General features: G+C 72.0%; 106 protein-coding genes and 1 pseudogene (2 of these 107 cut by a window edge). 49 read left to right on the top strand and 58 right to left on the bottom strand.

Annotated elements, in window-relative coordinates:
• Both AC0NH5_RS19245 and AC0NH5_RS19240 read left to right on the top strand, forming a co-directional pair.
• A protein-coding gene (locus AC0NH5_RS19245; protein ID WP_474405548.1) for a glycosyltransferase family 2 protein crosses the window boundary here: on the top strand, window positions 1–3 show its 3' end. 1,056 nt of this gene lie to the left of the window's left edge; only the last 3 of its 1,059 coding nucleotides appear in the window; the start codon falls outside the window, past its left edge; its stop codon occupies window positions 1–3.
• 19 nt (window positions 4–22) lie between these two features.
• Window positions 23–1,465, top strand: coding sequence for a phytoene desaturase family protein (locus tag AC0NH5_RS19240; RefSeq protein ID WP_474405547.1), 1,443 nt, complete (start codon window positions 23–25; stop codon window positions 1,463–1,465).
• Window positions 1,466–1,682: 217 nt separating this feature from the next.
• On the opposite strand, the gene AC0NH5_RS19235 is transcribed toward AC0NH5_RS19240, so the two are convergent.
• From AC0NH5_RS19235 to AC0NH5_RS19225, 3 genes are all read right to left on the bottom strand, one after another.
• Entirely contained in the window at window positions 1,683–3,422 is a 1,740-nt protein-coding gene (locus tag AC0NH5_RS19235) for a substrate-binding domain-containing protein (protein WP_474405544.1), read from the bottom strand.
• A 135-nt stretch (window positions 3,423–3,557) separates the two neighbouring features.
• Window positions 3,558–4,319, bottom strand: a complete 762-nt coding sequence (locus tag AC0NH5_RS19230; protein WP_474405542.1) for a class I SAM-dependent methyltransferase — start codon at window positions 4,317–4,319, stop codon at window positions 3,558–3,560.
• A 9-nt stretch (window positions 4,320–4,328) separates the two neighbouring features.
• Complete coding sequence (locus AC0NH5_RS19225; protein WP_474405706.1) at window positions 4,329–5,333, bottom strand: LysR family transcriptional regulator; 1,005 nt, start codon at window positions 5,331–5,333, stop codon at window positions 4,329–4,331.
• Between the two features lie 167 nt (window positions 5,334–5,500).
• Here AC0NH5_RS19225 and AC0NH5_RS19220 point away from each other — a divergent pair, with 167 nt between their 5' ends.
• The 3 genes from AC0NH5_RS19220 to AC0NH5_RS19210 all read left to right on the top strand — a co-directional run bounded on the left by AC0NH5_RS19220 (window position 5,501) and on the right by AC0NH5_RS19210 (window position 8,919).
• The gene (locus AC0NH5_RS19220; protein ID WP_474405703.1) at window positions 5,501–6,145 is read left to right on the top strand and encodes a succinate dehydrogenase cytochrome b subunit; all 645 of its coding nucleotides are present in this window, start codon (window positions 5,501–5,503) and stop codon (window positions 6,143–6,145) included.
• A gap of 5 nt (window positions 6,146–6,150) precedes the next feature.
• Complete coding sequence (locus tag AC0NH5_RS19215; protein WP_474405540.1) at window positions 6,151–8,094, top strand: fumarate reductase/succinate dehydrogenase flavoprotein subunit; 1,944 nt, start codon at window positions 6,151–6,153, stop codon at window positions 8,092–8,094.
• An 81-nt stretch (window positions 8,095–8,175) separates the two neighbouring features.
• Window positions 8,176–8,919, top strand: coding sequence for a succinate dehydrogenase/fumarate reductase iron-sulfur subunit (locus AC0NH5_RS19210; protein WP_474405538.1), 744 nt, complete (start codon window positions 8,176–8,178; stop codon window positions 8,917–8,919).
• A gap of 58 nt (window positions 8,920–8,977) precedes the next feature.
• On the opposite strand, the gene AC0NH5_RS19205 is transcribed toward AC0NH5_RS19210, so the two are convergent.
• Window positions 8,978–9,382 (bottom strand): nuclear transport factor 2 family protein, encoded by a 405-nt coding sequence (locus tag AC0NH5_RS19205; RefSeq protein WP_474405536.1) that lies wholly within the window; start codon window positions 9,380–9,382, stop codon window positions 8,978–8,980.
• A gap of 83 nt (window positions 9,383–9,465) precedes the next feature.
• On the opposite strand from AC0NH5_RS19205, the gene AC0NH5_RS19200 reads away from it, so the two are divergent.
• Window positions 9,466–9,984 carry an SbtR family transcriptional regulator gene (locus tag AC0NH5_RS19200; protein ID WP_474405534.1) on the top strand — a complete coding sequence of 173 codons (519 nt, stop codon included), beginning with the start codon at window positions 9,466–9,468 and terminating at the stop codon, window positions 9,982–9,984.
• A 91-nt stretch (window positions 9,985–10,075) separates the two neighbouring features.
• Here the strand turns inward: AC0NH5_RS19200 and AC0NH5_RS19195 are convergent, their stop codons facing one another.
• The 3 genes from AC0NH5_RS19195 to metF form a co-directional block, all read right to left on the bottom strand.
• Window positions 10,076–10,513: an HNH endonuclease gene (locus AC0NH5_RS19195; RefSeq protein WP_474405530.1), complete on the bottom strand. Its 438-nt coding sequence runs from the start codon at window positions 10,511–10,513 to the stop codon at window positions 10,076–10,078.
• 211 nt (window positions 10,514–10,724) lie between these two features.
• Window positions 10,725–11,390 (bottom strand): CDP-alcohol phosphatidyltransferase family protein, encoded by a 666-nt coding sequence (locus AC0NH5_RS19190; RefSeq protein ID WP_474405528.1) that lies wholly within the window; start codon window positions 11,388–11,390, stop codon window positions 10,725–10,727.
• A gap of 79 nt (window positions 11,391–11,469) precedes the next feature.
• Entirely contained in the window at window positions 11,470–12,393 is a 924-nt protein-coding gene (gene metF, locus AC0NH5_RS19185; protein WP_474405525.1) for a methylenetetrahydrofolate reductase [NAD(P)H], read from the bottom strand.
• A gap of 76 nt (window positions 12,394–12,469) precedes the next feature.
• On the opposite strand from metF, the gene AC0NH5_RS19180 reads away from it, so the two are divergent.
• Window positions 12,470–13,540, top strand: coding sequence for a polyprenyl synthetase family protein (locus AC0NH5_RS19180; protein WP_474405523.1), 1,071 nt, complete (start codon window positions 12,470–12,472; stop codon window positions 13,538–13,540).
• Window positions 13,541–13,840: 300 nt separating this feature from the next.
• Here the strand turns inward: AC0NH5_RS19180 and AC0NH5_RS19175 are convergent, their stop codons facing one another.
• On the bottom strand, window positions 13,841–14,188 hold the full coding sequence (locus tag AC0NH5_RS19175; protein ID WP_474405521.1) for an Rv2175c family DNA-binding protein: 348 nt from the start codon (window positions 14,186–14,188) through the stop codon (window positions 13,841–13,843).
• A 35-nt stretch (window positions 14,189–14,223) separates the two neighbouring features.
• On the opposite strand from AC0NH5_RS19175, the gene AC0NH5_RS19170 reads away from it, so the two are divergent.
• From AC0NH5_RS19170 to AC0NH5_RS19160, 3 genes are all read left to right on the top strand, one after another.
• Window positions 14,224–15,033: a hypothetical protein gene (locus AC0NH5_RS19170; RefSeq protein ID WP_474405519.1), complete on the top strand. Its 810-nt coding sequence runs from the start codon at window positions 14,224–14,226 to the stop codon at window positions 15,031–15,033.
• A gap of 132 nt (window positions 15,034–15,165) precedes the next feature.
• Window positions 15,166–17,157, top strand: coding sequence for a Stk1 family PASTA domain-containing Ser/Thr kinase (gene pknB, locus AC0NH5_RS19165; protein WP_474405517.1), 1,992 nt, complete (start codon window positions 15,166–15,168; stop codon window positions 17,155–17,157).
• The gene (locus tag AC0NH5_RS19160) at window positions 17,148–18,017 is read left to right on the top strand and encodes a deoxyribonuclease IV (RefSeq protein ID WP_474405515.1); all 870 of its coding nucleotides are present in this window, start codon (window positions 17,148–17,150) and stop codon (window positions 18,015–18,017) included. Before pknB ends, AC0NH5_RS19160 begins: the two co-directional genes overlap by 10 nt.
• Here the strand turns inward: AC0NH5_RS19160 and AC0NH5_RS19155 are convergent.
• From AC0NH5_RS19155 to AC0NH5_RS19135, 5 genes are all read right to left on the bottom strand, one after another.
• Window positions 18,005–18,901 (bottom strand): IPT/TIG domain-containing protein, encoded by an 897-nt coding sequence (locus AC0NH5_RS19155; protein ID WP_474405513.1) that lies wholly within the window; start codon window positions 18,899–18,901, stop codon window positions 18,005–18,007. The two genes, AC0NH5_RS19160 and AC0NH5_RS19155, sit on opposite strands and share 13 nt — an antisense overlap.
• A gap of 10 nt (window positions 18,902–18,911) precedes the next feature.
• A complete protein-coding gene (locus AC0NH5_RS19150; protein ID WP_474405511.1) occupies window positions 18,912–20,396 on the bottom strand; it encodes an IPT/TIG domain-containing protein in 1,485 nt (494 codons plus the stop codon).
• A gap of 34 nt (window positions 20,397–20,430) precedes the next feature.
• Window positions 20,431–21,453, bottom strand: a complete 1,023-nt coding sequence (locus tag AC0NH5_RS19145; protein WP_474405509.1) for a threonine aldolase family protein — start codon at window positions 21,451–21,453, stop codon at window positions 20,431–20,433.
• A complete protein-coding gene (locus tag AC0NH5_RS19140) occupies window positions 21,446–22,852 on the bottom strand; it encodes a class II 3-deoxy-7-phosphoheptulonate synthase (RefSeq protein WP_474405507.1) in 1,407 nt (468 codons plus the stop codon). The genes AC0NH5_RS19145 and AC0NH5_RS19140 overlap by 8 nt, the downstream gene beginning before the upstream one ends.
• 66 nt (window positions 22,853–22,918) lie before the next feature.
• Window positions 22,919–24,382, bottom strand: coding sequence for a glycosyl hydrolase family 18 protein (locus tag AC0NH5_RS19135; RefSeq protein ID WP_474405505.1), 1,464 nt, complete (start codon window positions 24,380–24,382; stop codon window positions 22,919–22,921).
• A 171-nt stretch (window positions 24,383–24,553) separates the two neighbouring features.
• On the opposite strand from AC0NH5_RS19135, the gene AC0NH5_RS19130 reads away from it, so the two are divergent.
• Window positions 24,554–25,075 (top strand): glutathione peroxidase, encoded by a 522-nt coding sequence (locus tag AC0NH5_RS19130; protein ID WP_474405503.1) that lies wholly within the window; start codon window positions 24,554–24,556, stop codon window positions 25,073–25,075.
• A complete protein-coding gene (locus AC0NH5_RS19125; protein WP_474405501.1) occupies window positions 25,072–25,749 on the top strand; it encodes a DUF429 domain-containing protein in 678 nt (225 codons plus the stop codon). Before AC0NH5_RS19130 ends, AC0NH5_RS19125 begins: the two co-directional genes overlap by 4 nt.
• A 214-nt stretch (window positions 25,750–25,963) precedes the next feature.
• Here the strand turns inward: AC0NH5_RS19125 and proC are convergent, their stop codons facing one another.
• From proC to AC0NH5_RS19100, 5 genes are all read right to left on the bottom strand, one after another.
• Complete coding sequence (gene proC, locus AC0NH5_RS19120; RefSeq protein WP_474405499.1) at window positions 25,964–26,776, bottom strand: pyrroline-5-carboxylate reductase; 813 nt, start codon at window positions 26,774–26,776, stop codon at window positions 25,964–25,966.
• A 164-nt stretch (window positions 26,777–26,940) separates the two neighbouring features.
• Window positions 26,941–27,969 (bottom strand): 6-phosphofructokinase, encoded by a 1,029-nt coding sequence (locus tag AC0NH5_RS19115; protein ID WP_474405498.1) that lies wholly within the window; start codon window positions 27,967–27,969, stop codon window positions 26,941–26,943.
• Between the two features lie 144 nt (window positions 27,970–28,113).
• On the bottom strand, window positions 28,114–28,614 hold the full coding sequence (locus tag AC0NH5_RS19110; protein WP_474405496.1) for a pyridoxamine 5'-phosphate oxidase family protein: 501 nt from the start codon (window positions 28,612–28,614) through the stop codon (window positions 28,114–28,116).
• 191 nt (window positions 28,615–28,805) lie between these two features.
• Window positions 28,806–29,303, bottom strand: coding sequence for a polyadenylate-specific 3'-exoribonuclease AS (locus tag AC0NH5_RS19105; protein ID WP_474405494.1), 498 nt, complete (start codon window positions 29,301–29,303; stop codon window positions 28,806–28,808).
• A 62-nt stretch (window positions 29,304–29,365) separates the two neighbouring features.
• Complete coding sequence (locus AC0NH5_RS19100; protein WP_474405492.1) at window positions 29,366–30,220, bottom strand: phosphotransferase enzyme family protein; 855 nt, start codon at window positions 30,218–30,220, stop codon at window positions 29,366–29,368.
• Between the two features lie 235 nt (window positions 30,221–30,455).
• Here AC0NH5_RS19100 and AC0NH5_RS19095 point away from each other — a divergent pair, with 235 nt between their 5' ends.
• Window positions 30,456–31,142 carry a Crp/Fnr family transcriptional regulator gene (locus AC0NH5_RS19095; protein ID WP_474405490.1) on the top strand — a complete coding sequence of 229 codons (687 nt, stop codon included), beginning with the start codon at window positions 30,456–30,458 and terminating at the stop codon, window positions 31,140–31,142.
• Here the strand turns inward: AC0NH5_RS19095 and AC0NH5_RS19090 are convergent.
• Window positions 31,116–31,814 (bottom strand): lysophospholipid acyltransferase family protein, encoded by a 699-nt coding sequence (locus tag AC0NH5_RS19090; protein WP_474405488.1) that lies wholly within the window; start codon window positions 31,812–31,814, stop codon window positions 31,116–31,118. The two genes, AC0NH5_RS19095 and AC0NH5_RS19090, sit on opposite strands and share 27 nt — an antisense overlap.
• Window positions 31,815–31,957: 143 nt before the next feature.
• On the opposite strand from AC0NH5_RS19090, the gene AC0NH5_RS19085 reads away from it, so the two are divergent.
• Together AC0NH5_RS19085 and AC0NH5_RS19080 are read left to right on the top strand one after the other, a co-directional pair.
• Window positions 31,958–32,752: a DUF308 domain-containing protein gene (locus tag AC0NH5_RS19085; RefSeq protein WP_474405486.1), complete on the top strand. Its 795-nt coding sequence runs from the start codon at window positions 31,958–31,960 to the stop codon at window positions 32,750–32,752.
• Between the two features lie 86 nt (window positions 32,753–32,838).
• Window positions 32,839–34,323, top strand: a complete 1,485-nt coding sequence (locus tag AC0NH5_RS19080; RefSeq protein WP_474405485.1) for an alpha,alpha-trehalose-phosphate synthase (UDP-forming) — start codon at window positions 32,839–32,841, stop codon at window positions 34,321–34,323.
• Here AC0NH5_RS19080 and AC0NH5_RS19075 read toward each other — a convergent pair.
• The 6 genes from AC0NH5_RS19075 to AC0NH5_RS19050 all read right to left on the bottom strand — a co-directional run bounded on the left by AC0NH5_RS19075 (window position 34,312) and on the right by AC0NH5_RS19050 (window position 39,363).
• The gene (locus AC0NH5_RS19075; protein WP_474405483.1) at window positions 34,312–35,079 is read right to left on the bottom strand and encodes an alpha/beta hydrolase; all 768 of its coding nucleotides are present in this window, start codon (window positions 35,077–35,079) and stop codon (window positions 34,312–34,314) included. The genes AC0NH5_RS19080 and AC0NH5_RS19075 overlap by 12 nt on opposite strands.
• Window positions 35,076–36,419 (bottom strand): flavin-containing monooxygenase, encoded by a 1,344-nt coding sequence (locus AC0NH5_RS19070; protein ID WP_474405481.1) that lies wholly within the window; start codon window positions 36,417–36,419, stop codon window positions 35,076–35,078. The genes AC0NH5_RS19075 and AC0NH5_RS19070 overlap by 4 nt, the downstream gene beginning before the upstream one ends.
• Before the next feature lie 19 nt (window positions 36,420–36,438).
• The gene (locus AC0NH5_RS19065) at window positions 36,439–37,122 is read right to left on the bottom strand and encodes an endonuclease/exonuclease/phosphatase family protein (RefSeq protein ID WP_474405479.1); all 684 of its coding nucleotides are present in this window, start codon (window positions 37,120–37,122) and stop codon (window positions 36,439–36,441) included.
• A gap of 12 nt (window positions 37,123–37,134) precedes the next feature.
• A complete protein-coding gene (locus tag AC0NH5_RS19060) occupies window positions 37,135–38,088 on the bottom strand; it encodes an ROK family glucokinase (protein WP_474405477.1) in 954 nt (317 codons plus the stop codon).
• A 70-nt stretch (window positions 38,089–38,158) separates the two neighbouring features.
• Entirely contained in the window at window positions 38,159–38,899 is a 741-nt protein-coding gene (locus tag AC0NH5_RS19055) for a hypothetical protein (protein WP_474405475.1), read from the bottom strand.
• Between the two features lie 11 nt (window positions 38,900–38,910).
• Window positions 38,911–39,363, bottom strand: a complete 453-nt coding sequence (locus tag AC0NH5_RS19050) for an SRPBCC family protein (RefSeq protein ID WP_474405473.1) — start codon at window positions 39,361–39,363, stop codon at window positions 38,911–38,913.
• A gap of 138 nt (window positions 39,364–39,501) precedes the next feature.
• On the opposite strand from AC0NH5_RS19050, the gene AC0NH5_RS19045 reads away from it, so the two are divergent.
• The gene (locus AC0NH5_RS19045; RefSeq protein WP_474405472.1) at window positions 39,502–41,190 is read left to right on the top strand and encodes a GAF domain-containing sensor histidine kinase; all 1,689 of its coding nucleotides are present in this window, start codon (window positions 39,502–39,504) and stop codon (window positions 41,188–41,190) included.
• A gap of 7 nt (window positions 41,191–41,197) precedes the next feature.
• Complete coding sequence (locus AC0NH5_RS19040) at window positions 41,198–41,866, top strand: response regulator transcription factor (protein WP_196415199.1); 669 nt, start codon at window positions 41,198–41,200, stop codon at window positions 41,864–41,866.
• Window positions 41,867–42,002: 136 nt separating this feature from the next.
• Here the strand turns inward: AC0NH5_RS19040 and AC0NH5_RS19035 are convergent, their stop codons facing one another.
• On the bottom strand, window positions 42,003–42,506 hold the full coding sequence (locus AC0NH5_RS19035) for a MarR family winged helix-turn-helix transcriptional regulator (protein WP_474405470.1): 504 nt from the start codon (window positions 42,504–42,506) through the stop codon (window positions 42,003–42,005).
• 68 nt (window positions 42,507–42,574) lie between these two features.
• On the opposite strand from AC0NH5_RS19035, the gene AC0NH5_RS19030 reads away from it, so the two are divergent.
• Window positions 42,575–43,783: an MFS transporter gene (locus tag AC0NH5_RS19030; RefSeq protein ID WP_474405468.1), complete on the top strand. Its 1,209-nt coding sequence runs from the start codon at window positions 42,575–42,577 to the stop codon at window positions 43,781–43,783.
• Window positions 43,784–43,843: 60 nt separating this feature from the next.
• On the opposite strand, the gene AC0NH5_RS19025 is transcribed toward AC0NH5_RS19030, so the two are convergent.
• From AC0NH5_RS19025 to AC0NH5_RS19000, 6 genes are all read right to left on the bottom strand, one after another.
• The gene (locus tag AC0NH5_RS19025; RefSeq protein WP_474405466.1) at window positions 43,844–44,185 is read right to left on the bottom strand and encodes a TlpA family protein disulfide reductase; all 342 of its coding nucleotides are present in this window, start codon (window positions 44,183–44,185) and stop codon (window positions 43,844–43,846) included.
• Between the two features lie 21 nt (window positions 44,186–44,206).
• Window positions 44,207–46,177 (bottom strand): ABC transporter ATP-binding protein, encoded by a 1,971-nt coding sequence (locus tag AC0NH5_RS19020; RefSeq protein ID WP_474405465.1) that lies wholly within the window; start codon window positions 46,175–46,177, stop codon window positions 44,207–44,209.
• 202 nt (window positions 46,178–46,379) lie between these two features.
• A complete protein-coding gene (locus AC0NH5_RS19015; RefSeq protein WP_474405463.1) occupies window positions 46,380–47,519 on the bottom strand; it encodes a glycosyltransferase family 4 protein in 1,140 nt (379 codons plus the stop codon).
• A complete protein-coding gene (locus AC0NH5_RS19010) occupies window positions 47,519–48,772 on the bottom strand; it encodes a M48 family metallopeptidase (protein WP_474405461.1) in 1,254 nt (417 codons plus the stop codon). The genes AC0NH5_RS19015 and AC0NH5_RS19010 overlap by 1 nt, the downstream gene beginning before the upstream one ends.
• 25 nt (window positions 48,773–48,797) lie before the next feature.
• Window positions 48,798–49,019, bottom strand: a complete 222-nt coding sequence (locus AC0NH5_RS19005; RefSeq protein WP_474405459.1) for a hypothetical protein — start codon at window positions 49,017–49,019, stop codon at window positions 48,798–48,800.
• Window positions 49,020–49,082: 63 nt separating this feature from the next.
• Window positions 49,083–50,453: an NYN domain-containing protein gene (locus AC0NH5_RS19000; protein WP_474405457.1), complete on the bottom strand. Its 1,371-nt coding sequence runs from the start codon at window positions 50,451–50,453 to the stop codon at window positions 49,083–49,085.
• Window positions 50,454–50,558: 105 nt separating this feature from the next.
• Between AC0NH5_RS19000 and AC0NH5_RS18995 the strand changes: the two genes are divergently transcribed.
• The 5 genes and pseudogenes from AC0NH5_RS18995 (at window position 50,559) to AC0NH5_RS18975 (ending at window position 56,268) form a co-directional block, all read left to right on the top strand.
• Window positions 50,559–52,295: a DEDD exonuclease domain-containing protein gene (locus AC0NH5_RS18995; RefSeq protein WP_474405455.1), complete on the top strand. Its 1,737-nt coding sequence runs from the start codon at window positions 50,559–50,561 to the stop codon at window positions 52,293–52,295.
• A 203-nt stretch (window positions 52,296–52,498) separates the two neighbouring features.
• Window positions 52,499–54,286: a RelA/SpoT family protein gene (locus tag AC0NH5_RS18990; protein WP_474405453.1), complete on the top strand. Its 1,788-nt coding sequence runs from the start codon at window positions 52,499–52,501 to the stop codon at window positions 54,284–54,286.
• Window positions 54,287–54,318: 32 nt separating this feature from the next.
• A pseudogene (locus tag AC0NH5_RS18985) lies at window positions 54,319–54,846 on the top strand (NUDIX hydrolase); the annotation flags it as partial.
• A gap of 104 nt (window positions 54,847–54,950) precedes the next feature.
• Entirely contained in the window at window positions 54,951–55,877 is a 927-nt protein-coding gene (locus AC0NH5_RS18980) for a sugar phosphate nucleotidyltransferase (RefSeq protein ID WP_474405451.1), read from the top strand.
• 103 nt (window positions 55,878–55,980) lie between these two features.
• Entirely contained in the window at window positions 55,981–56,268 is a 288-nt protein-coding gene (locus AC0NH5_RS18975) for an Lrp/AsnC family transcriptional regulator (protein ID WP_474405449.1), read from the top strand.
• A 399-nt stretch (window positions 56,269–56,667) separates the two neighbouring features.
• Here the strand turns inward: AC0NH5_RS18975 and qcrB are convergent, their stop codons facing one another.
• From qcrB to ctaE, 4 genes are read right to left on the bottom strand one after another with little or no spacing between them, the layout of a single operon-like run.
• Complete coding sequence (gene qcrB, locus AC0NH5_RS18970) at window positions 56,668–58,278, bottom strand: cytochrome bc1 complex cytochrome b subunit (protein WP_474405447.1); 1,611 nt, start codon at window positions 58,276–58,278, stop codon at window positions 56,668–56,670.
• On the bottom strand, window positions 58,275–59,393 hold the full coding sequence (qcrA, locus tag AC0NH5_RS18965) for a cytochrome bc1 complex Rieske iron-sulfur subunit (protein ID WP_474405445.1): 1,119 nt from the start codon (window positions 59,391–59,393) through the stop codon (window positions 58,275–58,277). The genes qcrB and qcrA overlap by 4 nt, the downstream gene beginning before the upstream one ends.
• Window positions 59,390–60,238, bottom strand: a complete 849-nt coding sequence (gene qcrC / locus AC0NH5_RS18960) for a cytochrome bc1 complex diheme cytochrome c subunit (RefSeq protein ID WP_474405443.1) — start codon at window positions 60,236–60,238, stop codon at window positions 59,390–59,392. The genes qcrA and qcrC overlap by 4 nt, the downstream gene beginning before the upstream one ends.
• 48 nt (window positions 60,239–60,286) lie before the next feature.
• Window positions 60,287–60,883, bottom strand: a complete 597-nt coding sequence (gene ctaE / locus AC0NH5_RS18955; protein WP_474405441.1) for an aa3-type cytochrome oxidase subunit III — start codon at window positions 60,881–60,883, stop codon at window positions 60,287–60,289.
• 124 nt (window positions 60,884–61,007) lie between these two features.
• On the opposite strand from ctaE, the gene AC0NH5_RS18950 reads away from it, so the two are divergent.
• From AC0NH5_RS18950 to AC0NH5_RS18935, 4 genes are all read left to right on the top strand, one after another.
• The gene (locus AC0NH5_RS18950) at window positions 61,008–61,940 is read left to right on the top strand and encodes a cytochrome c oxidase assembly protein (RefSeq protein ID WP_474405439.1); all 933 of its coding nucleotides are present in this window, start codon (window positions 61,008–61,010) and stop codon (window positions 61,938–61,940) included.
• Between the two features lie 45 nt (window positions 61,941–61,985).
• Window positions 61,986–62,429 carry a hypothetical protein gene (locus tag AC0NH5_RS18945; RefSeq protein ID WP_474405438.1) on the top strand — a complete coding sequence of 148 codons (444 nt, stop codon included), beginning with the start codon at window positions 61,986–61,988 and terminating at the stop codon, window positions 62,427–62,429.
• A 48-nt stretch (window positions 62,430–62,477) separates the two neighbouring features.
• On the top strand, window positions 62,478–63,536 hold the full coding sequence (trpD, locus tag AC0NH5_RS18940; RefSeq protein ID WP_474405436.1) for an anthranilate phosphoribosyltransferase: 1,059 nt from the start codon (window positions 62,478–62,480) through the stop codon (window positions 63,534–63,536).
• A 153-nt stretch (window positions 63,537–63,689) separates the two neighbouring features.
• A complete protein-coding gene (locus AC0NH5_RS18935) occupies window positions 63,690–63,893 on the top strand; it encodes a hypothetical protein (protein ID WP_474405434.1) in 204 nt (67 codons plus the stop codon).
• A gap of 106 nt (window positions 63,894–63,999) precedes the next feature.
• On the opposite strand, the gene AC0NH5_RS18930 is transcribed toward AC0NH5_RS18935, so the two are convergent.
• Window positions 64,000–64,455 (bottom strand): cytochrome c oxidase subunit 4, encoded by a 456-nt coding sequence (locus AC0NH5_RS18930; RefSeq protein WP_474405432.1) that lies wholly within the window; start codon window positions 64,453–64,455, stop codon window positions 64,000–64,002.
• Window positions 64,456–64,465: 10 nt separating this feature from the next.
• On the bottom strand, window positions 64,466–65,401 hold the full coding sequence (gene ctaC, locus AC0NH5_RS18925; protein WP_474405431.1) for an aa3-type cytochrome oxidase subunit II: 936 nt from the start codon (window positions 65,399–65,401) through the stop codon (window positions 64,466–64,468).
• Window positions 65,402–65,571: 170 nt separating this feature from the next.
• Here ctaC and AC0NH5_RS18920 point away from each other — a divergent pair, with 170 nt between their 5' ends.
• Together AC0NH5_RS18920 and AC0NH5_RS18915 are read left to right on the top strand one after the other, a co-directional pair.
• On the top strand, window positions 65,572–66,738 hold the full coding sequence (locus tag AC0NH5_RS18920) for a cysteine desulfurase family protein (RefSeq protein ID WP_474405429.1): 1,167 nt from the start codon (window positions 65,572–65,574) through the stop codon (window positions 66,736–66,738).
• The gene (locus tag AC0NH5_RS18915; RefSeq protein WP_474405427.1) at window positions 66,735–66,944 is read left to right on the top strand and encodes a sulfurtransferase TusA family protein; all 210 of its coding nucleotides are present in this window, start codon (window positions 66,735–66,737) and stop codon (window positions 66,942–66,944) included. The genes AC0NH5_RS18920 and AC0NH5_RS18915 overlap by 4 nt, the downstream gene beginning before the upstream one ends.
• Here the strand turns inward: AC0NH5_RS18915 and AC0NH5_RS18910 are convergent.
• From AC0NH5_RS18910 to AC0NH5_RS18895, 4 genes are all read right to left on the bottom strand, one after another.
• Window positions 66,937–67,425, bottom strand: a complete 489-nt coding sequence (locus AC0NH5_RS18910; RefSeq protein ID WP_474405425.1) for a P-loop nucleotide/nucleoside kinase family protein — start codon at window positions 67,423–67,425, stop codon at window positions 66,937–66,939. The two genes, AC0NH5_RS18915 and AC0NH5_RS18910, sit on opposite strands and share 8 nt — an antisense overlap.
• Before the next feature lie 11 nt (window positions 67,426–67,436).
• Entirely contained in the window at window positions 67,437–68,414 is a 978-nt protein-coding gene (locus AC0NH5_RS18905) for a carbohydrate kinase family protein (RefSeq protein ID WP_474405423.1), read from the bottom strand.
• A gap of 111 nt (window positions 68,415–68,525) precedes the next feature.
• Window positions 68,526–68,894, bottom strand: coding sequence for an iron-sulfur cluster insertion protein ErpA (erpA, locus tag AC0NH5_RS18900; protein WP_185040212.1), 369 nt, complete (start codon window positions 68,892–68,894; stop codon window positions 68,526–68,528).
• Window positions 68,895–68,983: 89 nt separating this feature from the next.
• Window positions 68,984–70,090 carry a glycerate kinase family protein gene (locus AC0NH5_RS18895; protein ID WP_474405421.1) on the bottom strand — a complete coding sequence of 369 codons (1,107 nt, stop codon included), beginning with the start codon at window positions 70,088–70,090 and terminating at the stop codon, window positions 68,984–68,986.
• A gap of 69 nt (window positions 70,091–70,159) precedes the next feature.
• Between AC0NH5_RS18895 and nadA the strand changes: the two genes are divergently transcribed.
• From nadA to AC0NH5_RS18880, 3 genes are all read left to right on the top strand, one after another.
• Window positions 70,160–71,329, top strand: a complete 1,170-nt coding sequence (nadA, locus tag AC0NH5_RS18890; RefSeq protein WP_474405419.1) for a quinolinate synthase NadA — start codon at window positions 70,160–70,162, stop codon at window positions 71,327–71,329.
• A 188-nt stretch (window positions 71,330–71,517) separates the two neighbouring features.
• Window positions 71,518–72,873 carry a UDP-N-acetylglucosamine 1-carboxyvinyltransferase gene (gene murA / locus AC0NH5_RS18885; RefSeq protein WP_474405417.1) on the top strand — a complete coding sequence of 452 codons (1,356 nt, stop codon included), beginning with the start codon at window positions 71,518–71,520 and terminating at the stop codon, window positions 72,871–72,873.
• A gap of 67 nt (window positions 72,874–72,940) precedes the next feature.
• On the top strand, window positions 72,941–73,570 hold the full coding sequence (locus tag AC0NH5_RS18880) for a DUF3043 domain-containing protein (RefSeq protein ID WP_474405415.1): 630 nt from the start codon (window positions 72,941–72,943) through the stop codon (window positions 73,568–73,570).
• Window positions 73,571–73,747: 177 nt separating this feature from the next.
• Here the strand turns inward: AC0NH5_RS18880 and AC0NH5_RS18875 are convergent, their stop codons facing one another.
• On the bottom strand, window positions 73,748–74,056 hold the full coding sequence (locus AC0NH5_RS18875) for an AzlD domain-containing protein (RefSeq protein WP_474405413.1): 309 nt from the start codon (window positions 74,054–74,056) through the stop codon (window positions 73,748–73,750).
• Window positions 74,050–74,811 carry an AzlC family ABC transporter permease gene (locus AC0NH5_RS18870; protein WP_474405412.1) on the bottom strand — a complete coding sequence of 254 codons (762 nt, stop codon included), beginning with the start codon at window positions 74,809–74,811 and terminating at the stop codon, window positions 74,050–74,052. Before AC0NH5_RS18870 ends, AC0NH5_RS18875 begins: the two co-directional genes overlap by 7 nt.
• A gap of 66 nt (window positions 74,812–74,877) precedes the next feature.
• Here AC0NH5_RS18870 and AC0NH5_RS18865 point away from each other — a divergent pair, with 66 nt between their 5' ends.
• Window positions 74,878–75,432 carry a helix-turn-helix domain-containing protein gene (locus tag AC0NH5_RS18865; RefSeq protein ID WP_474405410.1) on the top strand — a complete coding sequence of 185 codons (555 nt, stop codon included), beginning with the start codon at window positions 74,878–74,880 and terminating at the stop codon, window positions 75,430–75,432.
• On the opposite strand, the gene AC0NH5_RS18860 is transcribed toward AC0NH5_RS18865, so the two are convergent.
• The 4 genes from AC0NH5_RS18860 to AC0NH5_RS18845 form a co-directional block, all read right to left on the bottom strand.
• A complete protein-coding gene (locus AC0NH5_RS18860; RefSeq protein ID WP_474405409.1) occupies window positions 75,416–76,375 on the bottom strand; it encodes an ABC transporter ATP-binding protein in 960 nt (319 codons plus the stop codon). The genes AC0NH5_RS18865 and AC0NH5_RS18860 overlap by 17 nt on opposite strands.
• Complete coding sequence (locus AC0NH5_RS18855; protein ID WP_474405406.1) at window positions 76,372–77,172, bottom strand: ABC transporter permease; 801 nt, start codon at window positions 77,170–77,172, stop codon at window positions 76,372–76,374. The genes AC0NH5_RS18860 and AC0NH5_RS18855 overlap by 4 nt, the downstream gene beginning before the upstream one ends.
• The gene (locus AC0NH5_RS18850; protein ID WP_474405700.1) at window positions 77,165–78,016 is read right to left on the bottom strand and encodes an ABC transporter permease; all 852 of its coding nucleotides are present in this window, start codon (window positions 78,014–78,016) and stop codon (window positions 77,165–77,167) included. Before AC0NH5_RS18850 ends, AC0NH5_RS18855 begins: the two co-directional genes overlap by 8 nt.
• A gap of 299 nt (window positions 78,017–78,315) precedes the next feature.
• Window positions 78,316–78,483, bottom strand: a complete 168-nt coding sequence (locus tag AC0NH5_RS18845) for a pentapeptide repeat-containing protein (RefSeq protein ID WP_474405698.1) — start codon at window positions 78,481–78,483, stop codon at window positions 78,316–78,318.
• Window positions 78,484–80,419: 1,936 nt separating this feature from the next.
• On the opposite strand from AC0NH5_RS18845, the gene AC0NH5_RS18840 reads away from it, so the two are divergent.
• Window positions 80,420–83,152 carry a WG repeat-containing protein gene (locus AC0NH5_RS18840; protein WP_474405404.1) on the top strand — a complete coding sequence of 911 codons (2,733 nt, stop codon included), beginning with the start codon at window positions 80,420–80,422 and terminating at the stop codon, window positions 83,150–83,152.
• A 14-nt stretch (window positions 83,153–83,166) separates the two neighbouring features.
• Window positions 83,167–84,165, top strand: coding sequence for an aldo/keto reductase family protein (locus AC0NH5_RS18835; RefSeq protein ID WP_474405402.1), 999 nt, complete (start codon window positions 83,167–83,169; stop codon window positions 84,163–84,165).
• Between the two features lie 42 nt (window positions 84,166–84,207).
• Here AC0NH5_RS18835 and AC0NH5_RS18830 read toward each other — a convergent pair whose 3' ends face one another.
• The gene (locus tag AC0NH5_RS18830; protein ID WP_474405400.1) at window positions 84,208–85,029 is read right to left on the bottom strand and encodes a site-2 protease family protein; all 822 of its coding nucleotides are present in this window, start codon (window positions 85,027–85,029) and stop codon (window positions 84,208–84,210) included.
• Window position 85,030: 1 nt separating this feature from the next.
• On the bottom strand, window positions 85,031–85,228 hold the full coding sequence (locus AC0NH5_RS18825) for a hypothetical protein (protein ID WP_474405399.1): 198 nt from the start codon (window positions 85,226–85,228) through the stop codon (window positions 85,031–85,033).
• Window positions 85,229–85,310: 82 nt separating this feature from the next.
• On the opposite strand from AC0NH5_RS18825, the gene AC0NH5_RS18820 reads away from it, so the two are divergent.
• Together AC0NH5_RS18820 and AC0NH5_RS18815 are read left to right on the top strand one after the other, a co-directional pair.
• On the top strand, window positions 85,311–87,302 hold the full coding sequence (locus AC0NH5_RS18820) for a bifunctional adenosylcobinamide kinase/adenosylcobinamide-phosphate guanylyltransferase (protein WP_474405397.1): 1,992 nt from the start codon (window positions 85,311–85,313) through the stop codon (window positions 87,300–87,302).
• Window positions 87,295–88,074, top strand: coding sequence for an adenosylcobinamide-GDP ribazoletransferase (locus AC0NH5_RS18815; protein WP_474405395.1), 780 nt, complete (start codon window positions 87,295–87,297; stop codon window positions 88,072–88,074). The genes AC0NH5_RS18820 and AC0NH5_RS18815 overlap by 8 nt, the downstream gene beginning before the upstream one ends.
• Before the next feature lie 311 nt (window positions 88,075–88,385).
• On the opposite strand, the gene gcvT is transcribed toward AC0NH5_RS18815, so the two are convergent.
• Window positions 88,386–89,477 carry a glycine cleavage system aminomethyltransferase GcvT gene (gene gcvT, locus AC0NH5_RS18810; protein WP_474405393.1) on the bottom strand — a complete coding sequence of 364 codons (1,092 nt, stop codon included), beginning with the start codon at window positions 89,475–89,477 and terminating at the stop codon, window positions 88,386–88,388.
• Window positions 89,478–89,593: 116 nt separating this feature from the next.
• On the opposite strand from gcvT, the gene AC0NH5_RS18805 reads away from it, so the two are divergent.
• Window positions 89,594–91,126 carry a leucyl aminopeptidase gene (locus AC0NH5_RS18805; RefSeq protein ID WP_474405391.1) on the top strand — a complete coding sequence of 511 codons (1,533 nt, stop codon included), beginning with the start codon at window positions 89,594–89,596 and terminating at the stop codon, window positions 91,124–91,126.
• Here AC0NH5_RS18805 and AC0NH5_RS18800 read toward each other — a convergent pair.
• Window positions 91,123–91,446: a hypothetical protein gene (locus AC0NH5_RS18800; protein WP_474405389.1), complete on the bottom strand. Its 324-nt coding sequence runs from the start codon at window positions 91,444–91,446 to the stop codon at window positions 91,123–91,125. The two genes, AC0NH5_RS18805 and AC0NH5_RS18800, sit on opposite strands and share 4 nt — an antisense overlap.
• A gap of 163 nt (window positions 91,447–91,609) precedes the next feature.
• Between AC0NH5_RS18800 and lpdA the strand changes: the two genes are divergently transcribed.
• From lpdA to AC0NH5_RS18770, 6 genes are all read left to right on the top strand, one after another.
• On the top strand, window positions 91,610–93,001 hold the full coding sequence (gene lpdA, locus AC0NH5_RS18795; protein ID WP_474405387.1) for a dihydrolipoyl dehydrogenase: 1,392 nt from the start codon (window positions 91,610–91,612) through the stop codon (window positions 92,999–93,001).
• Between the two features lie 35 nt (window positions 93,002–93,036).
• A complete protein-coding gene (gene sucB, locus AC0NH5_RS18790) occupies window positions 93,037–94,887 on the top strand; it encodes a 2-oxoglutarate dehydrogenase, E2 component, dihydrolipoamide succinyltransferase (RefSeq protein ID WP_474405385.1) in 1,851 nt (616 codons plus the stop codon).
• A 79-nt stretch (window positions 94,888–94,966) separates the two neighbouring features.
• Entirely contained in the window at window positions 94,967–95,884 is a 918-nt protein-coding gene (locus AC0NH5_RS18785; protein WP_474405383.1) for a TIGR01777 family oxidoreductase, read from the top strand.
• 66 nt (window positions 95,885–95,950) lie between these two features.
• Window positions 95,951–97,831 (top strand): DUF6311 domain-containing protein, encoded by a 1,881-nt coding sequence (locus AC0NH5_RS18780; RefSeq protein ID WP_474405382.1) that lies wholly within the window; start codon window positions 95,951–95,953, stop codon window positions 97,829–97,831.
• 14 nt (window positions 97,832–97,845) lie between these two features.
• Window positions 97,846–98,475 (top strand): lipoyl(octanoyl) transferase LipB, encoded by a 630-nt coding sequence (gene lipB, locus AC0NH5_RS18775; RefSeq protein WP_474405380.1) that lies wholly within the window; start codon window positions 97,846–97,848, stop codon window positions 98,473–98,475.
• On the top strand, window positions 98,475–98,642 hold the full coding sequence (locus AC0NH5_RS18770) for a peptide ABC transporter substrate-binding protein (RefSeq protein ID WP_474405378.1): 168 nt from the start codon (window positions 98,475–98,477) through the stop codon (window positions 98,640–98,642). Before lipB ends, AC0NH5_RS18770 begins: the two co-directional genes overlap by 1 nt.
• On the opposite strand, the gene AC0NH5_RS18765 is transcribed toward AC0NH5_RS18770, so the two are convergent.
• Both AC0NH5_RS18765 and aspS read right to left on the bottom strand, forming a co-directional pair.
• Window positions 98,620–99,855 (bottom strand): outer membrane protein assembly factor BamB family protein, encoded by a 1,236-nt coding sequence (locus AC0NH5_RS18765; RefSeq protein WP_474405376.1) that lies wholly within the window; start codon window positions 99,853–99,855, stop codon window positions 98,620–98,622. The genes AC0NH5_RS18770 and AC0NH5_RS18765 overlap by 23 nt on opposite strands.
• 19 nt (window positions 99,856–99,874) lie before the next feature.
• Entirely contained in the window at window positions 99,875–101,131 is a 1,257-nt protein-coding gene (aspS, locus tag AC0NH5_RS18760; RefSeq protein WP_474405374.1) for an aspartate--tRNA(Asn) ligase, read from the bottom strand.
• Between the two features lie 360 nt (window positions 101,132–101,491).
• Between aspS and lipA the strand changes: the two genes are divergently transcribed.
• The gene (lipA, locus tag AC0NH5_RS18755; protein ID WP_474405695.1) at window positions 101,492–102,388 is read left to right on the top strand and encodes a lipoyl synthase; all 897 of its coding nucleotides are present in this window, start codon (window positions 101,492–101,494) and stop codon (window positions 102,386–102,388) included.
• A 165-nt stretch (window positions 102,389–102,553) separates the two neighbouring features.
• Here lipA and AC0NH5_RS18750 read toward each other — a convergent pair whose 3' ends face one another.
• From AC0NH5_RS18750 to AC0NH5_RS18740, 3 genes are all read right to left on the bottom strand, one after another.
• Window positions 102,554–102,742: a hypothetical protein gene (locus tag AC0NH5_RS18750; RefSeq protein WP_474405372.1), complete on the bottom strand. Its 189-nt coding sequence runs from the start codon at window positions 102,740–102,742 to the stop codon at window positions 102,554–102,556.
• A gap of 115 nt (window positions 102,743–102,857) precedes the next feature.
• Window positions 102,858–105,734, bottom strand: coding sequence for a helix-turn-helix transcriptional regulator (locus AC0NH5_RS18745; protein WP_474405370.1), 2,877 nt, complete (start codon window positions 105,732–105,734; stop codon window positions 102,858–102,860).
• Window positions 105,735–105,787: 53 nt separating this feature from the next.
• Window positions 105,788–105,970: a hypothetical protein gene (locus AC0NH5_RS18740; protein ID WP_474405369.1), complete on the bottom strand. Its 183-nt coding sequence runs from the start codon at window positions 105,968–105,970 to the stop codon at window positions 105,788–105,790.
• Between the two features lie 171 nt (window positions 105,971–106,141).
• Between AC0NH5_RS18740 and AC0NH5_RS18735 the strand changes: the two genes are divergently transcribed.
• From AC0NH5_RS18735 to AC0NH5_RS18725, 3 genes are all read left to right on the top strand, one after another.
• Entirely contained in the window at window positions 106,142–106,834 is a 693-nt protein-coding gene (locus AC0NH5_RS18735; RefSeq protein WP_474405367.1) for a DUF4191 domain-containing protein, read from the top strand.
• Window positions 106,835–107,076: 242 nt separating this feature from the next.
• Window positions 107,077–108,324: a type VII secretion protein EccE gene (locus tag AC0NH5_RS18730; protein WP_474405365.1), complete on the top strand. Its 1,248-nt coding sequence runs from the start codon at window positions 107,077–107,079 to the stop codon at window positions 108,322–108,324.
• Window positions 108,321–109,247, top strand: coding sequence for a hypothetical protein (locus AC0NH5_RS18725; RefSeq protein WP_474405363.1), 927 nt, complete (start codon window positions 108,321–108,323; stop codon window positions 109,245–109,247). Before AC0NH5_RS18730 ends, AC0NH5_RS18725 begins: the two co-directional genes overlap by 4 nt.
• Window positions 109,248–109,255: 8 nt before the next feature.
• Here AC0NH5_RS18725 and eccCa read toward each other — a convergent pair whose 3' ends face one another.
• The gene (gene eccCa, locus AC0NH5_RS18720) at window positions 109,256–113,143 is read right to left on the bottom strand and encodes a type VII secretion protein EccCa (protein WP_474405361.1); all 3,888 of its coding nucleotides are present in this window, start codon (window positions 113,141–113,143) and stop codon (window positions 109,256–109,258) included.
• 106 nt (window positions 113,144–113,249) lie between these two features.
• Between eccCa and eccD the strand changes: the two genes are divergently transcribed.
• On the top strand, window positions 113,250–114,077 hold the 5' portion of the coding sequence (gene eccD / locus AC0NH5_RS18715; RefSeq protein ID WP_474405359.1) for a type VII secretion integral membrane protein EccD. 576 nt of this gene lie beyond the right edge of the window; the window shows 828 of its 1,404 coding nt (coding positions 1–828); it begins with the start codon at window positions 113,250–113,252; the stop codon falls past the right edge of the window.

Here is a 114,077-nt window from a genome sequence, read left to right as displayed (position 1 = left end):
TGAGACAGAGGACCATGCCGGTATGAGCAACGTCGTAGTGATCGGGGCCGGCGTGGGCGGGCTGACCGCCGCCGCCCGGCTGGCCGCCGCCGGCCACACCGTGACTGTGCACGAACGGTCCGGCGCGGTCGGCGGCAAACTCGCCGTCCACGAGCGGGACGGCTACCGCTTCGACACCGGCCCGAGCCTGCTCACCCTCCCCCACCTGTTCGAGGATCTCGGCCTGCGTCCGGAACCCCTCGACCCGGTGGTCCGGCACGTCTTCCCGGACGGCACGGTGCTCGACTCCTCCGCCACGCATGCGGTCTTCCTGGAACGCATCGCCACCGCGATGGGTGCGGGCGCGGCCGCCGACTGGGACCGGTTCTGGCGTCGCGCGGCGCGGATCTGGCACGCCTCCTACGACGCGGTGCTGAGCCGCCCGGTGACCGCGGCGTCGCTGGCCCGGCTCTCCTGGCGGCTCGGTGACCTGGCCGCGATCGCGCCGGGCCGGTCGCTGCGCGCGCTGGGCCGGCGTTACCTGCGCGACGCTCGGTTGCGGATGCTGCTGGACCGCTACGCGACCTACACCGGCACGGACCCGCGCCGCGCGCCGGCGGCGCTGGCCGCGATCCCCTACGCCGAGCTCACCCACGGCGGGTGGTACCTGCCGGGCGGTCTGGGCACGCTGGCCGGCGCGCTGCACGCCAGGTGCGTTTCGCTGGGGGTACGGGTGAAGCTCGGCTCCGAGATCTCCGCGATCGAGGCGGACACCGCGGTCCGTGGAGTGCGCCTGTCCACCGGCGAGTTCGTGCCCGCCGACGTGGTCGTCTCCAACGTGGACGCGGTGACGCTCTATCGTGACCTGCTGCCCACCCCGGGCCGCCTCGCCGGGCTGGCCGACCGCAGCCTGGGCGGGTTCGTGCTGCTGCTCGGGGTGCGCGGGGCGACGCCGGAGCTGGCCCACCACACGGTCTACTTCCCCCGGTACTACGACGCCGAGTTCGACGCGATCTTCGGGTCGGCGTCGCGGCGGGCCCGGCCGGTGGACGACCCGGCGATCTTCATCACCCGGGCGAACGACCCGCTGGTCCGGCCGGACGGCTGCGAGGCGTGGTTCGTGCTGGTCAACGCGGCGCGGCACGGGACGGCATGGTCCGCTGTGGACTGGCGGCGGCCGGGGCTTGCGGAGGCGTACCGCGATCATCTGCTCGCCGTCCTGGCCGGGCGGGGCCTGGACGTGCGGGGGCGGCTGGAGTTCGCGGAGACCCGCACGCCGGCCGACCTGGCCGACGCCACCGCCGCACCGGGAGGCGCCATCTACGGCACCGCCGGTGGTCTGCTGCGGCCGGGCAACAAGGGCCCGGTCGACGGCTTGTACCTGGTCGGCGGCTCCGCCCACCCCGGCGGCGGCCTGCCCATGGTCACCCTCTCCGCCACCATCGCCGCCACCCGAATAGGCCCCGCCCACCCCACCAGCGTGTGAAGTTCAGGTGCGCTCCGCACCCCAACTTCACACACCAGGCGACCCACCAGCGTGTGAACTTCGGGTGCGGAACGAGCCGCAACTTCACACACGCCAGGCGACCCACCAGCGTGTGAACTTAAGGTGCGCAGCGAGCCGCAACTTCACACACGCCAGCCGACCCACCAGCGTGTGAAGTTCGGGTGCGGAGCGCGCCCGAACTTCACACGCGGCGTGGTCAGGAAGGGGCGTGGGCGGCGAGGAAGGCCTGGGCCATGGCGGAGGCGAGGTCGGCCGGGTTGCGGGCGTCGATGGCCTTGCCGCCGCTGACCCGGGCCATGCCCTGGAGGGCGGCGGCGTTGGCGTCCGGACCGTACCCGACTGCGAAGATGGGCACCCGCTTGGCCGGATCCTGGCCGTCCGTCAGCCGCTTCAGGAACTGCTGCTGGGACATCGCGAACCGGCTCCCGCCGTCGGCGCCGTCGGTGAGCACCACCACCACGGTCGAGGTGTCCGGCTTGACCTTCGCCCGCATCTCGCCGACCCCGTCGAGGACCGCCTGATAGAGCGGTGTCCCGGCGCCGGGCTGCGGCTTGTAGGCCTTGATCGCGTCGACCAGGGCGGTGCGCCGGTTCTTGCCGCCCGTGTCGGAGCGGATCGGGCCGAACGGCACCTGCTCGGTGTGCGCCGGGCCGTTCCGGTCGGCCGAGCCGAAGAACCACATCCCGATGTCGGTCTCGTCGTCGAAGAGCCCGGCGGCCGCGGCGCCGGACTGGCGCAGCAGCTCCGCCTTGGTGGTGCTCTTCCCACCCCGATCGGTGATCGTCTCGTTCATCGAGCCGGACGAGTCGATCAACAGCAGGACCTGGAAGTTCACCTTCTTGTACTGCGACCACTGGCGGGCCGGGCCGAGCACCCGGTCCGCCTGGGCGGGCAGCCGCAGCGCGCCGGCGGTGGGCTCGGCGCGGAAGCCGGCGTCCTCGACGGCGGCCTTGGTGATCGCCGCGCGCAGGCGCTCGGCGAGCTGCTTCTTCGCCGGCAGGTTCAGGGCCGGCTTGCTCAGCGCGAACGGGTAGTCGGCCTCCACCCGCCCGTCGACCGGCGGGGCGCCGCTGAGGCGGACCGGATGGTCGGCCTTCTGGTAGGTGCGGAGCTGCTGCTCGATCACCGGGAAGATGCCGACCTCGTAGACAGCCGTACTGGCGTCCGGCTGCGCGGCCATCCGGGCGAGCAGCGCGGTCTGATCGGTCCCGGCCACCTGCACCCGGTTGCGCAGGGTCAGGGCGCGCAGCTGCGCCATCCCGTCGTCCTCGATGGCGCGGGCCGTCGCCGTGTTGACGCCGTGCACGCTGAGCAGCCCGATGGTGGTGCCCAGTGGGTCAGGCATGGTGACGCTGGGTATCTGGCCGTCGGCGATGCCCTTGATCAGGTCGAGCCAGCTGCTCCGATCCTTGTCGATGTAGAGGCTGTTGATGCCTTCCGGCCCGGCCAGCAGCACCGGCGAGTAGGCCAGCGGTTTGCCGGCGGCCGTGTAGGCGGCGCCCTTCTGCGCCGTGATCGGCAGCCAGGCGCTGCTGGACGGCACCCACACGTCCGGCTTCTGAGCGGCGGCGACGGTGACACCGGGCTCCTCGCCGCGCACGACGATCGGGGAGCACCGCTGCCCGTCGGGGTTGAGGGTGTCGGCGGCCTGCCGGACGACCGGCTCGATCTCCGGTGCGGCGACCACTGTCAGCTCCGCGTCGGGGCAGGGCGTGACGCTGGGCGGGGCCTCGGACGGGGAGGCCGCGGCGCTGGGCCGGGCGGCCGGCTGGGCCGAGCCGTTGCGCATCAGCTGCCAGCTGATCCCGCCCGCGATCAGCAGGACGACCAGCACCAACGCGGTGGTCATCATGATCCGGTGTGGAGCGTGCGGCGGCTCGCCCCACTCGCCGTCACCGGGCGGGGGCGTCTGCCTTGGCCACTCGTTGTCGGACATGCCACCTCACCTTGCCGTCAGGGCTCGCCGACCTGCGCCCGGTCGAGACCGATGGGAGCGGATAGTAGTCCCCGATTCATGTATCGCAATGGGTTCGTAGGCTTCTGAGCAGATCTCGGCACATTAGGGACTTGATCAACTAATCGTCCGGCTTTCGGCGGTGGCGATCACTATGAGTTCACCGTCACCACCGAGCCCGGGCGGCTCCCGGCCCCAGCCGCCGTAGACCTGGTTCACCCGGAAGCCGGCCCGCCACAGCGAGTCCCGCAGTTCCTCCTCGGTGCGCAGCCGCATCGTCACGGAGCTGCCGAGACGACGGCCGCCGGGAAACAGATAGTGCTGGGCGCAGGACACCACACCCTCGTCCTCGTCGGCCGAGGTGACTTCGGTCCAGGCCTCGACGACCCCGCCGTCCGCGAGCACGACGGACCGCCGGGACCCCTGGGGGTTCCACTCCCGCCAGGGCCGGGTGGCCGGGTCACGGCTGTCGAGGACCAGTCGCCCGCCGGCCTCCAGCGACCGGTGCAGCGCGCGCAGAGCGGTGAACCACTCCTCGTCGCTGACGAAGAGCTCAGCGACGTGCCCGGTGAGCAGAGCCGCGTCGAACGCCCGGACCGGGAGATCACGCACCGAGCCCTCGACCCAGCGCACCCGGGCCGCGCCGGGCTTGCGGCGGGCGGCGTCGAGGGCGGCCGGGGACGGGTCGACCGCGGTCACCTCGTGTCCGGCCGCCGCCATCGCGATCGCCAGCCGGCCGGTGCCGCAGCCCAGGTCCAGCACCCGTGGTGAACCGCGCTCGGCCAGCACGGCCATGAAGAAGTCGTCGTCCCAGCCCCACGGGCACTCGGCGTCGTAGACCCCGATCAGGTCGGGGTGCCGGAGCTCGCCAGGCCACACATGCGGAGCCTAAACGCGCCGTGACCGGTTGACCACCCGATGTGGACGGTCGACTTCGGAACGCTCTGGTCGTACCCCCGCTGTGGGATCTTGAAGGGCGCGCACACCGAACGGGAGCCGGCCCGACGCGATGTGCTCGAGCACGACGTCGCGCAAGGCCGCTGCCGCGTGCGGCAGCACCGCGCCGCGCCGGCCGGCCAGCGCGATGGTCCGGCGCATCCCGGGGGGCGCCAGCGGCGTCGCCCGCAGCAGCGGCCGGTTGACCAGCACCATGCTCGGCACGAGCGCGACACCGAGGCCGGCCTCGACGAAGGCGAGCACCGCGTCCATCTCGCCGCCCTCGACCGCGAACCGCGGGGTGAAGCCGGCCCGCTCGCAGGCCTGCAGGGTGACGTCGCGGATGTCGTACCCGGCGCGGAACATCACCATCGGCGTGTGCCGCAGCTCGGCCAGATCGAGCTGGCGGCCCATGGTCAGCGGCGGGCCGTCCGCCACCGACGCGACCACCAGGCTCTCCCGCAGCAGCTCGGTGGCCTCCAGGGCCGGATCGACGCCGTGCTCGGGATGCACGATCAGGGCCAGGTCGAGCGAGTGCGCGAGCAGATCGGCGATCAGGTCCTGCGAACTGCCCTCGCTGATATGGAGCCGGATGCCGGGGTGCTCGGCACGGAAGGTCCGCAGCACCGGCGGGACCAGGGAGGAGCAGAGGCTGGGGGTGGCACCGAGGCGCACCTCGCCGCGACGCAGGCCGACGATGTCCTGCACCGCGTCCCGGGCCGCGTCGGCGTCGGCGACGATCCGGCGGGCCATCGGCAGCAGCGCCTCGCCCGCCGCGGTGAGGGTCACGTCGCCTCGGATCCGCTCGAAGAGCGGCGCGCCGAGGGACGCTTCGAGGGTGTGAATCTGCTTACTCAAGGTTGGTTGCGCGACGCCCAGATTGTCCGCCGCATGGGTGAAATGTCGGGTCTCTGCCACCGCTACGAAGTACCTGAGTTGTTGCAGCTGCACCGTAATAGCTTATCGCTATCGAACCTTGCCCCATCATGCATTAGACGAATGGCCAGGGTCTTTCTACCTTTCAGGTTGTGGCGGTAGACACTCCAGTTCCCAAGACGACGAACGCGGCGGGCGCGACGGCACGCCCCGCGCCGCGCAAGTCGGTCCGGCCCTCGTCGGTCACCCTGAAGCTGATCATGGCGGTCAGCGGCATCGCGCTGGTCGGGTTCCTGTTCGCGCACGCGGCGGGCAACCTGAAGATCTTCGTCGGCAACGAGGACTTCGACCACTACGCGCACTGGCTGCGCACGCTCGGCACGCCTCTGCTGCCGGACGTCTGGTTCCTCTGGATCATGCGGATCGGCCTGCTGGTCGCCGTCCTCGCGCACATCTACGCGGCCACGGTGCTGGCCCGGCGCGCGGCGAAGGCCCGGCCGGTCAAGTACGCGCACCGGCCCAAGGTGCAGGCCAGTTACGCCGCCCGGACGATGCGGTGGGGCGGCGTGATCGTCCTGCTGTTCATCATCTACCACCTGCTCGACCTGACCACCGGGCACCTGAACCCGGTCGGCGACAGCTCGCGCCCGCACGCCAACGTGATCGCGGACTTCGCGCCCGAGCGCTGGTACGTGACGCTCTTCTACACGATCTCGATCATCGCGGTCGGTCTGCACCTGCGGCACGGCATCTTCAGCGCCGTACGCACCCTGGGCCAGCAGACCAAACATGGTGAGCGGCGCGCCAAGGCGGTCGCGCTGGTGCTGTCCCTGGTGCTGTGCGCGATGTACCTGTCGGTGCCGTTCGCGGTGATGACCGGATTGGTGGCTTGATCTCTATGAACGACTTCTGGGCAGAGGGCGAACCCGTCGTCGACAAGGCCGCGCCGGACGGGCCGGTCGAGACCCGCTGGGAACGGCGCAAGTTCTCCGCCAAGCTGGTCAACCCGGCGAACCGCCGGAAGCTGACCGTCATCGTGGTGGGCACCGGCCTGGCCGGCGGCTCGGCGGCGGCGACCCTGGCCGAGGCCGGGTACCGGGTCAAGTCGTACTGCTACCAGGACAGCCCGCGGCGTGCGCACTCGATCGCCGCGCAGGGTGGCATCAACGCGGCGAAGAACTACCGCAACGACGGCGACTCCATCTACCGGCTGTTCTACGACACCGTCAAGGGTGGCGACTTCCGCGCGCGCGAGTCCAACGTCTACCGGCTCGCGCAGGTCTCGGTGAACATCATCGACCAGTGCGTGGCCCAGGGCGTCCCGTTCGCCCGCGAGTACGGCGGCCTGCTCGACAACCGCTCGTTCGGCGGCACCCAGGTGTCCCGGACGTTCTACGCCCGGGGGCAGACGGGACAGCAGCTGCTGCTCGGCGCGTACCAGGCGATGGAGCGGCAGATCGGTCTCGGCAACATCGAGATGAACGCCCGGCACGAGATGCTCGAGCTGATCATCGTCGACGGCAAGGCGCGCGGCATCGTGGTGCGCGACATGGTCACCGGTCAGATCAGCACCGAGTTCGCCGATGCCGTGGTGCTCGCCTCCGGTGGTTACGGCAACGTCTTCTTCCTGTCGACGAACGCCAAGGGCTGCAACGTCACCGCCACCTGGCGGGCGCACCGCAAGGGCGCGCTGTTCGCGAACCCCTGTTACACGCAGATCCACCCGACCTGCATCCCGGAGTCCGGCACGCACCAGTCGAAGCTCACCCTGATGTCGGAGTCGCTGCGCAACGACGGCCGGGTGTGGGTGCCGAAGCGCGCCGAGGACTGCCAGAAGCCCGCGGCCGACATCGGAGAGGAGGACCGCGACTACTACCTGGAGCGGATCTACCCCTCGTTCGGCAACCTGGTGCCGCGTGACATCGCGTCGCGGGCCGCCAAGAACGTCTGCGACGAGGGCCGCGGTGTCGGCCCCGGCGGCCTCGGCGTCTACCTCGACTTCGCCGACGCGATCAAGCGCCTGGGCCGCAAGGCCGTCGAAGCCAAATACGGCAACCTCTTCGAGATGTACGAGCGGATCACCGGCGAGGACCCCTACGCGACGCCGATGCGGATCTACCCCGCGGTGCACTACACGATGGGTGGCCTCTGGGTCGACTACGACCTCCAGTCGACCATCCCCGGCCTGTTCGTGATCGGTGAGGCGAACTTCTCCGACCACGGCGCCAACCGGCTCGGCGCGTCCGCCCTGATGCAGGGGCTGGCCGACGGCTACTTCGTGCTGCCGAACACGATCAACAACTACCTGGCGGCCGGGCCGTTCCCGGCGGTCTCCGAGACCGACGCGCCGGTCGTCGAGGCCCGCAAGGAGGTCGAGGACCGGGTCACCAAGCTGCTCTCGATCAACGGCGACCGGACCGTCGACTCCTTCCACCGCGAGCTCGGCCACATCATGTGGGAGTACTGCGGCATGGAGCGCACCGAGGAGGGCCTGACCAAGGCGATCGGGCTGATCCGGGCGCTCAAGGAGGAGTTCTGGACCCGGGTGAAGGTGCCGGGCCGCGGCGAGGAGCTCAACCAGAACCTGGAGAAGGCCGGCCGGGTCGCCGACTTCCTCGAGCTCGGTGAGCTGATGTGCATCGACGCGCTGCACCGGCGGGAATCCTGCGGCGGCCACTTCCGCGCCGAGTCGCAGACCCCGGACGGCGAGGCGCTGCGCCACGACGACGAGTTCAGCTACGCCGCGGCGTGGGAGTACTTCGGCGCCGACGGCAAGCCGGTCCTGCACAAGGAGGACCTCAACTTCGAGTACGTCCACCCGAGCACGCGGAGTTACAAGTAGTGAGGGTTATTCACGACGGTGGAGGCCACCGAACCCAACTCACGCAATCTGCAACTCACGGAAGGTCGTGAATAACCCTCAATGGATATCAAGGTACGGGTGTGGCGTCAGTCCGGCCCGGCTGACAAGGGCCGGATGGTCACGTACGACGTCAAGGACATCTCGCCGGACGCGTCGTTCCTCGAGATGATCGACGTTCTCAACGAGCGGCTGATCCTCGACGGTGACGACCCGATCGCCTTCGACCACGACTGCCGCGAGGGCATCTGCGGCATGTGCAGCATGGTGATCAACGGCGTGGCGCACGGCCCGGAGAAGGCCACCACCACCTGCCAGCTGCACATGCGGCACTTCAAGGACGGCGACGTGATCGACGTCGAGCCGTGGCGGGCGGCCGCCTTCCCGGTGATCAAGGACCTGGTGGTCGACCGGAGCGCCTTCGACAAGATCATCCAGGCCGGCGGTTACATCAGCGCGCCGACCGGCACCGCGCCGGACGCGCACGCGACGCCGGTGCCCAAGAAGGACGCCGACGCCGCGTTCGAGGCGGCCACCTGCATCGCCTGCGGCGCCTGCGTGGCGGCCTGCCCGAACGGCTCGTCGATGCTGTACACCGCCGCGAAGATCACCCACCTCGGCCTGCTGCCGCAGGGACAGCCCGAGCGGGACAGCCGGGTGATCGACATGCTGCAGGCGCAGGACGACGCGGGCTTCGGCGGGTGTACGAACATGGGCGAGTGCGCGGAGGTCTGCCCGAAGGGCATCCCGCTGAGCCTGATCGGCCGCCTGAACAGCGACTACCGCAAGGCGATCGCGAAGCACTGATCGCCGGCCGCGAACCCCCGGTGCCGGGCACATCGTCGTGCCCGGCACCCGGCTTTTCTCAGGCCGCTCCCATCACTTGCCCGATGGCGAGCGTGTGCTGGTACTCCCGCCAGTGGGCCAGCCTGCCCCCGCGTGCCCGCAGCACCCCGATGAACGGCGCCGAAGCGGTCACGCCGGTCCCGGTGTGGGTGCCGACCAGCTCGTACTCCACGATGATCACCTCGGGGTCGGCGGTCTCGTGCACGACCACGCCGCGGCAGTCGTCGAAGCGCACCGGGAAGGCCGAGCGCCCCTCCCGGGTGTGCTCGAGCACCCGCTGCTTCCCCTCGGTGCGCGTCGGCCGACCCGGCGCGGCGAACGGCGTCTCGACCACCACGTCGTCGGCAAGCACGTCCGGGTCGTAGGCGGGCAGATCCGCCAGCAACCGCACCCGCATGCTTTCGAAGATCTCCGTCGGGGTCATGGCTTCCCCTCACTAAGATGAGTCATGACTCGATTTCGTCCGACGATAGTGAGTGGAGACTCATTTTGCTAGAGGGGCCGCCGTTGCGCGCCGACGCGCAGCGCAACCGGGCACGCATCCTGGACGCCGCCGAGACCGTCTTCGCCGAACGCGGCCCCCGCGCCTCGACGGACGAGGTGGCCCGGCGGGCGGGCGTCGCCATCGGCACGGTGTTCCGCCACTTCCCCACCAAGGACGACCTCCTGGCGGCCATCATGAAACGCCTGCTGGCCCAGCTGGTCGACGAGGCCGGGCGGCACGACCTGTTCACCTTCATCACCCACATGGTGGCGCAGGCGGCGGCGAAGAAGACGGTCGTCGACCTGCTGGCCGGCTCCGGGGTGGACATCCGGCTCCCGGACGCCGTCGGCCACCTGGAGGAGGCGGTGGGTGCGCTGCTGGACCGGGCCCGCGCGGCGGGGGACGTGGCGGCGGGCGTACGCCTGCCCGAAGTGATGGCGCTGCTGGTGAGCGTGTGCCAGGGCGCGTTGCACGGCGGCTGGGACGAGGAGCTGCAGACCCGGACGCTGGCCGTGGTCTTCGCCGGCCTCGCACACGGCTGACGCGGTTCTTCAGCCGTGTGCGAGGCCGGACGTGACCGCCGGTGGATGAGGGCGGCCGGCGGGTCCCCGTGTTCACCCGCCGGCCGCCGGATCAGAGGAAGACCGCCCAGACCGGCGCGGACGGCGTCACGCGCAACGGCATGCGGGCCTCGGCAGGGGTGCGGTTCCCCTTCCGGTTGTTGCAGCGGCCGCAGGCGGCGACCGTGTTCGCCCACTCGTTGCGCCCACCCCGCGAGCGGGGCAGGACGTGGTCGATGGTGGACGCCGGACCCCCGCAGTACGCACAGGTCCGCCCGTCCCGCTCCAGCACACCGGCCCGCGACCACGCCGGGCCGCGCCCGCGCCGCCACCTGGTCACCACGTAGCTGACCAGCCGCACGACCGTCGGCACCGGATAGACGCCGATGGTCGCGTCCGGACGGGACTCGTGCACCACGGCCACCTGACGGAACAGCATCCGGATGGCGTGCCGGAGGCTGACCCGGTGCAGCGGCCCACAGTCGGCGTTCAGCACCAGAACCACGCTCATTTTCGTCACCTCCGGCCAGTTAGGAGAGAAGGAATCTGCAGGTCAGAACGTTGCCTGCTGGAAAGAAAATAGGCGCGGCGCGGAGGGGGCGACAACCGATTAATCGATCAGCGAGCCGGCGAACGCGACCACCCGGAACAGCGCGGGGACCCCCACCCCGTGTGTGAACTTGCGGTTCGATGCGAACCGCAAGTTCACACACGGGGTGGGGTCAGCTGAGGGCGCGTCGCACGGCGGTGACGAGCTGAGCGAGGCCGGCCATCTGAAGAAGGAGCCAGACGGCCACGGCGACGGTGACCACGACGGCGGGCCAGGTGGGCTCGACGAGCGCGGCCGGCGGGGCCAGGATCAACCCGGTGATCGTGACCGAGACCCGGGTCGGACGCTCGCCGACGGTGACGACGCCGATCTCGGCCATCCCGGCGGCCGCGGACCGGGCCCGCACATATTCGTGCAGCCAACTGGCGGTGCCGGCCGCGATCACCAGCAGCGGCGGTGCGCCGGCCACCCAGAACGCCGCCAGCCAGCCCAGCTCACCGAGCCGGTCGGCGACCGAGTCATAGACGAAACCGAGACGGCTGACCCGACCGGTGATCACCGCGACCGCACCGTCCAGGCCGTCCGCGACCGCGGCGAGAAGCACCAGCAGCGCACCGGCGGCGAGACCGGGCGGGCCGGCGAGGGCGGCCACCGGCACGACCAGGCAGAGCGCGACCCCCGCGGCGGTCACGGTGAGCGGGGCGACGCGGCGGACACCGAGCCAGAACCCGATGGTGTACGCACCGAGCACCCACCCCCGAACCACTGCCGACGCACCGCGCGGATCGAATCCGCCGTGCAGCCGTGACCAGGCGACCGCGTACTCGTCCCAGGTCATCCCACGGTCCTCCGGCGAGCCCTCGTCCGGGTCCGGCGGGAGAGGCGGCAGACCCGGTGGCGGCTGGTCCGCGGCCACCTCAGGCAGCCGCGGCGACCTGCGGCGGGGCCAGCTGCTGCCAGACCTCGCGGGTCGCGGTCGAGCGGTTGAGCGTGATGAAGTGGATCCCGGGGACACCCTCGTCGAGCAGCCGGGCGCACATCTCGCTGCAGGTCTCGATGCCGAGCCGCCGGACGGCGCCCTCGTCGCCGGCGACGGCTTCGAAGCGGCGCAGCAGGGCGGGCGGGAACGGGGCGCCGGAGAGCTGCCCGGCACGTTCGATGGTGGCCATCCGGGTGACCGGCATGACACCGGGCACGATCGGTGTGTCGCAGCCGGCCGCGGCGACCCGGTCCCGCAGCCGCAGGTATTCGTCGGCGTCGAAGAACATCTGGGTGATCGCGAAATCGGCGCCGGCCCGGCACTTGCTGATGAAGTTGCGGGTGTCGCTCTCCACGTCCGCCGAGCGCGGATGCTTGTAGGGGAAGGCGGCCACCCCGACGCTGAAGTCGCCGGCCTCGCGGACCAGGCGGACCAGGTCCTCGGCGTAGAGCACGCCCTCCGGGTGCCGCACCCACTCACCCATCGGATCGCCGGGCGGGTCGCCGCGGACGGCGAGCACGTTGCGGATGCCGGCACCGGCCAGCCGGCCGATCACGTTGCGCAGCTCGGCGACCGAGTGGTTCACCGCGGTCAGGTGGGCCATCGGCAGCAGCGTGGTCTCGGTGGCCACCCGCTCGGTCACCGCGACGGTGGTGTCCCGCGTGGTGCCGCCCGCCCCGTACGTGATCGAGACGAAGCTGGGCCGCAACGACTCCAGCTCGCGGATCGCCTGCCAGAGCAGGCGCTCACCCTCCCGCGTCTTGGGCGGGAAGAACTCGAACGAGAACGTCGGCGTCTCCCCGCGGATCAGCTCGCCGATCGACGGTGTGCCGGGCAGGCGGGAGGGAAGTCCGAGAGACACCCCCGCACTCTACCGGGCGTGGGGTGCGGCTGATCTCGCCGAGCCGGACCACGGCGGACCAGATAGCGTCGGTGCCGTGACGAACTCTGTGCTCGAGCGGGCCGGCCTGCGGCCCCGTGTCGACAAGGCCCTCTCCGGGTTCCTGGCGACTCAGCGGACACTGCTGCTGGAGATCGACCCGGCGCTCGCCGAGGTGGCCGACACCGTGGCGGCGTTCGTGCTCGGTGGCGGGAAGCGGCTGCGGCCGGCGTTCGCGTACTGGGGGTTCCGCGGCGCCGGGGGCGTCGACTCGGACGAGGTGGTCGCGGCCGTCTCGGCGCTGGAGCTGGTGCAGGCCAGCGCCTTGATCCACGACGACCTGATGGACCGGTCGGACACCCGGCGCGGTGAGCCGTCGGTGCACAAGCAGTTCGAGTCGCGGCACGCCGGCGCGGGCTGGCGCGGACCGGCGGCCGGGTTCGGCGACGCGGCCGCGGTGCTGCTCGGCGACCTCTCGCTGGTCTGGTCGGACGAGATGCTGCACGGAAGCGGCCTGCCGCTGGCCGATCTGGCGCGGGCCCGCACGGTCTTCGACCAGATGCGCACGGAGGTGACCGTCGGCCAGTATTTGGACGTGCTCACCCAGGCGACCGCCGACACGTCGCTGGAGCGGGCCGGGAAGGTGGCGCGGTACAAGTCCGCGAAGTACACGGTCGAGCGCCCGCTGCTGCTCGGGGCGGCGCTGGCCGGTGGCGGCCCCGAGGTGTTCGCCGCGTACGCCGCCTTCGGGCTGCCGCTCGGCGAGGCGTTCCAGATGCGCGACGACGTGCTGGGCGTCTTCGGCGACCCGGCGCAGACCGGGAAGCCGGCCGGGGACGACCTGCGCGAGGGCAAGCGCACCTATCTGGTGGCGGCCGCGTTCACCGCGCTCGACGACGCGGCCCGGGCCGAGCTGGACGCCGGGCTCGGCGACCAGGACCTCGACGACGCCGGGGTGGAGCGGCTGCGGGCGATCATCCGGGGCTGCGGCGCGCTGGCCGCGACCGAGGAGCGCATCGACACCCTGAACACGCAGGCGCAGGCGGCTCTGCGCCAGGCCCCGATCCACGACGAGGCCCGGACGGTCCTGTTCGCGCTGGCCGAGGCCGCCACCCGCCGCACAGTCTGACCCCGAGCGGACCAACCAGCGTGTGAAGTTCGGGTGCGCAGCGAACCCGAAGTCCCCACGCAAGCGGGACCAACCGGTGCGCAGGGGAGCCGAAGTCCCCACGCAAGCGGGACCAACCGGTGCGCAGGGGAGCCGAAGTCGCCACGCGGGGTTGGGGCGCAACCACTCACGCACGTCGCCGGGTGGTGGGGAGTGTTCTGGACGCGCAGCGGCCAGCGAGCCGCCGCCCGGCCCTCGGCGTGAGCAGCGGTCCGCACCCACCACCCCGCTACGACATCGATCTGCCGATCTTGATGGTGATCAGAAGCCGACCGCCTGGGCGCGGCGCTTGACCTCGCGTGCCTGGGGGCCGCCGAGGGCGATCGCGGCGTTGCCGCCCAGCCCCTCGTCGGGCGCGTAGAGCCACCCGAGGGCTTCTTCGTCGTTGTACCCGGCGTCATGCAGCAAGTTGAGGACGCCGGGCAGATGCTTCAGCACGGTCTCGTTGGCCACCAGCTCCGCGGGCACGAGTCGGATGCCGTCGCGCCGGACGGCGAGCAGGGCGCCTTCGCGGATCATCTGATGCACCTTGCTGATCGACACGCCGAGTTTCTCGGAGAGGTCCGGCAGGGTGATCCATCCGGTCGGGGCGGTTACGGGTTCGCTCACAGGTACAGCGTGCCAGACAGATCGGAGAGCAGTTGATGAGCCTGTTGCGCAGGGTGCGCGGCGAAGTCGCGGGGGCGTGGCGCTCGGTCGGTTACGACCTGGGGCGGCGGCCGGCTCAGCCGGTCGACGGGCCGGACGTGACGTCGACCGGGATGGGCACCTTCCCGGGTTCGCTGGTGATTCCGCCGGCCGCACGGCCGGAGACCGATGCCCGGCCGCCGCGGCGATTCGCCGCGGTCAGCGCGTTCTGCGCGCTCGCCGTGCTCGGCGCGGGAGGCTCCTACATCGCCGCGACCAGCGTGTTCGCGGAGGAACCGCCGACCGCTCCGGCGAATCGCCCGGCGGCCGCGCCGGCGCCGGCGGAGTTCGGGTCGCCGGACAGCGCGGGCCTGGGGCCGGGCCCGGTGACCACCGGCCGGCCAGGCACCACCCCGCCCGGCACCACCCCGCCCGGTCCGCCGGCCGCGCAGGCCGCTCCGGGGACCGGCGGGGCCGTCACGACCGTGGTCCGGCCGGACGGAACGGTCGTCGTCACGACGGCGCCCCGGGAGGCGGTCACCCGTCCGGGCCGGCCGGTCACCCGTCCGGTGACCGGGCCGTCCGACCCGGAGTGCCACTGCGCGCCGCCGGTGCCGACACCGACCGTGCCGTCGGCCACCGCCGCACCCTCGGAGACGGCCGCGCCGTCCCCCACCGGAACCACCGGGCCACCGTCGGCGGATCCCGGCACGTCGAGCGGGCCCGATCCGTCCGCGGCGCCGAGCGAGTCTGCCGAACCGTCGCCGGACCGGACCCGCCGGTGGCGGGACAGTGATCGCCGCCATCACCGCCGGCATCACCATTAGTACGGCTGATCCCTTTTGTGCAGACCGGTCCTGAGAGAGTCGTCGCAGGTCACGCGGTTATGGGTACCCGTTTGGACTCAGCTGTGACATCCTGACTCACCCCCACCGGAAAGACACATACACTTCACGCCGATGGACACCACAGTCGCCGATACGTTGATCGGCACAACGATTGACGGGCGCTACCGGATCACCGGTCGCGTCGCCCGTGGTGGCATGGCGACCGTGTACCGGGCCACCGACGAGCGACTCGAGCGCACCGTCGCGCTGAAGATCATTCACCCGTCGCAGGCCACCAACGTCCAGTTCGTGGACCGGTTCACCGACGAGGCGAAGACGATCGCCCGGCTGACTCACCCCAACGTGGTCGCCGTCTATGACCAGGGCCGCCACCAGGGGCTCCCCTACCTGGTGATGGAGTTCGTGCAGGGCCGCACGCTGCGTGACCTGCTCAGCCAGCGGCACCGGCTGAGCCCGGTCGAGGCGCTGGCGATCCTGGAGCAGATGCTCGCGGCGATCGCCGCCGCGCACCGCGCCGGGCTCGTGCACCGCGACGTCAAACCGGAGAACGTGCTGGTCGCCGAGGCGCCCAGCGGCGGCACCGCGGACCTGGTCGACGCGGTGGTCAAGGTGGCCGACTTCGGTCTGGCCCGGGCCATCGAGGCGAGCACGGTCGACGAGTCGGGCCAGCTGATGGCGACGGTGGCCTACGTGGCTCCGGAGCTCGTGCAGACCGGCCAGGCCGACGCCCGCACGGACGTCTATTCGGCCGGCATCGTGCTCTTCGAGATGCTCACCGGCCGGGTGCCCTACGACGGGGCAGAACCGGTCGAGGTGGCCTGGCAGCACGTGGACAACGACGTGCCCGCCCCGTCGACCGTGGCGCCCGGCCTGCCGTCCGTGCTGGACCGGCTGGTCGCCCGCGCCACCCGCCGCGACCCGGGCGCCCGGCCCACCGACGCCGGTGCGCTGCTCGGCGAGGTGCAGGTGGTCCGTGAGGCGCTCGGCCCGGCGCACGTGGAGACGGCCCTGCTGCACCAGATCCCGTCCCGCCCGGCGGACGCCACCAGCATCGTGCCGGCGATCCAGGCCACCGACGCCACCGCTGTGGTGCCGCCGGTGCCCGCCGGCGGCACCTATCACGCTTCCCACCGGCCCTCCTGGGCCCGGCTGCCCGAGCAGGGCGGCGCCCGTCCCGCCGCGCCGCACCGCCGCGGCGCGGTGCCGGCCGGCGGCCTGGCCGGCTTCTTCGCCGACCGCCGCAAGGTGGTGCTGACGGCGCTGATCGCCGTGATGGCCCTGGTCGTCCTGGGCAGCACCTGGTGGGTCACCTCCGGGCGATACACGGAGACGCCCACGCTGACCAACCTGAGCCAGGCCGACGCGACGAGGCTCGCCGCGGACGGCGGCTTCAAGGTCGAGGTCGGCGACGGCAAGTTCAGCGACACGGTGCCCAAGGACGCGGTGGTCGAGCAGAATCCGGCCGCCACCGAGAAGATCGTCAAGGGTGACACCATCACGCTGATCCTGTCCCGCGGCCCCGAGGTCTACCCGGTGCCGGACGTGGTGGGTGTCGAGCTGACCCAGGCCAAGGCGGAGATGGAGAACCTCCGGCTGAAGGTCAAGGAAGGCAAGGCGCAATACAGCGACACCGCCCCCGAGGGCGTGGTGGTCGCCACCGACCCGAAGGCGGGCGATCAGGTCAAGCCCGGCGACACCGTCACGATCGTGCTGAGCAAGGGCAAGGCGCCGGTCACCGTGCCGAACCTGGTGGGGCAGAACATCAACGAGGTCCAGGGCAAGCTGCAGGAGCTCGGCCTGACCGCGCTCGAGCGCTCCAAGGAGAGCGACCAGCCGACCGACACGATCCTGGCCCAGTCGCTGACGCCGGGCACCGGTGTGGAGCGGGGCGCCGAGATCACCCTCGACGTCAGCAAGGGCCCGCCGTTCGTGGTCGTGCCGGACGTCAACAACCAGCCCTGCCAGCAGGCGCAGGCGACGCTCCAGGGTCTCGGCCTGCAGGTGTCCATCTTCGTGAACCCCAACGGCACGGTCCGCGGCCAGAACCCGGGGCCGAACACGCAGGTTCCCCCGCAGACCCAGGTGCAGCTGCAGTGCTTCTAGACCGCCGGATCGGATCGCACACGAAGACGGCGGGCGGGCTGGCCAAGGCCGCCCTCCCGTACGTGGACGCGGCAGGCTCCGAGACCCTCCAGGTGTACGTGTCCAACTCCCGTGGCTGGGCGCTTCCCCCGGGCGACCCGAAACAGGACACCCTCTTCCGGGACGGTTGCGGGGAACGGGAGATCCCGGCGTACATCCACGCGTCCCTGCTGGTGAACCTCGGCTCGCCGACCGGGCTGACGGTGGAGCGCTCGGTGGCGACGCTGGCGCACGCCCTGGACCGGGGCCGGGCGATCGGGGCGACCGCGGTGGTCTTCCACGCCGGCAGCTCGGTCGACGAGGCGCACGCCGACAAGGCGATGCACCAGCTGCACGAGTCGCTGCTGCCGCTGCTCGACCGCGCGGCCGCCGAGGGCCTCCCCCGGCTGCTGGTCGAGCCGAGCGCCGGCGGCGGGCGCAGCCTGGCGTCGAAGGTGCAGGACCTGTCGGCCTATCTGGAGGCGGTCGAGCACCACCCGTGGCTGGGCGTCTGCTTCGACACCTGTCACGCGTGGGCGGCCGGTCACGACCTGTCGACGCCTGAGGGCATGACCGGGACGCTGGACGCGCTGGTGGCCGCGACCGGGCCCGGGCGGCTGCAGCTGGTCCACGCGAACGACTCGAAGGACGAGTGCGGCTCGACCCGCGACCGGCACGAGTCGATCGGCAAGGGGCGGATCGGGGCGGCGCCGTTCGCGGCGTTGTTCACGCATCCGGCCACCGCCGGGGTGCCGGTCGTGGTGGAGACGCCCACCGAGGAGCACGAGGGCCACGCGGCGGACATCGCCCTGCTCAAGGACCTGCGTGGTCAGTCGGTGTAGGCGAAGGCCGACGCCGCCGTGAACCGGCTCGGTGTGCCGCTGCCCGCGACGAAGCGGACCCACACCGGGCCGGCCTGCGCGGCCGGCGGCACCACACACTCGAACGTCGTGCTCGCGCCGGTGCCCTTGGCCGTGCACGTCGCCGGGTTGTCGCCGAACGTGAAGCCGGTCGCGGCGGCGATGTTCACGCCGGCCACCCGGACGGTGACCTTCTTGCCTCCGACGACCGTGTCGTCCCGCGCCGACAGGTTGGTCACCACGGGTGCGACAGTCACGGTGGCCGGCTCGCCGGCGATCGTGTCGTGCACGACGGTGAGCTGCGTCTCCTCCACCGTGGAGGGCGGCATGACGACCCTCACGTGGCCGGCGTCGACGTAGCTGGTGGGGAGCGGGGTCCGGCCCATGGTCACGCCGACGCGCTCGGCGGCGAACGCCCGGGCGTCGGCGCCGACCGTTCCGCCGGTGATCTCGAGGATCATCGGCCCGCCGTTGGCCCGGGCCGCCGGGTCGCCGGTGACGTCGATGCCGAGCGGCGACCGATAGGTGAGGCCGGCTTGGGTGCTCGGCACGTTGGCGCCGGTGGAGGAGGTGACCGACACCGCGGCCACACCGTTCACGCCGGCCGGGGCGACCGCGGTGATCTTGCCGGAGGACAAGACGGTGACCGAGGACGCGGGCCGACCGCCGATGGTCACGGAGTTCACCCCGGTGAGGTTGGAGCCGGTGATGGTCATCGTGGCCCCGCCCGCCGTACTGATCTTGGCCGGGAGAACCGCGGAGACGAACGGGACCGGCGCCGGAGCCGGAGCGGCGGAGGCGGCCGCGGAGACGGACACACCGGCCGCGACGATGGCGACGCCGGCGAACGCAACGGATTTCTTCACTGTCGCTTCCTCAGTCGATGTCGGTGTAGCTGAAGGTGGCGGGTGCGGTGAACCGGCTCGTCGTGCCGTCGGCGGTGAAGCTGACCCACACCGGGCCGGCCTGCGCGGCAGGCGGCACCACGCAGACGAAGACCAGCGCCCTGCCGGTGCCCTGCGGTGTGCAGTCGGCCGGGTTGTCGCCGAACCGGAAGCCGGTGGCCGTCGCCGACCCGGGACCGGCCACCTTCACGGTGACCGCCTTGCCGCCGGCGACCGTGTCGGTGGGCGCCGAGAGCGCGACCACCACCGGGTCCACCGCAACCGTGGTGGCCGGCCCGGGGACGGTGTCGTGCACCAGCCGCAGCGTCGCCGACTCGGTGGTCAGCACGGGCAGCGTCACGCTCAGGTGCGTGGGATCGACGTAGGTGGCGGCGAGCCTGCTGGTGCCGACCATCACGCTGACTGCCCGGGCGCTGAACTCCTTGGCATCGGCGCCCAGGGTCCCACCGGTGACCGTCAACAGCGCCGGAGCGCCACCGGCCTTCAGGGCGAGGCCACCGGACTCGTCGACGCCGAGCGGTGCCCGGTATGCGACCCGCGCCTGCACGGTGTCGACACTGGCGCCCGCGGACGTGCTCACCCGGACCGCGGCGATCCCGTCGGCGTTCGCCGGCGCGACGGCCGTGATCTGGGTGGCCGAGACGATCGTGAACGAATCTGCCGGGACACCGCCGAAGGTCACCGCGGCGGGGTCGGCGGAGTCCACGCCGAGAAAGCCGGTGCCGGCGATCCGGACGGTCACGCCGCCCTCCGTGCTGACCTTGGCCGGGGTGACTCCGGCGACCGCCGGGACATAATCCACGGTCGAGGTGGAGAGCGGCCCGCCGAAGCCGTCGTGGAAGAGCTGCAGCCTCGCGGCGCCGGCCCGGGTGGTCGCCGGAGCAGTGACCTCCACGGTGGCCTGGTCCACGTAGGCGACCTTGGCGGTCAGCCCGCCCACCTTCGCGGTGATCTTCAGGGCGCTGAACGCCGGCGCCGAGAGGCCGACAGTTCCCCCGGTCACCGCGACCCGGAATCGGGTGTTCCCGGTCGCGCCGACGGTCATGCTGTCGAACGCGGCACCCAGGCTCATGCGGTAACCGAACTTGGTGGCGACGGCGCCGTCACCGGTGGTCACGGTGAGCATGACGGTGCCGAGCACGCCGGGCGGAGCGACCACGATGAGCCGGGTGTCACTCAGCGGTACGAACCGGGGCGACGGCACGTCGCCGAACGTGACCGCGGAGGTGCTCCCCAGGTTGGCGCCGAGGATCTCGACGACCGTGCCACCCTGGACGTCGCCCAGCGCGGGCGTCACCTTCGTCATCTTCGGCGCGGTGCTCAGGGTCTGGATCGGATGGGACCGGGCCACCGAGAACGCGGCGCTCGGCTGAAGAACGGTGAGGGTGCCGCCGACGACGACGGCAGCGGTGGCGGCCAGTGCGGTGGCCCTGCGGGCGCGGAATGAGTTCGTCATGGCGAGGCCACCTATCGGCGGCAACGCCGTGACATCAAGTATTCAGGAGCTCATTTATCGTGGCGATCGCGTGGTCGACGGCATCGTCGTCCAGGTCGAGGTGGGTCACCAGGCGGGCGGTGCGCGGCAGCATGGCGGCGAGGAACACGCCCCGCTCCGCGGCCTCGGCGGCCAGGGTGGGCGCGTCCAGGGCCGACTTGGACAGGTCCAGCGGCACCAGGTTGGTGCGGACCCGATCAGGGTCCACCACCCCGAACCGGGCCAGCGCCGTGGCGATCCGGTGTGCCCGCTCGTGGTCCTCGGCCAGCCGCCGGATGTGGTGGTCCAGGGCGTACCGGCCGGCGGCGGCGAGGATGCCGACCTGCCGCATCCCGCCGCCCATCCGCTTGCGGAGCACCCGGGCCCGCGCGATCCGCTCGCGGTCGCCGATGACCAGCGAGCCGATCGGGGCGCCGAGACCCTTGGAGAGGCAGACCGAGAGTGTGTCGAAGAGGGCGCCGTACTCGGCGAGGGGCACCCCGTCGGCGACGTGGGCGTGCCAGATCCGGGCGCCGTCGCAGTGCAACGCCACCCGGTGCGCGTCGGCGACCGCGCGCAGGTCCCGCAGCACCGAGAGGCTGACGACCCCGCCGCCACCCAGGTTGTGGGTCTGCTCGACGGCGATCGCGGCGGTCGGCACCGACGGGTACCCGGCCGGCCGGATCATCGCGGCGATCCGGTCCACGTCCAGGGCGGCGCCGTACGACGGCCAGGTGCGCGTCGAGATCCCGCCGAGCGCGGCCGCGGCGCCCACCTCATAGGTGACCACGTGCGCGTCCGACCCGGCGAGCAGCTCCCCGCCGGGCGGGACCAGCAGCTGGAGCGCGATCTGGTTGGCCATCGTCCCGGACGGGGCGAACAGCGCCGCCTCGTGCCCGAAGAGCGCCGCGACGTGGTTCTCCAGGGCGTTGACCGTCGGGTCGTCCCCGAAGACGTCGTCACCCACCGCGGCGGTCGCCATCGCCTCACGCATGCCCCTGGTGGGGCGGGTGACGGTGTCCGAACGCAGGTCAGCCACGCAGCATCTCCGCCACGAGGAAGGCCAGCTCCAGACTCTGCTGGGTGTTCAGCCGCGGGTCGCAGGCGGTCTCGTACCGATCCGGCAGGTCGAGGTCCGCGATGCCCTGGGCACCGCCGAGGCACTCGGTGACGTCCTCACCGGTCAGCTCGATGTGGATGCCGCCGGGGTGCGTCCTCAGGCCCCGGTGCACCTCGAAATAACCGAGCACCTCGTCGACCACCCGGTCGAAGTGGCGCGTCTTGTATCCGTTCGACGACTCGTGGGTGTTGCCGTGCATCGGGTCGCACTGCCAGACGACCTTGGCGCCGGAGGCGTGCACCTTCTCCACGATCGGCGGGAGGGCGTCGCGGACCTTGCCGTTGCCCATCCGGCTGATCAGGGTGAGCCGGCCGGGGATGTTCGACGGGTTGAGTTTCTCGCAGAGCTCCAGCGCGGTCTCCGGCGAGGTGCCGGGGCCGAGCTTCACGCCGATCGGGTTGGAGATCCGGCTGATGAAGTCGATGTGCGCGTGGTCGAGCTGCCGGGTGCGCTCGCCGATCCAGAGGAAGTGACCGGACAGGCCGTAGGCGCGGCCGTCGGAGACCCGGGTGAGTGCCCGGTCGTACTCCAGGGCCAGGGCCTCGTGCGAGCAGTACAGGCTGACGGTGCGCAGCGCCTCGCTCTCGGTCATGCCGCAGGCGCGGATGAAGTCGAGGGCGCGGTCGATCTCGCGGGCGATCGCTTCGTAGCGCTCACCGGCCGGCGAGGCGCGGACGAAGTCCTTGTTCCAGTCGTGCAGGCCGTGCAGGTCGGCGAGGCCGCCCGCGAGGTACGCCCGGAGCATGTTCATCGCGGCCGCCGAGTTCGCGTACGCCCGGATCATGCGCTGCGGGTCGGCGACCCGGGCCGCCTCGTTCGCGTCCAGCGAGTTGATCAGGTCGCCCCGGTACGCCGGGAGCCCCAGCGAGTCGGTCATCGACGAGCGCGGCTTCGTGTACTGCCCCGCGACCCGGGCCACCTTCACCACCGGCATCGAGGCGCCGTAGGTCAGCACCACGGCCATCTGCAGCAGCGTGCGGGCGTTGGCGAGCAGGTGGCTCTCGGTGTTGTCGGCGAAGGTCTCGGCGCAGTCGCCGCCCTGGAGCAGGAAGGCCCGGCCCTCGCACACCTCGGCGAGCCGGTGGCGGAGTTGATCCACCTCGTACGGCGCGACGATCGACGGGACGTTGTCGAGGACCTTGCAGACCTCGGCCACCTCGTCCATGTCCGGCCAGGGCGGCATCTGCACCCGCGGCAGGGTGCGCCAGTGATCGAGACCGAGTGCTTCGTCCTCGGCGGAGTCGGTGGACGGGCGGGAGGTCTGCAGGGACTGATTGCCCACTCCCGGGTGACTGAGCTGATGCCACTCACGGCGCATAACGTCAAAGCCTACGGAAGAGGGGCACCAGGCCTGCGCCCGGTGCCCCTCGTCTCATCAGATGACTTACAGGTTGTTCTTGATGGCGGTGATCAGCTCGCCGTTGGTGGTGTCACCGGAGAGCTCCCAGAAGAACGCGCCGCCGAGACCCTGGTTCTTCGCGTAGGTCATCTTGCCGGCGATGGTCGACGGGGTGTCGTAGCTCCACCAGTTGCCGCCGCAGAGGGCGTACGCCGTGCCCGCGACGGTGCTGGTGGCCGGGCACTTGGTCTTGAGGACCTTGTAGTCCTCGATGCCCGCCTCGTAGGTGCCCGGGGCCGCGCCGGTCGCCGAGCCGCCCGGGGCGGCCTGGGTGACGCCGGTCCAGCCGCGGCCGTAGAAGCCGATGCCGAGCAGGATCTTGCTGGCCGGAACGCCCTTGCTCTTCAGCTTCTGCACTGCCGCGTCGGAGTTGAAGCCGGCCTGCGGGATGCCGTTGTACGAGGTCAGCGGCGAGTGCGGGGCCGTCGGGCCCTGCGCGGCGAACGCGCCGAAGTAGTCGTACGTCATCGGGAAGATCTTGTCCATCTTCTGCGCCGCGGTGGCGTAGTCGGTGGCGTCGATCTTGCCGCCGTTGGAGCCGTCGGCGGTGATGGCGGCGGTGATCAGAGCGCTCGAGCCGAACTTGCTGCGCAGCGCGGTGATCACGTTGTTGAACGCGTTCGGGCCGCTGGTGTCGCAGGTCAGGCCACAGGCGTTCGGGTACTCCCAGTCGATGTCGATGCCGTCGAAGACGTCCGCCCAGCGCGGGTCCTCGACCAGCTTGTGGCAGGAGTCGGCGAAGGCGGCCGGGTTCTTGGCGGCCTCGGTGAAGCCACCGGACCAGGTCCAGCCACCGACCGAGTAGATCACCTTGAGGTGCGGGTGCTTCTTCTTCAGCTTGCGGAGCTGGTTGAACGAGCCACGCAGCGGCTGGTCCCAGGTGTCCGCGACGCCGTCGACGCTCTCGCCCGCGGTGTACGCCTTCTCGTAGTCGGCGTAGGAGTCACCGATCGAGCACCGGCCGCCGGTGGTGTTGGCGAACGCGTACAGGATGTGGGTGAGCTTCGAGGCCGAGCCCGAGGTGTCGATGTTCTTGACGTGGTAACCGCGGCCGTAGACGCCCCACTCGGCGAAGTAGCCGACGACCCACTTGTCACCGGTCGGCGGGTTCGTCGTGGGCGGGGTGGTCGGCGGCGTCGTGGGCGGGGTGGTGGGCGGAGTCGTCGGCGGCGTGGTCGGCGGCGTGGTGGGGCCGGTGCCGCAAGGGCCGTTGTCGATCCAGACAGCCCACTGGCTGCTGTTCGTCGCCGGGGACTCGTTCTGCGTCCACCACTTGGCGGTGTAGTTCTTGCCGTTCTGCGAGGCGACGTTGTCCTTCACATAAACGGCGGATGCGCTCCAGGCGGGGGCACAAGCGGCGGCCGCCGACGCCGACATGGTCGGGACGGCGATGCCGCTCGCAACCATGACTGCGCCGACGAAGATCGCCCTTCGGGCGGATTTCTGCACGGGGGTGTCTCCTCAACAGTTAGGAAACTTTCCAAAGAGAGGGTTGAAGAGACGGTAGTCACATCGATTAACAACAGTCAAGCCAGGTGAACAGCTTTAAGGTCCGTTTAACATCGAACGACCGGCCGCGACGGCGTGCATTCGCGCGGACACTGCGCGTAGTCTTTCGTCATGACCATCTTCGACGTCGACATCGACGCCCTCACCGGTGGCCCGACCGAATTGGACCGTTACCGCGGGTCGGTCGTACTGGTGGTCAATGTGGCCTCACGCTGCGGCATGACCCCGCAGTACGCCGGATTGCAGACCCTCTACGAGACCCACCGTGACCGCGGTCTGGTCCTCGTCGGCGTGCCGTGCGACCAGTTCGGCGGACAGGAGCCGGGCACCGCCGGCGAGATCGCCGAGTTCTGCTCGACCACCTACGGCGTGACCTTCCCGATGACCGAGAAGGTCGAGGTCAACGGGGCCGGCCGGCACCCGCTCTACCGCGAGCTGGTCGGTGCCGGCGACGACATCCAGTGGAACTTCGAGAAGTTCGTGGTCGCGCCGGACGGCACGGTCGCGGCCCGGTTCGGCCCCCGCACCACGCCGGACGACGGCGAACTGGTAGCAACGATCGAGAAGCTTCTTCCCCCATCCGACCGCCCCGCCACCGCCCCTGACCGGACTGAAGACCCATTCCTTCAATGAGCGTCAACGTCATCGGGGTCGACGCGTACGCGCTCGGCTGGGTCGGCGTCGAGCTGCGCGACGGCGCCTTCGGCCGGGCGGTGCTGGCCGCCACGCTCTACGAGATCGTCGCCGGAAGCTCCGGAGCGGCGGTGATCGGCGTCGACATCCCCCTCGGCATGCTCCCCGACCGCTGGCGCGCGGCCGACACCCTCGCCGCCGACCAACTGGGCCCGCGCCGCAGCAGCGTCTTCCGGGTGCCGCCGCGCGCCGTCTGGGACGAACAGGACTTCGCCTCGGCCAACCGACTCTGCCGGGAACTCACCGGCGCCGGCCTGAGCCGCCAGTCCTGGGCGCTGCGCCCCAAGCTGCTCGAGGCCAACGCGATCTGGCAGCGCCATCCGGGGCTGCTCTTCGAGGCGCACCCCGAGGTGTCGTTCCGCACGATGGCGGGTGAGCCCCTCGCGCACGCCAAGAAGACGTGGAGCGGCCAGCAGCGGCGCCGGGAACTGCTCGCCCGCAACGGCATCGTGCTGCCGGACCGTCTCGGCCCGGCCGGTCAGGCGCCGCCGGACGACATCCTGGACGCGGCGGCCGTCGCCTGGACCGCCCATCGCGTCGCGACGGGCACCGCCCTCAGCCACCCTAGTCCTCCGGAAGAGGACAACGGCAGCAAGATAGCCATCTGGTACTAGAAAGACCCTTTTATCGTACGATCGATGCCCAGTCCCGTGCCTACCCCGCGACCTCGCTGCCACCCGAGCCCGTGCCGCGACCGCCGGGCTGAGCTGCCCCCTCCAGCGTGTGAACTTCAGGTGCGTTCCGCACCCCAACTTCACACACTGCCTGTGCACGGCCCGCGTGTGTGAAGTCGGGGTTCGATTCGCACCCCAACTTCACACGCGGGGGTCAGCGGGACTGGCCGGCGATCTCCTGGGCGCGGTCGCGGGCGGCCTCGAGGGCGTCCAGCAGAGCGGCGCGCAGGCCGTGCTTCTCCAGCTCGCGGAGCGCGGCGGCGGTGGTGCCGGCCGGCGACGTGACGGCCTCGCGCAGCTTCACCGGGTGGTCGCCGGAGTCGCGCAGCATGGCGGCCGAACCGACGGCGGTCTGCACGATCAGCTCGTGCGCCGTCTGCCGGGGCAGGCCGAGCAGCACACCGGCCTCGATCATCGCCTCGGCGAACAGGTAGAAGTAGGCCGGACCCGAGCCGGACAGCGCGGTCAGCGCGTCCTGCTGCTTCTCCGGCACCCGGACGGTGGCGCCGAGCGGCCGGAACAGCTCCTCGGCGATCGTCAGGTGCTCCTCGGTCGCGTGCGCGCCCGGCGAGATCCCGCTCATCGCCTCGCCGACCATCGCCGGGGTGTTGGTCATCACCCGCACCACCGGGGTGCCCTCCGGCAGGCGGGCGGCGAAGAAGCTCGTCGGAAGGCCGGCGCAGAGCGACACGACCAGTTTGTCGGCGGTGACCCCGGCGCGGATCTCGTCGAGCAGCACCCCGGCGTCCTGGGGCTTCACCCCGACGGCCAGGATCCCGGCGCGTTCGGCCGCCTCGGCGTTGCTGACGACCGCCACGCCGTACTTCTCGCTCAGCTCGGCCCCGCGCTCGGCGCGCCGGGCGGTGACCAGCACCCGCGAGGCCGGCCGGCCGGCGCGCAGCAGGCCCGCCAGCACCAGCTCGCCCATCTTGCCGGCGCCCAGAACCGCGACGGTGTGTTCGGCCAACGCGCACTCCTCGATACTTCGGTTTCGCTTCACCGGCGACGGGATGGGCGAAAGGGGCCGGGAACGGGTCCCGGCCCCTTTCATCGAATCAGCCGAACGCGGCCCGAACCAACCGGACGCGCCCGGATCAACCGGCGCGGCCCGAACGAGCCGGGCCGGCCGGCTCAGTTACCGAAGAAGACCTCGGCCTCTTCGTAGCGCTCCAGCGGAACGGTCTTCAGCTCGCCGGTACCGTCGATCAGCGGGACCCGGACGATGTCGGTGCCGCGCAGCGCCATCATCTTGCCGAAGTCGCCCTCGTGCACGGCGTCGATCGCCTGCAGGCCGAAGCGGGTGGAGAGCACCCGGTCGAACGCGGTCGGGGTGCCACCGCGCTGGATGTGACCGAGGACGACCGTGCGGGCCTCCTTGCCGGTCTTCTCCTCCAGCTGCTCGGCGAGCCACTGGCCGATGCCGCCGAGGCGGACGTGGCCGAACGAGTCGAGCTCCTGGTTGTGCAGGACCATCTGGCCGTCCAGCGGCTGGGCGCCCTCGGCGACCACGACGATCGGCGCGTACTCCACCTGGAAGCGCTTGGTCACGTAGGTGGCGACCTGCTCGACGTCGAACTTGCGCTCGGGCAGCAGGATCACGTTCGCGCCACCGGCGAGGCCGGCGTGCAGGGCGATCCAGCCGGCGTGCCGGCCCATGACCTCGACGACCAGGGTGCGGTGGTGCGACTCGGCGGTGGTGTGCAGCCGGTCGATGGCCTCCATCGCGATGTTGACCGCGGTGTCGAAGCCGAAGGTGTAGTCGGTGGCGTTCAGGTCGTTGTCGATCGTCTTCGGGACGCCGACCACGTTCACGCCCAGGTCGTGCAGCTTGGTGGCGACGCCGAGGGTGTCCTCGCCGCCGATCGCGACCAGCGCGTCCACACCCTGCTCGGCCAGGTTGGCCTTGATCTTCTCGACGCCGCCCTCGATCTTGAAGGGGTTGGTCCGGGAGGAACCGAGGATGGTGCCGCCGCGCGGCAGGATGCCGCGGACCTCCGCGATCCCCAGCGGCTTCGTCAGACCCTCGAGCGGGCCCTTCCAGCCGTCGCGGAACCCGACGAACTCGTGGCCGTACGCCGTGACGCCCTTGCGGACCACGGCCCGGATGACCGCGTTGAGACCGGGGCAGTCGCCGCCACCGGTGAGCACGCCGATACGCATTTTTCTTCCCCCTGGATCGGGTCGCTAGATGCGGATAGCCCGTGCGATCCCCCGGGGAGCCAATCAGCGGCAGCGTTGCCGGGCCAGGGGCGGGCCGCAACCGGCACTCTAGTCGCCGCCCCGGACCCGGTCGAAGCCGCCCCGCTAAAGCCGGACCGTTTCGTTCTCCCCAGCGTCCGGGGTCTTTCCGGTCACCGCGGCCTTGACGAACCCGAGCGCAGTGACGACCTTCGAGCTGTGCGCCGACTCCCAGTACTCGGCGGTCTGGGCGGTCACCTTCACCAGCGTGAGGTTCGGTGTGTCGAGGCCGTCCGGGAACCACGCCTTCAGCACCGGGCTCCACAGCTCCTCGGCCTTGGCCCGGTTCTCCACCTGCGAGGCGGCGCCGGCGATGGAGATCCAGTTGTTCTGCTTGGAGTCGCTGAACGCGACGTTCACCTGCGGGTGGTGGTTGATCTGCTCCACCAGGTCCGAGTCGGCGTAGGTGAAGAACCACAGGTCGCCGTCGAACTCGACCTCCTGCAACGCCATCGGCCGGCTGACGTGCCGCATGTCCTCGGTCATCGTGGTCAGCATGCAGATCTTCGCGTCCGCGACCATCGACCTGACCTTGTCGCGCCGTTCCTGCTCCGTCGTCGCAGTCATGACTCACCTCCGCAATTAGGTCCTCCCCGCCTTCTGCCCTGGCCGTCCGCCCCCAAACAAAGGGGTGAGCCCGACCCGGCAGGCAGCCCGGCGGTCGCCGGACGGTCCGGACCGGCGACCAGGCCGCGGGGTGGCCCCGGGCAGCCCTGGCTGCGGTGGGGTCGCGATGGTGCGTACCAGAAAGGTGGTGGTCAGACCTTGGTGGTCATGGTCTGCCAGCGGGCCAGGTTGTGGCGGGCGTCGACCAGGGCGTCGTGGCGGCCGGCCATCTCGGGCAGCGGGGGGCGGCCGAGGTCGTCCCAGCGCTGGCGCAGGTCCTTGGTGAAGCGGGGGATCTCCCGGGGCAGCGCCGGCATCGCCCCCCAGAGCTGGGCCAGGGCGACGTGGTCGTAGGCGGCGTACCACGCCCAGAGCTCCATCTGCTCGGAGCGGCCGCGGAGGGGCTCGACCAGGAACTCGTAGAGGTCGTCGCGGATCCGCTCGCGGCTGCGCCAGGCCTTGTCGGACGGTGAGGGCAGCTTGTCGAGGACGTTGCGGCGCACCCAGGGCACCGCACGGGTGTCGTCGAACTCGGTGCTGACCGCGTAGAACTCGCGGCCGAACTCGTCGACGACACCGATCGAGACGAGGTCTACGGTGCGACCGTCCTCGATGAACTCACAGTCATAAAAGTAGCGATAGACCCCCATCCGACCTCCCCACCCACCACCCATAAAGGGCCTGAAGACTGACGGCCTATCCTCGCCCATCGTCATGAAGGCATGGACTCCAGGGCCTCCCGCGCCGCTTGCAGCGCTTCCGGACAGCCGTACCGGGAGGCCCGGTCGGCCTGCACGGCCCAGCGCAGGCGCAGCATCACCGGGAGCGCGGCATCCAACTCGTCCGGGCTCACCGGGCCGGCCGCGCCGTACGCCTCCAGCAGCTCGGCCGCCCGGTCCAAGCCGCCGGCGTAGGTGATGGCGGCCGCCACGTCGTACGCCAGCGGGCCGGTGCCCGAGGCGCCGCAGTGCAGCAGGCCGAGGCGCCCGGTGTCCGGGTCGAGGACGAAGGCGTCCGGTGCCGGGTCGCCGTGCAGCACCCCGTAGGTGAGCTGGTCGGTGACGGTGAGCCGGGTGGCCGCGGTGACCGCCGTGGTGACCGCGGCGCGCACCCAGGGCTCGGCGCCGGCATGCACCGCGTCCGGGTCGAGCAGCTGCCAGGGCCGCAGGCCGGGGTGCCGGAAGTCCTGCAGGGCGCGGTGCACGGCACCCAGACGGGCGCCCCAGAACTGCTGGTCGAGGGGGTTACGACTGTCAAGATGCCGGCCCGGCAGGCGGCGCAGCACGGCCAGGGCGCCGTGCGGGGTGTCCACGGTCAGGCCGCCGCTCAGCGTGCGGATCGGCTCGCCCGCGTCGATGCGGGCCGCCCGCAGGTGCTCGGCGGCGATCAGGCCGGCCTCCATGGACGGCCGGGCCACGCTCTCGCCCAGCCGGGCCACGTAGTGGTCGGGGCCCGCGCTGATCTCCCAGCCGCGGGACATCACCGTCGGCGGCTGCTCGGCGATCTCGGACGGGACAAGGTGCCACTGGTCGCGCAGCGTCGATCGAAGAAGCTCATCATCCGGCACGGCGGGATTATCTCGACACATGCCGCTAATGAGACGGACACCCTGGGCGACAATCACGGAAGGCAATGGGCGGTTTACAGAACGCTACCGAAGCGACATGATCGTACGGGGTGAGCTTCGATGTCCGGGCAGGAATGGCGCTCGAGGCACGCTTCGTGCTATTAGTGATCGTTCGCGTCGTGGGGCCGGCGCCGGCCGGATCGACGCGGGTCCCCATCGGGGGAGGGATAACGCCGTGGACCATCGCCTGCCGGACAACGGCGACGCACTGACCGGCGTGGACATGTTCGCCGGGCTCGAGCCGGACGTTCGGCAACGGGTCATCGCGGCAGCAGTACCACGCCACTATCGCAAGGGACAGATCCTCTTCGTCGAACACGACCCCGGGGATTCGCTCATCATCATGAAACGCGGCGCCGTCGCGGTCTTCCGCACCGCGCCGACCGGTGAGCGCGCCGTGCTCACCGTGGTTCGCCCGCCGGACGTGCTCGGCGAGGTGTCCCTCCTGGACGCGTCCACCCGCAGCGCCTCCGCCGAGGCGATCGAGGATTCCCAGGCGCTCTCGCTGTCCCGGGCCGCGTTCATGGACCTGGTCCACTCGAACCCGCGCATCCTCGACGCCGTGATGCGCTCGGTCGGCGGCCTGATCCGCCGGCTCACCGAGCAGAACGCCGACCACGTCTTCCTGGATCTGCCCGGCCGGGTCGCCAAGACCCTGGTCCGGCTCTCCGGGGAGAGCCAGGCGCCGATGATCACCATCGAGCTCAACCAGAGTCAGCTGGCCGAGATGGCCGGCGGTTCGCGGCAGAGCGTGAACCAGGCGATCGGCTCGTTCGCCAGCCGGGGCTGGCTGCGCACCGAGGGCCGCCGGATCGTGGTCACCGACGTCCAGGCGTTACGCCGTCGGGCCGGCATGAGTTGAGGCCGGGGCCTTCAGGGTGGAGGCGTAGACGTCGACGTACTCCCGGCCGGACAGCGCCATCAGCTCGTACATGATCTCGTCGGTGATCGCGCGCTCGACGAAGCGGTCGCCGCGCTGGGCGGCGTACCGGGAGAAGTCGAGCGGCGCGCCGATCCGGATCCGAACCCGCTTCACCGACGGGATCAGCGTGCCGGTCGGCTGGATCTCGTCGGTGTTGAGCAGCGCCACCGGCACCACCGGGGCGCCGCTCTCCAGCGCGAGCCGGGCCACCCCGGTCTTGCCGCGGTAGAGCCGCCCGTCCGGCGAGCGGGTGCCCTCCGGGTAGATCCCGGCGACATTGCCCTCCTTCAGGACGCGCAGCAGCGTGTCCAGGGCCGCCTGCGCGGCCTCGCCACCCGAACGGTCCACCGGGATCGTCCCCGCGCCGGTGAAGAACATCCGGGAGAGCCATCCCTTGATCCCCTTGCCGGTGAAGTATTCGGCCTTGGCGACGAAGGTCACTTTCCGCTTCATGATCAGCGGGGTGAAGATCGAGTCGGAGAAGGAGAGATGGTTGCAGGCGAGGATCACCGGACCGGACCGGGGAACGTTCTCCAGGCCTTCCACCTTGGGGCGGAAGACCAGCCTGAGCAGCGGTCCGAGGATGACCAACTTCAGCAGCCAGTAGAACACTGACGTCCTTTCAGCGGATGCCACCGTGCGTCCGGGGCGGAGAAAGCGTACGAAGCGGGGGCGGCACGCCACAATCGCACTCCCGCAACAGGCGCCTGCCGTGTCACCATTCAAGGCACGGTCGGCAAGGGGGGTGTGCATCGGTGACTACGGGTGGCGCCCGTCGCGGGCGGCGCGACAACGGACTCGACGCCGCTGACTACGCGGCGGCGGGGGACGTGGATCCACGGGTCGGCGAGCACCTGCTCGACGTGCTCGCGGCTGGTGGCATCGCGGCGTACCTGCAGCCGACCGCGGACCAGAACCCCATCCTGCGGGCCACCACCCTGCCCGCGCGGCCGACCGACCGGCTGTTCGTGGACCGGACCCGGCTGGACACCGCCCGCGAGCACCTGCAGAAGGTGACCGGGGGCGCGCTGCCCACCCCACCGCCGGCGGATCCACGGCCGCAGGCCGAGGTGGACGCCGAGTGGGCCAAGATCATTTCCGGGTTCCACACCACCCAGGACGACGGCTCCGCGCCCTGGCCGTCGACGGAGAACGTCGACCCGCAGCAGGAGCCGCCCCGGCCGGGCCGCCCGGTGACCGAGGAGGGCACACCGCTCAACCGGCGGCGCACCGACCCGCAGGAGCCGTCGATCCTGTACGGGCTGGACACCTTCGGCACCGACCTGCCCGACGAGGACTACGGCGACGACGACAGGTACATCCCGCCCCCGCCCCCGCCGATACCCCGCATCTCGAAGTACGCGGTGGCCGGCGTGCTCGGCGTGGTGCTGGGTTTCGTGCTCTTCCTCTTCCCCGGGCTGCTCCCGCTCGACTCGCACCTGGTGTCGCTGATCGGCTTCTCGGCGATCGTCGGCGGCGCGGTCACCCTGGTCTGGCGGCTGCGCTCGGGCGATGACGACGACGAGTTCGACGACGGCGCCGTGGTGTGAAGTTCGGGTGCGTATCACACCCGAACTTCACACACTACGAGCGCACGTATAGACGATGATCGGTGCTCGGCCGGTAACCTACGGTGATGCGTCAGAGTTCGCTCGTCGTCGTCGCCAACCGTCTGCCCCTCGATGACAACGCCGCCCCGGACGGTGCCTGTGAGTGGCGCCGAAGTCCGGGTGGCCTGGCCAGTGCACTGCACGCGATCCTGAAGCCGACACCGGCGACCTGGGTCGGCTGGGCAGGCGGCCTGGGCCCGGCACCCACCCTGCCGGACGTGGGCAGCCTGCGGTTGCGGCCGGTCTCGCTGAGCGGCGAGGAGCTGCGCGGCTACTACGAGGGGTTCGCCAACTCCACACTCTGGCCGCTCTACCACGACGCCGTGCAGCAGCCGGTGTTCAACCGGGACTGGTGGGAGACGTACCGGGCGGTCAACCAGCGGTTCGCCGAGGCCGCCGCCGAGGTCGCCGAGGAGGGCGCCGCCGTCTGGGTGCAGGACTACCACCTGCAGCTGGTCCCGGGGATGCTCCGCGAGCTGCGGCCGGACCTGCTGATCGGGTTCTTCATGCACGTGCCGTTCCCGCCGCCCGAGTTGTTCATGCAGCTCCCCCGCCGCGTCGAGCTGATGTGCGGGATGCTCGGCGCCGACCTGGTCGGGTTCCAGCGTGAGCAGGCCGCGCACAACTTCGCGCAGCTGGCGCAGAAGCTGGTCGCGGCCGACGCCGGCGACCACACCATCACGGTGGGCGGGCGGGTCGTGCGCACCGGGGCGTTCCCGATCTCGATCGACGTCGCCGAGATGCGCGCGCTGGCCAGCCGGCCCGACGTGCTGGGTCAGGCCAAGCAGCTGCGGCGGGACCTGGGCCGGCCGAAACGGGTGCTGCTCAGCGTCGACCGGCTGGATTACACCAAGGGCATCGAGCACCGCCTCACGGCGTACAGCGAGCTGCTGCGCGACGGGCACGTGAAGGTCCGGGACACCGTTATGGTCCAGGTGGCCGTGCCGAGCCGGGAACGGGTGGAGAGCTACCGGGACCTGCGCGACCGGATCGAGGGCGAGGTGGGCCGGATCAACGGCGAGTTCGGCCGGGTCGGCGAGCCCGCCATCCACTACCTGAACCAGCCGTTCGACCGGTCCCAGCTGGCCGCGCTCTACCGGACCGCGGACGTGATGGTGGTGACCCCGCTGCGCGACGGCATGAACCTGGTCGCCAAGGAGTTCGTGGCGGCCCGGGAGGACGGCGCCGGGGCGCTGGTGCTCAGCGAGTTCGCCGGGTCCGCCGCGGAACTCGAGCAGGCCTTCCTGGTGAACCCGCACGACGTGGACGGGCTGAAGGCGACGCTGCTGCGCGCCATGGAGGCCGACCCGGCCGATCTGACGGCCCGGATGGCGGCGATGCGCCGGCACCTGACCAGCCACGACATCCTGGCCTGGGCCCGGGCGTACCTCACCGCGCTGGACCACACCGGACGGCTGGCCGAGCAGCTGCCCAGCGAGTCGGAGCAGCCGCCCGGCGGGTCGGGCCGGCGCGGCGGCAGCCGGATCCCGCGGCAGCGGTCAGTGTCCTAGCTGCTTGCCGAGCCAGTCCAGAATCGCGTCGATCGGCTCGGTCCAGCCGCTCTCCAGCATCAGGTCGTGCCCCATGCCCGGGAACAGCAGCGGGGCGCCGCCATACCGGGCGGCCGCCTTGTCCAGGGTGGCCCGCCGCACGATCCGGTCGTCCGGGCTGCCCACGATGAGGGTGGGCGGCCCGCCGACCGGGTCCGGCAGCTCGTGCCGGCCGATCAGCTCGGCGCGCGGGCGGGCGTCGATGCGCTCGAGGTACGCCGTGGCCTGCTCGGCCGGGAGGTCCGGGCCGAACAGCTGCCGGGCGGAGAGACGCAGGCGCCCGCCGAAGACGGCCGGCAGCGTGCCGGCCGGGTTGCCGCGCAGCGCCGCGCCCAGCGCCGCCCAGCCGTCGAGCACCGGCGCGACCAGCACCGCCGCCCGCGCCGGATAGCGGCCCAGCGCGCGGGCCACCACCAGCGCGCCGGCTCCGTGGCCGATCAGCACGGCCTGGCGCGGCAGCGACGCCGCCAGCTGCACCACGTCGTGCACCTGGGCCCGCAGGTCGCCACCGGGGCGCGGGGAGATGGCGTGGGCCGGGAAGCCACGGCCGGCGGCGTGGCCGAGCCAGTGCTCGGCGAAGGTCCACGCGCCGTGTCCGAGCCCGGGGACGAAGACCAGCGGTGACTGGTCCTGATCGCCCTCCTTGGAGATCACCTCGCGGGGCGCCGGTGGCACCGGGTCGGTCCAGTCCTCGAAACGCAGCAGGTCGGACTTCACCGGGCCGTCTCCATCTGCTTCAGCAGGCCGTCGAGGGAACGCAGATAGTCGACGTGGTCCACCTCGAACCAGTGCCGCCGGGACGGCACCACCTGGCGGCGTGACCAGCTGGCGAGCGGGCGGGCGGACTCCTTCTGCTGCACCGCGGCGGCGCGCACCGGGTCGGTGACGCGCAGCCGCAGCCAGCGGGCGATCGCGACGCTCTGCCAGTGCGCGAGCGGGAACAGCCCGGAGTCCGGCTGGAGCAGGCCGACCACCGCGAGCGTCGGGTGCTTGCGGGCGAACGCGTGCAGGTGCAGGTCGGGCCGGCCGTGGTCGTCGATGTCGAGCAACGCGGGGGCGACGAAGTCGAACCGGGGCCGGTAACCGGTCGCGGTGATCACCAGGTCGGGCTCGACCCGGGCGCCGCCGGCCAGCTCGACGGCCGCACCGTCGAAGCGGGCCACGTCCGGCACCGGGTGGATCCGGCCGTGGCCCAGGTAATAGGCGAGCTGGCTGTTGACGACCGGGTGGCTCTCGTACGGCTGGTGGTCGGGCTCGGGCAGGCCGTACCGGGTCAGGTCGCCGTTGGTCAGCCGCACCGTGCGCCGGTAGAGCCACTGCCGCAGGCGCAACGGCAGGCGCCACTTCAGCAGCCGGTCGTTGACCTGGTCGGCGGGGCGCCCGAGGACGTATTTGGGGGCGTACCAGTAGCCCCGGCGGGTGGAGTGCCACACCTTGTCCGCCTGTTGCGCCGCCTCGACGGCGATGTCGCAGCCGGTGTTGCCGCCGCCGATCACGAGCACCTTGCGGCCGCGCAGCCGGGACGGGTCCTTGTAGGCCCCCGCATGCATCACCTGGCCCCGGAACTCCCCCGGGATCCCGGGGTCGAGCGGCGACCAGTTGTGCCCGTTGGCGATGACCACGGCCGCGTAGCGCTGGGTCCGCGACGAGCCGCCACCTGTCGACTTCGTGGTCACGTCCCAGCGGCCGTCGCCGGCCGGCACGATCGAGACGACCTCCATGCCGTACCAGACGTGGTCGCCGAGCCCGAAGTGCTTCGCATAGCGTTCCAGGTAGTCCAGGACCTGGCTGTGGTGCGGGTAGTCGGGCCAGGTGTCCGGCATCGGGAAGTCGGGGAACTCGGTCAGCGGGCGGGACGAGACGAGGTGGGTGCTCGCGTACACCGGGCTGCGGTCGTGGCGCCAGTTCCAGGCGCCGCCGACGGACGTCTCGCGCTCGTAGCAGTCGACCGCGAAGCCCTGCTCGAGAAGGTTCTTGATCGCGGTGAGCCCGCTGGCGCCGGCGCCCACGACACAGACGGCGTCGCGACGGTCACCCGGGTCGGGGGAGTCGTGCACCCGGCGATCCTTGCAGACCTCAGGGCCGCAAGGAAGGGAGCAGCAGGTCGGCGACGACCGGCAGATGATCACTGGCTGCGCGGGCGCGATCGGTCGAGATGATCTCGTAACCTTCGATGGAGACGTCCGGGGTGACGAACACCCCGTCGATCCGGCGCCGCGGCAGCGCGGCGGGGTACGTGGGGACGTCCTCGGCCGAGCCGACCAGGCCCTCCTCGACCATCCGCCAGGCGCTGCCGCCGGGCCCCTCGTTCAGGTCGGCGGCGGCGATCACCGGGCCCTCGGCACGGGCCAGCTCGCTCTTCCAGTGCGCCGCCTGGGCCGGCCGCTCGGCCGGGTCGGTGGCCAGATGCGACCCGGAGACGGTGAAGCGCGCCCCGCGCACCGCGGCCTCGGCGAAGACCGCGCCGCGCAGGTGCCGGCCCGGGGTCAGCGGATAGCGCAGGCACCAGGTCCGGCGGATCGCCACCCGGAGGCTGACCAGCAGCAGGTTGCCCAGCGACGGCAGGCCGCCGGCGGCCACCACCAGGCCGGTCTCGGCCGCCAGCAGGGCACATTTCTGCCGCCACCGGAAGCGCCGCGGCGCCTCCTGCACCACCAGGACGTCCGGGGCCAGGTCACGGATCAGGCCGACGAGCGCGGCACGGTCGTCCCGCAACCCGTGGACGTTGTAGCTGACCACCCGCAACGGGACCCCGGACATCCGCGGTCCGCGCTAACCGGCCAGCCGGGCCAGGTCGGCGGCGCCGACCACCCCGGCCACGTTGCCCATCAGCGCCGCGCGCACCTCGGCCACCGGGAACCGGTTGCGCTGGGCGAGCTGGTCCCGGTACGTCCGTTCGGCCGGCCCCATCAGCAGCGGCCCCGCGTCGACCACTCCCCCGCCGATCACCAGGATCTGCGGGTCCAGGCTCTGCGCCAGGTCCGCGAGCGCCACCCCGAGCCAGTAGCCGACCTGCGCGAAGGCGTCCATCGCGACCCCGTCGCCGGCCCGGGCCGCCTCGGTGATCTGCCGGCCGGTGATCGCCAGCGGGTCGCCGCCGGCCAGCTCGAGCAGCGTCGCGGCGCGCTCCGGCTCCTGACGGGCGCCGGCCCGGCCGAAGCGGACCAGCGCGTTGCCGCTCGCGTACTGCTCCAGGCAGCCGAGCCGGCCGCAGCCGCAGGGGTGCCCGTCCGGAACCGACTGGATGTGGCCCAGCTCGCCGGCGATGCCGTTGGCGCCGTGCCAGAGCTTGCCGTTGATCACGATGCCGCCGCCGATGCCGGTGCCGACCGTGATCATCACCATCGAGTCGTCGGCGTGCTGGGCGACACCGAACCGGAACTCCGCCCAGGCCGCCACGTTGGCGTCGTTCTCCAGCACGGTGGGCAGGCCCACCGCCTTGGACACGTAGTCGCGCAACGGCTCGTCCCGCCAGGCCAGGTTCGGCGCGAACAGCACGGTGGAGCCGGCCGCGTCGATCCACGCGGCGGCGCCGATCCCGATCGCGGTCGCGGCCGGGTACTGCGCTGCCAGTTCGGCGGCCACCTCGACGATGGTGTCCCGGGTGCCGGCCGGGTCGTGCGCCGGCGTCGGCCGGCGGTTGGACGCCAGCACGGTGCCCCGCTCGTCGACCACCCCGCCGGCGACCTTGGTACCGCCGACGTCGATTCCGATGGTCAGCGTCACGCTGCCCGTCCCCTCTGCAACAAGTGGACCTTTTCGACCGCCGGCGCCGGCAACGTCGAAAAAATCCGGTTCACACCGCGTCGCCGGCGCGGGCACCGTCGCCGGGGCCTGCGTCGCGGTCCTCTGGCGCCGAAGCGCCCAGGTCATGATCCACGCTACGGGGCGCGGCCGCGTCGTCCGCCGCGGGCTCCGCAGTGGCCATGGCCCAGACATCAGATCCGCCGGGAGTACGACTGACGTCAGGCGCCGTGGCCCGGCGTGCCTGGGCGGCCGCCCGCGCCTGCTCCACCGCGCGCGCCACCGCCTCCTCCGCGGCGGCTGCCCTGGCCTTCGCCGCGGCGGCCGCCTCCCGGGCGCTCTCGGCGCTGGCCGCGGCCCACGGGTCGGACGGGACCGGCTCGGTGACCGGCGTCTCGTCGGTGGCCCGGGCCCAGACGCCGTCCGGGTCCGCGGGGCGCGCCTGGGGACGCGGCGCCGGCGGCCGGGACCGCTCACCGGCCATGGCGGAGAACGCGCGCATCAGGCCGGCCACCCCCGAGGCGATGTCGCCCGCGCTGGTGGCGAGCCGCTCCGCCGTCTCGGGGCTCGGGTCGCGCGCCGCGGCGATCGCCTTGCAGACCGGGCAGACGCAGCACTCCGCGCTCCCGGTCGACCAGGCCCCGCCGGAGTGACCCCGGGCGGCGTTCGCAAGCATGCCGAGAACATCTCCCTGCCGCGACGAGGACTCACGGCCACCGGCCCCGCTCATCGCGGCCTTCGCCAGGATCGTGGCGATCAGCCGCTCGGCCTCCTCGCGTGCTGACCCGGCCATCTGGGCTCCCCTCAGTCCGCGGGCGTGCTCTCGACGCGGCGCTTGAGCTCCTTCAGCGCCGTGTCCATGATCATCTTTTCGGCCTTGCGGCGGAACATGCCCAGCATGCCGATCGCCAGGTCCACCGCCAGCGTGTACGTCACCGTCGTGCTGCCGTCGGCGTTCTCCACCAGGTCGTAGGAGCCGTCCTGGGAACGCTGCGTCTTGGAGGGCTCGACCAGGTGCCACTCGATCCGGGACAGATCGTCGGCGTACGCGTACTCCAGCGTGTACTCGTCCACCAGCACGGTCGCGTCGATCTGGAAGCGGACGCGGGCGGCGTACCCGTCCTCGTACTCCTCGACGACCTCCGCCTGCTTGATCGATTCGGCCCACTCCGGGTAACGCGCGAAGTCGCAGATCACCGCGGCCACCCGGGCCAGGGGCGCATGGACCTGAATCGACTGCGTCGAGGTGTCCGCCATGCACCGGAGGCTACCCGCTGTACGCAGCCGGGCACGCGCCTGGGGCGGCACGGCACACCGCCGCTTCCCCGCCCCGGCGTCACTCCCCACACCGCCGCCGACGGGCTGTTTCCGCTCCTTGCCGCTACCATCCGTCACGTGCCAGCCCATGTCAGTGCCCCGACGCCGTTGCGCCCGGCCGAAGCCGTGGCGCGTGTCGTCATGCTCGCGCTGGTCGCGGTGCTCACCCTGACCGCCACCGAGGACCCCCGGCAGCTGATCTGGATCGTTCTCCTGGCGATCGCCGCGGTCCCCGCCTTCGTGGCCCGCGACCACCCGGTGCTCGCCCCGCTCGGCCGGTTCGCCGAGGTCGTGGTCACCGGGCTGGCGGCCGGCTCGGTCGCCACCGCGGCCATCGGCCAGGTCGACGCCGGCTTCGGCGCCGAGGCCGTACTCCCCTATCTGTCGGTGCCGCTGCTCACCGCGGCGCTGTACCGCCGGCAGCTGGAGGGCGCCGCGCTGCTCGGCGCCGCCGCCGTGGCGATGCTGATCGGAGGTCTGGCACACCGCACCGGCGGCGACTTCACGCTCACCCAACCGGGTTATCTCGCGGCCTGCGGCCAGTGGCTGGTGCTCGGCGCGATCATCACGTTCGCCGCCGAGACCATGCGGCAGCTGCTCCAGCCGACCGAGCCGCCCCCGCAGCCGTACGCCGAGGCCACCCGCCTGCTGACCCAGCTGCGCAGCGTCGCCCGTTCGCTGCCCGGCGCCACCCTGGACCCGGGCGGCATCTCCGAGCACCTGCTGGAGGAGCTGCGCGTGGTCGCGCCCGGCCACCGCGCGGCGGTGCTGTCGGCCAGCGGCGGTGGCCGGCTCGTGGTGCTGGCGCAGACCGGCGCCGAGCGGGTCGACTGGGAGACCACTCTCGATGCCGACTCGGCCATCGCCGACGCCTGGGCCACCCAGCAGCCGCAGGTGGCCAGCCGGTCGCAGGCCCGCACGCACCAGGGCGGCGAGGTGTCCTCCCTGGTGGTGCCGCTGGTCGCCGGGGTGCGCACGATCGGGCTGGTGATCCTGGAGACGGACGGCACCGGGGCGTACCCGTCGCCGGTCGTCGCCTCGGTGACCGAGGTGACCGGTCCGGCCGCGCTGCGGCTGGAGGCCGCCCTGCTCTTCGACGACGTGCGGTCGCTGGCCACCAACGAGGAACGTCAGCGCCTGGCCCGGGAGATCCACGACGGGGTCGCTCAGGAGCTGGTGATGGTCGGCTACGGGATCGACAACGCGCAGGCCACCCTGCCGGAGGGCGCCGAGGAGACCGCCGAGGAGCTGCGGGTGCTGCGCGCCGAGGTGACCCGGGTGATCACCGAGCTGCGGCTCAGCCTGTTCGAGCTGCGTTCCGAGGTCGATCGCAACGGCGGGCTGGCCGCCGCGATCGCCGAGTACGCCCGCACCCTCGGCACCAGCGCCGGGCTGCGGGTCCACTTCACGTTCGACGAGTCGACGGCCCGGCTCCCGGCGGCCACCGAGGCGGAGCTGCTGCGCATCGCGCAGGAGGCGATCACCAACGCCCGCAAGCACGCGGGCGCCTCGAACCTCTGGGTCACCTGCACCGTCGACCCGCCGTACGCGGAGATCGAAGTGTCCGATGACGGCAAGGGCTTCGCGGACAATCGCCCGGACGGCCGTTACGGACTTACCATCATGGCCGAGCGCGCCGAACGCATCCGGGGACGTCTCAAGATCACGCCGCGACACCCCAGCGGGACAACCGTCGCCGTAGTGCTCGGAACCCCGCCTCGGCGCGATAGCGTGCGGGATAGCGTTTCCGCTCCAGAAGGGGAGTAAGCCGAGCATGTCGACCAGTCCTGCGCCGACGGGGCGCACCAAGGTCCTCCTAGTCGACGATCACGACCTGATCCGTAAGGGGCTGCGACACGCATTCGAGCGCGACCGGCAGTTCGAGGTCGTCGGCGAGGCCGCCACTGCGGCGGAGGCGGTGCGCCAGGCCGGCGCCCTGCAGCCGGACGTCGTGATCATGGACCTTCGCCTGCCCGACGGCAGCGGTCTCGAGGCCACCCGCGCCCTGCGCAAGAACAACTCCAACATGGGCATCGTGGTCCTCACCATGTACGCGGGCGACGACCAGCTGTTCGGCGCTCTCGAGGCCGGTGCCAGCGCGTTCGTGCCGAAGACCGCCCCGGCGGACGAGGTCGTGGCGGCTGCCCGGCACGCCGCGTCGGCGCCCAGCGCGTTCACCGCGGCCGACCTGGCCGAGGCCATGAAGCGCCGGCTCGCGCCGTCCGGCCCGCAGCTCTCGCCGCGTGAGGGCCAGGTGCTCCGCCTGCTCGCCGACGGCATGAGCGTGGCCGGGATCGCCAAGCAGCTCTTCGTCTCCGAGTCGACGGCGAAGACCCACATCTCGAAGCTGTACGAGAAGCTGGGCGCGGCGAACCGGGCGCAGGCGCTCATGACCGCTCTTCGCCTCGGACTGCTCGAAGCCCCCGACGCGCCGAAGTTCTGAGCAATCCGGGCATCTTCGGCGTTTCCGGTTTTCAGATGCCGTAACGCTGGATATGCCCTGGTGAAACGCCGCGACAGGAGCGGCGTCGAGCCCGAGCGTCTCCGCGCCGGCCCATCGCGGAGACGCTCCGGAGTCGCTAGTCCTCCAGGGACAGCAGAACCTTCCGCAGCAGCGCGTTGAGCTGACGCAACTCGTCCTCGGTGAGCGCCCGCATCGCCTCCCGATCCCGGGCGATCCCCTCGAAGATGTACCGGTTCCACATGTCCCGGCCCGCCGGTGTGGGCCGGACCAGCACCCGCCGCCGGTCCGTGCCGTCCACCTGCCGCGTGATCATCCCGGCCTCGGCGAGCCGGTCGAGGCGGCTGGTCATCGCCGCCCGGGTCACGTTCGCCGCCTCGGCCAACTGCGCCGGCGTCGCCTCGGTCGGCCACGGCTGGACCATCAGCACGTGCAGCGTCCGGTAGTCCTGGAGCGTGAAGTCCTCCCCCGCCCGCGCGAAGGCCGCCACGTCGGACCGCTCGATCCAGCGCAGGATGCGCTTCATCCGGACGAGCGCCCCCTCCACCTCGGGCGCGAACGCCGGTTCGTCCTTCCAGAAACTCGCCCAACGGGCCACGTGCTGATCAACGCCGTCTTCCATGCCGTAAGTGTGCCATCGATTTGATTATTAGATTGCTGATAGTTAGACGTTGAACTACTCTCGTCGGCATGACGCGCGACTTCCGGCTCCTCGCCACCGGCCAGGCCCTCTCCTGGATCGGCAACGGCTTCCAGACCGTGGCCCTCGCCGTCGCCGTGCTCACCACCGGCGGCGTCCGCGACCTCGGGCTGGTGATGGCCACGTCGGTGCTCGCCCTGCTGGCAGGCGCCCTGTTCGGCGGCGTCTGGGCCGACCGCCTCCAGCCCCGGCTGGTGATGGCCGCCTCCGACCTGATCCGCTTCGCTGCCACCGCCGGCATCGCCGCGATGTTCGCCGCCGGCGGCTACCAGCTCGCGCTGCTCTGCGCGCTCACCGCCGTCTCGGCCGCCGCGGGCAGCTTCTTCACCCCCGCGATGGCCGCGGTCAAGCCGCTGCTGGTGCCGGCCGACCGGCGCCAGCAGGCCAACGCCACACTGAGCATGCTGCAGACCGCGTGCGGCATCGCCGGTCCGGCAGCCGGCGGCGTCACCGTCGCCGCCTTCGGCGCACCGGCGGGCTTCGCGGCCAACGCGGTCAGCTTCCTGTTGTCGCTGGTCGCTGCCGTTCTCCTGCGGGTACGCGCGGAGCGTGGCACCCCTGCGCCGATGCTCCGTGAGCTGGCCGCCGGCTGGCGGGAGATCCGCAGCCGGGACTGGCTGCTCGGCGGCCTGCTCAGCGCCTGCGTCTATCACATCGCCAACGGCATGATCCTGGTCCTCGTCCAGGTGGTGGCGATGGAACGGCTCGGCGGCGCCCACGCGATCGGCCTGATCTCGGCGGCCCAGGGGCTCGGCGGGTTCCTGGGCGCGATGCTGGGCATGCGGCTGCGGCCCCGGCGGCCGCTACGGGCGGGCTACCCGGCCCTGATGCTGATGGTCGTGTGGGTGGCGTCCTATGTGTGGCCCGGCACGCTCAGCGCGGTCCTGGCCGGGGCGGTGATCGGCTACTGCGGCCTGATCTTCTACGACGTGGTCTGGGAGACAGCGGTGCAGGACGAGGTGCCGCAGCGGATGCTCGGGCGGGTGTCCTCCTGGGACTACCTGACGTCCTACCTGGCCATGCCGGTGGGCAACGCGCTGGCCGGGCCGCTGTGGGAGCGGTTCGGGGTCGACCGGGTGCTCGCCTGGTGCGCGGTGGTCCTGCTGCTGGCCGCCGCAACCCAGCTGCTGGTCCCCGGCGTCCGCAAACTCGCCCGCCCCACCCCGCTCTCCCCCATCCACGCCCAAACCAGCGTGTGAAGTTCGGGTGCGGAGCGCACCCGAACTTCACACGCAACCGCCCGGTTGTCCGGCGGATGTTCAGGGGTCGGGGAGCAGGGCGGCCAGCGCGGCGATCAGCTGCGGCTTCGTGGGCACGCCGGTCGCCCGCCTGATCACCACACCGTCGGAATCGAGGACCAGGAGCGTGGGCGTGCGCCGGATGTCGAGCGCCCGCACCTCGGCCAGGTGACTCTCGGCGTCGACCTCGACGTGCTGAACCCCCGGGAGCAGGGCCGCCACCTCCGCACTGATCCGGCGCACCGCCCGGCACGGGGCACAGAACGCGGTGGAGAACTGGAGCAACGTGACCGGCCCCGGCGCCACGCCGAGCCGCTCCAGCAAGGCTGGATCGAGGTGCTCGTGGCCCGTACCAGAAATCATGTTCTTGACTCTGACAGGTGTTCAGGCCGACTGGTAGGCGCTGGCCTGCAGTGTGAAGAGCTGCGCATAGACCCCGTCGGCGGCCATCAGTTCGTCGTGGTCGCCCTCCTCGACCACCGCCCCGTGGTCGAGCACGTAGATCCGGTCCGCCTCCCGGACACTGGCCATCCGGTGGGTGATCAGCACGACGGTGCGCCCGGCCGCCAGGTCCCGCAGCCGCCGGTAGACCTCGTGTTCGGCCCGCGCGTCCAGGTTCGCCGTCGGCTCGTCGCAGATCAGCAGCGGCGCGTCCCGGTGGAACGCGCGGCTCACCGCGAGTCGCTGCCACTGCCCGCCGGAGAGGTCCGCACCGTCGGTGAAGTGCCGGGAGAGCAGCGTCTCGTACTCGCGGGGCAGCTCCATCACGAACTCGTGGGCGTCCCCGGCACGGGCCGACTCGCGCACCTGGTCCAGCGACGCCGGGCGGTCGTGCCGGCCGATCGCGATGTTGAGCCGGGCGGACAGCGGCCACCGGGTCGGCTCCTGCATCACCACGGCGACCCGTTCGCGCACGGACTCGGGCTGGAACCGGGTCACGTCCACCCCGTCCCAATGAACCGTGCCGTCCTGCGGCCGGTAGAGCCCCGCCAGCACTGCCGCCAGGGTCGACTTGCCCGAGCCGTTCTCGCCGACCAGCGCGATGATCTGGCCGCGCCGCAGCGTCATGCTCACCTGCCGCACCGCCGGCCGGTCCGCGTCCGGATAGCTGAACGTCACCCGTTCCAGCCGGATCTCGTCGAAGTGCTCCGGCGCCCGGCGGCCCGGCGACGGCTCCGCGCGCGCCAGCGACATCTCGCAGAACCCCTGATAGTCGGCGAAGTAGAGGCCCTGCTCGTAGACCCGGTTGGCGCTGAACGCCAACTCGGACAGCTTGCCGATGCCGATCTTGATCGCGTAGGCGGCGGCGCCACCGGCGGCCAGGTCCATCCGATCGGTCCACAGCAGCCAGCACAGCATGACGTACGCCAGACCGGTCACGAACCCGCTCAGCGCCTGACCCACCAGATTGGTCCGGACCACCCGGCCGATCACCCTGATCTCCTCGAGGGTGGAGATCCGCAGCAGCCGGGACGCCTCGGTCAGCAGGAAGCGGCGCACCGTGAACGCCCGCAGCTCAGCGGCCGAATCCCGGGCCGCCAGCAGATAGGCCAGCATCCGCTGCCGCCGCCACGTCGCGATGAGCCGCAGCTTGCTGCGGTAACCGAGTTTCGCCGCCCGGACCGCCGCCCACGCCGTCGGCACCACCGCCAGCACCAGCATCGGCAGCAGCGCCGGGTGCAGCACCGCCAGCACACCGGCTGTCGCAACCAGTCCGATCAGGTGGGTGAGCACCTCGATGCCGTGATCCACCACCTGCTGGGCGGCGAAGATGCCGCGGTCCCGCGCCCGGTCCATGGCATCGCGCCATTCCGGGTCGTCGAACGTCGCCAGCTCCACCCGGGTGGTCAGGTCGAGCAGGCGATTCTCGGCCGCCTCCGACACCATCGGGGACAACCGCCCGTGTGCTGCTGTCGCCGCCGAGGCGAGCAGACCCCGCGTTGCCAGCGCAACGACCAGGAGCACCAGCGAGGGTACGGCGGCGCGTACCCGCTCCGGGGTCGGTCCCGCCTGCAGCAGGCCGTCGAGCACGCCGACCACGCTGATCAGCCCGACCGCCGCGGCGACCCCGGCCGCCAGCTGCAGGGTCACCACCGCCACCGTGGTGCGCCGGCTGGCCCGCCAGGCGAGAAGCCACGCCTCGCGGAGCAGGCTCGGCAGTCTCCGCATCATCTGCAGGAACGTGGTGTTGGCGGCCTCCTCGGTGGAGGTCAGCCAGTACGGGAGTTCGAGCTCCCCGTCGTCCTGCTCCTCCAGCATCGTCCCGGCGTCAGTCGGCTCGGCGCTGTGGTCGGGCTTGTCGCCACGGTCCAGGTCGGCGCCAGGGTCCGGGTCGGGGCGGCGGTTCTCCGGCATCGGCGGCCTCCGTTCGGGGGTCCCTCAGCGGAGCTCCGCAAGCGCGGCACGGCGCGCGACGCACGGACGGCACGCGGCGCGCATGCCGGAAGCCCTGCCCCGTTCCTACGCCGCGGGACCGATCGATGTCCACGGCTGAAGGCGGAATGACCGGCTTCATTCACGCTCGGGCACCGGGAGACGGACACCCGGTGCGGCGAAGTCAGACGCCGGCGGGCGGCGGTTCGAGCAGCTGCCGCAACCGGTCCGCCTGCTTCTCCCAGCGCCACTCGCGCTCCACCCACGCCCGTCCGGCCCGGCCCATCGCCCGGGCCCGGTCCGGGTCGGCCAACAGGTCGGCCACCCGGCCGCCGATCGCCGCCACGTCGCGGCCGCCGACCACGAAGCCGGTCTCGCCCTCACGGACCGCGTCGGGCGCGCCGCCGGAGTCGCCGCCGACCACCGGCAGGCCGGTCGCCGAGGCCTCCAGATAGACGATGCCGAGTCCTTCCACGTCGAGGCCGGCCGCCCGGGTGCGGCACGGCATCGCATAGACGTCACCGGCCGCGTAGTGCTCCGGCAGCTCGGACCACGGCACCGACCCGGTGAAGACCACGTCGGACTCCACCCCGTTCTCCCGGGCCAGCCGTTCCAGGGTCTTGCGGTACGGCCCGCCGCTGACCAGCAGCAGCGCGGCTCCGGGCACCCGGCGGCGGATCAGCGGCATGGCCCGGATCAGCATGTCCTGGCCCTTGCGCGGCACGAGCCGGGAGACGCAGACGACCACCGGCCGCCCGTCCAGCCCGTACCGTTTGCGGACCGCCGCGCCGTCCACCTCGGGGTGGAAGGTGTCCACGTCCACCCCCGGGGCCAGCCGGCGCAGGTCGGTGAGGCCGTGCAGCGCACGGTCGAGGCGACTGCGCTGGAACTCCCCCAGATAGGTGATCACGTCGTTGCCCCGGGCGATGCGGCGCAGCAGCGTCCGCGCGCCGGGCAGCGCCGCCCAGCCGATCTCGTGGCCGTGGGTGATCCCGACCGCCCGCTCCACCCCGGCGTCGCGCCGCAGCCCGTGGGCGAGCAGCCCGAGCGGCGCTGCCGCGCCGAACAGGACGGTGTCGCACTGATGCTCCCGGGCGAGCGCGGCGGCGCGGCGGGCCACGGCCGGAGTCGGCAGCAGCACCCCGGTGTCCTCCCGGACGACCTCGAACGGCTGCTCCGCGTCGAAGGCGGCGGCCTCGCGCCAGGTGGACGAGTAGACGACGATCGAGCCGGCCGGCTGGCGCACCGCCAGGTTGTGCACGAACTGCTGGATGCCGCCGGGCCGGGGCGGGAAGTCGTTGGTGACCAGCAGGGTGCGCCCCATCAGCGTGCGCCCCGGGCCCAGGCGCGGGCCGCGGCCATCCGCTGCACGGTCGACGGATGTGAGGCGAACATGATGTGCTCCCAGCGTGGCGGATCGGGGTCGGCGAGGTTGACCAGGCCGAGGCGGCGCTGCATCGCCGCGAAGGTCTCCGGGTCCCCGGTCAGGGCCAGGGCGTGCGTGTCGGCGCGGGCCTCGACGCGCCGGGAGACGAAGGACTGCGCCGGGCCGGCGACCAGGCCGGCGACCGTGGTGACCGCCAGCAGCAGGCCGATCGCCCGGGGCTCGGCGATCGAGTCCACCCCGGCCAGCCGGAGCAGCCAGGACCAGGAGCCGAGCAGATAGAGGCCGATCACCGCGACGGCCGCGCCGAGGGCGCCGATGACCGTGCCGATCAGCACGTCGTTGTCCTTGGCGTGGCCGAGCTCGTGCGCGGCCACCGACACCACCTCGTCCGGGGTGGCCTCGGTCAGCAGGGTGTCGTAGACGACGATCCGCCGGGTCGGGCCGAGCCCGGACACATAGGCGTTCACCGCGCGGGTGCGACGGGACGCGTCGGCGACCAGCACGTCCTTGACCGGGACGCCGTCGCGCTCGGCGAGGGTGAGCAGCTCGGCCCGCAGGGGGCCCGCGGGCATCGGCGTGAACCTGTTGAAGACCGGCTCGACCAGCACCGGCAGCACGAACGACAGCAGCACCACGAGACCGGCCGCGCCGGCCGCCCCGAACGCCCACCACCAGCGGGGTGCGAAGTGGGTGACGGTGAAGAAGCCGGCCAGGGCGAGCCCGCCGATGACGGCGCCCACCGCGTACGACTTCAGCAGGTCGACGGCCCAGGGGCCCCAGGTCTGGGTGGAGATCCCGTAACGCACCACGACGGTGTGCCTCCAGGCGGCGATCGGCAGCGTGATCACCTCGGCCACCAGGACCACGACGAGACCACCGAGCACCGCCCGGGCCAGCCAGTGGTCGCCGAACGGGCGGCCGGCCAGCTCGACCAGGCGGGCGCCGGCCGGGGTGAGGCCGAGCACCAGCGCGACGATCAGGCTCAGCCCGAGGCCCAGATAGTTGCCCGGGCGCAGGTCCGCGTGGAACGCCCGGCCCCTGGCCACCTGGTCGGCGGGCAGCTGCCCGAGCGCGGCCACCTGGTCGGCGCGCGGCGCCGGGGCACGGTGCCAGGGGATCACCAGCGCGGCGACGACGGCCAGCGTCGCGAGCAGCACGACGAACGCGCCGATGGCCCAGGTCCGCGTCATGCCGCCATCCTAGAGACAAACGTGATCACGCAACGTTGCGGCGGGTCGGGAACAGTGGCACCACCACCGGTGGCTCGGGCGTCTCCAGCAGCTCCACCTCGAATCCGGCCAGCTCGAACGTCTCGATGGCCCGGAGCTCTCCCGGGGTCAGGTCGGCGATGCCGTCGGGCGTGCTGTCGAGCACGCTGATCAGACATTCGTTGCACTCGTCGGTGCGCTCGACGCACCGTCCGCAGTCGATGATCATTACCCCTCCTCCGGAGACGATCACCATCCGTGACAGTCACGCTATGCGAGGGGTATGACAGTTTTACGAACGAGCCAGCCGGCGCAGCAGAGAATCGGCGCCCATCGGGTACGCGCCGTGCCGGCGGACCCCGTCGGCGACCTCGCGGTCGGAGGAGACCACCACCACCGGGCGGCCGGGCGGCTCGGCCCGGACCAGCTGCCGGATCAGCTCGTCGGCGGTGGTGCCCTTGCGGGAGAAGAGCACCCGGACACCGCGGGGCGCGGGCGGCAGGCCGTGCACCCGCTCGGCGCCGTCGAAGACCACGGTGACCTCGTCGCCGGTCTGCGCCGCTATCCCACCGAGCCCGGTGATCAACCGCTTGCGCTGCTGTTCCAGGGACATGTCGGCGAAGCCGCGCTTGGTCACGTTGTAACCGTCCACGACGAGGTGGGCCCGGGGCAGCGCGAGCAGCTGGTCCAGGCGGCCCGGGTCGTCGGTGTCCTGGGCCCGGGCTCGGGAGCGCTCCGGGGCGCCGGGCCGGTCCGCGGCGGTGTCGGCCACGAAGTCGGCCGGAAGCTTGTCCGCCGGCCCGATGGCCAGCTCCCGGCGCAGGCCGGTGGCGGCCTGGCCGATCGTCTCCAGCAGCAGCCAGAGGCGCGCGTCGTCGACCGCCCGGGCATCCTTGGCCGCCTGCTTGCCGGTGGCGGCGGCCGCCTCGGCGTCGGCGAGGCGGGCCCGCATCCGGCGCAGCTCCGCCTCATGGTCGAGGGCGGCACGCGCCGCCCTCCCCTTTTCCGTCGCCAGCAGGTCACTGGCCCGTTTCTGCGCGGCCTGCGCCTCCCGCAGGGCCTTCGCCGTACTGCGCGCCTCCTCCCGCAGCTGGCCCAGCTCCTGACTGACCTTGGCGAGCTCGTCACGCAGCTTCTCGGCCTCGGCCCGGGCCACCGCCCGGTCGTGCTCGGCGCGGGTGGCGCGCTGCTCGGCGGCGCGGATCTGCCCGGCCACCGCCGCGGTGTCCGCCTCGGCCCGGACCGCGTCACCGGCCGCCTCGATCAGGTCGCGCCAGCCCTCCGGCCGGGCCAGATAGGCCAGCGCCGCCACCTCGACCGGATCAGCCGCCGCGGGGGCGACACCGCTGGTCACGGCGGCGCCGAGGTCGCCCGCCTCGGTGACGATGCGGGCGCCGATGCGCTGCCGGAAGAGCGGGTCCGCGACCAGCTGGGCGGCGATGTCACGGCCGCCGAGGCGGGCCCGGCGGTTCGGGGCGAAACGGGCCACCCGGCGCAGCGGGACCGGGATCTCGTCGGCGGGCAGGCCGGGCAGCGCGGCGGCGGACAACGTCATGATCCGCTGGCGGACGGCTTCCGGCAGGACCGGCTCCGGCGCGAAGTCCGCAGCCTCGGACGCCGCCTCCTCCTCGGGGCGGTGTTCGGGGTCGAGCGGCGCGGACATCCACCCATTCTCACACCGGTCAGGGTGCAACCGCCCTTCGGAGCAAGTGATCTTTTCGGCCCGGCCTGCAGTTTCTGTCGTACCCCCGCTCTAGTGTTGCCGCCCGTGACACAACCGGCCTACGTGCAGGGCACTCTGGACACGTTGCTGACCGCCGACGGCTCGGTCGACCCGGCCGCGCTGTCCCTGGCGGACACCACGTTCGTGGTGCTCGACCTGGAGACCACCGGCGGCGCCGCGGACGGCGCCGGCATCACCGAGATCGGCGCGGTGAAGGTGCGGGCCGGCCGGCGGCTCGGCGAGTTCGCCACGCTGGTCAATCCGGGTGAGCCGCTGCCGCCGTTCATCACCGTCCTGACCGGCATCACCGAGGCGATGCTGCGGCCCGCGCCGTCGATCGAGACGGTTCTGCCCAGCCTGCTGGAGTTCCTGCGCGGGGCGGTGCTGGTCGCCCACAACGCGCCCTACGACGTCGGTTTCCTCAAGGCCGCCTGCGCCCGGCACGGCTATCCGTGGCCGCAGATGCGGGTCCTGGACACCGCGGCCCTGGCCCGCCGGGCGCTGACCCGCGACGAGGTGCCCAACCGCAAGCTGGGCACGCTGGCCCAGTTCTTCCGGTCCACGGTGACGCCCAACCACCGCGCGCTGGACGACGCGAAAGCCACCGTCGACGTGCTGCACGGGCTGATCGAGCGGCTGGGCAGCTTCAAGGTGCACACGCTGGGCGACGCGATCGAGTTCGCCAAGGCGGTGACCCCGGCCCAGCGCCGGCAGCGGCACCTCGCCGACGGCCTGCCGCACGTGCCCGGGGTCTATCTGTTCCGCGCCGCCGACGACCGCCCGCTCTACGTCGGCACCTCCAAGGACATCGCGACCCGGGTGCGCAGCTATTTCACCGCCGCCGAGAAACGGGCCCGGATCTCCGAGATGCTCACCGCCGCGGTCCGGGTGGAGGCGGTGGAGTGCGCCCACTCCCTGGAGGCGGAGGTCCGGGAGCTGCGGCTGATCGCCGCCCACGCCCCGCCGTACAACCGGCGGTCCAAGTTCCCCGAGCGGGTGGTCTGGCTGAAGCTGACCGCCGAGACGTTCCCCCGCCTGTCGGTGGTGCGGCGGTTCGCCGAGGACGGCGCGACCTATCTTGGCCCGTTCTCCTCGCGGCGCACGGCCGAGCTGGCCGCGGCCGGGGTCTATGACGCCGTTCCGCTGCGGCAGTGCAACCACAAACTGTCGCTGCGCACCAGGACGCCGGCGTGCGCGCTGGCCGAGCTGGGGAGATGCCCGGCCCCCTGCGAACACGAGATCACCCCCGAGGAGTACGACCTTCGCGCCGCCCTCCCGTTCCGCACCGCCACCTCGGGTGACCCGGGTCCGGTGGTCGACGCCATCCTGGCCCGGATCGAGACGCTCTCCGACCATCGTCGCTATGAGGAGGCGGCGGTCGTCCGGTCCCGCCTCACCGCGCTGCTGCGCGCCCTGATCCGGATGCAGCGGCTGGACGCCCTGACCCGGATGCCGGAGGTCGTGGCGGCCCGGCGCGACGGCCGGAGCGGCTGGGAGATCGTGGTGGTCCGGCACGGCCGGCTGGCCGCCGCGGCCACCTCCCCGCCCCGGGAGCACCCTCGTCCCACCCTGGAGGCGGCCCGGCTGACAGCCGAGACGGTCCAGCACGGACCGGGTCCGGTGCCGGCCGCCACCGCCGAGGAGACCGAGCGGATTCTGGCCTGGCTGGAGCGGCCGGACACCCGCTTGGTGGAAACCGTCGGCGACTGGGTGTCACCGGTTCGTGGCGCCGCGCGTTTCGCCGCGCTCCTCACCAGGGCGGAAACCGCCGCCTCGGCCTAAGACTCGTCCGTTCGCCTATCGGTAACTGACCGTTCGGATGACGCTCGCTCGCTTAGGCTGTAAGGCACGCGCGACGCTCGCGGTGATTCACCTCATTTGGCGGCTTGATGCCTTTGGCGAACCCGCCACCGAGGTGCTTCGCTAGCGGGTGAGACGCTCCATGCTTCAGGCGAGGCTTGGACGATCGGTGAGGGGGTGTCCGGGTGGACGTCGACGCCGGCCACGGCGCCGCTCTCGGTCGTGCGCTGCCGGCCGCCTCCTCCCCGAGCACGACGTTCACCCAGCGGCTCCGCTCGCTGCTCAGCTTCCAGGGCAACGACGACGACCCGGTCGCCACGCTGACGCGGACCCATCGCAGCATCCATCCGTCGGCCGACGTCGCCGTGGTGCGCCGCAGCTACGCGATCGCCGAGAGCATGCACCGCGGCCAGTTCCGCAAGTCCGGCGATCCCTACATCACGCACCCGCTCGCCGTCGCGCAGATCTGCGCCGAACTGGGCATGGACACCACCACCCTGGTCGCCGCGCTGCTGCACGACACAGTGGAGGACACCAGCTACACGCTGGAGGCGCTGCACGGCGACTTCGGGCCCGAGGTGAGCCACCTGGTCGACGGCGTGACCAAGTTCGACAAGGCCTATTACGGGAAGGCCGCCGAGGGCGAGACGATCCGCAAGATGATCGTCGCGGCCGGCAAGGACGTCCGCGTCCTGGTGATCAAACTGGCCGACCGGCTGCACAACATGCGCACCTTGGACGCGCGTTCCCCGTCGAGCCGGGCCCGGATCGCCACCGCCACGCTGGACGTGCTCGTCCCGCTCTGCGACCGGCTCGGCATCCAGGCCCTCAAGCGCGACCTCGACGACGTGGTGCTCTTCCACCTGGAGCCGGACGCGTTCGCCCGCATCGACGAGCACGTGAAGAACCGTCCCGGCTGGGACGAATACCTCACCGAGGTCTCCACCAAGGCCCGCGCCGCGCTGCGCCGCTCCAAGGTGGACGCCGAGGTCACGCCGCGCCCCCGGCACTACTACTCGATCTGGAAAGACACCGTCGCCGGCAACCACAACGTCCCGCTGGACCTGCCGCGCATCGCGGTCGTGGTGGACGGGCCGGACACCGACTGTTACGCCGCGCTCGGCGCGATCCACGGTCAGTGGCGCCCGGTGGCCGGCCGGTTCAAGGACTTCATCGCCTCGCCGAAGAACAACCTGTACCGCTCGCTCCACACCACCGTGGTCGGGCCGGAAGGGCGGCTGGTCGAAGTGCTCATCCGCACCGAGACCATGCACCGCTACTCGGAGTACGGCGTCGCCACCAGCTACCGATATCCGAAGGTGTCCGACGAGCCACCCGGCGCGGACCAGCTGACCTGGCTGAAACGCGTGCTGGACTGGCAGCAGGACGCCACCGACGCGGGCCAGTTCCTCGACTCGCTGCGATGTGACCTCGCCGAGGGCCAGATCACCGTCTTCGCCCACGGCAACCCGTACGAACTTCCCGGCGGCTCCACCCCGGTCGACCTGGCCTACGAGCTCGGTCCCGAACGCGGCGACCAGTGTCTGGCCGCGACCATCAACGGGCGCCTCGCCCCCCTCAGCTCCCCGCTGCGCGACGGCGACGTCGTCGAGATCTTCTCCGAGACCGAGGGCCACGTCGAGCTCGAGCCCAACGCGCCGCGCGGCCCCCGCCGGGAGTGGCTCGGCTTCGTCAAGTCCAGCCAGGCCCAGATGCAGATCAACCGGTACTTCGACGAGAAGAACGAGCCGGGCATCAGCATCGCCGACAAGGTCCGTCTCGGCCGCGCGACCATCGGGCTCACCCTCCGCAAGCACGACCGCGGCCTGGCCAGCGAGGTGCCGCTGCGCCGGCTCGCCGAGGAGCTCGGCTACCCCGACCTGGAGACCCTTCTGGTGGCGGTCTGCGAGCGCAGCCTCGAACCGGACGCCGTGGTCGAGCAGCTCATCGCCCTCGTCGACCACCCCGACTGAGCCGCTGGGCACCCCCGGCTAGCCTTACCCGCGTGAACATACCCCGGCAGTTTCGTGGCCTCGCCTATCAGGCCTTCTACGGGCTGCCGCTCCCGGTGCGGCGCCACGTGGCCCGGCTGATCTCCCCGAAATACCTGGTCGGCGCGGTCACCATCGTCCGCGACACCGAGACCGCCGCGCCCGGGCGCATCCTTCTGCTGCGCCAGCCGCCGGGCCGGGGCTGGGGCCTTCCGGCCGGTCTGCTCAAGCGCCGCGAGTTGCCCGCGGTGGGTGCGGCGCGCGAGCTTCACGAAGAATCAGGGGTACGACTGGAGCCCGGTGACCTGACTCCCGGCAACCCGAACGCCGTCATCCACCCGAACGGCGGCGTGGTCGACACCGTCTGGTTCGGCTGGGTGCCCGCCTCCAGCACGCCCCTGGCCGTCGACGGCGGCGAGGTTCTGGAGGCGCGCTGGTTCCCCCTCGACGACCTGCCTCGCCTGACCTGGCCGACGGAGAGGCTGCTCGGCATCTACGGCATCGGGCCCCGGTCGGGCGAGCTGCCTCCGTCCCTTCCGGAGGGCGTCTCCTATGCGGCCCCGCCTGCTCCGTCCGGCGCTCTCGGCCCCACCCGGCCGGCTCCGTCCGGCGCTGCCGGCCCCACCTCGTCGTCGGAGCGGCAGCAGTGAGCGCCCCGGCCGTGCCGGTCTGCGGGGTGGTGCTCGCCGCCGGTGAGGGCCGGCGTCTGCGCCCGCTCACCGAGGCGGTGCCGAAAGCGCTCTGCCCGGTCGGCAACCTGCCGCTGCTCGATCATGCGCTGCGCCGCCTGGCCGGCCTGGGACTCGCCGGACCGGAGCGGGTCGCGGTCAACGCCGCCTACCTGGCGGACCAGGTCGTCACCCACGTCGGGTCCCGTGCGCACCTCTCCGTCGAGCCGGACGGCCCGCTCGGCACCTCCGGCGGCATCGGCCGGCTCCGCGACTGGATCGACGGCCGTGGCGTCCTGGTGGGCAACGCCGACGCCTATCTCGCCGACCCGTTCCGCGAACCCGGCAAGGACATCGCCGCCCTGCTCGACGGCTGGTCCGGCGAGACCGTGCGCATGCTGACCATGCCTTGCCGCCCCGACGAGAAAGGCGGCTTCAGCGGCCGCCGGTTCGCCGGATTCTCGCTGCTCCCCTGGCGTTACGTACGCACCCTGGCCGACGTGGACAGCAACCTGGTCCACACGGTCTGGCGCCCCGCCGAGGCCGAGGGCGCCCTGGAGCTGATCGGTTACGAGGGTTTCTATCTGGACACCGGCACCCCCGCCGACTATCTGGCCGCCAACCTGCACACCATCGCCGTCGGCACCACAGCGCCGACGCCCTCTTCCCCCTCCGGTGCCGTCACTCCGCCGATGCCCTCTTCCCCCTCCGGTGCCGTCGCCGGTTCCCTGATCGCCGCCACCGCCCAGGTGACCGGCGCCGCCACCGAATCCGTCGTCGGCGTCGGCGCCCGGGTGGCCGGCACGGTGAACCGCTGCGTGATCTGGCCCGGCGCGGTCGTCGAACCCGGCGAATCCTTGACCGACGTCATCCGGGCCACGAACGGCCTGACCGTCCGCGCCTGAGACCACCACACCCGGCGAGGAGCGGAGCGGCGAGTGTGCCGGTGGGCGGGCGCGGATAGCATGGTCACGACCCCTTTCGCCCTCACAGCCGAGGAGCCCGCCGGTGAACACCGCGATCGTCCACATCGACTGCGCGACCGACTCCATCCCCGAGGTCGCCGAGGCGCTCGCCGCGCTCGACGGGGTCAGCGAGGTGTACTCGGTGGCCGGCAACGTCGACCTGATCGCCATCGTGCGGGTGGCCAAGTTCGACGACATCGCCGAGGTCATCGCCGGGAAGATCTCGAAGACGCCGGGTGTCGTCAACACCGAGTCGCACATCGCGTTCCGGGCCTACTCGAAGCACGACCTCGAGGACGCGTTCGCCATCGGGCTCCCCGACGCGGACTGACGACCGGCGCACGCTCCCGGACGCGAACTGACAACCTGCGCGGGCTTCCCGACGCCGACTGACAACCTGCGCGGGGCTCCGACGCGAACTGACAACCTGCGCGGGCTTCCCGACGCCGACTGACGACCGGCGCGGGCTCCCGAGCGAGCCGGGGATCCGCCACCTGTCTGGGCCAGACAGCCCATAGCCGGTGACCCACCGCTTCAGCCCGGCAGCCGCGCCGCGGCCCGGGAACGCACCCGGGCCGCGGGGTAGCCACGGTGGTGGTGGCGGAAGGCGATGCGCCTGGCGCGTACAAGATCGGCTTGATGAGAGCCCGGGTGACGCGGCCGGGAGACAGCGATGAGAAAGGCCCGCCGCGGGGAACGCGGCGGGCCTTTCGTCGGTGGATCAGGTGGATCAGCGGCCGGACTTGATCTCCTCGCGCTTGGGCGGCGCGTGGACGGCCGGCGAGACCGGGGCCTCGGCCGGCTTCTCGACCGGGAAGAAGAAGCCCTTCACCGCGGGCGCCAGGGCGCCGATGCGGTTCATCTTCTTGGGTACGACCCAGCCCGCGTACTCCAGCGGCAGCGGGTGGCCGTGCTCGTCGACCGGGCCGAGGGGCTGGTGGACCTCGACGAACTGACCGTTGGGCAGCCGCTTGATGATGCCGGTCTCGACGCCGTGCGCCAGCACCTGGCGGTCGTGCTGCTGGAGACCCAGGCAGATGCGAACCGCGATGTAGTAGGCGAGCGGCGGCAGGATCAGCAGGCCGATGCGGCCGGCCCAGGTCATCGCGTTCAGGCTGATGTGGAACTTGTCGGCGATGACGTCGTTGCCGCCGGAGATGGTGGCGATGAACCAGAAGGTGAACGCCATCATGCCGATGCCGACCCGCTCCGGGTTGTCCCGGGGGCGTTCCAGCAGGTTGTGGATGCGCTTGTCCTTGAGCTTGCGCGCTTCCAGCCAGGGGTACGCCATCGGCAGCGTGAACAGCGCGCCCAGGCCGACGACGGCGGGCCAGAACATCGGCGGGATGCTGTAGCCGTCGCCGAACGGGACGTAGATCTGCCAGTTCGGCATGAGACGGACCAGGCCGTCCATGAACATGACGTAGAAGTCGGGCTGGCTGGCGGAGGACACCTCGGAGGCCCGGTAGGGGCCGAAGAGCCAGATCGGGTTGATCTGGAACAGGCCGGCCATCAGCGCGATGACGCCGAAGACGGCCATGAAGAAGCCGCCCTGCTTCATCGCGTAGCGCGGGAACATGCGCTCGCCGACGACGTTGGTGTTGGTCCGCAGCGGGCCCGGCCACTGGGTGTGCTTCTGCGCGAAGACCAGGCCCAGGTGGACGCTGATCAGCGCGAGCAGGCCGCCCGGGATGAGCAGCACGTGCGCGATGTAGAAGCGGCCGATGATCAGCTCGCCGGGGAACTCGCCGCCGAAGACCGCCGCGGACAGCCAGGTGCCGATGACCGGGATGGTCAGCATGATCGCCGAGGCGATGCGCAGACCGGTGCCGGAGAGGCCGTCGTCCGGGAGCGAGTAACCGGTGAAGCCGGCGAAGAAGCCGAGCAGGAACAGCACGATGCCGATGACCCAGTTGGTCTCACGCGGCTTGCGGAACGCGCCGGTGAAGAAGACGCGGGCCATGTGCACGATGATCGACGCCATGAACAGCAGCGCCGCCCAGTGGTGCATCTGGCGCATGAACAGACCACCGCGGACCTCGAACGAGAGGTCCAGGGAGGACGCGTACGCCGCGGACATCCAGGTGTCGCGGAGCGCCAGGTAGGAGCCGTCGTACTGCACCTCCTTCATCGACGGGTCGAAGAAGAGGGTGAGGAACACGCCGCTGAGCAGCAGCACGATGAAGGAGAAGAGGGCGATCTCGCCCAGCAGGAAGGACCAGTGGTCCGGGAACACCTTGTTCAGCAGGCCGCGCAGGGGGGTGGACGCCGTGAACCGCGCGTCGACCCCCTTGGCGAAGGTGACTGGTGCCTCTGCTAGGTCAACTTTTCGGCGCTTCACGGCCGCTCCCAGAAGTCAGGTCCGACAGTGTCGCGGAAATCGGACGCTGCCACGAAGAAACCTTCCTCGTCCACTGTAAGCGGCAACATCGGCAAACGCCGAGTCGCGGGCCCGAAGACCGGCTGCGCGTTGTCAGTGATGAGGAACTGCGACTGGTGGCACGGGCAGAGGAGGCGGTTGGTCTGCTGCTCGTAGAGGCTGGCCGGGCAGCCGGCGTGCGTGCAGATCTTGGAGTACGCGACGTAGTTGCCCCACATCGAGCCCTTGTTGCGCGGGTCGGCGTCAGCCGCCGCACGGGTCGTCGCGGCGTCGTCGGCACGCAGGTGGATCAGCAGCGTGGGCGAGTCGGCGTAGTGGTTGGTGGCACCGTGCGGGATGCCCGGGAAGACGGTGATCTGGCCACCGGTGCTGACGTCCTCGGGCCGGACCGGGCTGCCGTCCTCGCGGGTCAGCCGCACCGGGTCGCCGCCGTTGTTCGACGGGTGGAACCCGGTGGTGTACATCATCGGGTGGTCACCCTTGTGCGGGTCCTCGATCATGGCGCCGATCAGCGGGGCCGCCGCGGCGGCGCCGAGCGGGAGCATGCCGAGCGCGATCGCACCCTTGAGCAGCGGCCGGCGCTGCACGCCCAGCTCGTCCGCCACGTACAGCATCGTCTGGCCGGTGATCAGCTGCTCGTCCTCGGGGGACGGGCCGCCGTGCCGCTGCTGGATGGAGAGCTCGTGCGGCAGCAGCTTCTTCGCCCAGGCCAGGATCGCGAAGCCGAGCGCCAGCAGGCCGATGCCGAGCGTGATGCCGAGGACCGGCGTGTAGTAGTCGCTCAGCGTGTGACCGAGCTCGAACTCCCACGGCCACACGATGTAGGCGACGAGGAAGCCCACAGTCGCGATGCCGGAGATGCCGAACAGCAGAGCGATGTTGCGGACGACCCGCCGCTCGGCCTTCGAGTTCTGGCCGTGGAACTGCGACTCGTAGGTGATGATCTCGATGTCGTCGCGCCGGAGACCCTCTTTGACGATCTCGAAGCGCGTCAGGTGCGGGTCGTGCACGTCGACCGGCTGGACGCCGCCCTCGCCCGCCTGGTGGTGCCCCGATTGTTGGTGCACAGCCGTCATGACTTCCCCGCAATCCAGAGCGACACGAAGACCAGAATGGTGATGCCCACCAGGAAGATGGCCACGCCCTCGGTCGCCGGCCCGTACCGGCCCAGGTTGAAGATGCCGCCCGGGTCCTTGTCCTGCTGAAGCTGGTTCTGGATGTAGGTGATGATCTGGCGCTTCTGCTCCGGCGTCAGCTGGTTGTCACCGAAGACCGGCATGTTCTGCGGCCCGGAGAGCATCGCCGCGTAGATCTGCTCGGCCGTCGGGTCGTGCAGGGCCGGGGCGAACTTGCCCGAGGAGAGCGCGCCGCCGCCACCACCGAATCCGTGGCAGGAGGTGCAGTTGATCCGGAACAGCTCGCCACCGCGGGCGATCGCGTCCGGGTTGGTCTCCAGGTTCTCGACCAGCGGGCCCTCGGGGACCTGCGGACCGCCGCCGATCTCCTGCACGTACTGGGCCAGCTGCTGGGTCTGGGTCTCGTCGAACTGCGGCTTCTTCTCCTCGGCCTGGGCCTCCTGCCGGGTCATCGGCATGCGGCCGGTGCTGACCTGGAACTCGACCGAGGCGGCGCCGACACCGATGAGGCTGGGTCCGCGGTCCTCGACGCCCTGCCCGTCCCGCCCGTGGCAGGAGATGCAGCTGGTGTCGAAGAGAGCCTTGCCCTCCTTCGCGGCGGCGGAGAGCTGGACGTCGTCGTCCGCGAAGGCGCCCGGCGTGAAGGCGGTGTAGACGCCTCCGGCCAGGAACAGGGCGGCGAGCATCCGGGCAGCCGCGCCGAGCCGCCGGCGTGTCCTGCTCGGCGCGGAACGCCGCCGGGAGAACACCCGGGCACGCCTGCGGGCGGGGGTGTCAGAAGTCATGGGCTATGTCCCTCTGGGTGTCGAACTCGAAGCTCAGCTGATCCGGCGTCACTGGAGCCAATAGATCATGGCGAACAGCGCGATCCACACGACGTCCACGAAGTGCCAGTAGTACGACACGACGATCGCCGACGTGGCCTGGGCCGGGGTGAACCTACCCATGGTCGTCCGGATCATGTAGATGATGAAGGCGATCAGGCCACCGGTCACGTGCAGACCGTGGAACCCGGTCGTCAGATAGAACATCGAGCCGTAACCGTCACCGTTGATCTTGACGCCGTGGTGAACCAGCTCCACGTACTCGTTCACCTGCCCGAGCACGAAGATCAGACCCATCACGAAGGTGATCGTGAACCAGCGCCGCAGCGCGAACACGTCACCCTTCTCCGCGGCGAACACGCCCAACTGGCAGGTCACCGACGAGAGAACCAGGATCACCGTGAAGGTGGTGGCGTACGGAACGTTCAGCGACTCGGTGTGCTTCTCCCACTGGCTGTAGTCCGCCGCCCGGATGGAGAAGTACATGGCGAACAAAGCCGCGAAGAACATGAGCTCGCTGGAGAGCCACACGATGGTCCCCACGCTGACCATGTTGGGTCGGGTCAGCGAGTGGATCCGGCTCTTGTCGATGGCTGCCGCTGTCACGGCCTCATTATTCATCCGAACCGGGCCCAAGGTCCCCCGGGGTCCCCAATCCGGCACTGTGGTCGCCCCAGAATTATCTGTGACCAGCGGGTAGGCCTAGCCTCGAGAGGTGCATCCTGACGAAATGCCCCCACTCGCGGCCGCCGGCGGGGATACTGGACTCCCGCCGTTCAGCCCGGCGGTGATCTTCACCGAATTCCACTTGGTCAGCCTGATCGCGCTGGGACTCCTGGTGTCGGCGGCGGTCTACCTCTACGGCGTCTGGCGCCTGCGGCAGCGCGGCGACGCGTGGCCGCCCGGCCGGACGGTGGCCTTCGTCGCGGGTGGACTCGGATCCATCGCGGCGGTCACGGTGACCGGCATCGAGGCGTACGACACCACTCTGATCTCGGTGCACATGGTCCAGCACATGGTGCTCTCGATGGTCGGGCCGATCTTCCTGGCCCTGGGCGCCCCGATGACCCTCGCGCTGCGTACGCTCCAGCCCGGACCCCGCAAGGCCCTGCTCGCCGTCGTGCACAGCCGGTACGTGCGGGTCCTGACGTTTCCGCTGGTCGCCTTCGGACTGTTCATCGCGAACCCGTTCGTCCTGTACTTCACCGGGCTCTACCGGGCCACGCTGGAGAGCGCGGTGCTGCACGAGTTCGTCCACTTCCACTTCATCGTGACCGGATGCCTTTTCTTCTGGCCGCTGCTGGGACTGGACCCGCTGCCCAACCGGTGGCCGTACCCGGGTCGCGCGCTGCTGATGGTGCTCTCCGTGCCCTTCCACACGGTGCTCGGGCTGACGATCATGCAGAGCCGCGAGCTGCTCGGCGGCGACTGGTACCCCAGCCTCGGCCTGAGCTGGCTGGATCCGCAGGCCGACCAGGTCACCGCCGGCGGCATCCTGTGGGCCGGCGGCGAGATCGTCAGCGTCACGATGCTGGGCATCCTGGTGGTGCAGTGGGTGCGGCAGTCCGACCGGGAGGCCCGCCGGGTGGACCGCGCCCTGGACCGGGCCGAGGCGGCGGAGGCGGCGCGGACCGGCGGCGGACCGGACCCCGGCGCCGGATAACGGATTCGGTACGATCGGCGGGACCTACGACGTGAGGCGGGACACATGAGCGACGCGGCGACGCCGACCCAGTACACCGTTCTGCTCTACAGCAACAACGCCGCGGTGCGCGACCGGATCCGGATGGCCATCGGCCCCCGTCCGGCGGCCGACCTGAAGGTCGAGTTCGCCGACGCCTCCACCTGGGAGGAGTGCCGTGACCTCCTCGACCGGTACGAGATCGATCTGATGGTCCTGGACGGCGAGGCCAACCCGGCCGGCGGGATCGGGCTCGCCCGGCAGGCCAAGGACGAATATCTCACTCCCCCGCCCACCTGTGTCGTCATCGCCCGCGCCGCGGACCGCTGGCTGGCGGCGTACGCGCAGGTGGACGCGACCCTGCTGGCCCCCCTCGACCCGGTCACCACCGGGCAGACGGTGGCCGGCCTGCTCCGCGCCCGGCGCGCCGGGGCCGTGCCGCTGGGCACCCAGGGCGAGATCGCCCGCTGATCCACCACTCCCCCCGCACACCCCCTTTCCGTTGACGGAGGCCCCTTCATGGGCGCGCGTACCTGGCCCAACCTGACGAGCGCCCTGCTGCGCGGCGACGAGCTCGGCACCGCGGACACCTCCTGGGCCATGGGCGAGATCATGGCCGGCAATGCGACACCGGCCCAGATCGCCGGTTTCGCCGTCGCGCTGCGCGCCAAGGGTGAGACCCCCACGGAGCTGGCCGGCCTGGTGGAGGCGATGCTCGCCAACGCCACCCCGGTGCCGCTGCCGGAAGACGTGCGCACCAGCGCGGTGGACGTGGTGGGCACCGGCGGTGACCGGGCGAACACGGTGAACATCTCCACGATGGCGGCGATCGTGACCGCCGCGGCCGGGGTGACCGTGGTCAAGCACGGCAACCGCTCGGCCTCCTCCACCACCGGCACCGCCGACCTGCTGGAGCACTTCGGCATCCCGCTGGACCTGGGACCGGCCGGGGTGGCCCGGACCGTCGAGGAGGCCGGCATCGGCTTCTGCTTCGCGGCCCGTTACCACCCGGGCATGCGACACGCCGCGGTCACCCGCCGCGAACTGGGGGTGCCGACCTTCTTCAACGTGCTCGGCCCGCTGACCAACCCGGCCCGGCCCACCTCGGCCGCGGTCGGCTGCTTCGACACCCGGATGGCGCCGGTGATGGCCGAGGTGTTCGCCCGGCGCGGCGACTCGGCGCTGGTGATGCGCGGCGAGGACGGGCTGGACGAGTTCACCACCGCCGCGCCCACCCGGATCTGGCTGGCCCGCGACGGCAAGGTGGAGGAACTGCTGGTCGACGCGACCGAGCTGGGCCTGCCGCGCAGTCAGCCGGACGCCCTGCGGGGCGGCGACGCCGCGTTCAACGCGGACGTGGCCCGTCGCACCTTCGCCGGCGAGCCGGGCCCGGTGCGCGACGCGGTGCTGCTGAACGCGGCGGCCGCGCTGGCGGCGCAGAGCGGCTTCCCCGGTGACTTCCGGGAGACGCTGCGGGCCGGCATCGCCCGGGCCGCGGATACTGTTGACTCGGGCGCGGTGACGGCTCAGCTCGACCGCTGGGTCGCGGCGGCGCAGGCAGCCAAGGCCGCTGAGTAACCAAGGCCGCTGAGTAACCAAGGCCGCTGAGTAACCAAGGCCGCTGAGTAGAATTCTCAACACGCCGAGGTCAAATGCCCGGCAATGCCCTATTTACGTGACAGCGTCTGAATGACCTTCGGGTAATTCCACCTTCCGGCGAAGGAGACACCCGTGAGCGAACGCGAGCTCCGCTGCGTCATCTGCGACGGCGACATGCTCTTCGAGGTGCCGCCCTGTGAGGACGGCCACGACGACTGCCCCGAGCTGGTCTGCACCCGGTGCGGCGCGGCCGAGGTGGTCGCGCCGATAGTCGTGCACCTGTGGCTGCGGCCCACCGGCGGCCGGGTCGCCCCGCAGCAGCGTCGCGCGGCCTGATCCGATCCCGCACCACTCGGCGCACCTGAACGGCCGCTCAGCGCGGCCTGAGACCACGTAAAAGGCCCGCACCCATCCGGGTGCGGGCCTTTACGTTGTCTGCGGTCTAGTGCTCCGGCGCCCGGGTGCCCGAGTAGTACTCGAACAGCAGCCCGCAGGACGCGAAGATCACCGCGATCAGGCCGAAGGCGAGCAGCCACCACATCCAGAACACCAGGCCGACGCCGGCGATCGCCGCGGACAGCGCGATGCCGAACGGCCAGTAGCTGCCCGGGCTGAAGAAGCCGACCTCGCCGGCGCCCTCGGCGATCTCGCCGTCCTCCCGGTCCTCCGGCCGCAGGTCGATGCGGCGGGCGACGAACCAGAAGAAGCCGGCGCACATCGCGCACAGCAGGCCGGAGAGGATCAGCGCGACGGTGCCGACCCACTCGACACCGCCCTGGAACCCGTCCGTCTCGCTGCCCGAGATGTTGGCGGTGCCGGCCGTGTAGAGGCCGTAGACGGTGGCCGCGCCGAAGAGGAACACGGCGACCGCGGCGAAGATCTTGTATTCGGTCCGCACGTCGAGGCTCCTACTTCCCTGCGGCTGCGTTCTCGGACTGGTTCCAGCTGTTCTGCTGGCGGCGGGTGTTGAACGGCTGGGTGGTCGTCGCGTACGACTCGGCACCGGTGAAGCCGATCGCGGCCATCGCCTCCTGCGTCGAGGCGCCGCCCCGCTTGCTGGTCAGGAACTGCTCGAACTTCTCCGGCGAGACCACGACCAGCTCGAAGTTCATGAAGGCGTGATAGGTGCCGCACAGCTCGGCGCAGCGGCCGACGTAGCGGCCCTCCCGGTCCAGCGTGACCTCGAAGACGTTGCGGATGCTGCCCGGGAACACGTCGCGCTTGAACAGCATCTCCGGCACCCAGAACGAGTGGATGACGTCGCGGCTGGTCTCCTCGAACCGGATCGACTGTCCGACCGGGAGCACCAGGATCGGGATGACGTCGGACGAGCCGACCGTCGAGGCGACCGTGTTGGCCTTCTCGCCCATGCCGTCGCGGTAGTTGAACTGCCAGTTCCACTTGAAGGCGACGACCTCGACGACCTGGTCGGGGTTGCGCGACAGCTTGTCCACGCTGGTCTGCACGATGGCGGTGTAGTAGAAGAGCACCGCGACGATCAGCACCGGCGTGACCGTGTAGAGGATCTCCATCGGCATGTTGAACCGGGTCTGCACGGGCAGGTCCTCGCCGCGCTTGCGGTACCGGATCACGCACCAGAAGATCAGGCCCCACACGCCGAAACCGACCACCAGGGCCGCGATCGTCGACGCGATCCACAGGTCGTACATCTCGTGGGCCTGCAGGGTGATGCCCCGGCTCGGCCACCCGAAGTGCCCGAACGCGTCGCCCCAGTCCTGAATCGAGCATCCGGACAGCAGCGTCAGCAGCGTCGCGCCGCCGAGACCCAGCCGGGCCGCCCGGCCAACTGCCCGCGGCCGTGTGGCCGAACTCCTTGCGCCCACCTGCTTCTGCCTCCTTAGCAGCGCCGCCCCTGCCCAATTCGGACACCTGGCGGCAAGGCTCACCGACGGTCGCACACTACTCGACCTGGCCGGGGCCGCCCGCCACCGGGGGGCCGAGAGCCCGGCCGTCCGGGGAATGTCCCGGACAACCGGACGATACCGTTCCCGGTGTGGATTACACAGGCGATCCGGCCGGGGCGACGGGATACCCCGCTCCGGCGGAGGTATACCTGGACGCCGCCAGCGCGGCGCCACTTCATCCGGTGGCCCGCGAGGCGTTGCTCGCGTCCCTGGCCGACGGCTGGGCGGACCCCGCACGCCTGTACGCCGCGGGGCGACGGGCCCAGCAGCTGCACGAGGCGGCCACCGCGGTGGTCGCCGAAATCTTGAGCGTACGCGCGGACGAGGTCTCCTTCTGGCCGTCCGGCACATCCGCGGCGCAGGCCGGTGTACTGGGTGGACTGGCCGGGCGGCGCAGGGCCGGGCGCGTCCTGGTGCACTCGGCGATCGAGCACTCGGCCGTCCTGCACGCCGCCCGCACCACCGAGGCGTCCGAGGTCGGCGTGGACCGGCTCGGCCGGCTCGACCTGGACGCCTGGGCCACCGCGGTGAAGGCGCCGGGAGTGGCCCTGGCGGGCCTGATCAGTGCCAGTCACGAGGTCGGCACGGTGCAACCGGTCGCCGCCGCGGCGGAGTTCTGCGCCGAAGCCGGGGTGCCGCTGTTCGTGGATGCCGCGCAAACGGTCGGGCGGATGCCCGTACCCCCGGGTTGGTCCCTGCTCAGCGCCAGCGCGCACAAGTGGGGTGGTCCGCCGGGGGTCGGTGTGCTGGTGGTCCGCAAGGGTGTGCGGTGGATCTCACCGCAACCACAAGATGATCTTTATCGCCCCCGGGCGCAAGGCGCCGCGGACCTGCCGGCCGTCATCGCCGCGGCGGCGAGCCTGCGGGCCGTCGTGGCCGGGGCCCAGGCCGAGGCGGTACGACTCAGCGCCCTCGTCGACCGGATCCGTGCGCGGGTGGCCGCCACCGTGCCGGACGTGGAGATCGTCGGCGACCCGGCCGAGCGGCTGCCGCACCTGGTCACCTTCAGCTGCCTCTATGTCGACGGCGAGGCGCTGCTGCACGCGCTGGACCGGCAGGGCTTCGCCGTCTCCTCCGGGTCCTCGTGCACCTCGTCCACGCTGCGGCCCAGCCACGTGCTCGAGGCGATGGGCGTACTCAGCCACGGCAACGTGCGTGTGTCGCTGCACGCCGGCACCACCGAGGCCGAGGTGGACCGGTTCCTCGCGGTGCTGCCCGGCGTGGTGGAGCGGATCCGGGCGGAGGCCGGGATGTGATCACCCTGGACTGCCGGGGCCAGCGCTGCCCGCTGCCGGTGATCAGGCTGGCGAAGGCCCTTCCGGACGTTGCGGTCGGCGAGATCGTGCGAGTGCTCGCCGACGACCCGGCCGCGGCCAACGACATCCCCGCCTGGTGCCGGATGAAGGGGCAGGAGTTCGTCGCCGGCCACGGCCACGAGTTCGACGTCCGCCGGATCAGCTGAGGTACGCCACCACCTGCGGGACCGGCTCCTCGGCGAGATGGGTGTCGACGACCAGGCGCGGGCCGAGATAGGGCTCGTACTCCGCCCGCCGCTCGAGGACCCGCACCCAGTCCGGGATGCCCTCGTGGTCGCGGGCCGCGTACCGCGCCTCGACGCGGCGGCGGTGCTCGGCGTCGTCGGCGCAGACCACCTCCACCACGCGCAGCGGCACCCGCAGCCGCATCGCCAGGTCGACCCAGATGTCACGGGCCGCGCGGACCGGGTTGACCGCGTCGATGATCACGTGGTGGCCGATCTTGAGCTGTTCCTCGGCGAGCGCGGCCACCACGCCGTACGCCGCGAACCCGGGGCGGGACTCCGCCACCCCGTAGCGTTGCAGGGTGAAGTCGACGGTGTCGACGGCGAGCACCGCCGCGGGCAGCTCGGCGGCGACCCGCGCCGCGAGGGTGCTCTTGCCGACCCCGGGAAGGCCGGCGAACACGGCGAGGACCATCAGGCGGGCAGGAAGGGCGCGATCTCGGCGGCGGCCTCTTCGCCGTACGCGGCGGTGAGGCGCTTGGTGAAGTCGGCGGTCCGGACGTCGTACTCCTGGGTGCCGACCGTCTCCAGCACCAGCGCGGCGACCAGCGAGCCGACCTGGGCGGATCGCTCCAGGCCGAGGCCCCAGGAGATGCCGGAGAAGAAGCCGGCCCGGAAGCCGTCGCCGACGCCGGTCGGGTCCTCGCCGATCACGCCGGGCACGACCGGCACGTGGATCCGCTCGATCCCCCGGCCGGTGATCTCCACACCGTCCTTGCCGAGCGTGGTGACCCGGATCTTGACCTCGTCGAGCACCTGGTCGGCGGTCAGACCGGCCTTGGTCTCCAGCAGCGACCGCTCGTACTCGTTGGTGAGCAGGTATTCCGCGCCGCGGATCAGGCTCAGCACGTCGGAGCCGTCCATCCGGGCCAGCTGCTGCGAGGGGTCCGCGGCGAACGCGTAACCGCGGGTGCGGCACTCCTCGGAGTGGCGGATCATCGCGGCCGGGTCGTTCGCCCCGACCAGCACCAGGTCCAGGCCGCCGGACCGCTCGTGCACCGGGGCCAGCTCGATGTTGCGGGCCTCGGCCATCGCACCGGCGTAGAACGAGGCGATCTGGTTCAGGTCGTCGTCGGTGGTGCAGACGAAGCGCGCGGTGTGCGCGACGTCGCTGACGTGCACCGAGTTGCAGTCCACCCCGTGCCGCTCCAGCCAGGACCGGTAGTCACCGAAGTCGGCGCCGACCGCGCCCACCAGGATCGGCCGCAGCCCCAGCTTGGCCATCCCGAAGGCGATGTTCGGCGCCACGCCGCCGCGCCGGACCACCAGGTCGTCGACGAGGAAGGACAGCGACACCTTGTGCAGCTGGTCGGCGATCAGCTGGTCGGCGAACCTGCCGGGGAAGTGCATCAGGTGGTCGGTCGCGATCGAGCCGGTGACGGCGATCTTCATTTCGGCCCTCGGGGGTCGGGGAACAGGGGCGTTACGCGTTGAGACTACCGGTCGGTGACAGACAGCAGGCCGTCCCGTTAACGGGACGGCCTGCTGTCTGGTTGCTGCGGATCAGTGGAACGAGTCGCCACAGGCGCAGGAGTTCTGCGCGTTCGGGTTGTCGATGGTGAAGCCCTGCGCGTCGATCCGGTCGGCGAAGTCGATGGTGGCGCCGGCCAGGTAGGGCGCGCTCATCCGGTCCACCACGACCTCGACGCCGCCGAAGTCGTTCACGACGTCCCCGTCGAGCGAGCGCTCGTCGAAGAAGAGCTGGTAACGCAGGCCGGAGCAGCCACCGGGCTGTACGGCGATGCGCAGGCGCAGGTCGTCGCGCCCTTCCTGCTCGATCAGGGCCTTGACCTTCACCGCGGCAACGTCGGTCAAGATGACGCCGGTCGGGGCGGTCGCCTCGGTCGACTCGGTGTGCGCTTCAGTGGTCACTAGGTATCTCCCTGCCAGGTGCGGTCATGTGCCGTACGTAGGCAACGCTAACCCCATTCCGCCGGATTCCCAATCCAGGGGAATTCAGATCACCGGCTCCACTGCTCGGCAAGTTGTCCCGCCAATTCGCGCAGGCCGCGCGCGGGTTCGGCGAGTGCGGTGTCGACCGAGCCGAAATGCTCGACCAGGGTGTGCGTCTCGGTGACCCCCGCCGCCGCGGCCTCCCGGTGCCCGGTCTCGTTGCGTCCCGCGAGCACCACGCACGGCAGGCCGCGGTCCCGGGCGCTGTTCGCGATGCCGGCCACCACCTTGCCGCGCAGCGACTGGTGGTCGAACGAGCCCTCACCGGTGATCACCAGGTCGGCGGCGTCCAGCTCGGCGTCCAGGCCGATCAGATCCGTGACCAGGTTGATACCCGAGGTCACCCGGCCGCCGAGGGCGATCAGCGCGGCGCCGATCCCGCCCGCCGCGCCGCCACCCGGCGCGGCGGCCAGGCCGGTCACCCCGAACGCCTTCTCCAGCACGCCGGCGAAATGCTCCAGCGCGGCGTCCATCCGCAGCACCGCCTCCCGGCTCGCGCCCTTCTGCGGGCCGAACACGTTGGAGGCCCCGTGCAGGCCGGTCAGCGGGTTGTCCACGTCGGTGGCGGCCACCAGCCGCACCTGCCGCAGCTGCGGGACGCCGGCCAGCGTGGTGGCGGTGAGCAGCGGTGCGGCGCCGTACGGCAGCGCATATCCCGCCGTGTCGACGGGACCGGCGCCGAGCGCGGCGAGCATGCCGGCGCCCGCGTCGTTCACCGCCGAGCCACCGAGCCCGACGATCACCTCGGCGGCGCCGGACTCCACCGCGGCGGCGATCAGCAGGCCCAGCCCGTAGGAGGTGGTCCGCTCCGGGTCACGCTCGCCGGGGCTCAGCAGGTGCAGGCCGCACGCCTGGGCACTCTCCACGTACGCCGTGCCGCCCGCGTACAAGATCTCGCCCCGCGCCGGCCGGCCGAGCGGATCGACCGTCTCCACCGGGATCAGCCGGCCCGTCAGGGCGGTGGCGAGCACCTCGACGAAACCGGGGCCGCCGTCGGCGAGCGGACGCTGCACCAGGGTGTCACCGGGGACGGACCAGCCGTCCGCGACGGCCTGGGCGACAGCGGGGGCGGAGAGGGTGCCGGCGAACTTGTCCGGGCAGATCAGTACGCGCACCCAGTGAGTGTGGCAGCCCACCCTTCGCGGCGCAGCTACCGTCCCAGCCGTTGTGCGACGATTACGGACGTGACGTCGACCTGGACCGAACCCTCCAACACGCCCCTCACGCTGCTCCTCCTCGGCCGCGGCACCGACCCGGCCAGCGAGCGCGGCGTGGACTGCCCCGGCGACCTGCCCGCGCCCAGCGACCCCGGCCTGGTGGCCCGCGCGACGGCCGCGAAAGAGGCGCTCGGGTCCCGGGTGTTCGTGCTCGGTCACCACTACCAGCGCGACGAGGTGATCCAGTTCGCCGATGTCACCGGTGACTCCTTCAAGCTCGCCCAGCAGGCCGCGGCCCGCCCGGACGCGGAGTTCATCGTCTTCTGCGGCGTGCACTTCATGGCCGAGAGCGCGGACATCCTGACCACCGCAGACCAGAAGGTGATCCTGCCGGACCTGGCGGCCGGCTGCTCGATGGCCGACATGGCGGTGCTCGGCCAGGTGGAGACCGCCTGGGAGCAGTTCCAGGACCTCGGGATCGCCGACGAGATCGTGCCGGTGACCTACATGAACTCGTCCGCCGACATCAAGGGCTTCGTCGGCCGTAACAAGGGCGTGGTCTGCACCTCGTCCAACGCCAAGCGCGCGCTGACCTGGTCGTTCGAGCAGGGTTCGAAGGTGTTCTTCCTGCCCGACCAGCACCTCGGGCGCAACACCGCCGTGCTGGAGATGGGCTTCGACCTGGACGACTGCGTCCTCTACGACCCGCACAAGGCGAACGGCGGTCTCACCGACGAGCAGCTGCGCAACGCCCGGATGATCCTCTGGCGCGGGCACTGCTCGGTGCACGGCCGGTTCACCATCGACAGCGTGCGCGAGGTGCGTGAGCGGGTGCCCGGCGTCAACGTGCTGGTGCACCCGGAATGCCGGCACGACGTGGTCCGGGCCGCCGATTACGTCGGCTCGACGGAATACATCATCAAGGCCCTGGACGCGGCGCCGGCCGGGTCGGCCTGGGCCATCGGGACAGAGCTCAATCTGGTACGACGACTCGCGCTCGCCCACCCGGACAAGCAGATCATGTTCCTCGACCGGACGGTCTGCTACTGCTCGACGATGAACCGCATCGACCTCCCCCACCTGGTGTGGGCGCTCGAGGAGCTGGTCGCCGGGCGGGTGCCGAACCAGATCACCGTGGACCAGAAGACGGCACACGAGGCGCGCGTCGCGCTTGACCAGATGCTCGCCTTGCCATAACTGTGTGTAGCCGCTTGAACTCACCTTTGCCTTAAAGGTTCCTTAGTCAGCGGCGTTTCACACCCCGCCTCGACTGGCGCGGTTGTCACTCAGCGCTATGCTTCCCCGGTTGCAGAAGCGGGTACCCCCACCCGCGCTCTGCCCCCTCGATCACCGGGCGCCCCGACGCCCACCGGCTGGAGGTTACGTTGACCGACGATGTCCTGATCGTGCACGGCGGTACGCCGTTGCAGGGTCAGATCCGCGTCCGTGGCGCCAAGAACCTCGTCTCCAAGGCGATGGTGGCCGCCCTCCTGGGCGAGTCACCGAGCCGCCTCTTCGACGTCCCGCGGATCCGCGACGTCGAGGTGGTGAGCGGACTGCTCGAGCTGCACGGCGTGAAGGTCAGCGCCGGAGCCGAGGACGGTGAACTGGTGATGGACCCCACGAACGTGGAGAGCGCCAGCACCGACGAGATCAACGTGCACGCCGGCTCGAGCCGGATCCCGATCCTGCTCTGCGGGCCGCTGCTGCACCGGCTCGGCCACGCGTTCATCCCGGACCTGGGCGGCTGCCACATCGGGCCGCGCCCGATCGACTTCCACATCCAGGCGCTGCGCGAGTTCGGCGCGGTCGTCGACAAGAGCCCCGAGGGCATGCACCTCAGCGCCCCGAACGGGCTGCACGGCGCCAAGCTGGAGCTGCCGTACCCGAGTGTCGGCGCCACCGAGCAGGTGCTGCTCACCGCGGTCCGCGCGGAGGGCGTCACCGAGCTGCGCAACGCGGCCATCGAGCCGGAGATCATCGACCTGATCTGCGTGCTGCAGAAGATGGGCGCGATCATCACCGTGCACACCGACCGGGTCATCGAGATTCAGGGCGTGCCCCGGCTGTACGGCTACGAGCACAAGCCGATCCCGGACCGGATCGAGGCCGCCAGCTGGGCCGCCGCCGCGCTCGCCACCCGTGGCGAGATCGAGGTGCTCGGTGCCCGGCAGGCCGACATGATGACGTTCCTGAACGTCTTCCGCTCCATCGGCGGCGAACTCAAGATCACCGACGACCGGGTGGCCCGGGACGGCGTGACCGGCTCCCAGGGCGGCATCAAGTTCTGGCACCCCGGCGGCGAGCTGAACGCCGTCGCGCTGGAGACCGACGTGCACCCCGGCTTCATGACCGACTGGCAGCAACCTCTGGTGGTGGCTCTCACCCAGGCCCGCGGCATCTCGATCATGCACGAGACGGTGTACGAGCAGCGGCTCGGATACACCGAGGCGCTCAACCAGATGGGCGCCACCATCCAGGTCTACCGCGACTGCCTGGGCGGCACCCCGTGCCGGTTCGGCCGCCGCAACTTCATGCACTCCGCGGTGATCGCCGGCCCGTCCAAGCTGCACGCGGCCGACCTGGTCATCCCGGACCTGCGGGCCGGGTTCGCGCACCTGATCGCGGCCCTCGCCGCCGAAGGCACCTCGCGGGTCTACGGCGTCAACCTGATCAAGCGCGGGTACGAGGACTTCGAGGGCAAGCTGAACGCCCTCGGCGCCCACGTCGAGCGGCAGTAGCTCCCTTTTTCATCACGATCAACGGCGCGGTGTGTGGCACACCGCGCCGTTTGGCTACGCTCGTGTCGTGTCCCCGCTGTTTCGCCGTAAGCAAGAAGCCGACCTCGTCGCAGACGCCACCACCTCCGCCGGCCCGGAGGTGACCGCCGCCGAGTCGCGCCCCCGGGCCTACACGCCCAGCAAGAAGGAGCTCGGCGTGGTCACGCCGAAGCGGACCGTTCCGGGTCGCCGGGTCCAGGACCCCGCCCCGGCGAACCGCAAGGAGGCCTTCAAGCAGATGCGGGCGCGGCAGCGCGAGGAGCGCGCCGAGGCCGCCGAGGGCATGCGCAACGGCGACGAACGTTACCTGCTGGCCCGCGACCGGGGCCCGGAGCGGTCGCTGGTCCGCGACATCGTCGACTCCCGGCACACCGTCGGCTCCTGGTTCATCGGCGGCGCCGTGATCGTGCTGATCGGCTCGTCGGTGCCCAACATCCTGATCCAGCAGATCAGCACGGCGATCTGGGCGCTTCTCGCGCTCGCCGTGTTCATCGACAGCGTGCTGATCGCGCGCCGCATCAAGAAGCTCGTCCGGGAACGTTTCCCGCAGACCAGCCAGAAGCTGGGGTCGCTCTACATCTACGGCATCATGCGCGGCCTGACGTTCCGCCGGATGCGGGTCCCCAAGCCGAAGGTCGCCCTCCGCGCCAAGATCTGACCCCACGTGTGAACTTCGGGTGCGCTCCGCACCCGAACCTCACACACTGCCTGCGGCCCAGCTTGCGTGTGAACTTCGGGTGCGCTCCGCACCCGAACCTCACACACTGCCTGCGGCCCAGCTTGCGTGTGAAGTTCGGGTGCGAATCCGACCGCAACTTCACACACTGTCCTGGGGTCAGGGGACGCCGGCCAGGCGGAGCAGGGCGGCTACTGCGGCCGCTGCGACGACGACCAGGACGAAGGGGGCGCGTCGCCAGGCGAGCAGGCCGCCGACCAGTACGCCGGCCGGCCGCGCGATGCCGGCGAACTCGCTGCCGGCCATCAAGGCGGCCGTTCCGGCCAGGGCGGCCAGCAACGCCGCCGCTGCCATGGGCAGGAGCCGCTGCAGGGAGTCAGAGAGCTCGAGACGGTCGCGCAGCAGCACACCGCTGAGACGCATGGCGTACGTGCCGGCTGCCAGGGCCAGGATGGCGGCGATCAGCATCGGGCCTCCTCGGTCGTGGCCGACGCGCTGGGCACTGTCGGCGCGTCGGGCACTGTCGGCGCTTCGAGGGCTGTCGGCGCGCCGGGTGGGGTGGCCGGGTGGCGGCGCCGGGGGCGGAACAGCACGAAGAGGCCGAGCAGGGCGCACAGCACCGGCAGGCCGGCCGGCAGCACCGGTGTGAGCAGCACCGCGATCGCCGCCCCGGTCAGGGCCACCCGGCGGGCGTCGCGGTCGCGCAGCGACGGCAGGATCAGCGCGATCAACCCCGCCGGGAACGCGGCGTCCAGGCCCAGCGCGTCCGGGTCGCCGGTCGCGCCACCCAGCAGGACGCCGAGGATCACGCCGGTGTTCCAGGTGACGAAGAGGGTCGCCCCGACCGTCCAGTAGACCCGGCGCCGCCGCGCCGGGTCGGGCTCGGCCAGGGCGAACGCGACCGTCTCGTCGGTCATCAGGTGGCTGCCGACGAGGCGGTCCCGCAGGCGGGTGCCGATGGTGTCGGCCACGGCCAGCCCGAACGGCAGGTGCCGGGCGTTCAGCAGGAGCCCGGCCAGCACCGCGGCCAGCGGGTTGCCCGCAGCGAACAGCCCGACCGCGAGGAACTGGGCGCCGCCCGCGAAGACCAGCACCGACATCACCATGGGCACCCAGGCCGGCAGCCCGTACGCGATGGTGATGGCGCCGAACGAGGCCCCCACCGCGAGGGTTGCGGCGGCCAGGGCGGCGACGTCGCGGGTCGTTCGTTTTGCCGAACTCATAGTTCTCTATGCTGAACGAAGACACTCGCGTTCGTCAAATCGAACGATTGAACCGATGGAGCGAACATGGAGCATCCGGCACCGCCGCTGGCCGTCATCGCCGCCGCCCTGCGCCGCGAACGCGAGCGCGCCGGGATCTCCCTCGCCGAGCTGGCCCGGCGGGCCGGGCTGGCCAAGTCGACGCTGTCCCAGCTGGAAGCCGGCACCGGCAACCCGAGCATCGAGACGCTCTGGGCGCTCGGGGTGGCGCTCGGCATCCCGTTCAGCCGCCTGGTGGAACCGCCGGCCGTACCGGTCCGCGTGATCCGTGCCGGCGAGGGCACCAGCCTGCGCGCCGACCGGGCCGCGTTCGTGGGCACCCTGCTGGCGACCGGGGCGCCGCACACCCGGCGCGACATCTACACGTTCCATCTGGAGCCTGGCGAGGCGCGCGAGGCGGAACCGCACATCCCGGGCAGCGTGGAGCACATCGTGGTCGCGTCCGGCCGGATCCGGACCGGCCCGATCGGCCAGACCGTCGAGGTGGGACCGGGCGACTACGTGACGTTCCCCGGCGACGTCCCGCACCGGTACGAGGCCCTGGAACCCGCCTGGGCCGTACTGATCATGGAACATCGGTAGCGCGGTAGAGCTTCGCCACCACGTCCTCGATGTCCGGCTCCACCAGGGACAGGTCGCGCACCGGCACCGCGGCCACCAGCCCGGCCACCGCCGCGCCGGCCGCCGACGAGTCCAGCGCGAAGGTCACCCGGTGGCCGGCCGCTGCCCGGGACACCAACGTCGCCCCGGGCAGCGTGAACCCCTCCGGCAGCGGCCTCTCCAGATCCACCACCAGGCTGCGGCGCGAACCGTACCGGGCGTGCAACGCCTCGATGGTCCCGTCGTGCACCACCCGGCCGTGATCGATCACCACGAGCCGCTCGCAGAGGCGCTCGATGTCGGCCAGGTCGTGGGTGGTCAGCACCAGCGTCACGTCACCCGACCCGCCGAGCTCGGCCAGGAACGAGCGGACCGCCTGCTTGCTCACCACGTCCAGGCCGATCGTCGGCTCGTCGAGGAAGAGCACCTCCGGGCCGTGCAGCAGGGCCGCGGTCAGCTCGCCACGCATCCGCTGGCCCAGCGACAGCTGCCGCACCGGCGTGTCCAGGAACTCGTCGAGGTCCAGAAGCGTTCGGCAGCGCCGCAGCCGGGCCGCGTGCTCGTCGGCCGGCACCCGGTAGACGTGCCGCAGCAGCCGGAACGACTCGCGCAGCGGCAGATCCCACCAGAGCTGGGAACGCTGCCCGAAGACGACACCGATCCGCAGCGCCAGCCGGGTGCGCTGCGGCACCGGGGTCAGGCCGCAGACGGAGATCGTGCCGCCGGACGGGGTCAGCACGCCGGTGAGCATCTTCAGGGTGGTGGACTTGCCGGCACCGTTCGGACCGATATAGCCCACCATCTCACCGCGCTCGACGGTGAGGTCGACCCCGTCCACGGCCGCGACCGTGCGTTTCTCCCGGCGGAAACGGCCGGCTTTGACGCGTACCGTAAAAGTCTTTTGCAGGCCTTCGACGAAAATCACGAGCCGGTGCTCCTGTAATGACGGATCCCGATGCGCCAGACGACGGCGGCGACGGCGGCCGCGGCGAGCGCGACCACCGGAGAGAGAAAACCGGTCCAGGCCGGCAGGCCCAGCGGGTCGGTGCGGCCGAGCAGCGCCAGCGCCGGCTGATAGGACACGAAGGCAAAACCGAGGGCGTACGCGAAAAGACCTCGGAACCATCCGCTGTAGACCGTGATCGGATAGGACGTGAAATCCCGCCCGCCGTAGGTGAACGCCGCGCCGACCTCACCCGACTCGACCCACCAGAAAGCCAGGCTCGCGCTGATCACGAAGATCGCGCCGAAGAAGACGCAGCCGGCCAGCGGCGCCACCGCCATCAGCAGCACCCGGGCCGGTGTCCAGTCGATGTCGTTGACCGCTACCGCCCAGCCCAGCACGACGAAGCCGAAGATCACCCGCAGCAGCTTGCGCAGCGGCAGGTCCATCAGCAGCAGCTGCGGCAACGCGGGCAGCGGCCGGACCAGGACCGCGTCGAGAGTCCCGGCCCGGACGTAGACCTTCAACCGGTCCACGTTGCCGACCAGCATGTCGGCGAGCGTGAACGCGGCCGAGCTGAGACCGACCATCAGCACCGCCTCCCGCAGCGTGAAGCCGCCCACCGCGGGAGTCGCCCGGAACAGCACGAAAACGGTCATCACGTCGAAGACGGTGGCGCCCATGTTGCCGACCATCTCGGCCAGGAACGACGCCCGGTACGACATCAGCGAGCGGATCTGCCCGCCGGCGAGGGCCGCGTACGCCCGCAGCTCACCCACCCTGCACCACCAACCGGCGCTCGGCCCGGCGCTGCACCAGCGCGGCCAGGCCCAGCATGGCGACCGCCCACACCGCCTGCACCGCGACCAGCCCCGCCTGCAGGGCCGGGCCGTCCCGCTCAGCGATCACGTCGAGCGGTGTCTGCAGCAGGCTCGGCAGCGGAGTCGCCAGCCACAACGCCAGCACGAACTCCTCCGGCAGCAGCCGCAACGGGAAATAGAGACCACCCAGCACGCCCGAGCCCAGCGTCCACAGCATGATCGGCCCGCGCGCGTCGTGCAGCCAGTACGCCGTGGCGTTCACCACGTAGCGGCAGCCGAAACAGATCACCACGGCCAGCGCCACGGAGAGGGCGAAGAGCGGGATCGTCTGCCAGCGGGTCGGCGTACGCATCGGGAAGAAGAGCGCGCCGGCGAGCACCGGCCCGGCGAACCGGGTGAGGAACGCGTACAGCGTCCGCCCGAGATCCGCCGCCAGGTAGCTGACCAGCGGAGACACCGGACGTAACAGGTCGGCCGCGATGTCACCGGTGCGGATCCGGTCGGCCAGGTCGGTCCACCCCCAGATTCCGATCACGCTCAGTAGGCCCTGACCCACCCAGACGTAGGTCGCGAGCTGCTCCGCGTCATAACCGGCGGGCCGCCCGCCGGCCGCACCCGCGGCGACCGCGAGCAGTACGTAACAGCGCAGGAAGCCGAACACGATGTTCGTGAACGTTCCGGCTATGGTGGCTTGCCGGTAGGTCGCGTACCGCCGGAAACCCGACCCGATCAGCGCACCGAAAGTAGTAGCGGAGCCGCGGAACGGACCGTTTCGAGAGATCGTCAGCACCCTGGCGCCGATCCGGTCCACGCCGTTAATCTCCTCTCGACACCCCTCGCAACGGAGCCGGGCGACTCTACCCGGGTCCCCGGTCGGCCGGCGCACGATTTTTGACAAGGTGGAGTTCGCCGTGACGGAGCGTTGCCAATCGCCGGGCCGCCCTCTGGGCGCCCGATGAACGGTTGGAGCTCCCTGCCGGGACCGGACAACTGGGACGACGAACCTGCCTGGGTGTACGAGATCACCTGGGAGTGGGAGCCGCTGCCCGGACAGCGTTATCCAGGCGATCCGGGACAGCGGAGAGCTGTGCACAAGCCGATCTACGAGGCGTCCCGGGGGTCCGGGCCGGCCAGTTCGGCACCTGTCAGCTCCGCGCCGGACAGCTCCGCCCCGGTCAGCTCCGCCCCCTTCAGCTCTGCCCCCTTCACCTCTGCCCCCTTCACCTCCGCGCCGGTCAGCTCTGCGCCCGTCAGCTCCGCGCCGGTCAGTGGGGCCGCGCCCGTAGGGCCGGATTCGCGGGAGCGCGGGCGAGGGCGGGCGACGGTGGGTGGTGCGCCGGTGCCGCCGCCGTCGTGGCCGGAGAATCCGCATGCGTCGGCTGATCGGGCTGCCGCGGTGGATCCGCATTTGTCCCGGGACGAGCCCTCCTGGAACCGGCCGATCCGGATGCACGATCGGGTGACAGATGCGCCCGCTCCGGAACAGCGCCGAAGGGCTCCTGTCTATGGGCGTGCCGCCGACGAGGGCCAGGCCTATGGGAGCGCGCGGCCGGGTGCGGGGCACGGGGTTCCGGTCAATCCGGGCCATCCACCCGTCAATCCCGGCCAGCCACCCCTCGGCTCCGGCCGCCCACCGGTTGTTTCCGGTTCGCAGCCGCCGGTCAATCCTGGACATCACCAGGCGTCCGCGCCGGTCTCGCCGGGAGGATCCGGGCGTCCGCCCGCCGGGCGGGTGCCGCAGCAGCCTTCGCCTCCGGAGGGTGGCCAGTGGGGGCGCGGCCAGGCGCCGTCGCCGCAGGGGTACTCGCCGGCACCGCAGGGTCCGGGGCGGGGTGGATATGGCCCCGGGCCGCAGCACGGTGGGCCTGTTTCGCCGTCACACGGGGGGCCTGTCTCGCCGTCACACGGGGGGCCTGTTTCGCCGTCTTACGGTGGTGCGGTGCCGGGGGTCCACGGTGCGCCGTCTCCTCGGCGGCACGATGGGCCGGGGCCGCAGGCTCCGGGTGGGCCGCGGCATGGTGCGCCCGGCGCGGGTTCGCAAGGTGGCCCGGTCCATGGCGGGCCGGTGCGCCCGGACGCCGTTGGACGTCAGGGTCCGGTTCCGCCGCCGGGACGTTTCGGTCAGCCGGTGCCGCCCGGCTCTGGTCAGGGACCGGCTGGTCAGGGACCGGGTCGAGGGTGGCCCGAGCAGGATCCCGGCTATCAGGGCCGGCGTCACGCGCCTCAGCCGGATGCTGAGGGGCACTCGGTCTCCGGGCCGACGTCACCGGCTGGTCCTGCCTACGGCAGCGCGCGACCGGCGCCACCGACCGCTTTCCCGGCCTACGCGGATGAGCGCCAGGACCGGACGGGGCACGGTTCGGAGACGCCGTTCAACCTGCGCCCGGTTCCCCCGGAGCGCGCCACGCCGGCCACCGCGCGCCCGGCGCCCCAGCCGACCCGGGTCACACCGCAGCAGCCGGTGCACCCGTCCGCGGTCTACCCGTCCGTACCTGGTCAGCCCCCAGCCGTTCCGGGCGCCGGCCCTGTCGCGCCGGCATCGGGTCCGGCCGGGCGCGGCCCGGTCGCGCCGGCATCGCGTCCGGCCGGGCGCGGCCCGGTCGCGCCGGCATCGGGTCCGGCCGGGCGCGGCCCCGTCGCGCCGGCATCGGGCCCGGTCATCCCCGGTTCGGTGCCGCCGGTGTCCGGGCCGGGCGCGGTTCCGGGAGTGGCGGAGGCATTGGCCGGGCCTGCCGTGACTCCGGTATCCGGGCCTGTGGGCACGCCCACGCCCGGACGTGCGGGGTCGTTCGAGCCGGCGGATCCGGCCCGGCCGCTCGACCCACGCCGGGCCGAGCCGGAACGCGGCGGGATGCCAGTGGACCGCACCCAGGTGATCCGTCCGGGTTACGGCCGACCCGAAGCGCCTGCCGGGCCTCACTCCGCCCGTCCGGACGAGCTTCACTTCGCGCGTACGGATGTCGGCTCGGCGGCTGAACAGGTCACCGCACCGCCCGCCGACGCCAGCCCCGCGCCCACCACCGGGGCACCCCTGGGTGCCGGTGACGCGGGCGTGGACGTGCCGTTCAGCGCTGATGAAGTCGGCCCGCCGACCACAGGGGCACCTGCGGGCAGCGCGCTCACACAACCTGATGTTGCTGGTCCGGTCGCGGAGTCCGGCAGTTCCGCCACGGCGGAGCCGCACGGACTGGGCTGGCTGCTGTCGATGAGCGGTCTGGGAGCGATCACTCCGGTTCCGGAGGACGAAACGGCTCCGGCCGAGGTCGAAGAGCCGGTGGCCGCCGCGCCGCAGCCGCCGCCCCAGGGCTGGTTCGCACCCGCTGTGGAGCTGGACGACGACGCCGAACCGGAGCAGGAGTCCAGCACCGAGCCGGAGCGCCAACCGGAGCCGCACCTGGAGCGCGAGCCCGACCGGGAACGCGAGCCGGAGCCTGCCGCCGAGCCGGTGCACGAGCCTGTTGCCGAGCCGGTGCAAGAGGCTGTCGCCGAGCCGGTGCCGGAAGCCGACCCGGAGCCCGACGTCGCTGTCAGCGCCGACCCGGAGCACGACGCCGCCGTCAGCGCCGACCCGGAGCACGACGCCGCCGTCAGCGCCGACCCGGAACCCGACGCCGGCAGTGAGCTCGACTCCGCATCTGTGCCGGCCGGCGATGCCGGGGCGGAGGCCGGGACGAGTGTCGCGGCGGACCAGGCCGCCGAGGCGATCAGCACCGAGGTCGTGGTCACGGCGGCCGAGGAGCCGGCGGGTGAGCAGATCCACCCCGCCGTCGAGGATGCCCGGGCTGACGCGGAACAGTTCGAGTCCGGCGAGACAGCCGGCGAGCACGACGAACGCGACGCTGTCGCCTGGACCGCGACGAGCACGGGTGCCCAGGACAGCCTCTACTCCGGTGAGGGCTGGACCGAGGTTCCCGCAGCCGTCGAGGCCACGGTCACCCCGGTGTCGCCCGCCGCGGCGTGGACCGGCGAGCCGGACGTCGACCTGCCCGTAGCGGGCAGCGCACCGCACGACGTCCCCCCGATCACCGAGAGCTGGGCCGCCGCAGGCCAAAACGAGGCGCGTGACGATTTCGCGGCACCCGAGGACAGCACAGCCGACCGGACGGCTCCGGTCAGCGCCATCCCGGTCAGCGCCATCCCGGTCAGCCCCCCGCCCACCCCGGGCACGCCTGTCAGTGCCCCACCGGCCGCCGGCACACCGGTCAGTGCGATACCTGTCTCGGGCGCAGCCGCCGATCCGGTGTCCGGCACCGGTGTTTCAGGCTCTGACTCGGACGCGGTGTCACCTGTCTCCGGGGCATCGGACGAAGCCGTCCTGGAAATCGTCGCGGTCTCGGAGCCGGACGAGCCTGTCCCCGGCAGCCATGACGACGCCGATGAGCCCGAGGCACCGGCCGAGCCCGAGGCACCATCGCCGAGCGAGCCGGACACCCCACCGGCCGGCGTCCCAGCAATCAACCCGGTCAGCGAGCCGGAAAGCCGGCCCGCACCCGAACCGGAGAACCGGCCGGCTCCCGAGCCGGTCAGCGAGCCGGAAAGCCGGCCCGCACCCGAACCGGAAAGCCGGCCGGCCGACGCGGCGCCCGCCCAGCGCGCCAGACCCGTCCGGCAGCGGCGCGAGCAGACGGAGCAGCGCGGCGAACGCCGTCGCCGGGACCCGGAGGAGATCCTCGCCGCCCACCGGTGGGTGTTCGACCCGGAGACGCTGCGCGAGCAGGTCGAGGACCCGGACCGGCTGTGGGATCTGGCGGACCGCCTGACCGACCGCCTGGAGTTCGCCGAGCGGGACAACGTCCGCTCCGGGCTGCTGGGTCTGCGCGCGGTGGTGTCCCGTGTCCTGGGTGAGCTGGACGACGCCCTGGCCGACGCCCGGGAGTCCCTGGAACACGCGGAGGCCGACGGCGAGCTGCGCCCCGTAGCGACCGCCCAGGCCCGGCTGGCGCACGTCCTGCAGTGGCGCGGCGAGTTCGCCGAGGCGGACCGGCTCTATGAGCAGGCCGACTCGGTGGAGTTGCCCGCGCGGCTCCGGGCGGAGATCCGCGAGCTGACCGGACGGTCCGCTTCTGATCAGGGTCGGTTCCTGGAGGCGGTCAATCACTTCGAGCGGGCGCTGAGCGTGCGCGGCGATGACGACCCCGAGCTGGTGGAACGGATCGAGCTGGCGCTGGACGCGATCGCCCGGCGCACCGGGTCCGGCGGCTGGGGTCCCTATCCGCGGACCCGGGACGAGGTGCTGGGCGTGCCCGCGGCGCCCACCCCGCTGCGGGACGACGGCGCCGGGCTGTGGGGGTACGCGGCCGCGGTCGAGCCAAGGTATGTCGAGGCGCAGCCGTTCGCCGAGGGTGTGGCGTGGGTGCGCCGGCCGGACTCGCCGGCGTGGGAGCTGATCGACACCGACGGCGAGCTGGTGATCTCGGCCGCTGCCGGGTACTCCGGCGCGTCCCGGTTCGCCGAGGGACTGGCCTGGGTCACCCGGGACGGCGGGTGGGTGGCCGTCGACCGGCAGAACCGGCTGGTCGTACCCGGCGGATTCGAAGAGGCCCGGCCGTTCCGGCGTGGGATGGCGCTGGTCCGGCAGGGTGGCCTGTGGGGCGCGGTGGACCGGCACGGCCGGATGGCGGTGCAGCCGCGGTTCCGGCACTTCGCGACGGTGCTGCAGACCGGCGGCACGGTGGACGGGTTCACCGACGAGGGCCTGGCGGTCGTCGACGACGGTGCCGGCTTCGGTGTGCTGGACCGGGCCGGGCAGCTGGTGGTGCCGCCGGTGCACGCCGGTGTGGTGATCCACCCGTCGGCGTTCCTGGTCCGGGACCGGGCCGGCGCCTGGGGCGCGCTGGACCGGCGCGGTGAGCCGCTGGTCGACGTCGCGCACCCGGACCGTGACGAGGTGGTGGAGCGGGTGCGGCGGCTGCTGCCGGACAACCGGCCGATGCTGTAAGTAGGGTCGGGTGCATGGAGCACCGTCATCTCGGCCGTTCCGGCCTACTGGTCAGTGAGATCGCCTACGGCAACTGGATCACCCACGGGTCCCAGGTGGAGGAGGACGCCGCCACCGCCTGCGTGCGCGCCGCCCTGGACGCCGGCATCACCACCTTCGACACCGCGGACGTGTACGCGGGCACCCGCGCGGAGGAGGTGCTGGGCCGCGCGCTGAAGGGTGAGCGCCGGGAGGGCCTGGAGATCTTCACCAAGGTCTACTGGCGTACCGGGCCGGGCCCGAACGACAGCGGCCTGTCCCGCAAGCACATCCTGGAGTCGATCAACGGTTCGCTGCGCCGGCTCGGCACCGATTACGTCGACCTCTACCAGGCGCATCGGTACGACCATCACACTCCGCTCGAAGAGACCATGGAGGCGTTCGCCGACGTGGTCCGCCAGGGCAAGGCGCACTACATCGGTGTCTCGGAGTGGAGCGCCGACGAGATCCGTGCCGCCAAGCCGCTCGCCGACGCGCTGCACGTACGCCTGGTCTCCAACCAGCCGCAGTACTCGATGCTGTGGCGGGTGATCGAGGCCGAGGTGGTGCCGGCGTCGGTGGAGCTGGGCCTCGGCCAGATCGTCTGGTCGCCGATCGCCCAGGGCGTGCTGACCGGAAAGTATCGGGCCGGGGAGCAGCCGCCGGCCGGTTCCCGGGCCACCGACGAGAAGTCGGGGGCGGGTTTCATCGCCCGCTGGCTGGAGGACGACGTGCTCAACGCGGTGGCCCGCCTGAAGCCGCTCGCCGAGCAGGCCGGTCTCAGCATGGCGCAGCTGGCGGTGGCGTGGGTGCTGCAGAACCCGAACGTCTCGGCGGCGATCATCGGCGCGTCCCGGCCGGAGCAGGTGCACGACAACGTCAAGGCGTCCGGGGTGAAGCTCGACGAGGGGCTGCTCAAGGCCATCGACGAGATCCTCGATCCGGTGGTGACCCGCGACCCGGCGCTCACGAAGAGCCCGGACAAGCGGCCGTGACGAGCGGTGGGAGGGGCCGTCAGCGGCCCCTCCCACCGGCTGTCAGTCGCTCCAGAAACGCATCAGCTGGAAGCCGCCGCCGTACAGCCACTCGGGCACGCCGAGCAGGCCGGCCAGCCCGTTCACCAGGTCGAAGAAGTACGTGCCGACCTGGGTCTGCCAGAGCAGCAGGAACAGCACCAGGAAGCCCCACGGCGCCGCCAGGTTCCAGGCCCGCTGGTACGCCGGGCTGAAGAACGGCGAGATGATGCCGCCGCCGTCCAGGCCGGGGACCGGCAGCAGGTTGAGCACGCTCGCGGTGACCTGCAGGAAGGCGATCAGCGCCAGCGCCGCCCAGAACTCGATGTGCTCGCCGCTGACCGAGGCCAGCTCACCCTCGCGGAAGGACAGTTCGGGCGCCAGCCCGGCCAGGAAGGGCACCGCCAGGATCAGCGCCAGCACCACGTTGGTGAGCGGGCCCACCGCGCTGATCAGCGAGTCCTTGACCTTGCTCTGGATGTACCGGTGGTCGACCCAGACCGCGCCGCCGGGCAGGCCGATGCCGCCGAGGATCACCACGATCACCGGCAGCACGATGGAGAGCAGCGGGTGCGTGTACTTCAACGGGTTGAGGCGCAGATATCCGCGGTCCGCCACGGTCAGGTCGCCGGAGAGATATCCGGCGAGGGCATGCGCGTACTCGTGGAGGCACAGCGAGAGGATCCAGCCCGAGATGACGAAGATGAACACGTCGACCCGGACGTTGCCGAATCGCGTCCACGTCATGATCCCGCTGACCACGAACACCGCGACGATGCCGACGAAGACCGGGCTGGGTACGAAGGCGTTGCGCGGGGTCCGCGTGTAGACCGGTTCGTACGTCACGTCAGTCCGCCGGGGCCAGGCTCATCTGGTAGTCGACCCGGTCGTCCTCGACCAGCACGACCGTGTTCACGCCGGCCGCCTGCAGCTGCCGCCACTCCTGGCCGATCCAGGACTCGGCGTCCGCCTGGCTGCTGAACGTCTCGGCCGGCCCGTCGACGGGCTTGCCGTCGACGTCCTCGTACCGCCAACTCCACGGCATTGAGCCGCCCCCTCACGTCGTCCGTCGGTGGGCTTCCACCCTACGGCGTCGCCGCGTGCGACCCGGCTCTAAGGTACGGGGCATGTCCGAAGATCGGTGGAACACGGTCCTGGTGCTCGGCGGAATCCGCTCCGGCAAATCCGCGTTCGCCGAAGCCCTGGTGGCTGACGCGCCGGCGGTGCGCTATGTCGCCACCGCGGCCGGCGGCGAGGACGACCCGGAGTGGCTGGGGCGGATCGAGGCGCATCAGCGCCGCCGCCCGCAGGCATGGTCGACCGAGGAGACCGGCGCCGACCCGGCGCGACTGGTGACCCTGCTCGGCGACGCCAAGCCCGACGAGACGCTGCTCGTCGACGACCTCGGCGGGTGGGTGGCCGGGCTGCTGGACCCCGCGCGTCAGCCCAACGACGACGAGGCCGACGTGGCGGCGCTGGCCGCCGCGGTGCGGTCCTGCCCGGCCCGGCTGGTGCTGGTCAGTCCCGAGGTGGGGCTGTCGCTGGTGCCGGTCACGCCGGTCGGCCGGGCGTTTGCGGACGCCCTCGGCACGACCAATCAGGCGCTCGCCCAGGCCTGCGACGGCGTGGTGCTGGTGGTTGCCGGGCAGCCGACGTGGCTGAAACGGACCACGGACGTCGCCGTGCCGAGCACCGCGGCGGCCGCGGTGCCCCAGGACCGGCGACCCGCCGTGCTGTCCACCGCGCCGCCGGCCGTGGCCGCTCCCCCGCCACCCCCCGTCGCGACCCCCGTCGCGGCGAGCCCCACCGCCACCCCCGTGGTGACAAGTCCCGCCGCCACCCCCGTGGTGACAAGTCCCGCCGCCACCCCCGTGGTGACAAGTCCCGCCGCCGAGACGACGACCGCAGACGATCAGGACGCGGATGGCCGCGCCCTGACCGCCGCCCTCGGTGAGGCCACCACCGCACTCCCCCTCGTCGCCTCCGGGCTCACCGAGATCAAGCCCGGCATGGACCTCCCGCTGCCCAGCAGCGACTCCGGCCCGGACGCGCGGGACCGTCTGCCCGGCCTGGACCTGCCCGGCGCCGGGCTGGGCGCGCTCGGCGAGGCGATCGAGTTCGCCGCGTCCACCCAGGACACCATGCGACCGGACCCGTGGTCGGCGGTGCGCGTCGTGGTGATCGCCGGGCGGCACGCCGGCGGCGCCGCCGCCGGCGCCGACCCGTTCGACGTCGAGCGCCGGGTCGTCGAGGCCGAGCAGGGCGCCGGGCTGCTCGGCCGGCTCGCCGGTCAGGCCGGCGCGGACCTCGCGGTGCTGCGCACCGCGGAGGCGGGCGCCATGGAGGACGGCCCGGTCACCGACGACGCCACCGTCGAGGCCGCCATGCGCGACGGCTGGAAGCTCGCCGACGCGGCCGCCGACGCGGGCAAGCAGGCCGTGCTGCTGGCCGGACTCGCGCCCGGCCTGGAGGCGGCCGCCACCGCGGTGCTCGCCGCCACGACCGGCGCCGAGGCGGTCGCCATGCTGCCGCGGGTGCTGCTGCCGGGCGGGCGGTTCGACGACAACGCCTGGATGGTGCGCTGCGCGGCCGTACGCGACGCCCTGCACCGCATCCGCCAGGAGTCCCGCGGCGCCACCGACATCCTCCGCGAGCTGGCCGGCCCGGACGTGGCCGTGGCCGTGGGCGTGCTGCTCGGCGCCGCCGCCCGCCGGCTGCCGGTGCTGGTGGACGGCCCGCTGGGCATCGCGGCCGGCCTGGTGGCCCGTGACCTGGCCGCGCAGACCCGGCACTGGTGCCTGCTGCCCGAGGCCGGCACGCTCGCGCTGGTCCGCCAGGGCGCCGACGTGCTCGGGCTGACCCCGGTGGTGCAGATCGGCCTGGACCTGGGCGAGGGCGCCAACGCGCTCACCGTGCTCCCGGTCCTGCGCACCGCGATCGGCCTGGCGTCGGCGCTGCCGGTGCACCCGGCGCTGCTGGCGGAGCACGGCGACGACGGTCTGGACACGGGCGCCGGGGACACCGAGGACGACGAAGCCGACGAGGACGACGCCGAGGAGACCGAGTTCGCCGAGCCGGAACCGCACGGCCCGGGCCCGGCCACCACCGCGGGTGCCTGACGCGCCTCGGCCGGCGGTCGCCACGCTGATCGACGGGGTACGGCTGGCGGTCACCACCCTCACCGTGCTGCCATTGCGTGCCGGCCGGGTCGACCGCTCGACCGCCGCGGTCGCGATGGCCGTGGCGTCCGCCGTCGGCGCGATGCTGGGCCTGGTGCTGTCCGGCCTGCACGAGGGCCTGCGCGCGGCCGGCTCGCCCGCGCTGGTCGCCGCCGGCGTGACGGTCGGCGCCGGCGCGCTGCTCACCCGCGGACTTCACCTGGACGGGCTGGCCGACACCGTCGACGCGCTGGGTTCGTACCGCACCGGTCCCGCCGCCCTCGACATCATGAAGAAGCCGGACATCGGGCCGTTCGGGGTGGCCGCGATCGCCGTCACTCTGCTGATCCAAACCGCGGCGCTCACCGCGGCCGGACCGTGGGCGCTGGTGACGGCCTGGGCCGCGGGCCGGCTCGCGGTCACCGTCGCCTGCCGCCGGGGCGTGCCGGCCGCGCGCCCGGCCGGGCTGGGCGCGCTGGTCGCCTCCACGGTGCCGCTCGCGGTCGTGCTGACCGCCGCGGCCGCCGTCGCGGGCCTGGCGGCTGCCGCGGTGCCCGGCCGTCCGTGGCAGGGGCCGATCGCCGTCGCCACCGCGATGCTGGCGGTGGTCCTTCTGGTGCGGCATTGCGTACGACGATTCGACGGCGTCACCGGCGATGTCCTGGGCGCAGCCGTCGAAGCAGCCACCACAGTCACCCTGGTGACCCTCACCCTCGCCCCACCCAGCGTGTGAACTTCCGGCTCGATACGCACCCCAACTTCACACGCTGAATTGCCCACGCTCAGCTCAACCCGGCGTGTGAACTTCGGGCTCGATACGCACCCCAACTTCACACACTCGGGGCTGTGCGCGCTTGGCCCGCTGATGGGGCGGGACCGCCGGCCTGGACCGGCCGCTTCAGCCCGGCGGCCGCGCTGCGGCCCGGGCCACCCACTCAGGTCGCGGTGTGGCCCCGGGATGACACTGCTGTCCGGGACTTCACCGTGCGTACCAGATCGGGATGAAGATGGGGAGACGCCGAGCGTTGGCGGACCGCGGGTTTCTCAGCGGACCGACGGCGTGACGAACGGCGGCTTGACGATGCGGACCTCGATGCGCTTGCCGCGGATGTCGACCTGGACGAGGTCGCCGTCGGCCAGCCCGGCGGCCGTGTCGAGCAGGGCGAGCGCGATACCGACCTTCTTCGTCGGTGAAAACGTGCCGCTGGTCGTCTCGCCGACCGGCGCGTCGCCCGCGTAGACCCGCATGTGGCCGCGCGGGATGCCGCGGCCGGTGAGCTCCAGGCCGCGGAGCTGGCGGCGCGGGCCGGCGGCCTTCTCGGCGACCAGCGCGTCACGGCCCCAGAAGGCCGGCTTGTCCCAGCCGACCGCCCAGCCGGAGCGGGCCTGCACCGGGCTGATGTCGAGGGTCAGCTCCTGGCCGTGCAGCGGATATCCCATCTCGGTGCGCAGCGTGTCCCGCGCGCCGAGGCCGCACGGGCGCACCCCGGCCCCGATGATCGCGTCCCAGACCGCGCCGGCGTCGGCCCAGGGCACCACCAGCTCGTAGCCGTGCTCGCCGGTGTAGCCGGTGCGGCAGACGGTCAGCTCGGTGCCGGCGAACGTGGCCGTGTCGAACGACATGTAGCTGTGGCCGGTGGGCAGGCCCAGACCGCCGAGGATGCCGGCCGACTGCGGGCCCTGCACCGCGAGGACGGCGAACCCGCGGTGCTCGTCGGTGACCGTGACGCCGTCCGGCGCGGCCTCGGCGAGGCGGCGGACGACCTCGGCGGTGTTCGCGGCGTTCGGGATGAGGAACACGTGGTCGTCGCCGTGCAGATAGGCGATCAGGTCGTCGACGACGCCGCCGGAGGCGTCGCAGCAGAGCGTGTACTGCGCCTTGCCGGGGGCGATCCGGCCGAGGTCGTTGGTGAGGCAGGAGTTCACGAAGGCCGCCGCGCCGGCGCCGCGGACCCGGGCCTTGCCGAGGTGCGACACGTCGAAGACGCCGGCCGCCTCGCGCACCGCGGCGTGTTCGCGCAGGACGCCGCCTCCCGCGTACTCCAGCGGCATGTCCCAGCCCCCGAAAGCGGCGAACTTGGCGCCCAGGGCGGCGTGACGATCATGCAGCGGGGACCGGAGAAGCTCGGCAGACATGAGACTCAACTTACCGGTGACCTTGGGTGTGGTTAGAGTCGCGGGGACAACACCTCTTCCCAAAGCCGGGAACCCACCCACCCGTGGCGTACCGGCTCGACGTCCGGAGCGCCCGAGTGACCCAGCCCAACCTCAGCCTGGTCGACACCGACCCGGCCGAATTGGCGGTCGATGCCATCGTCATCGGCCTGCACAGCCAGCCCGAGGAGGACGGCGCGCTGCTGCCCGCGGCCGGCGCCGAGAGCATCGCCGCGGCGTTCGACGGCAAGCTGACCGCGACGTTGGCCCTCCTCGGCGCGAGCGGCGCGCCGGGTGAGGTGACCAAGCTCGCCACGCTCGGCACCATCGCCGCGCCGCTGGTGGTCGCGGTCGGCCTGGGCAGCGAGCCGACCGGCCCCGCCCCCGAGCTGGAGACGCTGCGCCGTGGCGCCGGCGCGGCGGTCCGTGCGCTGGCCGGCAGCAGCACCGTGGCGCTGGCTCTGCCGCTGCCCGACGAGGACGCGACGCCGGCGCTGCGCGCGCTTCTGGAGGGCGCGCTGCTCGGCTCCTACCGGTTCGCCGGCTACAGGACGAAGCCGCAGAACGGGCGCCGCGACCCGGTCGCCGCTCTGCAGCTGCACGTCCCGGACGCCGCCGACCCGGCTGTCCGGGCCGAGGTGGAACGCGCCGGGGTCGTGGCGCGCGCGGTGCGGCAGACCCGGGACTGGGTCAACATGCCGCCGAACGAGCTGCGTCCCCCCGGCTTCGCCGACCTGGTGTCGCAGGCCGCCAAGGAGGCCGGTCTGGGTGTCGAGGTGCTCGACTTCGAGCAGCTGAAGGCCGGCGGGTACGGCGGCATCGTGGCGGTCGGCCAGGGCTCCGAGGCCCCGCCGCGGCTGGTGAAGCTCACCTACACGCCGTCCGGTGTCACCGACCCGAAGCGGATCGCCCTGGTCGGCAAGGGCATCACCTTCGACACCGGCGGCGTCAGCATCAAGCCGGCCGCCGGCATGTGGGAGATGAAGTCCGACATGGCCGGCGCGGCCGCGGTGGCCGCCACCCTGCTCGCGGTGGCCGAGCTGAAGCCCCGCGTCGCGGTCTCCGGATATCTGGCGATCGCCGAGAACATGCCGTCCGGGTCGGCGTACCGGCCGGGCGACGTGATCACGATGTTCAACGGCAAGCGGGTCGAGGTGTTCAACACCGACGCCGAGGGCCGGATGGTGCTCGGCGACGCGATCGCCCGGGCCTGCGCCGACGGGACCGACTTCCTCTTCGAGGCGTCCACGCTGACCGGTGGGCAGGTGGTCGCGCTGGGCAAGCGGATCTCCGGTCTGATGGGGTCGGACGAGGCCACCGACCTGGTCAAGGCGGCCGGCGACGCGGTCGGCGAACCGGCCTGGCGGATGCCGCTGCCGGACGACGTGCGCAAGGGCATGGAGTCGGAGATCGCCGACATCTGCCAGACCAACTCGAGCCTGGACCGGGCCGGGCACATGCTGCAGGGCGGCGTGTTCCTGCGGGAGTTCGTGGCCGACGGCGTGGAGTGGGCGCACATCGACATCGCGGGGCCCAGTTACCACTCGGGTGAGGCGTTCGGGTACTGGACCAAGGGCGGCACCGGCGTGCCGGTGCGCACGTTCCTGCGCCTGATCGACGACCTGGGCTAGGCCCCGGGGCGGCGCCGCTGCCGTTCGTTGTAATCGCGCATCCGCTGCGGATAGCCCATCAGGTGCACGTCGTAGATGGGCATCGACAGCTGATGCGCGAAACGACGGGCGACGTCCGGTGAATGGATCCGGCGACGGGTCCATTCACCGTCGTGCGCCACCAGCAACAAAGTGGTCTCGGTCACTGTCGTCTGTGGTTCGACGAAGGCCTCGACTCCACGCCGGGACTGAACGAATTGCGTAAGATGCTCGAGATCGGCCTTGTCCAGGGGCCGCCCGCCGGGCCGGCTCGCTGCGGGACGTCGCCGAAACCAAGCCACTGCCGCTCCTCACGTTCGATGCGGCAAGGGTACGTCGAGCCGACGTGTCATGGGGCACCTGACTGCATTGACCGGCTCCGGAAGTGACAAGATGTCGGTGACGGGACTGTGACCGTTTCCATTGTGTGACCCACATGGCGACGATGCGACTACTGGAGTCAACGTGAGCCAGCCCAACGGCGGAACCTTCGACATCGTCATCCTCGGCGCCGGCAGCGGTGGTTATGCGGCCGCACTGCGTGCGGCCGAGCTAGACCTCTCGGTCGCTCTGATCGACAAGGCGGAGCTGGGCGGCACGTGCCTGCACCGCGGCTGCATCCCGACCAAGGCGCTGCTGCACGCGGCGGAGATCGCGGACCAGACCCGCGAGAGCGAGCAGTTCGGCGTCAAGGCGGACCTGGTCGGCATCGACATGGCCGGGGTCAACTCGTACAAGGACGGTGTGGTCGGCCGGCTGTACAAGGGCCTCACCGGTCTCCTGACGCACAACAAGAACATCACGGTGGTCTCCGGCGAGGGCAAGCTCGTCAGCAAGGACACCGTCGAGGTGAACGGCCAGCGTTACACCGGCCGCAACGTCATCCTGGCCACCGGCTCCTACTCGCGCTCGCTGCCCGGCGTCGAGGTCGACGGCACGCGGGTGCTGACCAGTGAGCACGCTCTCAAGCTGGACCGGGTGCCGGCGTCGGCGATCGTGCTGGGCGGCGGCGTCATCGGCGTCGAGTTCGCCAGCGTGTGGAAGTCGTTCGGCGCCGACGTGACCATCATCGAGGCCCTCCCCCGGCTGGTGGCCGCGGAGGACGAGGACGTCTCGAAGCAGGTCGAGCGCGCCTTCCGCAAGCGGAAGATCAACTTCAAGGTCGGCAAGCCGTTCGAGAAGGTCGAGCACACCGACAACGGGGTGCGGGTGACCATCGCCGGCGGCGAGACCCTCGAGGCCGAGGTGCTGCTGGTCGCGGTCGGACGCGGCCCGACCACCGCCGACCTGGGGTACGAGCAGCAGGGCATCACCCTCGACCGCGGTTTCGTGATCGTGGACGAGCGGCTGCGCACCGGCGTCGGCAACATCTTCGCCGTCGGTGACATCGTGCCCGGCCTGCAGCTCGCGCACCGCGGCTTCCAGCAGGGCATCTTCGTCGCCGAGGAGATCGCCGGGCTGAACCCGGCCGTGATCGACGAGGCCGGCATCCCGCGGGTCACCTACTCCGACCCCGAGGTCGCCTCGGTCGGCGTCACCGAGGCCAAGGCCAAGGAGATGTACGGCGCCGACAAGGTCTCGACCTACAACTACAACCTGGGCGGCAACGGCAAGAGCCAGATCCTCAAGACCGCGGGCTTCATCAAGCTCGTGCGGGTCGCCGAGGGTCCGGTGGTCGGTGTCCACATGGTCGGGGCGCGCGTCGGCGAGCTCGTCGGCGAGGCCCAGCTCATCTTCAACTGGGAGGCCTTCCCCGAGGAGGTCGCCCAGCTCGTACACGCCCACCCGACGCAGAACGAGGCGCTGGGCGAGGCCTTCCTCGCGCTCGCGGGTAAGCCCCTGCACGCGCACAGCTGATCTCTGACAATCGCGTTTAGGAGTTTGGGGAAAAGATGCCGGTATCGGTAACCATGCCGCGGCTGGGTGAGAGCGTCACCGAGGGCACCGTCACGCGCTGGCTCAAGCAGGAGGGCGAGCGCGTCGAGGCGGACGAGCCGCTGCTCGAGGTCTCCACCGACAAGGTCGACACGGAGATCCCGTCGCCGGCCGCGGGTGTGCTCACCCGGATCGTGGTCGGCGAGGACGAGACCGCTGAGGTCGGCGCGGAGCTGGCCGTGATCGGCGGGGACGGCGACGATGCCGGCTCGGCCGCACCCGCGGCGCCTGAACAGCAGGAGCAGCAGGAGCAGCAGCCGGAGCCCGAGCCCGCCGCCCTCGACGAGCCGTCGACCGAGAAGCCGGTCGAGGAGGAGACGCCCGCGCCGCAGACCGCCGGCAGCTCCGCTCAGAACGGGCAGGCCGAGGGCACCGCGGTGAAGATGCCGGCGCTCGGCGAGAGCGTCACCGAGGGCACCGTCACCCGCTGGCTCAAGCAGGTCGGCGAGACCGTCGAGGTGGACGAGCCGCTGCTCGAGGTCTCCACCGACAAGGTCGACACCGAGATCCCGTCGCCGGTCGCCGGCACGGTCCTGGAGATCAAGGTGCCCGAGGACGAGACCGCCGACGTCGGCGCGGAACTCGCGATCATCGGCGCCGCGGGCAGCGCGCCGGCTTCCGCACCGGAGGCTCCGAAGCAGCAGGAAGCCCCCGAGCAGGAGGCCCCCAAGCAGGAGGCCCCCAAGCAGGAGGCCCCCAAGCAGGAGGCGCCGGCTCCGCAGCCGCGGATCGAGTCGGCCCCGGCTCCGGACGTGGTCGGCGCGTCGTACGCGACCCCGTCGGTGGCCGATGAGACCGCGCAGTCCGCCCCGTCGCAGCCCGCCCCGTCGCAGCCGGCCGCTCCGGCCGCCGAGACGGTCAAGGCGAACGGCGCCGGCGACGCCGGTTACGTGACCCCGCTGGTCCGCAAGCTGGCCGCCGAGAAGGGCGTGGACCTGTCCTCGCTCACCGGCACCGGCGTCGGTGGCCGCATCCGCAAGCAGGACGTGCTGGACGCCGCCGAGAAGGCCGCCAAGCCGCAGGAGAAGGTGGCCCCGGCCGCGGCCCCCGCGGCGGAGAAGCCCGCCAAGCCGGAGCCGAGCCCGCTGCGTGGCCGCACCGAGAAGCTGACCCGCATCCGGGCCACCATCGCCCGGCGCATGGTCGAGTCGCTGCAGGTCTCGGCGCAGCTCACCACGGTCGTCGAGGTCGACGTCACCAAGATCGCTAACCTGCGGACCAAGGCGAAGGCCGACTTCCAGGCCAAGCACGGCGTGAAGCTCACCTTCCTGCCGTTCTTCGCGCTGGCCACGGTCGAGGCGCTGCAGCAGCACCCGGTGGTCAACTCGTCGATCGACACCGAGGCCGGCACGGTCACCTACCACGGCGCCGAGCACCTGGGCATCGCGGTGGACGCGCCGAAGGGTCTGGTCGTCCCGGTCATCAAGGACGCCGGCGACCTGAACCTCGGTGGCCTCGCCAAGCGGATCGCGGACGTCGCGGAGCGCACCCGGAACAACAAGATCGGTCCGGACGAGCTCGGCGGCGGCACCTTCACGCTGACCAACACCGGCAGCCGGGGCGCGCTGTTCGACACGCCGATCATCAACCAGCCGCAGGTCGGCATCCTCGGCCTCGGCGCGATCGTCAAGCGCCCGGTGATCGTGAACGACCCGAACCTCGGCGAGATCATCGCGCCGCGGTCGATGGTCTACCTGGCGCTCAGCTACGACCACCGGATCGTGGACGGCGCGGACGCCGCCCGCTTCCTGATGACGCTGAAGGAGCGCCTGGAGGGCGGCAACTTCGAGGCCGACCTCGGGTTGTAGGAGCATCGAAAAACGGGGCACGCCGTGAGGCGTGCCCCGTTTGTTTTGCGCAGCGGGATCTTCGGGCAAGAATCAGGTCATGCGGATCGTCATGGCCGGAGCCTCCGGGTTCCTCGGCACCCGGCTCGCGGACCGTCTCCACCGACGCGGCCACGAGCTCACCCGGCTGGTACGCCGGCCCACCAACCGTCCCGGCGAGGCCCGCTGGGACCCGTCGCAGGGCCGGCTCGACGCGGCGGTGCTGGCCGGCGCCGACGCGGTGATCAACCTGGCCGGGGCGGGGATCGGCGACCGCCGGTGGACCACCCGCTATCAGCAGGTGCTGCGGTCCAGCCGGATCGACACCACCGAGACCATCGCCCGGATCCTCCGGCAACTCCCGGACGGCGAGCGGCCACGCACCCTGCTCCAGGCGTCCGGCGCCGGTTGGTACGGCGACACCGGCGACCAGGCCGTCACCGAGGACGCGCCGGCCGGGACCACCTTCCTGGCCGATCTCTGCCGGGTGTGGGAGGCCGCGGCCCGGCCCGCCGAGGACGCCGGTGTCCGTGTGGTGCTGATGCGCACCGCTCCGGTCGTCCACGCCTCCGGCTCGCTGCTCAAGCCGCTGCTGCTGCCGTTCAAGCTGGGCGGTGGCGCGCGCATCGGCGGCGGCCGGCAGTGGTGGGCCTGGATCTCGCTGGCCGACTGGCTCGACGCGGTCGAGTTCCTGCTCGAGCGCCAGGACATCAGCGGTCCGGTCAACATGGTCGCCCCGGAGCCGGTGACCAACGGTGAGTTCACCCGGCTGCTGGCCAAGCAGCTGCGCCGGCCCGCCCTCCTGACCATTCCCGGTCCGGCCCTCGACCTGGCCCTCGGTGGCCTCGCCGGGGAGTTGCAGCGCAGCCAGCGGGTGCTTCCCGGGGTGCTGTCCGGCGCCGGGTTCACCTTCACCCACCCGGGGATGGAGGCCGCTCTGGCGGCCGCGCTGGGCAAGCATCCGGCGCCGGCACCGTGATCCGCGGCGACTGAACCGGGCGTTGGCTTCCCTGCATCCGGCGGGAGCTTGCTAACCTGCGCCTTGATGTCAGTCGCCGTCCCCACCTCCGCCGCCCCCACGGACCCGCCCGCAGGGCTTGCGGTCGCGCCGCTCCGAGCCCGTCCGTGGCGTGTCCACCTGACCGTCGCGTTGATCGCGCTGGCGTTCGCCGTCTATGTGACGAACGGGTTGTGGCGCGATCCATATCAGCACGTGCTGTCCGACAACGTCGGGGATCAGGCGTGGTTCGAGTGGCTCCTGGCGTACGGCGTGCACATGCTCGGCACCGGCGCCGACCCGTACTTCGCCGAGATGATGAACGCCCCGCTCGGCGTCAACCTGGCCGCGAACACGTCGATCACGGTCTACACCCTGCTGTTCGCGCCGCTGACGCACCTGGCCGGCCCGCAGATCAGCTTCGTGACGATCCTGACGCTGAACCTGGCTGCCTCCGCCTTCGCGTGGTACCTGTTCCTGCGGCGCTGGCTGGTCTCCAGCGCGTTCGCGGCCGCGGTGGCCGGCCTGTTCTGCGGCTTCGCCCCCGGCTTCATCTCGCACGCCAACGGCCACCTGAACTGGACCGCCGGCTGGGTCGCCCCGGTGGTGCTCTGGCGGGTGCTGAAACTGCGCGACCAGGGCCGCTGGCTGCGCAACGGCCTGATCCTCGGCGTTCTGCTGGCGGTCTGCTTCTCGATCGCCCCGGAAGGCCTGTTCTACGTCGCGCTGGCCAGCGGGGTGTTCCTCGGCGTGTGGGCGCTGGCCCGCCCGGTGCGGCGCGAGGCCTGGGAGGCGCTGCCGACCGTGCTGCGGGCGCTGGGCGTGACCGCGGTGGTGGCCGGGACGCTCCTGGCGTACCCGCTGTACATGCATTTCGCCGGTCCGCAGGTGTTCACCGGCACCGGCTTCAACCAGCGCTACTTCGTCGAGGACGCGGCGTCGTTCCTGTCGTTCCCGAGCCGTTCAGTCGCGGCGCTCTTCGGCTACGGTTCCGGGCTCGCGCCCAACGCGACCGAGGAGACGTCGTACTTCGGTGCGCCCCTGCTCGTCCTCACGATCGCCGCGTTGGCGTTCCTCTGGGAGCGGGCGGCGCCCGGCCGGCAGGCCACCCTGCGTGCCATCGCCGCGGTGGGCGTGGTCTTCATGGTCCTGTCCTGGGGCCCGCGGCTGAACTGGATGGGCAGCGAGGTCGCCGACTTCCCGCTGCCCTACGGCGCGCTGACCCGGCTGCCGCTGTTCGACTCGGCGTTGCCGTTGCGGTTCGCGCTCGTCATGATCGGTGTCATCGGCATCCTGCTGGCGCTCTTCATCGAGACGCTGCTGGACCCGGAGAAGGCCTCGGCGCGGGCACGTGCCGGGCTGGGCGTGGCGGTCGCCGTCGCTCTTCTGCCGATCTTCCCCCTGCCGGTACGACACCAGGAGCGCGCCGCCGAGCCGGACTTCATCCGGGACGGCACGTGGCAGCAGTACGTCTCGGAGAACGGCGTGCTCACCGCGCTCCCGTTCGCCCTCAACGTGCACGCCGACGGGCAGCGCTGGCAGGCGTACACGATGGCCCGCGGCGGCGCCCAGTTCCGCATCCCGGACGGCTACTTCCTCGGCCCGCAGGTGGCCGGCGAGGAGGGCCGCAAGATGGTCGGCCGGATCGGCGCCCCACCGCGTGCCACCGACTGGCTCTTCACCCGCGCCGCGCTGTACGGCTACGTCCCCCAGCTCACCGCCGTCGACCGGGCTCAGGCGCGGGCCGACTTCGCCTACTGGGGGGTCGAGGCGGCGTTCCTGGCCGACGAGATCACCGGCTCGGACCACCGGATCCTGTTCCGGGAGGCTGTGCTCACCACCGCCACCGAGCTGCTCGGCCCGCCGGAGCGCGTGGACGACGTGCTGGTGTGGCGGATCCGCCCGGGAGTCGATCCGGTCGACCGGTGAGTACGCTTACCGCTGTGACTTCCTCCGTTCTCACCGTCCTGCGCCCCGGTCTGGTCGACTACCGGGAAGCGTGGGAGGAGCAGAAGCGTCTGCACGAGGGCGTGGCCTCCGGCGACCGGCCGGACACCGTCCTGCTGCTGGAACATCCGAGCGTCTTCACCGCCGGCAAGCGCACCGAGCCCGCCGACCGGCCGTTCGACGGCACCCCCGTCGTCGACGTGGACCGCGGCGGCAAGATCACCTGGCACGGGCCGGGGCAGCTGGTCGGCTACCCGATCCTGCGCCTTCCCGACCCGGTCGACGTGGTCGCCTACGTGCGGCGCGTCGAGCAGCTGCTGATCGACGTCTGCGCGGAGTTCGGCGTGGCCGCCGAGCGCGTCGAGGGCCGCAGCGGGGCGTGGGTGCGGGCCACCGACGGCGGGCCGGACCGCAAGATCGCCCAGATCGGCATCCGCGTGTCGCGCGGCGCGACCCTGCACGGCTTCGCGCTGAACTGCGACTGCGACCTGACCAACTTCGATCGCTTCGTCCCGTGCGGCATCCGGGACGCGGGCGTCACCTCGCTCAGCGCCGAGCTGGGCCGGCCGGTCCCGGTCGCCGAGGTGCTCCCGGTGGCCGAGCGGCACCTGCCGACGCTGTTCTGATGGCCGCGCTCTACCGCAACCCCCGCGACAAGCGGGTCTTCGTCCCGACGAAGGACGGCCCGGTGCGGCTGAACTTCGCGCACCCGGTCGCCTGGACCATCCTCGTGCTGATGACGATCGTCCCGTTCACCATCGTCGCCGTGGTCACGCTGCTGGTCGTGCTCTGACCGGCAGCCGCCACACGGTGTACGACCACCCTTTCGTCTCGCAGCCCAGGAACGCCCCGGCCGCGGCGCAGCCGGACGGCACCACCCCGGGCAGGGTGCCGACCAGCTCGTCCGAGTGCAGGCCGGTGACCCACATCCGGCCGCGCCCGGCGCGCAGCATCAGGTCACCGGCCGGGACACCGCGCCCCAGGTCGCTGAGCACCCGGCCGCTGACCGGGTCGAGCCGGACGGTGTGCCCGGCTCCGGTCTCGGCGATCCCGTCCCGGTAGGAGACCCATCCGTCACCTCGCCAGCGGGTCTCCCCGGTGGCCGGGACGACGGCAGTCACACCCCGCTGATCGGTCACGCAGACCAGCGGGCCGCAGGCCTGCACCGCGGACGGCAGGGCGGACTTGATCTCCCACAGGGTCGCGAGGTCCGGCAGGCGCAGCGCCAGCACGGCCGAGCCCCGGAACAGGTAGGCCCGGTCGCCGACGACCGAGAGGACCGGCCGGTAGCCGTCGGGTTGCACGTCCGTCGTCCGGGCCGCCAGGATCCGCCCGCTGGCCGCGTCCCGCACCACGGCACGCCCCTCCATGTCCAGCGTGACCACATGACGACCGGCCTCGTCCCGGCCGGCGAAGTCGGCGATGCCGGCGCTCTTCCACAGCGCCCGGCCACTCGCCAGGTCGACCAGGGCGGTCGTGCCGTCCTGGTCGTCCCACTCACTGTGCAGCGCACGATCACCGACCACGGTGACCAGGTGGGCGGGCTCCTGCCAGCGCGGCCGGCCGGTTCGGCCGTCGAGGACGGCCAGGTTGTCCATGGTTCGCACCACGACCGCGTCACCGGATTGACTCAGCTCCACGTCGCTGTTCGGAGCGGCCAGGCGCGTCGCCCAGACGACCGCCCCGCCGGGAGTCAGTGGCTGCGCCCTGACCTCGGCGTAATCCACGCCCTCGCCCGCCTCGTCGACCGGCTCCTCGGCAACCGGCACCGTGACCGCCGTGACCAGCATCGACTGGGTCAGCAGGCTGGCCAGCAGGGGACCGCCGGCAACGGTCACGGTCCGGAACTCGCCGGGGTGCCCCGGCCCGGCCGCCCCGCCGAGCAGGAGCAGCAACGACACGGCGAGCAGCGGCGCCAGCCACCGCGGAACGGCCGGGCGTCCGGCGGAGCGACCGGCCGGCGCGGCATCGAGATCGATGAGCACCGGCACAGTCGACCCGGTCACCGGTGAAACCGCTGTGAAGCTACGGCGCGATCCGGTGCACGTCCCGGGGGAACGCGGTGACCTCGCGGACGTTCGACGCGCCGGTCAGCCGGGCCACGAAACGCTCCAGGCCGATCGCCCAGCCACCGTGCGGGGGCAGGCCGTAGCGGAAACCGTCGAGATAGCCCCGATAAGCCGCCGCCTGCCCGCCGAGCACCCGCAGATAGTCCTCGTACCGATGCAGCCGCTGCCCGCCGGTAACGATCTCCAGGCCGCGGAAGAGCAGGTCGAACCCGTTGGAGAAGGCCGGGTCGGCCGGGTCGGGATGGGTGTAGAACGGCCGCTTGCGCATCGGATAGCCGGTCACGAACAGGAACTCCGAGCCGTGTTCCCGCCGCGCCCACTCGCCCAGCGCCCGTTCGTGCGCGGGCGCCAGGTCCGGCTCGTCGGCCGGCGCACCCGCGATCCGCAGCGCCTCGGTGAACGGCACGGCCGGGATCTCGGCCGGCACCTCCGGCGTCTCCAGCCCGGTCCGCCCGGTGATCTCCGCGGACATCCCGGCCAGCGTGCGGGTCAGCGCCGCCATCACGTCCCGGTGGTCGGCGATGAAACCCATCTCGGCGTCCAGCGACGTGTACTGCGCCAGGTGCCGCGCGGTGTCGCTGGGCTCGGCCCGGAACACCGGCCCCACCTCGAAGACCCGCTCCAGCACGCCGACCATCAGCTGCTTGTAGAACTGCGGCGACTGCGCCAGATAACCCGGCCGCCCGAAGTAGTCGATCGCGAAGACGTTCGCGCCGGACTCGGTCGCCGACTCCACGATCTTCGGCGTGTGGATCTCGACGAATCGCTGCGCCTCCAAGGCCTTGCGGAACCCGGCGGTCGCGGCCGCGGCGACCCGCAGACTTCGCGCGCGGCTCGGGTGCCGCAGCGCGAGGGCAGCATGGTCCAGCTGGGCGGGCAGACCCGCGCTCAGCGCCGGTCGATGCAGTTCGAACGGCAGCGGTACGCCCACCGCGCTCAATTCCACGACGGCCGGCCCGGTCAGCTCGACCCCGCCGGGCGCCTGCGCGTTCGGGGTGACCCGGGCGGACACCTCGACGACGCTCTCCTCGGTGAGCCGTTCCAGCTGCGCGCGGGTCGCCGGGTCGGTGACCACCACCTGACTGAGCCCTTCGGCGTCCCGGACGATCAGGAAGGCCACCGACTTGAGCAGACGGCGGCGGTGGACCCAGCCGGCGATCGTCACCGTCTCGTGGACGTGTGCGGCCAGGTGTGTGGAGAGGATGCGTTGCATGGCGGGACCTCCTCTGAGTGCTGCAACGCGGCCCCAGGGAGGTGCGGGCGAGCGGGATCCTCGCGGTACCACCGCACCTTCGCGCCACCGGTGTGGAGGCGCCTCTTGTCGTACACCGGCTCCGGGGTGTCTTCCCGCTCCGGAGCTCGGGCCGCCCTCCCAGCTACCAGCGGCTCTCTCGTCCGGCCTGTCGGAGCGGTACTCGGTCCCATCAATGCCGTGACGGGAGACGTTAGCTCCTTTCGTACCGATGTGCACCTGATTTTGTTTCGGGCCGGTGAGTGCACTCACACCCTGCGTCAGGTGGGCCGTGGGCGGGCGTATCTTCGGACTGTGACTATTGCTCCCGAGGGCCGCCGCATGCTGCGCATCGAGGCGCGAAACGCCGAGACTCCCATCGAGCGGAAGCCGCCGTGGATCAAGGTCAAGGCGAAGATGGGCCCCGAGTACACCCAGATGCGCGGTCTGGTGCAGAAAGAGGGCCTGCACACGGTCTGCCAGGAGGCCGGCTGCCCCAACATCTACGAGTGTTGGGAAGATCGCGAGGCCACCTTCCTGATCGGCGGCGACCAGTGCACCCGCCGCTGTGACTTCTGCCAGATCGACACCGGCAAGCCGGCCGAGTTCGACGCCGACGAGCCGCGCCGGGTCGGCGAGTCCGTCGCCACGATGGGTTTGAAATACGCCACGGTCACCGGCGTCGCCCGCGACGACCTGCCCGACGGCGGCGCCTGGCTGTACGCGGAGACCGTCCGCCAGATCCACAAGCTGCAGCCCGGCTGCGGCGTGGAACTGCTGATCCCCGATTTCAACGCCGAGCCCACCCAGCTCGCCGAGGTCTTCGGCGCGGCCCCCGAGGTGCTCGCGCACAACGTCGAGACCGTCCCGCGCATCTTCAAGCGGATCCGTCCGGGCTTCCGATACGAGCGCTCCCTCGACGTCATCACCCAGGCCCGGGCGGCCGGCCTGGTCACCAAGAGCAACCTGATCCTGGGCATGGGCGAGGAGCGCGCCGAGATCTCCACCGCGCTGCGCGACCTGCACGCCGCCGGCTGCGAGCTGATCACCATCACGCAGTACCTGCGGCCGACGCCCCGGCACCACCCGGTCGAGCGCTGGGTCAAGCCGGAGGAGTTCGTCGAGCTGCGCGAGGAGGCCGAGGAGATCGGCTTCTCCGGTGTGATGAGCGGGCCCCTGGTCCGGTCGTCGTACCGGGCGGGCCGCCTCTACCAGCAGGCCCTCGCCGCCCGCGGCTGACGCTCTTTACGCAGCCGGCGCCCGCTGACTCCAGCGGGCGCCGGCTTTTGCATGTCCCGCCCACCTCGGCCGGCTCCCAGCCGGCGACTTGTGCGCCGACGAAAACGGGCGCCGCCCGGTGGGACCAGACCCACCGAGCGGCGCCCTACTCACACAACAAAGCCTCTACTTCTTGCCCTTCTTACCCTTCTTGCTTTTCTTCGCGGAACCCGGGCCCGCCCCGGCCGTGGCCGGCGTCACCACCGGCCCGAGCAGCTTCGCGAAGATCATCAACAGCGGGGCCACCCATGCCCACCAGGGCACTGTCGACCCGGGCCCGAACAACGCGTCGATGACCCGATAAGCCACGTCCATGGCGTTGTCCATCATTGACCTCCGAGGGGACGAATGACTCTCCACCACTCCTGCCGTCAGGAGTCGGCCCCCAACATCGGTCACCCGCGGCGGGCCCTTTAGCGTTTCCGGCCGGTCACTCCTCCAGCAGCCCGAGCCGGTGCGCGACCGCAGCCGCCTCGACCCGGTTGCCGACCTCGAGTTTCGCGATGATCCGCGACACGTGCACGCTCGCCGTCTTCGGCGAGATGAACAAGCGCTGTGCGATGCGGCTGTTGCTCTGCCCCTCGGCCACCAACCGCAGCACCTCCCGTTCCCGGGCCGTCAGCACCGCGGTGCCCGCCGACGTCGCCCGCACGCCCGCCGCCGTCACCCGCACGCCCGCCGGCGCCATCCGCACGCCGAGCCGCCGCGCCAGCATCTCGCCCGCTTCGGCCAGCGGCCGCGCCCCCAGCCGCTCAGCGATCTCCCCCGACTCGGTGATCGCCTCGGCCGCCGCCTGCCGGTCCGCCGCCACTGCTTCCGCCAGACCGAGCAGCGCGACCCCCAGCTGGTACGCCTGCCCGTCCGCCCGCCGGGCCTCGACCGCGGCCCGCCACCGCTGCACCCCGCCGTCGAGCAGCGCCGCCACCTCGGCCGCACCGGCCCGCTCGGCCGGATAGCGCTGGGGCAACCCGGCCGCCACCGCCCGGATCCCCGCCTCGAGCACCGTGTCCGGTTGCGCCACCACCACCCGGGCCGCCGCGACGAGCAGCTGCCACCCGTACCGAGGCCGCTGTGACACCCCCTGGTCCGACACGGCGGTCCGGGCCACGGCCACCGCCGCGGCCAGGTCGCCCGACGCCCGGCCGGCCAGGACCCGCAGCTCGAGCAGGGACACCCGGGTCTCGGCCTTCAGGAACGGCCGGCTCAGGAACTTGGTCGCCCGTGCGACGAGCGCGGCCGCCCCCTCGTGCCCGCGCGCCAGCCGGATCTGGGCCCGCAACCGCAGCCACGGCACCGCCAGGGTGCCGGGGGGATCGTGCCGGGCCGCCTGGGCGAGCAGCGTGTCGGCCCGATCCCAGTCGCCCAGCGCCATCAGTGCCTCGGCGTGGTTGGCCAGCAGGTAGACCCCGGTGGTCCGGCTGACCCCGACCCGGTCCGCGTGCGGCACACCTTCCGCGGCGGCCGCGGCCGACTCGGCGTATTCGCCCACCTCGTACAGCGCGTCCGAGAAGTTGACCAGCGCGTACGTGAAGCTCTGCAGATCGCCGCCGGCCCGGGCGCGGTCCACCGCGCCGCGCATGGCCGGCAGCGCCTCCGCGACCGGGAGCCGGCCGCCGCACACCTGGCCATGGATGATCTCGGCCGAGATCTGGGCCGCCTCGTCCCCGAACTCGACGGCCGCCGCCCTGGCCTCCCGCGCGATCCGCCCGGCGTCCTCGCCGCCGATGCCGCCGAAGACGTGCGCCACGTCGCCCAGCAGCCGCACCCATGCGGTGTCCCGCGGAGCCGCCTGCAGGAGCCGGTATGCCTCGCGGGCCTCCGCCGCGCCGTCGCTCTTGCCCGCGTTGCGCAGCAGCTTGGCGCGCCGGATCAGCAGGCGGGCCGCCCGCAACGGCTCGGCCGCGGAGTCCAGATCGCCGATCGCCGCGCGGGTCAGGCTGAGCGCCCGCATGTGGTCGCCGGCGTCGATCGCGACGAGTGCCGCCTCCTCCAGCAGGTCCAGGTGGGTGGTGCCGAGCAGGCCGGCCGCGCCGGGCACCTGCTCCCAGAGCTCGAGCACCCGGTCCAGCAGGCGAGCCTGCTCGGCGAACGCATATCGCGCGCCGGCCTCGGCGGCCGCACGCCGCGCGGCGACCAGCGCCCGCGGCGGATCGTGCGCGGCGAACCAGTGATGCGCGATCTCCGCCGGCGCCCGGTCGAGCTCGATCAGGTGCGGCGCCGCCTCGATCGCCTCCGCGTACCGCGCGTGCAGCCGCGAGTGCTCGCCGGGCAGCAGGTCGTCGTGCACCGCCTCGCGGACCAGCGCGTGCCGGAACTCGTAACCCCCGTCCGGGTCGAAGACGATCAGCTGGGCGGCGACCGCCGCCCGCAGCGCGGACTCCAGCGCCGGCTCGTCCACCCCCGCGACGCGGGCCAACAACTCGTGCCCGAACCGGGTGCCGCCCACCGCGGCCACCCGCAGCACCCGCTGCGCCGTCTCGGGCAGCTGGTCGACGCGGGACAGCAGCAGGTCGCGCAGCGTCTCCGGGATGTCGCCGCAGCGCGGATCGCCCGAGGCGGCGAACTGCTCGATGAAGAACGGGATGCCCTGCGCCCGCTCGGCCACCGCGTCCACGGTGGGCGGGTCGGGCTCGGCGCCGAGCAGGTGCCCGAGCAGCTCGGCAGTGCCGTCCCGGTCGAGCCGGTCCAGCTCCAGCCGCTGCACGCCGCGAACCCGTTCCAGCTCGGCCAGGAACGGCCGCAGCGGATGCCCCCGATGCAACTCATCCGTGCGGTACGTCGCGATCAGCAGCAGCCGCGGCACCCGCGCCGAGCGCACCAGGAACCCGATCAGATCGCGGGTGGACCGGTCGGCCCAGTGCAGGTCCTCGATCACCAGGACGATCGGCTGCTCCTCGGCGAGCCGGGCGAACAGCGACCCGACCAGCTCGAACAGGTGCCCCCGGCGGCTCTCTCCCCCGTCGGCCGGCGGGCCCAGCTCGGGCAGCAGCCGGGCGAACTCCGGCTCCCGCCCGCCGAACGCGGCCCGCCCCTCACGGCGGATCAGCCCGCGCAGCGCGGCCGAGAACGGCGCGAACGGCAGGCCCTCCTCGCCCAGCTCCAGGCACTGTCCGCTGAGCACCCGCAGCGGCTCACCGGTCAGCGCCCGGGCGAACTCCTCGACCAGGCGGGTCTTGCCGACCCCGGCCTCGCCACCGACCAGCAGCGCCGCCGGCTCCTCGCCACGGACCCGTTTCAGCGCCTCGTGCAGCGCGGCCAGGTCGGCCTCCCGGCCGACCAGAACCGTGCTGTGGGCACTCACCGTCATGACGTCGAGCATGTCACGCGGGTGCGACAGAATTTCCGCGCCGATCGCGCCGGTCACGACACGAGCGGCTGCGGTGCCGGGGCCGGCCGGCGGCGCCGTGGCCACCGCCCGAACCGGCGTGCCGGCCGTTCGGTGAGCTGCCGGGCCAGGCGGTACTCCGCGGCCGCACGGACCAGGTCGTCGCCGTGCTGACGGATCAGGTCGTACTGGATCTCCGGGCTGGTGAACAGATTCATCTCGGGCTCCTCGCGCCTCGTTCGGCTGCTTGCACCGATGACTCTTCGCGCGAAGGCACCCGCCGGGCATGGGGACACCGACCGATCTACCGGACCCCACCCTCCTTACTCCGGGCGCCGCAGGTGCCCGGGCCGCCGTAAGGTACCTGAGCCCCACTACACTTTGCGGCTATGGCAAAGCCCCAGGAGAAGGTGTCGTTCCGCGAGCGCCTGAAGCAGATCGGCCAGGTGTTCTCGTTCACGGCGAAGCAGGACAAGTGGTTCGTCCCGCTGGTCATCGGCGCGGTCGCGATCCCGCTCGCCCTGACCGTGACCGCGGTGCTCCTGGGCTGGGGATACCTCTGGATCCCGATCGGCATCCTGCTGACGATGCTGGCCGTGCTGATCGTGCTCAACCTGCGCTCCAACGCCGCGATGATGAACGTCGCGGAGGGCCAGCCCGGCGCCGCCGCCTCGCTGATGGAGAACATGCGCGGTGACTGGCGTGTCCGCCCCGCCGCCAGCTCCACCACCCAGTTCGACATGGTGCACGTCGTGATCGGCCGCCCCGGCGTCATCCTGCTCGCCGAGGGCGACCCGCAGCGCGTGCGCAACCTCCTCAGCCAGGAGCGCAAGCGCCTGGTCAAGGTGATCGGCAACGCCCCGCTCTACGACTACGTGATCGGCACCGACGAGGGCCAGCTCCCGGTCCGCAAGCTGCGCTCGACCATGCTGCGCCTGCCGCGCAACCTCACCGGCAAGGACGTCAACGCCCTGGACAAGCGCCTCGGCGCTCTGATGGCACGCCCGCAGATGCCGAAGGGCGCGATCCCCAAGAGCATGCGGCCCAGCAAGGGCGCGTTCCGCCAGCAACGACCCCGCTGACGACTTTTTGGTACGAGTCAGGTTCGCCGCCGCCGAACCGGGGCCGTCCCGCCGACGCACGGCGCGCTGCCTGCCACTCCGGGCCGCAGCGCCGGCGCCGGGCTGACCTGCCCTGCCGCACCTTCCCGACCAGAAACTGGTAGCACCTCCTCCGCACTGCCGAACCTCCCGGCTCGGGGCAACGACGATCATGATTACTCTCATAGAATGCTGTCGTTACTGACCGTCCAGGGAGGTGGCCGGTGCGACCGAGCGACAGCTATCCCCCGCCCCCCACGGCTGCCCACGTCCCACCCCCGGCCCGGTCGGCAGCGACCGCCCCAGGCCCCGCAGCCGCCCCGGTCGCGCCCCCCGCCGGCAGCCCCGGCGGCATCCCCGTCCCGCGTCGCGGCCGTCTCGGACCGCTGAGCCTCGCCCAGATCCTCCTCGCCGAGGCGGCCGTCCTCACCGTAGTCGCCGCCACCACCCGCGGCCTCCTCCAGACCCTGACCGCCGGCCTGCTGGCCGCCCTGGTCCTCCCCGCCCTCTTCGCCCGGCGGCAGGGCCGCTGGTGGCTGGAACACCAGCAGATCGCCCGCGACCACCACCGCCGCCGGGCCGCCCGTCCGGACCCCGGCGCCGGCCCCCTGCTGGCCGTGCTGCGCACCATCGCCCCGGGCCTGACCGTCCGCGACATGACCACCCCCGGCACCAACGGCTCCGTCGTCGGCGTGGCCCGTGACGAAGCCGGCTGGTTCAGTGTCCTGGCCCTCGCCCCCGGCACCCCGCCCATCCCGCTCGACGTGCTGACCGGCCTGATCGCCAACGCCGGTCAACCCGGCATGGTCCTGCAGCTCGTCACCCACACGATTCCCGCGCCCAGCCTCGACGTGCATCCCGGCTCACCCGCCGCCACCTCATATCGGCAGCTGATGGACGCACCGGTCCCCGCCCACCGGGAGTCGTCGATCTGCGTGCGCGTCGACGCCCGTACCCTCGCTGAAGCTCTTCTCGACCCCGCCGCCGACCCGGAGGCCGCAGCGGCCCGCACCGCCGGCCTGGCCCGCCGGATCGTGTCCGGCCTGCGCCGGCAGGGCATCACCGGCCGGATCCTCGACGCCGACGGGCTCCTCGCCACCGTGGCTCAGCACTGCGACGTCGAACCAGGCTCCACCGTGGACGAGACCTGGACACACTGGCGCTCGGCCCGCCTGTTCCACCGGACGTACTGGTTGCGCACCTGGCCCGCCCACGCCACCGAGTTCCTCGCCTGGGCCGCCGCCGCCCCGGTCGCCCGGGCCACCGTGACGCTGCTGCTGACGGCCGACGAGCAGGGCATCGCGATCCGCGCCCTCCTGCACCTGGCGACCCGTCCCGAGGCGGACCTGGCAGCCCTGCATCAGATGCTCCTCGACGGCGCCCACCGCAGCGGCGCCGAGCTGCAGCCGCTGGACGGCGAGCAGGGCCCCGCCGTCTATGCGACCGCACCCACCGGAGGTGGCGCCGGATGACCCGCCCCGACGCCGACGGCGCATGGCAGCCCGCACCCGGCCGGCCCTCTGCGGATCAGCCGCGACCCGAGGCCCCTGCCGAAGGCCGGTGGCAACCCGAAGCAGCCGCCGTGGCCCGGGCCACCGTTCCGGCCCAGCCCGCGGCGCCCGCCTTCGCAGCCCCGGCGGCACGCCCGCGAGCCGTCCCGGCGACGCCCCCGGACCCGCCACACCGGCCACCGCCGGAGCCCTCCACCGACCGCACCGGCCCGTCCGGACGGACCGCCCGCCTCCACATCGGATGGCACTCCCTGCCGCGCGCCGGTCAGGTCCGCGTGACGACCACCCCGCCGGCCGGTGCCGGCCTGCTCCTCGGCCGCAACCGCCCGATCCGTTTCCTGGCTCCCGAACCGACCCGATCAGCCCTGGTCGGCGGCCTCTGGCCGGCCCAGCTCCTGATCTTCCGAGCGTTCGCCCTGGGCGCCCGGGCCATCGTGGTGACCACCGACCCGCGCTCCTGGTCCGGCTTCGGCGAACGCGCCACCGGCCAGTACAACCGCCTGACCGTGCTCAGCAGCGACCAGGGCGGTTTCCCCACCGGCACACCCCAGATGCCCACCCTCATCGTGTACGACCTGGGCACCACCGCCCCCGCGACGCCACCCACCCCGGCGCCGTGGCAGACCCGGCTCACCCTGCTGCGCCACCTGGATCGTCCCGGCCTGGCCACCCTGCGGGACGCCGACCTGGTGCTGCTGCAACGGCTCGGCGACGACGAGACCGCCCTGGCCGCGTCCGCCCTGCGTCTGCCCGCGGCCGACGCCCGCCTGCTGAGTTCCCTCGCCGACGACATGATCGCGTTGTTCGCCGGCGACACCGACGACTACTTCCCGCTCGGCCCCACCCCGATCGAACAGCAACTGCTGGGGCCACCGCGCCGCTGACCCCGGTCTCAGCGCGCCGGCGGCACCCAGGCGAGCTGTACCAACCGGGCCCCGTGCCGCCGCGTCACCATCCATCCGCGCCCGGCCGGCAGCGTCCGCGGTTTCAGCGTTCCGAACAGCGGCCCCTCCTCCGGCGCGCCGGACAGCAGGATCCCCGGCGAGGCCAGTTCCCGGATCCGCCCGATCACCGGGTCGAACAGCGCCCGCGACGCGCCGCCCACCCGCCGGGTGACGACGACGTGCAGCCCGATGTCGCGCGCCTGCGGCAGGAACTCCAGCAACGGCAGCAGCGGGTTCTGCGCCGCACCCGCCACCAGGTCGTAGTCGTCGACGAGGACGAAGAGCCGCGGCCCTTTCCACCAGCTGCGGTCGCTGAGCATCTGCGGTGTCACGTCCGGCCCGGGCAGCCGTTCCCGCATCGCCACCGCGACCTGGCCGACCAGGTCAGCGGTGACCTGGTGCGAGCTTCCGTAACCAATGGTGTGCCCGGCCGGCACACAGCCGAGCAGGCTGCGCCGCAGGTCGACGAGGAGCAGCCGGGCCTCGGACGGGTCGTGGCTCGCCGCGATCGACGTCGCGAGGCCGCGCAGGAACGAGCTCTTCCCGCTCTCCACGTCGCCGAAGAGCAGCGCGTGCGGCTCGGCGTCGAAGTCCAGTGACACCGGCTGCAGATCGGCCTCGGCGATGCCGATCGGCACGGCCCATCCCTGGACCGGCGGCAACGCCTCGTACGGCAGTTCGGCGGGCAGCAGGCGGACCCGCGGCGCCGGCGGCCCGGTCCACTGCTCGGCGACGTGCTTGACCAGATCGGTGACCGCGTCGGCGAGATCGTCCACCTGGTTCAGCCGGTCGATGCGGGGCAGCGCGGCGAGGAAGTGGTGGCCGTCCGGGGTGAGGCCGCGGCCGGGCGCCCGGTCCGGCACGTTCATCGCCTCCCGCCGGTTGATCACCGAGTCGGCCGGCTCGCCGAGCCGCAGTTCGATCCGGGTGCCGAAGACGTCGCGGATCTGCGGCCGCACCTCCATCCAGCGGTTGGTGGTGGCGAGCAGGTGGATGCCGAACCCGAGCCCGCGGTTGGCCAGCTCGTGCACCATCGATTCCAGGTCCTCGAACTCGGTGCGCAGCGCCGCCCATCCGTCCACCACCAGGAACACGTCGCCGAACGGATCCTCGGCGAACCGGCCCTGTGTCTTGGCCCGCCGGTACGCCGCGGCGCCCTCCACCCCTTCGGCGGCGAACAGCTCCTCCCGTGCCCGCAGCAGCCCGTGCAGCTCGGCGATGGTCCGGCGGACCCGGTCCACGTCGCGCCGGGTCGCCACGCCGCCGACGTGCGGCAGGTCGACCAGCGCGCTGAGCGGCCCCCCGCCGAAGTCGAGCCCGTAGAACTGCACCTCGCGCGGCGTATGGGTCAGCGACAGCGACGCGATCAGCGTGCGCAGCAGGTTGGACTTGCCGGACTGCGCGGCCCCGACCACCATCACGTTGCCGGCCGCGCCGGACAGGTCCAGCCACATCGGGTCGCGCCGCTGCTCGAACGGCTTGTCCACCACGCCGCCGAGCGCATGCAGCGGGGCGCCGTCCAGCACCATCTGGCCCAGGGTGGGTGCCCGGTCCAGCGGCGGCAGCCACACCTCGTGCGCCGGAGCGCCCCGTCCTTCCATCTGCCGGACCAGCAGCTCCAGCAGGGTGTCGCCCTCGTCGACAGGTGGTGCGGCCGCCACCGGCCCGGGGTCGCGCTCCGGCACCGAGTAGAACGTCGAATAGTCCCGGACCACGGCGCCGGCGCCCGCCTGTGCCACCGTTCCGGGTCTGCGCACCGCGCCGGACACGTACGCCGCTTTCAATCGCACCAGACCTTCGGTGCCGGTACGCAGATAGCCGTGTCCCGGGGATCGCGGCAGCTCGTAGGCGTCCGGCACGCCCAGCACCGCCCGCGACTCCATCGAGGAGAACGTCCGCAACCCGATCCGGTACGACAGATGCGACTCCAGCCCACGCAGCCGTCCTTCCTCGAGTTTCTGCGACGCCAGCAGCAGGTGGATGCCGAGCGACCGCCCGACCCGTCCGATCTGGACGAACATGTCGATGAAGTCCGGCCGGGCACTCAGCAGCTCGGAGAACTCGTCGACCACGAACAGCAGGCTGGGCAGCGGCGTGAGTGGCACCCCGGCCGACCGGGCCCGCTCGTAGTCCCGCTGGGACGCGTAGTTGCCCGCCTTGCGCAGCAGCTCCTGCCGCCGGGTCAGCTCGCCCTGGATCGCGCCGAGCATCCGGTCGACCAGCGGCAGCTCGTCCTCCAGGTTGGTGATCATCGCGGCGGTGTGCGGCAACCGGTCCAGCGAGGCGAACGTCGCGCCGCCCTTGAAGTCGACGAGCACGAAGTTGAGGATCTCCGGGTCGTGGGTGAGGCCGAGCGCCACCACGAGCGTGCGCAGCAGCTCCGACTTGCCGGAGCCGGTCGCGCCGACCAGCAGCCCGTGCGGGCCCATGCCGTCCTGCGCGGACTCCTTCAGGTCGAGCTCCACCGGCCGGCCGTCGAGCCCGACGCCGATCGGCACCCGCAGCCGGTCCCGGTTGGGCCGGCTGACCCACAGCTCGGTGAGGTCGATCCGGTACGGGTCGCCGACGTCCAGCAGCTCCGCCAGCCCCATGTCCTGGGAGACGGCAGGCTGGTCGGCGTACGACGTGGCGGACAACCGCAACGGCGCCAGTTCCCGGGCCAGCACCTCGGCCTCCGGCCGGCTCAGCGTGTCGGCCCGCCCCACCTCGGTCGGGCCGTCCATGGTGGTGCCGGTGACCGTCCCGTCCGGGGCGATCTCCAGGATCACCGAGCTGTCGTCGAGCAGCCGGGGCGGCTGCCCCGACAGGTCCAGCAGCGTGACGCCGGCGACGCCGCCCTCGGTCATCAGATGGTCGGAGCCGGCCGTCGAGCCGCCATCGATCACCACCACCACGTGTGGTCCGCCGGCCGGCGCACCGGCCGGATCGAACCGCGGCCGGTTGACCAGCACGTCGTCGAGCATCGCCTCCAGCGCGGGCACGCTCGGCGCGACCAGCCGGACCGGCCCGGCGGCGTCGGTCTTGCCCGGGTGCTGCGCGTGCGGCAGCCATTTCGCCCACTCCCAGCGCTCCCGCTGATGGTCCGGCACGCAGACACCGATCCGCAGGTCGTCCGGGGCGTGGAAGATCACTGTCTGGGCGAGCAGCGCCCGGACGAAGTCGCGCACCGTCTCGTCGGCGCCGCGCAGATAGACGTGCGAGAAGTCGCGCAGCGCCACCGACACCGGCAGGTCCGGCACGACCGAGTAGGCGCCGATGAACCGCCGCAACGCCAGCGCGCAGAGCGGCTCCAGCTCGTCGACCGGGCGGGTCTGCGGCGGGATGAGCCGGGTCGCCACCTCCTGCGGGCCGACCGCGATCCGCACCACGGTGAAGTCGGCGTCGCCACGCCGGCGTTCCCAGAGCCGCCCGCTGTCGGCGAAGCTCCACAGTGTCCCCGGGTCGGGATTGCGGTAGTAGAGCGCCTCGCGCTGCTGCTGGATGGTGGCGCGCACCTGCGCCCGGAGCCGGGTCAGCTGCCGCAGGTATTGCCGGCGTGACTCGATCATCTCGCGTTTGCCCGGTCCGGTCGTGCTGGTGGCCATCATCGCGATCATGCCGAGCAGCGACACCCCGTACATCGCGCCGGCCACATAGGTGATCGGCCCGCCCCGCTGCGCGCCCATCATCAGTGCCATCGCCGCCGCACCGGCGCCCATCGGCAGGATCATCAGCATCCGGCTCCAGCCCTTGCCGGCCGGGGGCGGCACCTCGGGCGGTGGGTCGAGCAGCACCTCGCCGGAGGGCATACCGGGCGCCGGCCGCCGGGGCGGGCGCTTCACGATCGTGACGGTCACACCCATCCCCTGACTACGCTGGGCTTCCCAGTGGTGACAGATCGGTGACCATCATATCGGCGGATCCTGCTACGTTGTGGGTCACGCCGTCGCAGGGGGTGATCTTGTGACCACGCCTGGTGGACCCGGCCTGGCCCGGGTCACCGTGGCCGCACCCGCGCGCCGGCTGGATCTGGCCCTGCCCGACAACATGATCGTGGCGGAGCTGCTACCGCACCTGCTGCGGCATGCCGAGGACGCACTGGGCGAGCCGGCCGAGCACACCGGCGGCTGGGTGCTGCGCCACGCCACCGGCGCCCCGCTCGAACCGACCCGCAATCTGGCCGCGCAGGGCGTCCGCGACGGCGCTCTGCTGCATCTGAAGCCGGCCCGGGAGGACTGGCCCGAACCGGCGTACGACGATGTGGTCGAATTGATCGCCGGCGGCTCCCGCCGCGCGGCGCGTTCCTGGAGCGCCGCCGCCACCCGCCGCTGCGGCCTCGCGGTCACCGCGGGCGCGCTGCTGCTCGGCATCGCCGGGCTGGTGGCCGGCGGTGCACCGTGGACAGTGCCGGCGGTCGTCGCGCTCCTCGTCTCGGCCGGCCTGGCCGTCGCCGGCATCCTGCTGTCGCGGGTCCTGCACGACGCCCCCGCCGGCGCCGTGGTCGCCGCCGCCGGCCTGCCCTACGCGTTCTTCGGCGGCGCCTGGCTGCGCACCGAGCCGACGGCGGGTTTCCTCAGCATCGGCGCCGCCGGTCTGGCGCTCGGCGCCGTCATGCTGCTCATGCTGAGCGCGGTCGGCCACGTCGGCGTCGCCGGCCTTTCCCGCCTGTTCGTCGCCGGTGCGGCCGCCGCCCTGACCGGCCTGCTCGCCGCGCTGCTGGCCGTCGCCGGCGTCTCCGCCGAGGGCGCCGCGGCGATCGCGCTGACCGCCGCGATCGGCCTCCTCCCGGCG

The organism is Actinoplanes sp. 13, from assembly GCF_056134165.1.
Note: the sequence above shows the minus strand (reverse complement) of the source record. Positions and strands in the feature narration are given on the sequence as shown.

Coding starts and splice junctions, on each gene's coding strand:
- AC0NH5_RS18865 (WP_474405410.1), top strand. CDS start 74,878: ATGGAGCATCCGGCACCGCCGCTGGCCGTCATCGCCGCCGCCCTGCGC.
- qcrA (WP_474405445.1), bottom strand. CDS start 59,393: ATGACGGCTGTGCACCAACAATCGGGGCACCACCAGGCGGGCGAGGGC.
- AC0NH5_RS18735 (WP_474405367.1), top strand. CDS start 106,142: ATGGCAAAGCCCCAGGAGAAGGTGTCGTTCCGCGAGCGCCTGAAGCAG.
- AC0NH5_RS19015 (WP_474405463.1), bottom strand. CDS start 47,519: ATGGGGCGCACCCTGCTGGTCACCAACGACTTCCCGCCCCGGCCCGGC.
- sucB (WP_474405385.1), top strand. CDS start 93,037: ATGCCGGTATCGGTAACCATGCCGCGGCTGGGTGAGAGCGTCACCGAG.
- AC0NH5_RS18745 (WP_474405370.1), bottom strand. CDS start 105,734: ATGACGGTGAGTGCCCACAGCACGGTTCTGGTCGGCCGGGAGGCCGAC.
- AC0NH5_RS19040 (WP_196415199.1), top strand. CDS start 41,198: ATGTCGACCAGTCCTGCGCCGACGGGGCGCACCAAGGTCCTCCTAGTC.
- AC0NH5_RS19050 (WP_474405473.1), bottom strand. CDS start 39,363: ATGGCGGACACCTCGACGCAGTCGATTCAGGTCCATGCGCCCCTGGCC.
- AC0NH5_RS19205 (WP_474405536.1), bottom strand. CDS start 9,382: ATGACCCCGACGGAGATCTTCGAAAGCATGCGGGTGCGGTTGCTGGCG.
- AC0NH5_RS19080 (WP_474405485.1), top strand. CDS start 32,839: ATGCGTCAGAGTTCGCTCGTCGTCGTCGCCAACCGTCTGCCCCTCGAT.
- AC0NH5_RS19235 (WP_474405544.1), bottom strand. CDS start 3,422: ATGTCCGACAACGAGTGGCCAAGGCAGACGCCCCCGCCCGGTGACGGC.
- AC0NH5_RS18835 (WP_474405402.1), top strand. CDS start 83,167: ATGGAGCACCGTCATCTCGGCCGTTCCGGCCTACTGGTCAGTGAGATC.
- AC0NH5_RS18950 (WP_474405439.1), top strand. CDS start 61,008: ATGCCCCCACTCGCGGCCGCCGGCGGGGATACTGGACTCCCGCCGTTC.
- AC0NH5_RS18780 (WP_474405382.1), top strand. CDS start 95,951: ATGTCAGTCGCCGTCCCCACCTCCGCCGCCCCCACGGACCCGCCCGCA.
- gcvT (WP_474405393.1), bottom strand. CDS start 89,477: ATGTCTGCCGAGCTTCTCCGGTCCCCGCTGCATGATCGTCACGCCGCC.
- AC0NH5_RS19030 (WP_474405468.1), top strand. CDS start 42,575: ATGACGCGCGACTTCCGGCTCCTCGCCACCGGCCAGGCCCTCTCCTGG.
- aspS (WP_474405374.1), bottom strand. CDS start 101,131: ATGCAACGCATCCTCTCCACACACCTGGCCGCACACGTCCACGAGACG.
- AC0NH5_RS19065 (WP_474405479.1), bottom strand. CDS start 37,122: ATGTCCGGGGTCCCGTTGCGGGTGGTCAGCTACAACGTCCACGGGTTG.
- lipA (WP_474405695.1), top strand. CDS start 101,492: ATGCTGCGCATCGAGGCGCGAAACGCCGAGACTCCCATCGAGCGGAAG.
- AC0NH5_RS19105 (WP_474405494.1), bottom strand. CDS start 29,303: ATGGGGGTCTATCGCTACTTTTATGACTGTGAGTTCATCGAGGACGGT.
- AC0NH5_RS19215 (WP_474405540.1), top strand. CDS start 6,151: ATGAACGACTTCTGGGCAGAGGGCGAACCCGTCGTCGACAAGGCCGCG.
- AC0NH5_RS19210 (WP_474405538.1), top strand. CDS start 8,176: ATGGATATCAAGGTACGGGTGTGGCGTCAGTCCGGCCCGGCTGACAAG.
- AC0NH5_RS18740 (WP_474405369.1), bottom strand. CDS start 105,970: ATGAATCTGTTCACCAGCCCGGAGATCCAGTACGACCTGATCCGTCAG.
- qcrC (WP_474405443.1), bottom strand. CDS start 60,238: ATGACTTCTGACACCCCCGCCCGCAGGCGTGCCCGGGTGTTCTCCCGG.
- AC0NH5_RS19035 (WP_474405470.1), bottom strand. CDS start 42,506: ATGGAAGACGGCGTTGATCAGCACGTGGCCCGTTGGGCGAGTTTCTGG.
- AC0NH5_RS19055 (WP_474405475.1), bottom strand. CDS start 38,899: ATGGCCGGGTCAGCACGCGAGGAGGCCGAGCGGCTGATCGCCACGATC.
- AC0NH5_RS19115 (WP_474405498.1), bottom strand. CDS start 27,969: ATGCGTATCGGCGTGCTCACCGGTGGCGGCGACTGCCCCGGTCTCAAC.
- AC0NH5_RS18825 (WP_474405399.1), bottom strand. CDS start 85,228: ATGCCGTGGAGTTGGCGGTACGAGGACGTCGACGGCAAGCCCGTCGAC.
- AC0NH5_RS18905 (WP_474405423.1), bottom strand. CDS start 68,414: ATGAAGATCGCCGTCACCGGCTCGATCGCGACCGACCACCTGATGCAC.
- AC0NH5_RS18750 (WP_474405372.1), bottom strand. CDS start 102,742: ATGGACGTGGCTTATCGGGTCATCGACGCGTTGTTCGGGCCCGGGTCG.
- AC0NH5_RS18870 (WP_474405412.1), bottom strand. CDS start 74,811: ATGAGTTCGGCAAAACGAACGACCCGCGACGTCGCCGCCCTGGCCGCC.
- AC0NH5_RS18945 (WP_474405438.1), top strand. CDS start 61,986: ATGAGCGACGCGGCGACGCCGACCCAGTACACCGTTCTGCTCTACAGC.
- AC0NH5_RS19195 (WP_474405530.1), bottom strand. CDS start 10,513: ATGAGCGTGGTTCTGGTGCTGAACGCCGACTGTGGGCCGCTGCACCGG.
- AC0NH5_RS18725 (WP_474405363.1), top strand. CDS start 108,321: ATGACCCGCCCCGACGCCGACGGCGCATGGCAGCCCGCACCCGGCCGG.
- AC0NH5_RS18785 (WP_474405383.1), top strand. CDS start 94,967: ATGCGGATCGTCATGGCCGGAGCCTCCGGGTTCCTCGGCACCCGGCTC.
- AC0NH5_RS18840 (WP_474405404.1), top strand. CDS start 80,420: ATGAGCGGTCTGGGAGCGATCACTCCGGTTCCGGAGGACGAAACGGCT.
- AC0NH5_RS19140 (WP_474405507.1), bottom strand. CDS start 22,852: ATGCGCCGTGAGTGGCATCAGCTCAGTCACCCGGGAGTGGGCAATCAG.
- AC0NH5_RS19170 (WP_474405519.1), top strand. CDS start 14,224: ATGAGCCTGTTGCGCAGGGTGCGCGGCGAAGTCGCGGGGGCGTGGCGC.
- trpD (WP_474405436.1), top strand. CDS start 62,478: ATGGGCGCGCGTACCTGGCCCAACCTGACGAGCGCCCTGCTGCGCGGC.
- AC0NH5_RS19005 (WP_474405459.1), bottom strand. CDS start 49,019: ATGATCATCGACTGCGGACGGTGCGTCGAGCGCACCGACGAGTGCAAC.
- AC0NH5_RS19125 (WP_474405501.1), top strand. CDS start 25,072: ATGAGCGTCAACGTCATCGGGGTCGACGCGTACGCGCTCGGCTGGGTC.
- AC0NH5_RS19010 (WP_474405461.1), bottom strand. CDS start 48,772: ATGACGCGGACCTGGGCCATCGGCGCGTTCGTCGTGCTGCTCGCGACG.
- pknB (WP_474405517.1), top strand. CDS start 15,166: ATGGACACCACAGTCGCCGATACGTTGATCGGCACAACGATTGACGGG.
- AC0NH5_RS19110 (WP_474405496.1), bottom strand. CDS start 28,614: ATGACTGCGACGACGGAGCAGGAACGGCGCGACAAGGTCAGGTCGATG.
- AC0NH5_RS19190 (WP_474405528.1), bottom strand. CDS start 11,390: ATGACCTGGGACGAGTACGCGGTCGCCTGGTCACGGCTGCACGGCGGA.
- AC0NH5_RS19025 (WP_474405466.1), bottom strand. CDS start 44,185: ATGATTTCTGGTACGGGCCACGAGCACCTCGATCCAGCCTTGCTGGAG.
- AC0NH5_RS18820 (WP_474405397.1), top strand. CDS start 85,311: ATGTCCGAAGATCGGTGGAACACGGTCCTGGTGCTCGGCGGAATCCGC.
- AC0NH5_RS18875 (WP_474405413.1), bottom strand. CDS start 74,056: ATGCTGATCGCCGCCATCCTGGCCCTGGCAGCCGGCACGTACGCCATG.
- AC0NH5_RS19130 (WP_474405503.1), top strand. CDS start 24,554: ATGACCATCTTCGACGTCGACATCGACGCCCTCACCGGTGGCCCGACC.
- AC0NH5_RS18770 (WP_474405378.1), top strand. CDS start 98,475: ATGGCCGCGCTCTACCGCAACCCCCGCGACAAGCGGGTCTTCGTCCCG.
- AC0NH5_RS19000 (WP_474405457.1), bottom strand. CDS start 50,453: ATGTCCGCGCCGCTCGACCCCGAACACCGCCCCGAGGAGGAGGCGGCG.
- AC0NH5_RS19020 (WP_474405465.1), bottom strand. CDS start 46,177: ATGCCGGAGAACCGCCGCCCCGACCCGGACCCTGGCGCCGACCTGGAC.
- AC0NH5_RS19240 (WP_474405547.1), top strand. CDS start 23: ATGAGCAACGTCGTAGTGATCGGGGCCGGCGTGGGCGGGCTGACCGCC.
- AC0NH5_RS19150 (WP_474405511.1), bottom strand. CDS start 20,396: ATGACGAACTCATTCCGCGCCCGCAGGGCCACCGCACTGGCCGCCACC.